111 protein-coding genes and 1 pseudogene (2 of these 112 only partly in view) are annotated in these 112,541 nt (G+C 68.0%); 52 read left to right on the top strand and 60 right to left on the bottom strand.

What is annotated here, in order from left to right:
* The 4 genes in view from mmsB to ACYVN4_RS43790 are tightly spaced (at most 10 nt apart) and all read right to left on the bottom strand, a layout consistent with a single transcriptional unit that may run on beyond the window.
* A protein-coding gene (mmsB, locus tag ACYVN4_RS43805) for a 3-hydroxyisobutyrate dehydrogenase (protein WP_460729969.1) crosses the window boundary here: on the bottom strand, positions 1–748 show its 5' portion. 155 nt of this gene lie to the left of the window's left edge; 748 of the gene's 903 nt are visible here — the first part of the coding sequence; its start codon is at positions 746–748; its stop codon lies beyond the left edge, outside the window.
* 10 nt (positions 749–758) lie between these two features.
* Entirely contained in the window at positions 759–1,826 is a 1,068-nt protein-coding gene (locus tag ACYVN4_RS43800; RefSeq protein ID WP_460729967.1) for an enoyl-CoA hydratase/isomerase family protein, read from the bottom strand.
* Entirely contained in the window at positions 1,823–2,962 is a 1,140-nt protein-coding gene (locus ACYVN4_RS43795) for an acyl-CoA dehydrogenase family protein (protein ID WP_460729965.1), read from the bottom strand. Before ACYVN4_RS43795 ends, ACYVN4_RS43800 begins: the two co-directional genes overlap by 4 nt.
* 3 nt (positions 2,963–2,965) lie before the next feature.
* Positions 2,966–4,465: a CoA-acylating methylmalonate-semialdehyde dehydrogenase gene (locus ACYVN4_RS43790; protein ID WP_460729963.1), complete on the bottom strand. Its 1,500-nt coding sequence runs from the start codon at positions 4,463–4,465 to the stop codon at positions 2,966–2,968.
* Between the two features lie 132 nt (positions 4,466–4,597).
* Between ACYVN4_RS43790 and icmF the strand changes: the two genes are divergently transcribed.
* The 4 genes from icmF to ACYVN4_RS43770 all read left to right on the top strand — a co-directional run bounded on the left by icmF (position 4,598) and on the right by ACYVN4_RS43770 (position 10,638).
* The gene (gene icmF / locus ACYVN4_RS43785) at positions 4,598–7,807 is read left to right on the top strand and encodes a fused isobutyryl-CoA mutase/GTPase IcmF (RefSeq protein ID WP_460729961.1); all 3,210 of its coding nucleotides are present in this window, start codon (positions 4,598–4,600) and stop codon (positions 7,805–7,807) included.
* A gap of 142 nt (positions 7,808–7,949) precedes the next feature.
* The gene (locus tag ACYVN4_RS43780) at positions 7,950–8,333 is read left to right on the top strand and encodes a hypothetical protein (protein ID WP_460729959.1); all 384 of its coding nucleotides are present in this window, start codon (positions 7,950–7,952) and stop codon (positions 8,331–8,333) included.
* 166 nt (positions 8,334–8,499) lie between these two features.
* On the top strand, positions 8,500–9,561 hold the full coding sequence (locus ACYVN4_RS43775) for an amidohydrolase family protein (protein ID WP_460729957.1): 1,062 nt from the start codon (positions 8,500–8,502) through the stop codon (positions 9,559–9,561).
* Positions 9,562–9,651: 90 nt separating this feature from the next.
* On the top strand, positions 9,652–10,638 hold the full coding sequence (locus tag ACYVN4_RS43770; protein ID WP_460729955.1) for a methyltransferase: 987 nt from the start codon (positions 9,652–9,654) through the stop codon (positions 10,636–10,638).
* Between the two features lie 3 nt (positions 10,639–10,641).
* Here the strand turns inward: ACYVN4_RS43770 and ACYVN4_RS43765 are convergent, their stop codons facing one another.
* Positions 10,642–11,325 (bottom strand): TetR/AcrR family transcriptional regulator, encoded by a 684-nt coding sequence (locus tag ACYVN4_RS43765; protein ID WP_460729953.1) that lies wholly within the window; start codon positions 11,323–11,325, stop codon positions 10,642–10,644.
* A 104-nt stretch (positions 11,326–11,429) separates the two neighbouring features.
* Here ACYVN4_RS43765 and ACYVN4_RS43760 point away from each other — a divergent pair, with 104 nt between their 5' ends.
* The 4 genes and pseudogenes from ACYVN4_RS43760 to ACYVN4_RS43745 all read left to right on the top strand — a co-directional run.
* Positions 11,430–12,266: an SDR family NAD(P)-dependent oxidoreductase gene (locus ACYVN4_RS43760; RefSeq protein WP_460729951.1), complete on the top strand. Its 837-nt coding sequence runs from the start codon at positions 11,430–11,432 to the stop codon at positions 12,264–12,266.
* A 20-nt stretch (positions 12,267–12,286) separates the two neighbouring features.
* Positions 12,287–13,210 carry a ferritin-like domain-containing protein gene (locus ACYVN4_RS43755; protein WP_460729949.1) on the top strand — a complete coding sequence of 308 codons (924 nt, stop codon included), beginning with the start codon at positions 12,287–12,289 and terminating at the stop codon, positions 13,208–13,210.
* Positions 13,207–13,854 carry an NAD(P)/FAD-dependent oxidoreductase gene (locus ACYVN4_RS43750; RefSeq protein ID WP_460729947.1) on the top strand — a complete coding sequence of 216 codons (648 nt, stop codon included), beginning with the start codon at positions 13,207–13,209 and terminating at the stop codon, positions 13,852–13,854. The genes ACYVN4_RS43755 and ACYVN4_RS43750 overlap by 4 nt, the downstream gene beginning before the upstream one ends.
* Positions 13,851–15,329, top strand: a pseudogene (locus tag ACYVN4_RS43745) (flavin-containing monooxygenase); the annotation flags it as partial. The gene ACYVN4_RS43750 and the pseudogene ACYVN4_RS43745, both read left to right, overlap by 4 nt.
* On the opposite strand, the gene ACYVN4_RS43740 reads toward ACYVN4_RS43745, so the two are convergent.
* On the bottom strand, positions 15,327–15,893 hold the full coding sequence (locus ACYVN4_RS43740; RefSeq protein WP_460729945.1) for a YbhB/YbcL family Raf kinase inhibitor-like protein: 567 nt from the start codon (positions 15,891–15,893) through the stop codon (positions 15,327–15,329). The pseudogene ACYVN4_RS43745 and the gene ACYVN4_RS43740 overlap by 3 nt on opposite strands.
* 67 nt (positions 15,894–15,960) lie before the next feature.
* Between ACYVN4_RS43740 and ACYVN4_RS43735 the strand changes: the two genes are divergently transcribed.
* Positions 15,961–16,395 carry a MarR family winged helix-turn-helix transcriptional regulator gene (locus ACYVN4_RS43735; RefSeq protein WP_460729943.1) on the top strand — a complete coding sequence of 145 codons (435 nt, stop codon included), beginning with the start codon at positions 15,961–15,963 and terminating at the stop codon, positions 16,393–16,395.
* Between the two features lie 7 nt (positions 16,396–16,402).
* Here the strand turns inward: ACYVN4_RS43735 and ACYVN4_RS43730 are convergent, their stop codons facing one another.
* Both ACYVN4_RS43730 and ACYVN4_RS43725 read right to left on the bottom strand, forming a co-directional pair.
* Positions 16,403–17,173 carry an SWIM zinc finger family protein gene (locus tag ACYVN4_RS43730; protein WP_460729941.1) on the bottom strand — a complete coding sequence of 257 codons (771 nt, stop codon included), beginning with the start codon at positions 17,171–17,173 and terminating at the stop codon, positions 16,403–16,405.
* Complete coding sequence (locus tag ACYVN4_RS43725) at positions 17,170–19,992, bottom strand: DEAD/DEAH box helicase (RefSeq protein ID WP_460729939.1); 2,823 nt, start codon at positions 19,990–19,992, stop codon at positions 17,170–17,172. Before ACYVN4_RS43725 ends, ACYVN4_RS43730 begins: the two co-directional genes overlap by 4 nt.
* A gap of 275 nt (positions 19,993–20,267) precedes the next feature.
* Between ACYVN4_RS43725 and ACYVN4_RS43720 the strand changes: the two genes are divergently transcribed.
* Positions 20,268–20,630 (top strand): hypothetical protein, encoded by a 363-nt coding sequence (locus tag ACYVN4_RS43720; protein ID WP_379366478.1) that lies wholly within the window; start codon positions 20,268–20,270, stop codon positions 20,628–20,630.
* A 91-nt stretch (positions 20,631–20,721) separates the two neighbouring features.
* Positions 20,722–21,405, top strand: coding sequence for an HNH endonuclease family protein (locus ACYVN4_RS43715; protein ID WP_460729938.1), 684 nt, complete (start codon positions 20,722–20,724; stop codon positions 21,403–21,405).
* On the opposite strand, the gene ACYVN4_RS43710 is transcribed toward ACYVN4_RS43715, so the two are convergent.
* Entirely contained in the window at positions 21,346–22,011 is a 666-nt protein-coding gene (locus ACYVN4_RS43710; RefSeq protein ID WP_460729936.1) for a TetR/AcrR family transcriptional regulator, read from the bottom strand. The two genes, ACYVN4_RS43715 and ACYVN4_RS43710, sit on opposite strands and share 60 nt — an antisense overlap.
* A gap of 18 nt (positions 22,012–22,029) precedes the next feature.
* Between ACYVN4_RS43710 and ACYVN4_RS43705 the strand changes: the two genes are divergently transcribed.
* Positions 22,030–22,722: a class I SAM-dependent methyltransferase gene (locus tag ACYVN4_RS43705; protein ID WP_460729934.1), complete on the top strand. Its 693-nt coding sequence runs from the start codon at positions 22,030–22,032 to the stop codon at positions 22,720–22,722.
* Here the strand turns inward: ACYVN4_RS43705 and ACYVN4_RS43700 are convergent, their stop codons facing one another.
* From ACYVN4_RS43700 to ACYVN4_RS43690, 3 genes are all read right to left on the bottom strand, one after another.
* Positions 22,723–23,556: a sulfurtransferase gene (locus ACYVN4_RS43700; RefSeq protein WP_460729932.1), complete on the bottom strand. Its 834-nt coding sequence runs from the start codon at positions 23,554–23,556 to the stop codon at positions 22,723–22,725. It lies immediately after the preceding gene.
* A 118-nt stretch (positions 23,557–23,674) separates the two neighbouring features.
* Positions 23,675–24,883 carry a benzoate/H(+) symporter BenE family transporter gene (locus ACYVN4_RS43695; RefSeq protein ID WP_460729930.1) on the bottom strand — a complete coding sequence of 403 codons (1,209 nt, stop codon included), beginning with the start codon at positions 24,881–24,883 and terminating at the stop codon, positions 23,675–23,677.
* Positions 24,884–24,959: 76 nt separating this feature from the next.
* The gene (locus tag ACYVN4_RS43690; RefSeq protein ID WP_460729928.1) at positions 24,960–25,490 is read right to left on the bottom strand and encodes an Lrp/AsnC family transcriptional regulator; all 531 of its coding nucleotides are present in this window, start codon (positions 25,488–25,490) and stop codon (positions 24,960–24,962) included.
* Between the two features lie 179 nt (positions 25,491–25,669).
* Between ACYVN4_RS43690 and pdhA the strand changes: the two genes are divergently transcribed.
* From pdhA to ACYVN4_RS43675, 3 genes are read left to right on the top strand one after another with little or no spacing between them, the layout of a single operon-like run.
* Positions 25,670–26,749 (top strand): pyruvate dehydrogenase (acetyl-transferring) E1 component subunit alpha, encoded by a 1,080-nt coding sequence (gene pdhA, locus ACYVN4_RS43685; RefSeq protein ID WP_460729926.1) that lies wholly within the window; start codon positions 25,670–25,672, stop codon positions 26,747–26,749.
* Entirely contained in the window at positions 26,746–27,729 is a 984-nt protein-coding gene (locus ACYVN4_RS43680; protein ID WP_460729924.1) for an alpha-ketoacid dehydrogenase subunit beta, read from the top strand. Before pdhA ends, ACYVN4_RS43680 begins: the two co-directional genes overlap by 4 nt.
* Positions 27,730–27,750: 21 nt before the next feature.
* Positions 27,751–29,139, top strand: a complete 1,389-nt coding sequence (locus tag ACYVN4_RS43675) for a dihydrolipoamide acetyltransferase family protein (RefSeq protein WP_460729922.1) — start codon at positions 27,751–27,753, stop codon at positions 29,137–29,139.
* Here the strand turns inward: ACYVN4_RS43675 and ACYVN4_RS43670 are convergent.
* Together ACYVN4_RS43670 and ACYVN4_RS43665 are read right to left on the bottom strand one after the other, a co-directional pair.
* On the bottom strand, positions 29,136–29,579 hold the full coding sequence (locus ACYVN4_RS43670; protein WP_460729920.1) for an acyl-CoA thioesterase: 444 nt from the start codon (positions 29,577–29,579) through the stop codon (positions 29,136–29,138). The genes ACYVN4_RS43675 and ACYVN4_RS43670 overlap by 4 nt on opposite strands.
* Positions 29,580–29,620: 41 nt before the next feature.
* Positions 29,621–30,577 carry an AraC family transcriptional regulator gene (locus ACYVN4_RS43665; protein WP_460729918.1) on the bottom strand — a complete coding sequence of 319 codons (957 nt, stop codon included), beginning with the start codon at positions 30,575–30,577 and terminating at the stop codon, positions 29,621–29,623.
* Between the two features lie 75 nt (positions 30,578–30,652).
* Between ACYVN4_RS43665 and ACYVN4_RS43660 the strand changes: the two genes are divergently transcribed.
* The gene (locus tag ACYVN4_RS43660; RefSeq protein WP_460729916.1) at positions 30,653–31,510 is read left to right on the top strand and encodes an NAD(P)H-binding protein; all 858 of its coding nucleotides are present in this window, start codon (positions 30,653–30,655) and stop codon (positions 31,508–31,510) included.
* Between the two features lie 138 nt (positions 31,511–31,648).
* On the top strand, positions 31,649–32,857 hold the full coding sequence (locus ACYVN4_RS43655) for an MFS transporter (RefSeq protein ID WP_460729914.1): 1,209 nt from the start codon (positions 31,649–31,651) through the stop codon (positions 32,855–32,857).
* A 3-nt stretch (positions 32,858–32,860) separates the two neighbouring features.
* Here the strand turns inward: ACYVN4_RS43655 and ACYVN4_RS43650 are convergent, their stop codons facing one another.
* Positions 32,861–33,346 carry a MarR family winged helix-turn-helix transcriptional regulator gene (locus tag ACYVN4_RS43650; RefSeq protein ID WP_460729912.1) on the bottom strand — a complete coding sequence of 162 codons (486 nt, stop codon included), beginning with the start codon at positions 33,344–33,346 and terminating at the stop codon, positions 32,861–32,863.
* A 111-nt stretch (positions 33,347–33,457) separates the two neighbouring features.
* Between ACYVN4_RS43650 and ACYVN4_RS43645 the strand changes: the two genes are divergently transcribed.
* Positions 33,458–34,897: an MFS transporter gene (locus ACYVN4_RS43645; protein ID WP_460729910.1), complete on the top strand. Its 1,440-nt coding sequence runs from the start codon at positions 33,458–33,460 to the stop codon at positions 34,895–34,897.
* Between the two features lie 48 nt (positions 34,898–34,945).
* Here ACYVN4_RS43645 and ACYVN4_RS43640 read toward each other — a convergent pair whose 3' ends face one another.
* From ACYVN4_RS43640 to ACYVN4_RS43630, 3 genes are read right to left on the bottom strand one after another with little or no spacing between them, the layout of a single operon-like run.
* On the bottom strand, positions 34,946–35,584 hold the full coding sequence (locus tag ACYVN4_RS43640) for a Type 1 glutamine amidotransferase-like domain-containing protein (protein ID WP_460729908.1): 639 nt from the start codon (positions 35,582–35,584) through the stop codon (positions 34,946–34,948).
* A gap of 4 nt (positions 35,585–35,588) precedes the next feature.
* Positions 35,589–36,407 (bottom strand): maleylpyruvate isomerase family mycothiol-dependent enzyme, encoded by an 819-nt coding sequence (locus tag ACYVN4_RS43635; RefSeq protein WP_460729906.1) that lies wholly within the window; start codon positions 36,405–36,407, stop codon positions 35,589–35,591.
* Positions 36,404–36,853 carry an HIT family protein gene (locus tag ACYVN4_RS43630; RefSeq protein WP_460729904.1) on the bottom strand — a complete coding sequence of 150 codons (450 nt, stop codon included), beginning with the start codon at positions 36,851–36,853 and terminating at the stop codon, positions 36,404–36,406. Before ACYVN4_RS43630 ends, ACYVN4_RS43635 begins: the two co-directional genes overlap by 4 nt.
* Positions 36,854–37,178: 325 nt before the next feature.
* Between ACYVN4_RS43630 and ACYVN4_RS43625 the strand changes: the two genes are divergently transcribed.
* The 5 genes from ACYVN4_RS43625 (at position 37,179) to ACYVN4_RS43605 (ending at position 41,542) form a co-directional block, all read left to right on the top strand.
* On the top strand, positions 37,179–38,297 hold the full coding sequence (locus ACYVN4_RS43625; protein WP_379366444.1) for a Re/Si-specific NAD(P)(+) transhydrogenase subunit alpha: 1,119 nt from the start codon (positions 37,179–37,181) through the stop codon (positions 38,295–38,297).
* Positions 38,297–38,614 carry an NAD(P) transhydrogenase subunit alpha part 2 gene (locus ACYVN4_RS43620; protein WP_460729902.1) on the top strand — a complete coding sequence of 106 codons (318 nt, stop codon included), beginning with the start codon at positions 38,297–38,299 and terminating at the stop codon, positions 38,612–38,614. Before ACYVN4_RS43625 ends, ACYVN4_RS43620 begins: the two co-directional genes overlap by 1 nt.
* A gap of 3 nt (positions 38,615–38,617) precedes the next feature.
* The gene (locus ACYVN4_RS43615) at positions 38,618–40,033 is read left to right on the top strand and encodes an NAD(P)(+) transhydrogenase (Re/Si-specific) subunit beta (RefSeq protein WP_460729900.1); all 1,416 of its coding nucleotides are present in this window, start codon (positions 38,618–38,620) and stop codon (positions 40,031–40,033) included.
* 60 nt (positions 40,034–40,093) lie between these two features.
* Complete coding sequence (locus ACYVN4_RS43610) at positions 40,094–40,669, top strand: TetR/AcrR family transcriptional regulator (RefSeq protein ID WP_460729898.1); 576 nt, start codon at positions 40,094–40,096, stop codon at positions 40,667–40,669.
* Positions 40,670–40,753: 84 nt separating this feature from the next.
* Positions 40,754–41,542: an SDR family oxidoreductase gene (locus tag ACYVN4_RS43605; RefSeq protein ID WP_460729896.1), complete on the top strand. Its 789-nt coding sequence runs from the start codon at positions 40,754–40,756 to the stop codon at positions 41,540–41,542.
* Positions 41,543–41,601: 59 nt separating this feature from the next.
* Here the strand turns inward: ACYVN4_RS43605 and ACYVN4_RS43600 are convergent, their stop codons facing one another.
* Both ACYVN4_RS43600 and ACYVN4_RS43595 read right to left on the bottom strand, forming a co-directional pair.
* On the bottom strand, positions 41,602–41,922 hold the full coding sequence (locus tag ACYVN4_RS43600) for a GroES family chaperonin (RefSeq protein WP_460729894.1): 321 nt from the start codon (positions 41,920–41,922) through the stop codon (positions 41,602–41,604).
* 31 nt (positions 41,923–41,953) lie between these two features.
* The gene (locus ACYVN4_RS43595; RefSeq protein WP_460729892.1) at positions 41,954–42,556 is read right to left on the bottom strand and encodes a TetR family transcriptional regulator; all 603 of its coding nucleotides are present in this window, start codon (positions 42,554–42,556) and stop codon (positions 41,954–41,956) included.
* A gap of 144 nt (positions 42,557–42,700) precedes the next feature.
* On the opposite strand from ACYVN4_RS43595, the gene ACYVN4_RS43590 reads away from it, so the two are divergent.
* The 3 genes from ACYVN4_RS43590 to ACYVN4_RS43580 all read left to right on the top strand — a co-directional run bounded on the left by ACYVN4_RS43590 (position 42,701) and on the right by ACYVN4_RS43580 (position 45,899).
* Positions 42,701–44,176 carry an MFS transporter gene (locus ACYVN4_RS43590; RefSeq protein ID WP_460729890.1) on the top strand — a complete coding sequence of 492 codons (1,476 nt, stop codon included), beginning with the start codon at positions 42,701–42,703 and terminating at the stop codon, positions 44,174–44,176.
* Between the two features lie 107 nt (positions 44,177–44,283).
* A complete protein-coding gene (locus tag ACYVN4_RS43585; RefSeq protein ID WP_460730070.1) occupies positions 44,284–45,603 on the top strand; it encodes an FAD-binding oxidoreductase in 1,320 nt (439 codons plus the stop codon).
* Positions 45,604–45,608: 5 nt separating this feature from the next.
* The gene (locus tag ACYVN4_RS43580; RefSeq protein WP_460729888.1) at positions 45,609–45,899 is read left to right on the top strand and encodes a GNAT family N-acetyltransferase; all 291 of its coding nucleotides are present in this window, start codon (positions 45,609–45,611) and stop codon (positions 45,897–45,899) included.
* Here ACYVN4_RS43580 and ACYVN4_RS43575 read toward each other — a convergent pair.
* Positions 45,896–46,219 carry a hypothetical protein gene (locus tag ACYVN4_RS43575; RefSeq protein ID WP_460729887.1) on the bottom strand — a complete coding sequence of 108 codons (324 nt, stop codon included), beginning with the start codon at positions 46,217–46,219 and terminating at the stop codon, positions 45,896–45,898. The genes ACYVN4_RS43580 and ACYVN4_RS43575 overlap by 4 nt on opposite strands.
* Before the next feature lie 284 nt (positions 46,220–46,503).
* Here ACYVN4_RS43575 and ACYVN4_RS43570 point away from each other — a divergent pair, with 284 nt between their 5' ends.
* Complete coding sequence (locus tag ACYVN4_RS43570; protein ID WP_460729885.1) at positions 46,504–47,049, top strand: hypothetical protein; 546 nt, start codon at positions 46,504–46,506, stop codon at positions 47,047–47,049.
* Positions 47,050–47,141: 92 nt separating this feature from the next.
* Here the strand turns inward: ACYVN4_RS43570 and ACYVN4_RS43565 are convergent, their stop codons facing one another.
* The 5 genes from ACYVN4_RS43565 to ACYVN4_RS43545 all read right to left on the bottom strand — a co-directional run bounded on the left by ACYVN4_RS43565 (position 47,142) and on the right by ACYVN4_RS43545 (position 51,361).
* Positions 47,142–48,299 (bottom strand): acyl-CoA dehydrogenase family protein, encoded by a 1,158-nt coding sequence (locus ACYVN4_RS43565; protein WP_460729883.1) that lies wholly within the window; start codon positions 48,297–48,299, stop codon positions 47,142–47,144.
* 133 nt (positions 48,300–48,432) lie between these two features.
* Complete coding sequence (locus ACYVN4_RS43560; RefSeq protein ID WP_460729881.1) at positions 48,433–49,122, bottom strand: TetR family transcriptional regulator; 690 nt, start codon at positions 49,120–49,122, stop codon at positions 48,433–48,435.
* Positions 49,123–49,225: 103 nt separating this feature from the next.
* Positions 49,226–49,489: a hypothetical protein gene (locus ACYVN4_RS43555; RefSeq protein WP_460729879.1), complete on the bottom strand. Its 264-nt coding sequence runs from the start codon at positions 49,487–49,489 to the stop codon at positions 49,226–49,228.
* A 152-nt stretch (positions 49,490–49,641) separates the two neighbouring features.
* The gene (gene purE / locus ACYVN4_RS43550; RefSeq protein ID WP_460729877.1) at positions 49,642–50,145 is read right to left on the bottom strand and encodes a 5-(carboxyamino)imidazole ribonucleotide mutase; all 504 of its coding nucleotides are present in this window, start codon (positions 50,143–50,145) and stop codon (positions 49,642–49,644) included.
* Positions 50,138–51,361 (bottom strand): 5-(carboxyamino)imidazole ribonucleotide synthase, encoded by a 1,224-nt coding sequence (locus tag ACYVN4_RS43545; protein WP_460729875.1) that lies wholly within the window; start codon positions 51,359–51,361, stop codon positions 50,138–50,140. The genes purE and ACYVN4_RS43545 overlap by 8 nt, the downstream gene beginning before the upstream one ends.
* A gap of 120 nt (positions 51,362–51,481) precedes the next feature.
* Here ACYVN4_RS43545 and ACYVN4_RS43540 point away from each other — a divergent pair, with 120 nt between their 5' ends.
* Positions 51,482–52,030, top strand: a complete 549-nt coding sequence (locus tag ACYVN4_RS43540; RefSeq protein ID WP_460729873.1) for a GtrA family protein — start codon at positions 51,482–51,484, stop codon at positions 52,028–52,030.
* On the opposite strand, the gene ACYVN4_RS43535 is transcribed toward ACYVN4_RS43540, so the two are convergent.
* The 6 genes from ACYVN4_RS43535 to ACYVN4_RS43510 form a co-directional block, all read right to left on the bottom strand.
* Positions 51,996–53,345: a sensor histidine kinase gene (locus ACYVN4_RS43535; protein ID WP_460729871.1), complete on the bottom strand. Its 1,350-nt coding sequence runs from the start codon at positions 53,343–53,345 to the stop codon at positions 51,996–51,998. The genes ACYVN4_RS43540 and ACYVN4_RS43535 overlap by 35 nt on opposite strands.
* Positions 53,346–53,385: 40 nt before the next feature.
* Positions 53,386–54,078: a response regulator transcription factor gene (locus ACYVN4_RS43530; protein WP_460729869.1), complete on the bottom strand. Its 693-nt coding sequence runs from the start codon at positions 54,076–54,078 to the stop codon at positions 53,386–53,388.
* A 37-nt stretch (positions 54,079–54,115) separates the two neighbouring features.
* Positions 54,116–54,466 carry a hypothetical protein gene (locus ACYVN4_RS43525; protein WP_460729867.1) on the bottom strand — a complete coding sequence of 117 codons (351 nt, stop codon included), beginning with the start codon at positions 54,464–54,466 and terminating at the stop codon, positions 54,116–54,118.
* 95 nt (positions 54,467–54,561) lie between these two features.
* Entirely contained in the window at positions 54,562–55,872 is a 1,311-nt protein-coding gene (locus ACYVN4_RS43520) for a sensor histidine kinase (RefSeq protein WP_460729865.1), read from the bottom strand.
* Between the two features lie 86 nt (positions 55,873–55,958).
* Complete coding sequence (locus ACYVN4_RS43515; RefSeq protein ID WP_328289599.1) at positions 55,959–56,636, bottom strand: response regulator transcription factor; 678 nt, start codon at positions 56,634–56,636, stop codon at positions 55,959–55,961.
* A gap of 9 nt (positions 56,637–56,645) precedes the next feature.
* Positions 56,646–57,191, bottom strand: coding sequence for a PH domain-containing protein (locus ACYVN4_RS43510; protein WP_460729862.1), 546 nt, complete (start codon positions 57,189–57,191; stop codon positions 56,646–56,648).
* Positions 57,192–57,370: 179 nt separating this feature from the next.
* Here ACYVN4_RS43510 and ACYVN4_RS43505 point away from each other — a divergent pair, with 179 nt between their 5' ends.
* Entirely contained in the window at positions 57,371–58,324 is a 954-nt protein-coding gene (locus ACYVN4_RS43505) for an acyl-ACP desaturase (protein WP_460729860.1), read from the top strand.
* 78 nt (positions 58,325–58,402) lie between these two features.
* Complete coding sequence (locus ACYVN4_RS43500) at positions 58,403–59,713, top strand: serine/threonine-protein kinase (protein WP_460729858.1); 1,311 nt, start codon at positions 58,403–58,405, stop codon at positions 59,711–59,713.
* A 7-nt stretch (positions 59,714–59,720) separates the two neighbouring features.
* Here ACYVN4_RS43500 and ACYVN4_RS43495 read toward each other — a convergent pair whose 3' ends face one another.
* The 6 genes from ACYVN4_RS43495 to ACYVN4_RS43470 form a co-directional block, all read right to left on the bottom strand.
* Positions 59,721–60,515, bottom strand: a complete 795-nt coding sequence (locus ACYVN4_RS43495) for a biotin--[acetyl-CoA-carboxylase] ligase (protein ID WP_460729856.1) — start codon at positions 60,513–60,515, stop codon at positions 59,721–59,723.
* A gap of 96 nt (positions 60,516–60,611) precedes the next feature.
* The gene (locus tag ACYVN4_RS43490) at positions 60,612–60,872 is read right to left on the bottom strand and encodes a hypothetical protein (protein ID WP_460729854.1); all 261 of its coding nucleotides are present in this window, start codon (positions 60,870–60,872) and stop codon (positions 60,612–60,614) included.
* Positions 60,873–61,030: 158 nt separating this feature from the next.
* The gene (locus tag ACYVN4_RS43485; RefSeq protein WP_460729852.1) at positions 61,031–61,375 is read right to left on the bottom strand and encodes a hypothetical protein; all 345 of its coding nucleotides are present in this window, start codon (positions 61,373–61,375) and stop codon (positions 61,031–61,033) included.
* On the bottom strand, positions 61,375–61,809 hold the full coding sequence (locus tag ACYVN4_RS43480) for a DUF1707 SHOCT-like domain-containing protein (RefSeq protein WP_460729850.1): 435 nt from the start codon (positions 61,807–61,809) through the stop codon (positions 61,375–61,377). Before ACYVN4_RS43480 ends, ACYVN4_RS43485 begins: the two co-directional genes overlap by 1 nt.
* A gap of 66 nt (positions 61,810–61,875) precedes the next feature.
* A complete protein-coding gene (locus tag ACYVN4_RS43475; RefSeq protein WP_460729848.1) occupies positions 61,876–63,669 on the bottom strand; it encodes an acetyl/propionyl/methylcrotonyl-CoA carboxylase subunit alpha in 1,794 nt (597 codons plus the stop codon).
* A gap of 198 nt (positions 63,670–63,867) precedes the next feature.
* Positions 63,868–64,767, bottom strand: coding sequence for a sulfurtransferase (locus tag ACYVN4_RS43470; protein ID WP_460729846.1), 900 nt, complete (start codon positions 64,765–64,767; stop codon positions 63,868–63,870).
* A gap of 165 nt (positions 64,768–64,932) precedes the next feature.
* Here ACYVN4_RS43470 and ACYVN4_RS43465 point away from each other — a divergent pair, with 165 nt between their 5' ends.
* Positions 64,933–65,781, top strand: a complete 849-nt coding sequence (locus ACYVN4_RS43465) for a helix-turn-helix transcriptional regulator (protein ID WP_460729844.1) — start codon at positions 64,933–64,935, stop codon at positions 65,779–65,781.
* On the opposite strand, the gene ACYVN4_RS43460 is transcribed toward ACYVN4_RS43465, so the two are convergent.
* From ACYVN4_RS43460 to ACYVN4_RS43435, 6 genes are all read right to left on the bottom strand, one after another.
* Entirely contained in the window at positions 65,707–66,348 is a 642-nt protein-coding gene (locus ACYVN4_RS43460) for a Maf family protein (RefSeq protein WP_460729842.1), read from the bottom strand. The genes ACYVN4_RS43465 and ACYVN4_RS43460 overlap by 75 nt on opposite strands.
* Before the next feature lie 5 nt (positions 66,349–66,353).
* On the bottom strand, positions 66,354–66,671 hold the full coding sequence (locus tag ACYVN4_RS43455; RefSeq protein ID WP_460730068.1) for an acyl-CoA carboxylase subunit epsilon: 318 nt from the start codon (positions 66,669–66,671) through the stop codon (positions 66,354–66,356).
* Positions 66,672–66,886: 215 nt separating this feature from the next.
* Positions 66,887–68,524, bottom strand: coding sequence for an acyl-CoA carboxylase subunit beta (locus tag ACYVN4_RS43450; protein ID WP_379394913.1), 1,638 nt, complete (start codon positions 68,522–68,524; stop codon positions 66,887–66,889).
* Between the two features lie 222 nt (positions 68,525–68,746).
* On the bottom strand, positions 68,747–69,937 hold the full coding sequence (locus ACYVN4_RS43445; protein WP_460729839.1) for a YVTN family beta-propeller repeat protein: 1,191 nt from the start codon (positions 69,935–69,937) through the stop codon (positions 68,747–68,749).
* Positions 69,938–70,112: 175 nt separating this feature from the next.
* Positions 70,113–71,453: an L-lysine 6-transaminase gene (gene lat / locus ACYVN4_RS43440; protein ID WP_460729837.1), complete on the bottom strand. Its 1,341-nt coding sequence runs from the start codon at positions 71,451–71,453 to the stop codon at positions 70,113–70,115.
* A gap of 112 nt (positions 71,454–71,565) precedes the next feature.
* On the bottom strand, positions 71,566–72,018 hold the full coding sequence (locus ACYVN4_RS43435; RefSeq protein WP_120737141.1) for an Lrp/AsnC family transcriptional regulator: 453 nt from the start codon (positions 72,016–72,018) through the stop codon (positions 71,566–71,568).
* Between the two features lie 70 nt (positions 72,019–72,088).
* On the opposite strand from ACYVN4_RS43435, the gene amaB reads away from it, so the two are divergent.
* A complete protein-coding gene (amaB, locus tag ACYVN4_RS43430) occupies positions 72,089–73,606 on the top strand; it encodes an L-piperidine-6-carboxylate dehydrogenase (protein WP_460730066.1) in 1,518 nt (505 codons plus the stop codon).
* A 32-nt stretch (positions 73,607–73,638) separates the two neighbouring features.
* Here the strand turns inward: amaB and ACYVN4_RS43425 are convergent, their stop codons facing one another.
* Both ACYVN4_RS43425 and ACYVN4_RS43420 read right to left on the bottom strand, forming a co-directional pair.
* Positions 73,639–74,493: an SDR family oxidoreductase gene (locus ACYVN4_RS43425; protein ID WP_460729835.1), complete on the bottom strand. Its 855-nt coding sequence runs from the start codon at positions 74,491–74,493 to the stop codon at positions 73,639–73,641.
* A complete protein-coding gene (locus ACYVN4_RS43420; protein WP_460729833.1) occupies positions 74,490–75,449 on the bottom strand; it encodes a patatin-like phospholipase family protein in 960 nt (319 codons plus the stop codon). The genes ACYVN4_RS43425 and ACYVN4_RS43420 overlap by 4 nt, the downstream gene beginning before the upstream one ends.
* Positions 75,450–75,518: 69 nt before the next feature.
* Between ACYVN4_RS43420 and ACYVN4_RS43415 the strand changes: the two genes are divergently transcribed.
* Positions 75,519–76,127, top strand: coding sequence for a TetR/AcrR family transcriptional regulator (locus tag ACYVN4_RS43415; RefSeq protein ID WP_460729831.1), 609 nt, complete (start codon positions 75,519–75,521; stop codon positions 76,125–76,127).
* On the opposite strand, the gene ACYVN4_RS43410 is transcribed toward ACYVN4_RS43415, so the two are convergent.
* A complete protein-coding gene (locus tag ACYVN4_RS43410) occupies positions 76,114–76,656 on the bottom strand; it encodes a histidine phosphatase family protein (protein WP_460729829.1) in 543 nt (180 codons plus the stop codon). The two genes, ACYVN4_RS43415 and ACYVN4_RS43410, sit on opposite strands and share 14 nt — an antisense overlap.
* Positions 76,657–76,807: 151 nt before the next feature.
* On the opposite strand from ACYVN4_RS43410, the gene ACYVN4_RS43405 reads away from it, so the two are divergent.
* The 3 genes from ACYVN4_RS43405 (at position 76,808) to ACYVN4_RS43395 (ending at position 82,905) form a co-directional block, all read left to right on the top strand.
* On the top strand, positions 76,808–81,457 hold the full coding sequence (locus ACYVN4_RS43405; protein ID WP_460729827.1) for an ATP-dependent helicase: 4,650 nt from the start codon (positions 76,808–76,810) through the stop codon (positions 81,455–81,457).
* 6 nt (positions 81,458–81,463) lie between these two features.
* On the top strand, positions 81,464–82,252 hold the full coding sequence (locus ACYVN4_RS43400) for a DNA-formamidopyrimidine glycosylase family protein (RefSeq protein WP_460729825.1): 789 nt from the start codon (positions 81,464–81,466) through the stop codon (positions 82,250–82,252).
* A 77-nt stretch (positions 82,253–82,329) separates the two neighbouring features.
* Positions 82,330–82,905: a Uma2 family endonuclease gene (locus ACYVN4_RS43395; protein WP_460730064.1), complete on the top strand. Its 576-nt coding sequence runs from the start codon at positions 82,330–82,332 to the stop codon at positions 82,903–82,905.
* Positions 82,906–82,915: 10 nt separating this feature from the next.
* Here ACYVN4_RS43395 and glpK read toward each other — a convergent pair whose 3' ends face one another.
* Entirely contained in the window at positions 82,916–84,412 is a 1,497-nt protein-coding gene (glpK, locus tag ACYVN4_RS43390) for a glycerol kinase GlpK (protein WP_460729823.1), read from the bottom strand.
* An 82-nt stretch (positions 84,413–84,494) separates the two neighbouring features.
* Between glpK and glpD the strand changes: the two genes are divergently transcribed.
* The gene (gene glpD / locus ACYVN4_RS43385; RefSeq protein ID WP_460729821.1) at positions 84,495–86,243 is read left to right on the top strand and encodes a glycerol-3-phosphate dehydrogenase; all 1,749 of its coding nucleotides are present in this window, start codon (positions 84,495–84,497) and stop codon (positions 86,241–86,243) included.
* A 93-nt stretch (positions 86,244–86,336) separates the two neighbouring features.
* Here glpD and ACYVN4_RS43380 read toward each other — a convergent pair whose 3' ends face one another.
* The 4 genes from ACYVN4_RS43380 to ACYVN4_RS43365 form a co-directional block, all read right to left on the bottom strand.
* Entirely contained in the window at positions 86,337–87,527 is a 1,191-nt protein-coding gene (locus ACYVN4_RS43380; RefSeq protein ID WP_460729819.1) for an aminotransferase-like domain-containing protein, read from the bottom strand.
* A gap of 109 nt (positions 87,528–87,636) precedes the next feature.
* Positions 87,637–88,980, bottom strand: coding sequence for a hypothetical protein (locus ACYVN4_RS43375; protein WP_460729817.1), 1,344 nt, complete (start codon positions 88,978–88,980; stop codon positions 87,637–87,639).
* A 101-nt stretch (positions 88,981–89,081) separates the two neighbouring features.
* Positions 89,082–90,251: a hypothetical protein gene (locus tag ACYVN4_RS43370; RefSeq protein WP_460729816.1), complete on the bottom strand. Its 1,170-nt coding sequence runs from the start codon at positions 90,249–90,251 to the stop codon at positions 89,082–89,084.
* A 221-nt stretch (positions 90,252–90,472) separates the two neighbouring features.
* On the bottom strand, positions 90,473–91,876 hold the full coding sequence (locus ACYVN4_RS43365) for an NAD(P)H-quinone dehydrogenase (protein WP_460729814.1): 1,404 nt from the start codon (positions 91,874–91,876) through the stop codon (positions 90,473–90,475).
* Between the two features lie 303 nt (positions 91,877–92,179).
* Here ACYVN4_RS43365 and ACYVN4_RS43360 point away from each other — a divergent pair, with 303 nt between their 5' ends.
* Both ACYVN4_RS43360 and ACYVN4_RS43355 read left to right on the top strand, forming a co-directional pair.
* Entirely contained in the window at positions 92,180–92,659 is a 480-nt protein-coding gene (locus ACYVN4_RS43360; RefSeq protein WP_460729812.1) for a gamma-glutamylcyclotransferase, read from the top strand.
* 85 nt (positions 92,660–92,744) lie between these two features.
* Positions 92,745–93,158, top strand: coding sequence for a PPOX class F420-dependent oxidoreductase (locus ACYVN4_RS43355; protein WP_460729810.1), 414 nt, complete (start codon positions 92,745–92,747; stop codon positions 93,156–93,158).
* Positions 93,159–93,218: 60 nt separating this feature from the next.
* On the opposite strand, the gene ACYVN4_RS43350 is transcribed toward ACYVN4_RS43355, so the two are convergent.
* The 3 genes from ACYVN4_RS43350 to ACYVN4_RS43340 all read right to left on the bottom strand — a co-directional run bounded on the left by ACYVN4_RS43350 (position 93,219) and on the right by ACYVN4_RS43340 (position 96,603).
* Positions 93,219–94,388 carry a M20 family metallopeptidase gene (locus tag ACYVN4_RS43350; RefSeq protein WP_460730062.1) on the bottom strand — a complete coding sequence of 390 codons (1,170 nt, stop codon included), beginning with the start codon at positions 94,386–94,388 and terminating at the stop codon, positions 93,219–93,221.
* Between the two features lie 77 nt (positions 94,389–94,465).
* Positions 94,466–95,764: a M20 family metallopeptidase gene (locus tag ACYVN4_RS43345; RefSeq protein WP_460729808.1), complete on the bottom strand. Its 1,299-nt coding sequence runs from the start codon at positions 95,762–95,764 to the stop codon at positions 94,466–94,468.
* Between the two features lie 134 nt (positions 95,765–95,898).
* Entirely contained in the window at positions 95,899–96,603 is a 705-nt protein-coding gene (locus ACYVN4_RS43340; RefSeq protein ID WP_460729807.1) for an enoyl-CoA hydratase/isomerase family protein, read from the bottom strand.
* Positions 96,604–96,751: 148 nt separating this feature from the next.
* On the opposite strand from ACYVN4_RS43340, the gene ACYVN4_RS43335 reads away from it, so the two are divergent.
* Both ACYVN4_RS43335 and ACYVN4_RS43330 read left to right on the top strand, forming a co-directional pair.
* On the top strand, positions 96,752–97,555 hold the full coding sequence (locus tag ACYVN4_RS43335) for a purine-nucleoside phosphorylase (RefSeq protein ID WP_460729805.1): 804 nt from the start codon (positions 96,752–96,754) through the stop codon (positions 97,553–97,555).
* Between the two features lie 10 nt (positions 97,556–97,565).
* Positions 97,566–99,116: a phospho-sugar mutase gene (locus ACYVN4_RS43330; protein ID WP_460729803.1), complete on the top strand. Its 1,551-nt coding sequence runs from the start codon at positions 97,566–97,568 to the stop codon at positions 99,114–99,116.
* Between the two features lie 15 nt (positions 99,117–99,131).
* Here the strand turns inward: ACYVN4_RS43330 and upp are convergent, their stop codons facing one another.
* Entirely contained in the window at positions 99,132–99,755 is a 624-nt protein-coding gene (gene upp / locus ACYVN4_RS43325; protein WP_460729801.1) for a uracil phosphoribosyltransferase, read from the bottom strand.
* A gap of 138 nt (positions 99,756–99,893) precedes the next feature.
* On the opposite strand from upp, the gene ACYVN4_RS43320 reads away from it, so the two are divergent.
* From ACYVN4_RS43320 to ACYVN4_RS43300, 5 genes are all read left to right on the top strand, one after another.
* Positions 99,894–100,217, top strand: a complete 324-nt coding sequence (locus ACYVN4_RS43320; protein ID WP_460729799.1) for a type VII secretion target — start codon at positions 99,894–99,896, stop codon at positions 100,215–100,217.
* A gap of 315 nt (positions 100,218–100,532) precedes the next feature.
* On the top strand, positions 100,533–101,696 hold the full coding sequence (locus ACYVN4_RS43315) for a C40 family peptidase (RefSeq protein WP_460729797.1): 1,164 nt from the start codon (positions 100,533–100,535) through the stop codon (positions 101,694–101,696).
* Positions 101,693–102,031 carry a hypothetical protein gene (locus tag ACYVN4_RS43310; RefSeq protein WP_460729795.1) on the top strand — a complete coding sequence of 113 codons (339 nt, stop codon included), beginning with the start codon at positions 101,693–101,695 and terminating at the stop codon, positions 102,029–102,031. Before ACYVN4_RS43315 ends, ACYVN4_RS43310 begins: the two co-directional genes overlap by 4 nt.
* 70 nt (positions 102,032–102,101) lie before the next feature.
* Entirely contained in the window at positions 102,102–102,446 is a 345-nt protein-coding gene (locus tag ACYVN4_RS43305) for a YbaB/EbfC family nucleoid-associated protein (protein ID WP_460729793.1), read from the top strand.
* Positions 102,447–102,472: 26 nt separating this feature from the next.
* The gene (locus tag ACYVN4_RS43300) at positions 102,473–103,717 is read left to right on the top strand and encodes a primosomal protein (RefSeq protein ID WP_460729791.1); all 1,245 of its coding nucleotides are present in this window, start codon (positions 102,473–102,475) and stop codon (positions 103,715–103,717) included.
* 60 nt (positions 103,718–103,777) lie between these two features.
* Here ACYVN4_RS43300 and ACYVN4_RS43295 read toward each other — a convergent pair whose 3' ends face one another.
* From ACYVN4_RS43295 to ACYVN4_RS43280, 4 genes are all read right to left on the bottom strand, one after another.
* On the bottom strand, positions 103,778–104,869 hold the full coding sequence (locus tag ACYVN4_RS43295; protein ID WP_460729789.1) for an adenosine deaminase: 1,092 nt from the start codon (positions 104,867–104,869) through the stop codon (positions 103,778–103,780).
* A 109-nt stretch (positions 104,870–104,978) separates the two neighbouring features.
* On the bottom strand, positions 104,979–105,335 hold the full coding sequence (locus tag ACYVN4_RS43290; RefSeq protein ID WP_460729787.1) for an excalibur calcium-binding domain-containing protein: 357 nt from the start codon (positions 105,333–105,335) through the stop codon (positions 104,979–104,981).
* A 32-nt stretch (positions 105,336–105,367) separates the two neighbouring features.
* Positions 105,368–106,651, bottom strand: coding sequence for a thymidine phosphorylase (locus ACYVN4_RS43285; protein WP_460730060.1), 1,284 nt, complete (start codon positions 106,649–106,651; stop codon positions 105,368–105,370).
* Between the two features lie 74 nt (positions 106,652–106,725).
* Complete coding sequence (locus ACYVN4_RS43280) at positions 106,726–107,127, bottom strand: cytidine deaminase (RefSeq protein ID WP_460729785.1); 402 nt, start codon at positions 107,125–107,127, stop codon at positions 106,726–106,728.
* 300 nt (positions 107,128–107,427) lie between these two features.
* Here ACYVN4_RS43280 and sdhC point away from each other — a divergent pair, with 300 nt between their 5' ends.
* The 6 genes from sdhC to ACYVN4_RS43250 form a co-directional block, all read left to right on the top strand.
* On the top strand, positions 107,428–107,823 hold the full coding sequence (gene sdhC, locus ACYVN4_RS43275; RefSeq protein ID WP_460729783.1) for a succinate dehydrogenase, cytochrome b556 subunit: 396 nt from the start codon (positions 107,428–107,430) through the stop codon (positions 107,821–107,823).
* An 8-nt stretch (positions 107,824–107,831) separates the two neighbouring features.
* Positions 107,832–108,263: a succinate dehydrogenase hydrophobic membrane anchor subunit gene (locus ACYVN4_RS43270; protein ID WP_460729781.1), complete on the top strand. Its 432-nt coding sequence runs from the start codon at positions 107,832–107,834 to the stop codon at positions 108,261–108,263.
* A gap of 34 nt (positions 108,264–108,297) precedes the next feature.
* Entirely contained in the window at positions 108,298–110,049 is a 1,752-nt protein-coding gene (sdhA, locus tag ACYVN4_RS43265; RefSeq protein ID WP_460730059.1) for a succinate dehydrogenase flavoprotein subunit, read from the top strand.
* The gene (locus ACYVN4_RS43260) at positions 110,049–110,816 is read left to right on the top strand and encodes a succinate dehydrogenase iron-sulfur subunit (RefSeq protein WP_379366316.1); all 768 of its coding nucleotides are present in this window, start codon (positions 110,049–110,051) and stop codon (positions 110,814–110,816) included. Before sdhA ends, ACYVN4_RS43260 begins: the two co-directional genes overlap by 1 nt.
* Positions 110,817–111,011: 195 nt before the next feature.
* Complete coding sequence (locus ACYVN4_RS43255) at positions 111,012–111,536, top strand: hypothetical protein (RefSeq protein ID WP_460729778.1); 525 nt, start codon at positions 111,012–111,014, stop codon at positions 111,534–111,536.
* 75 nt (positions 111,537–111,611) lie between these two features.
* Positions 111,612–112,541: the 5' portion of an alpha/beta hydrolase gene (locus tag ACYVN4_RS43250; RefSeq protein ID WP_460729776.1), read on the top strand. 576 nt of this gene lie beyond the right edge of the window; the window shows 930 of its 1,506 coding nt (coding positions 1–930); it begins with the start codon at positions 111,612–111,614; its stop codon lies off the right edge, out of view.

The following is a 112,541-nucleotide window of genomic DNA, read 5'->3' as shown; positions in this document are numbered from 1 at the left end:
GACCGAGGTCCTTGTTCATCAGCGCGGTCGCGAAGCCCGGCTTGTAGTCGTTGTTGGCGGGGCTGGCCGGAACCGGTCCCGGGACCGGGCAGTACGAGGTCAGCGCCCACGACTGGCCCGACGCGGTGGACACCACGTCGAAGAACTTGTCGTGGGTCAGGCCCAGCTTCTCGCCCAGCACGATGGCTTCCGAGAGCCCGATCATGGAGATGCCCAGCAGCATGTTGTTGCAGATCTTGGCGGCCTGGCCGACGCCCGCGCCACCACAGTGCACGACCTTGCCGCCCATGACCTCCAACAGCGGCAGGGCGTCGGCGAAGTCGGCGACCGCGCCGCCCACCATGAAGGTGAGGGTGCCCGCGGCCGCGCCCGCGACACCGCCGGAGACGGGGGCGTCGAGGGCTCGATGTCCCGCTGCCGCAGCGAGTTCCGCGGCCTGCTTGGCGTCGGCGACGTCGATGGTGGAGCAGTCGACGAACAGGGTGCCGGGCTTGGCGGCGGGCTGCACGTCGCCGTAGAGGTCGAGCACGATGCGGCCGTTGGGCAGCATGGTGATGACGATGTCGGAGGCCGAAACCGCTTCCGCGGCAGTCGCTACGACGGTCGCGCCGTCCTCGCGGGCCTGGGCTTGCGCGGCCGGTACCGGGTCGAAGGCCAGCACGTCGTATCCGGCCTTGACCAGGTTGGCGGCCATGGGCCCGCCCATATGGCCGAGTCCGAGGAACCCGACCTTGGTGTTGTTGCTCATTTGCGCGTCCTTACAGTCCCAGTTCGCGATTGCCGAGGTCGCCGAAGTAGGCGTCCACGTCGGCGGTGGTGACGTCGGCCAGGGTGGCGGGCGACCACTGCGGGTTGCGGTCCTTGTCGATGACCTGGGCGCGAATGCCTTCCACCAGGTCGTGGGTGTTAAGGGAGGCGGCCGAGACCCGGTATTCCTGGTTCAGCGCTACCTCGAGGTCGGCGGCGTGCCGGGCGCTGCGCAGCGAGCGCAGCGTGACCTTCAGTGCCACCGGGGATTTCGAGAGGATGTCGGTGGCCGCCTTGGCGGCCTCGGCGCGGCCGTCGATCTCCAGCCGGTGCACGATCTCCTCGACGGTGTCGGCGCTGTAGCAGGAGTCGATCCAGTCCTGCTGGGCGACGAACTCCGAAACCGGTGCGGGCTGTGCGAATTTCGCGATGGCCACCTCGATCTCGTTGTCGCGCAGGGCTTCCAGCAGCGCGGACAGGTGCTCCGACGGCACGAAGTAGTCGGCGAATCCGGCCGCGATGGCGTCGCCCGCGGACATGCGCGCGGTGGTGAGCGCGACGTGGGTGCCGATCTCGCCGGGCGCGTGGGCCAGCAGCCAGGTGCCGCCGACGTCGGGGATGAAGCCGATGCCGGTCTCGGGCATGCCGACCATGGACCGCTCGGTCACGATGCGGTGCGAGGCATGGCCGGACAGGCCGACGCCGCCGCCCATGACGATGCCGTCCATGACCGCGACGTACGGCTTGGGGTAGTTCTTGATCAGCGCGTTGAGGATGTACTCGTCGCGCCAGAACTTGCCGCTGGGCGAGTCGGCCGAGACCTCCGGCGAATCGCCCTGCGCGACAGCGTGCTTGGCGTCGTTGTGGATGGCGACGATGTCGCCGCCCGCGCAGAGTCCACGCTCGCCCGCGCCGGTGAGCACCACCGTGCGCACCTCGTCGTCGTCCGCCCAGGCGCGCAGCGCCTCCAGGATGGTCAACGCCATCGGGTGGTTGAGCGCGTTGATGGCCCGGGGCCGGTTGAGCGTGATCAGGCCCAGGCCGTCGCGCTTCTCGATCAACACCTCGGGTTCGCTCATGCTGCTCCTACCACCGAGCGGGCGACGACCACCCGCATGATTTCGTTCGTGCCCTCGAGAATCTGATGCACCCGCAGGTCGCGAACGATCTTCTCGATGCCGTATTCGGCCAGGTAACCGTAGCCACCGTGCAGTTGCAGGGCCTTGTTGGCCACCTCGAACCCGGCGTCGGTGGCGAACCGCTTGGCCATGGCGCAGAGCTCGACCTTGTCGTCGGCATCGGCGTCCAGGGCGGCCGCGGCGCGCCACAACAGGGTGCGGGCGGCCTCCAGCGAGGTGCGCATGTCGGCGAGTTCGAACTGCAGGGCGGTGTTGTCGAGCAGCCGCGACCCGAACGCCTTGCGCTGCGCCAGATAGGACACGGTCCGATCCAGTGCCTCCTGCGCGCCGCCCAGCGAGCAGGCGGCGATGTTCAGCCGCCCGCCGTTGAGCCCGTTCATGGCGATGCGGAAGCCGTCACCCTCGTTGCCGAGGAGGTTGGCGACCGGCACCCGGGCGTCCTCGAGGATGACCTGGCGGGTGGGCTGCGCGTTCCAGCCCATCTTCCGTTCGTTCGGCCCCACCGAGAGTCCGGGGGTGTCGGCCGGGACGATGAGCGCCGAAATGCCGCGCGCCCCGGTGTCTCCGGTGCGCACCATCATGACGTAGACGTCATTGGCCCCGGCCCCGGAGATGAACTGCTTTGCGCCATTGAGGATGTAGTCCTCGCCGTCGCGAACGGCCCTGGTGCTCAAGGCCGCCGCATCCGAGCCCACCGACGGCTCGGTGAGCGCGTAGGAGGCCAGCAGGTCCATCGAGGTCAGCCCCGGCAGCCAGCGATTGCGTTGCGCCGCATTGCCGTAGCTGTCGATCATCCACGTCGCCATGTTGTGGATGGAGATGTAGGCGGCGATGGCCGGGCAGCCGGTGGAGAGCTGCTCGAAGATGCGCACGGCGTCCAGCCGCCGCAGCTCCGAGCCACCCACGTCCTCCCGGATGTAGATGCCGCCCAGGCCGAGCGAGCCCGCCTTGCGCAGCACATCCACCGGGAAGTGCTTGCGCTCATCCCATTCCAGGGCATGGGGCGCGAGCAGTTCGTCGGCGAAGTCGCGGGCGGTCTCGACGATCGCCTTCTCGTCCTCGTCAAGTACGAACATCAATCAGTCCATGGTCGGGATGACGAAGGCATTGGATTCCTTCTGTCCCGCGGGCCAGCGCTGCGTCACCGTCTTGGTCTTGGTGTAGAAGCGGATCGAGTCCGGGCCGTGCTGGTTGAGATCGCCGAAGCCGGAACGCTTCCAGCCGCCGAAGGTGTGGTACGCGATCGGCACCGGGATCGGGACATTGATGCCGACCATGCCGACCTGCACGCGGGCGGCGAAGTCGCGGGCGGTGTCGCCGTCGCGGGTGAAGATGGCAACGCCGTTGCCGTACTCGTGCTCGTTGGCCAGGCGCAGGCCCTCTTCGTAGTCCTTGGCGCGCACGATGGCCAACACCGGGCCGAAGATCTCTTCCTTGTAGATACGCATGTCCGCGGTGACCTTGTCGAACAGCGTTGCGCCCGCGAAGAATCCGTCCTCGCCGCCCTCGACCACCAGGCCGCGGCCGTCGATGACCAGCTCCGCGCCCTCGTCCACGCCGATCTGCACGTAGTTGTTGACGCGGTCCACGCCGTCGCGGCCGACCAGCGGGCCGAAGTCCGCGCCCGGGTCGTCGGAGACGCCGACATTGAGCTTGCCGATGCGCTCGATCAGCTTGGCGCGCAGGCGATCCGCGGTCTCCTCGCCGACCGGCACCGCGACCGAGATCGCCATGCAGCGCTCACCGGCCGAGCCGTAGCCCGCGCCGATCAGCTGGTCGGCGACATCGTCGAGGTCGGCGTCGGGCATGACGATGGCGTGGTTCTTGGCCCCACCGAAGCACTGGGCGCGCTTGCCGTTGGCCGACGCGGTCTCGTAGATGTACTGCGCGATCGGGGTGGAGCCGACGAAGCCGACGGCCTTGATCCGGTCGTCGTGCAGCAGCGTGTCCACGGCCACCTTGTCGCCGTTGACCACGTTGAAGATGCCCGCGGGCAGTCCGGCCTCGAGGAACAGTTCGGCCAGGCGCAGCGGCACCGACGGATCGCGCTCGGAAGGCTTGAGCACGAAGGCATTACCGCAGGCCAGCGCCGGTCCGGCCTTCCACAGCGGGATCATGGCCGGGAAGTTGAACGGGGTGATGCCCGCGACGACACCCAGCGGCTGCCGCATGGAGTACACGTCGATGCCGGTGCCGGCGCTCTCGGTGTACTCACCCTTGAGCAGATGCGGGATGCCGCAGGCGAATTCGATGACCTCGAGGCCGCGCTGGATATCACCCTTGGCGTCGGCGACGGTCTTGCCGTGCTCGCTGGACAGCAGCGCGGCGAGGGAATCCATCTCGTCCTGCACCAGGGTCAGGAACTTCATCAGGATGCGGGCACGCCGCTGCGGATTCATGGCGGCCCATGCGGGCTGCGCGGCGGCGGCGTTCGCGATGACCGCCTCGACCTCACTCTTGCTCGCCAGCGGCACCTTGGCCTGAACCTGCCCGGTGCTGGGATTGAAGACATCACCGAAGTTGCCCGAAGTTCCCGGAACGTGCTTGCCGCCGATGAAATGAGTCAGTTCGCGAACCATGCCAGTCCTGTCTCGAAGCTTGTGAAGCTTGCGCGCCGATTGCGCGGTCTGTGGCGATCCTATAGTTGGACATCCAAGTATTGGCTGTGTGATAATTCACAACACCTAACGGCTCTCCATGTGGAGGCACGCATGCCCGAGTTGCATGTCCCGGTCAATCCAGTGCGGTTCGTTACCGCTGCTGCGCTGTTCGATGGCCATGATGCGGCCATCAACATCATGCGCAGAATCCTGCAGGCCCAAGGGGCCGAGGTGATTCATCTAGGGCATAACCGGGCCGTGCGCGAGGTCGTGGACGCGGCAGTGACCGAGGATGTGCAGGGCATCGCGGTCAGCTCGTATCAGGGCGGGCACATCGAGTACTTCGAGTACTTGGCCAAGGCGTTAAAAGAGGCCGGGGCCGGGCATGTTCAGATCTTCGGCGGGGGCGGCGGGGTGATCATTCCCGAGGAGATCGCGCGGCTGGCCGAGTCGGGGGTGACGATCTTCTCGCCGGAGGACGGGCAGCGGCTCGGGCTGCCGGGGATGATCAATCAGCTGATTTCGGCTTGCGACGTGGATCTTTCGCTGAAGCCCGCGCCGGTCGACGCGGTGCTGACCGGGGATCGCGCGGCCTTGGCACGCACGCTCACCTGCCTGCAGCAGGGCACGCTGCCGGAAGTGGATCGGGCGGCGCTGATCGCCGCTGCCACCGCCCGGCACGTGCCGGTGCTCGGCATCACGGGCACCGGCGGCTCCGGAAAGTCCTCTCTCACAGACGAACTCATTCGCCGGTTGCGCACCGATCAGCAGGACAAGCTGCAGGTGGCGGTGCTGGCGGTCGATCCGACGCGGCGGCGCGGTGGGGGCGCGCTGCTGGGTGACCGCATCCGGATGAACGCGCTGGACGGCGAACGGGTGTACTTCCGGTCGCTGGCCACGCGCGGTGAGCGGGAGCTGCCGAACGATATCGACACCATGGTGATCGCCTGCAAGGCAGCGGGATTCGACCTGGTGATCCTGGAGACCCCCGGCATCGGGCAGGGTGATGCGGCCATCGCCGAGCATGTGGATGTCTCGCTGTACGTGATGACGCCGGAGTTCGGCGCCGCCTCCCAGCTCGAGAAGATCGACATGCTCGACTACGCGGATGTGGTGGCCATCAACAAGTTCGAGCGGCGCGGGGCCGAGGACGCCTTGCGCGACGTGTCCCGGCAATTGGTGCGCAATCGCGAAGACTTCCATGCCATGCCGGAGGACATGCCGGTATTCGGCACCAGCGCGGCCACTTTCAACGATGACGGCGTGACGGCGCTCTACCAGCACCTGGCCGGACTACTGGGTGCGGCGGGACTGCCATTGCAGGAGGGCGTGCTGCCCCGCGTGGATACCCGCGCCTCGACCCGGTTCGCCCAGATCATTCCGCCGCAGCGCGTGCGGTATCTGGCCGAGATCGCCGAGGCGGTCCGGGATTACCACGCGGACACCGCGCGGCAGGTGGAGGCGGCGCAGCGCGTGCAACGGGTGGCGCAGGTGCTCGAGGAACTGCCTGACGACGAGTCCATCAGCTCGCTGCTGGCCCGCGCGAAGCAGGGGTTGGCTCCAGAAAATGCCGCGCTGCTGGCGGAATGGCCCGCGGTGGCCGAGTCCTATCAGGGCGACGAGCAGGTCGTTCGGGTGCGCGATCGGGAGTTGCGCACCGCCCTGCGGCGGGAGACCCTGTCCGGCAGCTCGATTCCCCGGGTGGCGCTCCCCCGGTTCACCGATCACGGTGAGCTGCTGCGGTTCCTGCGGGCGGAGAATCTGCCGGGGCGGTTCCCGTTCACGGCGGGGGTGTTCGCATTCAAGCGCGACAACGAGGATCCCGCGCGCATGTTCGCCGGGGAAGGTGATGCGTTCCGGACCAATCGGCGGTTCAAGGTGCTGTCGGAACATGCCGAGGCCAAACGGCTTTCGACGGCTTTCGACTCGGTGACCCTGTACGGGCATGATCCGGCGGAACGGCCCGATATCTACGGGAAGGTGGGGACCTCGGGGGTTTCCATCGCCTCGCTCGACGATATGAAGGCGCTCTACGACGGATTCGATCTGGATGCGCCGACCACTTCGGTGTCGATGACCATCAATGGTCCCGCGCCGACGATTCTCGCCTACTACCTCAATGCCGCGATCGATCAAGCGGTGCAACAGTTCTCGGACGAGCAGGGGCGTGAGCCCACCGCCGAGGAAGCCACCGAGCTGCGTGCCCGCACGCTCGCCACCGTGCGCGGCACCGTGCAGGCCGACATTCTCAAGGAGGATCAGGGCCAGAACACCTGCATCTTCTCCACCGAATTCAGCCTGCGCATGATGGCGGATATCCAGGAATGGTTCGTGCGCAACGGCGTCCGCAACTTCTACTCGGTCTCGATCTCCGGCTATCACATCGCCGAGGCCGGGGCGAACCCGATCAGCCAGCTGGCCTTCACGCTGGCCAACGGGTTCACCTACGTGGAGGCGTATCTGGCGCGCGGCATGGACATCGACGATTTCGCGCCCAACCTGTCGTTCTTCTTCTCCAATGGCATGGACGCCGAATACTCGGTGATCGGCCGGGTGGCGCGGCGGATCTGGGCTATCGCCATGCGCGACAAGTACGGTGCCAACGACCGTTCCCAAAAGCTGAAGTACCACATTCAGACCTCCGGGCGGTCGCTGCACGCACAGGAGATGAGCTTCAACGACATTCGCACCACGCTGCAGGCGCTGATCGCCGTCTACGACAACTGCAACAGCCTGCACACCAATGCCTACGACGAGGCCGTCACCACGCCCACCGAGGAATCGGTGCGCCGCGCCCTGGCGATTCAGCTCATCATCAATCGCGAGTGGGGCCTGGCGATGAACGAGAATCCCTTGCAGGGCAGCTTCATCATCGACGAGCTCACCGACCTGGTCGAAGAGGCGGTGCTGCGCGAATTCGAGCGGATCAGCGAACGCGGCGGTGTGCTGGGCGCGATGGAGACCGGCTACCAGCGCGGCCGCATCCAGGACGAGTCCATGCTCTACGAGCGCCGCAAGCACGACGGCAGCCTGCCGATCATCGGCGTCAACACCTTCCGCAATCCGCACGAGGAAGAACATCGGGTGCTGGAATTGGCGCGCGGCACCGAATCCGAAAAACAGTCTCAGCTGCAACGAGTCCGCGAATTCACCGATCGCCATCGGGATCGGGCACCTGCCGCGCTGGCCCGTCTCGCGGCGGCCGCGTCGAGTGACGAGAACGTCTTCGACGTGCTGATGGATGCCGCGCGTGTCTGCACACTTCAGCAGGTCACCGACACTTTCTTCACCGTCGGCGGCCAGTATCGGCGCAATGTCTGATACAAAACCTGAATAGCGCCTTGCCATTTCACCAGCCGATATAGCAGGGCGCTATTAATTCTGTTCCAGGGGAACGCAATTCACAGAATTCAGGTGCGCGCCAATTTCAGAAGGGCAGCAATTTCACAGCTATACCTGAATGATGATGCGCCCAACCACCCTCGGAACCACTGCCAAGCTGGCGGCCGCGGCCGTCTCCCTCACCGCGGCCGCCACCCTCTTCGCGGGCGTGGCGTCCGCCGAGGCACCGGACACCACCGCCGTGCCGGTCCAGGTCACCCCGGTCGCCGACGGCGTGCCGCTCGATGTGGCCACCAACCCCAATGCCCAGTTCCCCGACCCCGCCCTCAACGGCGCGGCCGCGGGCGCACTCACCGGTAGCGCGGGCGGTGCCGCCCTCGGCTCGGTCGTCGCCTCGGTCCCCGGCATGCTGGGCGGCTCGGCCCTGGGCGCGCTGATCGGCGGCGGCATCGGAGCCCTGATCGGCCTGCTGAACCCCGACGTCATCCCCCAGATCCTCCCCTGACCCGACCGCCCCGGCGGCCAGCGACCGTGCCGCGCCCCACCTCGTCGGGGCGCGGCACGGTCGTTTCCGGGTGTGGCATGTCCGATTTCATGAATGCCGAACGGCGGGCGTGGAACAATCCGGACAGGCTGACCCGGACGGAAGAGACCTCATGGACCTTGCGGGAATGACTGTCGTGGACGCGCACATTCATCAGTTCGATCCGCTGACGACGCCGCGGGAGTTCAGCGCGCTGGCGCGACTGTTCCGGTATGTGCCGGTGCCGATCGATCTGGTCAAGCGGATCGCACCGCGCAAGGACCGTGAGTTCGTCGGAGATCCGACACCGTTCGTGCACCCGTATCTGCCACGCGACTATCAGGCCGACGTCGGAGACGTCCCCGTCGAGGCGATCGTGCACATCGAGGTGGAGTGGAACGGCAAGGGGCCGCTCGCGCAGGCCGAGGAGACGCGATGGGTGGCGAGCCTGCCGTTCGGCGTGGATACGCCCGCGCTGGGCGCGATCATGGGCGCGGGGGATCCGACCGCACCCGATTTCGCGGCCCTGCTCGACGCACATCAGGCGGCGTCGCCGCGGTTCCGGGGCATTCGGGCGCGGGTCGAGCAGCATCCGGATCCGGCCGTGCGGGCAATGGGTAGAGGTCCGGGCATCCTCGCTTCGCCCGCGTTCCTGAATGGCTTCGGCGTGCTGGCGGATCGGCGCCTGGCCTTCGAAGCCTGGGTGTACTCGGGGCAGCTGCCGGAGGTGGCGGCGCTGGCCGAACGCCATCCGGAGACCACCATCGTGCTCAACCATCTCGGCACGCCCGCAGGGATTTTCGGGCCGGTAGGCCGCCATACCGGACAGCATCCGGGGCAGCGGCGGGAGTTGTTCGTGCGCTGGCGCGACGATCTCGCGGCGGTGGCCGCCCACCCCAATGTGGTCGCGAAGGTGAGCGGGCTGATGATGCCGATCCTCGGGCATCCGGTGCCGAAACGCGATGCGCCGACCCCGGTTCCGGTGCTGCTGGAACGGATTTCGCCGATGCTCGAGCACGCGCTGGACGTCTTCGGTGCCGACCGACTGATCTGGGGCTCGAATTTCCCGGTGGACAAACCGATTACGAGCATCCCCAACGCGGCGGAGGCGGTGGCCACCGCACTGGCCGGGCACGGGGCCGACGACAAGGCGATCGAGCAGATCTTCCGCCGCAATGCCGAACGGGTCTACGGGATCGACGTGCTCTAGGCGCCCGGCTTTCCCGGCGAGCGGGATGAACCGCGCCGGTGCAACGGAATTGCCTTTGCCGAAGGGTCGCTGTGGCTATCGTGAAGCGCCATGGAGCGGATCCTGCGGATCGGAATGGGTTTCTGGGAGTCCCGGACCCTGCTCAGTGCCGTCGAACTCGGGGTGTTCACGGTGCTCGGGCATCGGCAACTGACCGCCGAGCAATTGCGCCGGGAACTGGGCCTGCACCCGCGCTCCACCCGCGACTTCCTCGACGCGCTGGTTGCCATGGACATGCTGCGGCGCACCGACGATCGCTACGCGAACACCGCCGACACCGCCACCTACCTGGACAGCACGGGCAGCGAATACATCGGCGGCTTCCTGGAGATGGCGGCCGCCCGGCTGTATCCGTTCTGGGGCGGCCTCACCGAGGGGCTGCGCACCGGGCTGCCGCAGAACGAGGCCAAGGACGGCGGTGACTTCTTCACCGCGCTGTATCGGGATCCGCGGCGGCTCTACGACTTTCAGCGCGCCATGACCGGGCTGACGCTGCCCAGCGCGCACCCCATCGCCGAGCTGTTCCCCTGGCATCGCTGGAAGACGGTCGCCGACATCGGCACCGCGCAGGGCGCGCTGCTGCGCACCGTCCTGGAAACCAACCCGCACCTGCACGGCATCGGCTACGACCTGCCGCTGGTCGAGCCCATCTTCGCCGAATACAGTGCGCCGGTGGAGGATCGGATCACCTTCGAGCCGGGCGACTTCTTCGTCGGTGACCTGCCCGAGGCCGACGTGCTGGTGTTCGGCCACATCCTGCACGACTGGGATCTGCCCACCAAGCTGATGCTGCTGGAGAAGGCGTACCGCGCCCTGCCCGACGGCGGCGCGATCCTGGTGTACGAGTCCTTCATCGACGACGAACGGCGCACCAACCTGCCGGGCCTGCTGATGAGCCTCAATATGCTCATCGAGACCCCCGGCGGCTTCGATTACACCCCCGCCGAGCTGCGAACCTGGCTGACCGACACCGGTTTCCACGAACCGATCACCGAGCAGCTGGCCGGACCCGAGTCGATGGTGTGGGCGGTGAAGTAGCCCTCAGTCCGGGAAGGCCAGGTACAGGGTGCCCAGGGCGTCGGCGGTGCGGCTCACGTGGTCGACGATGCGGGCCGGGTCGGCGTCGATCGCGCCGGTGCGCCAGGCCGTCAGCAGTTCGATGAAGCCGCCGATGCCCATGAGAACGCCCATGCGCAGGTCGGATTCGTCCACCCCGGGGCGCAGATAGGGGCGCGCGGTGGCGATCAGCAGGTCCGTCGACTCCGTGAGCAGGGCCGTGCGGCGCTGTTCCAGGACTCGGCTCCCGGCGTGATCGCCGAAGAGGATGCGAGCCGGTCCCTCGGTCTGCAGGGTGACCGCGCGGGCGATGGCCAGGTGCAGGATGCCCAGGGCCGGATGCGCCAGGTTCTCCGCCACCACCGCCGAGAGTTCCGCCAGCGCTTGGAAACCGACCTCGTCGAAGACCGCGCCGAGCAGGTCGTCACGGTCGGTGAAATGCTCGTAGAAGTAGCGGTCGTTGAGGCCCGCGCGGGTGCAGACCCCGCGCATGGTGACCGCGGCCCAGCCGCTGTCGAGCCAGATCTCCAGGGCCGCGCTGATCAGGCGCTCCCGGCGTTCGGCGCGGCGCTCCTCCTGGGTGCGCCCGCCCCAGGTGCTGCCGCCGGTGCGGGCGGGCGCGGTGGCCTTTGCGGGCGCCTTCGCGGCCGTGCGTGCGGACCCTTCCATAGTTGACAAAGTAGCGCACCCGGAGCCTAATTGGTGGCAGGTGCGGCCAGTGGTGGCATACGCCACCAATTGACCGCCCGGATGGCACGGCCACGGGAGTTCCCATGCGACTCAACCCCTTCGGCGGATCCCGCCGCACCCAGCAGGCGGATGCGGTGGTGACCGGTGCGGGCAGCGGCATCGGCCGCGGTTTCGCCCTCGAGATCGGCAAGCGCGGCGGCCGGGTGGTCTGCTCCGACATCGATGCCGAACGCGCCCGCGAGACCGTCGAATTGGTCGCCGCCGCAGGCGGAAAGGCCTTCGACACGGTCTGTGATGTGCGCAACCTCGACGATGTCACCGCGCTCGCCCACACCGCCGAGGAGTGGTTCGGCAAGAGCCCGGATCTGGTGGTCAACAATGCGGGCATCGGGCGCGGCGGCACCGTGATCGGAGAGGCGCCGCCCGCCGAATGGCATCAGGTGCTCGATGTGAACCTGTGGGGAGTCATCCACGGCTGCCACGTCTTCACGCCGCTGCTCCGCGAGGCCGGGCACGGGTCCATCGTGAACGTCGCCTCCGCGGCCGCCTTCGGTTCCGCGCCCCGGATGGCCGCCTACAACGTGAGCAAGGCGGGGGTGCTGGCCCTGTCGGAGACCCTCGCGGCGGAGCTGTCGGGCACCGGCATCACCGTCACCGTGCTGTGCCCGACCGGGGTGCGCACCAACATCCTGGACGGCGTGTCGATCGGCGACGAGAGCCTCCAGCAGTGGGGCGACCGACTGCTGCGCTGGACCGGCCGCCCGCCCACCGCCATCGCCCGCGCCACCCTCGACGCCGTGGACCGCGGCCAGCTCTACGTGGTCCCGCAAATCGAGGCCAAGGCCATCTGGCAGGCCAAACGACTGCTACCCGAGCCCTACACGCGCGCCGCCGGACTGTTGGAGCGGCTGGTGCGCTAGTCACTGCAAGGAGTTGAACAATGGCGTTCACGTACCCCGACATGCTCACCGTCATCCAGGAACGACAGTGGGCGCTGGCCGATATCGACTGGGACGCACCGGGAGCCGAGCTCATCACCGACGAGCAACGGCCCGCGCTGACGAAGTTCATGGCCGACCTGGTGTGGATCGAACACGTGGGCGCGCGCGGCTTCGCGGCGCTCACCCTGCACGCACCCGACGGGCCGCTCAAGGAGATCTACCGGTACTTCCACGCCGAGGAGCAGAAGCACGCCAATGCCGAACTGGCGTTGATGCGGCGCTGGGGCATGCTCGACGGGGACGAGATGCCGGTGCCCAACAAGAACATTCGGCTCGTCATCGAATGGCTGGACAAGTACGGGGACGGGCTGACGCTGCCCGTGCTGGGCACGGTGATTCCGTCACTGGAGTGCGCGCTCGACGGGGCACTGGTCAAGTTCCTGCTCGACGAGGTGCGAGATCCGCTGTGCCACGAGGTTTTCCGGCACATCAACAGCGATGAGTCCCGGCATCTGGCGGTCGGCTTCCAGGTGCTCGAACAGCTGGGTGCGGGACCGATGCGACGCATCGCCATCGAGACGGCCGGGTACGCGCTGCGGCCCACCCTGCTGATGGGTGCGCTGCTGTACACGCCGCTGCTGTCGCGCATGTCCACCAACATCATGGCGATGGGGTTGGACGAGGAGAAGCTCTGGAATGCCGTGCGGCGCTATGAGAAAGCCGGGGAACGCAGTCCCGACATCAAACGGGTGCCGCTGTTCCATGTGGTCCGCTTGCACGGCCGCGCCACCATCAACCGGCTACAGCCCATCCAGGGCATCAACGACGCCCTGAACAGGGCCATCGACCACTTCCCGGTCCGCGTGCTCGGGCGCACCCCGTCCTGGTCCAAGGCGCTGACCTACGAGCCGGTGGCGAAATGACCTCCCCGATCCGCCGGAGCGACTCCCGCAGAGTCCGCGAAACCTATACCGGCCCCATCGTGCACTGCAGGCACTGGCGCGACCAGCACGAACTCGACCGCTTGCACGTCGCGGTGATCGGCGGCGGCAGCGCGTTGGCCCGGGTGGTGCCGCCTGTGGTCGAGCAGGCCCGCCGAGTGACGGTATTCCAGCACGACCCGATCTGGATCCTGCCGACCCCGCCCGTGCCCGGAGCTGGACTGCTGCTGCGCCAATTACCCGCTCCCCCTGTCATTCCGGCGCGCTTTTGGCCGGAATCCAACGCCATCAGCGACCCCACAGCCGGTATGGATCCCGGCCAAAAGCATGCCGGGATGACGGAGGGGGCGATCGCGCTGGCTGGGCGGCTCGTCGGGCTGGTTCTGAGGCACGTAGCCGCGACGAATCTCCGTCTGCAGGTGGCCGATTCGTGGCAGCGGCGGCAATTGACACCCGACCAAGCCGCCGGAGTTCGTGTGCACAGCCGGTACTACCGAGCCCTCGGGCAGCAGAACTGCACGCTCATCGCCTGGCCCGTCGCCCGGCTCGCGCCGCACGGGATTCGCACCGTGGACGGGGTCGAGCATCGGGTGGACTGCATCATCTACGCGGAGGACAAGCTGTGACCAGCACCGTGGTGAATCACGAGATCGTCATTGTGGGAGCCGGATTCTCGGGGATCGGGACCGCTATCGCCCTGCGCAGAGCGGGCTTCGACGACTTCATCATGATCGACGAGGCCGACGGGGTGGGCGGGACCTGGCACTGGAACACCTATCCCGGTATCGCCGTGGACATTCCGTCGTTCAGCTACCAGTACTCGTTCGAGCAGCAGCGGTCCTGGTCGCGGGTGTATGCGCCCGGCCGGGAGCTGAAGGCGTACGCCGAGCACTGTGTGCAGAAGTACGGACTGCGGCCGCGGATCCGGTTCGGCACCACCATCGAGCGCGCGGACTTCGATGACGACCTGCACCTGTGGCGGGTGCGGACCAGCGATGGCGAGGAGCTCACCTGCCGGTTCCTGATCGGCGCGACCGGGGTGCTGACCCGGCCCAAGCTGCCGGAAATCCCCGGTGCGGAACGGTTCCGGGGCCTCACCATGCACACCGCGCGCTGGGATCACGACATCGATCTGCGCGGCAAAAGGGTTGGCATCATCGGCACCGGTGCGTCCGCCATCCAGATCATTCCGGAGATCGCGAAGCAGGTATCGGAACTCGTTGTCTTCCAGCGCACCCCGATCTGGTGCCTGCCCCGGCCGGACGCGCCCATGCCGCCCCCGGTGCGCGCCCTGATGCGGCTGCCGGGCGGACAGTTCCTGACCCGGTGGGTGAGCCAGGCGTTCGTGGAGCTCACGTTCCCGCTCTCCGCGCACTACTACAAGGTGCTGCCGGTGGTGAAGGTCGGCGAGCGGCAGGGCCTCGCGCATCTGCGGAATCAGGTGCGCGACCCCGAGATTCGCGAGAAGCTGACGCCGAAGTACGCGCTGGGCTGCAAGCGGCCGTCGTTCTCCAACGACTATCTGAAGACGTTCAATCGCGAGAACGTCACCCTCGACACCGATCCCATCACCGAGATCACCGCCAGCGGCCTGCGCACCAGCGGCGGGCATCATCAGGTCGACGTGCTCATCATGGCCACCGGCTTCAAGGTCATGGAGTCGGGCAATATGCCGACCTTCGATCTGCACGGCAGCGGTGGCACCCGGCTGGAGGACTGGTGGGACACCCACCGGCTGCAGGCCTACGAGGGTGTCAGCGTGCCCGGATTCCCCAACTTCTTCACCATCATCGGGCCCTACGGCTACAACGGCGCGTCCTACTTCACACTCATCGAGATGCAGACCACCCACATCCTGCGGCTGCTCCGAAATGCGCGCCGCCGCAACGCCACCCGCATCGAGGTCACCGCCGAGGCCAACGACCGCTACTTCGCGGAGATGCTGTCGCGGCGCGGCACCCAGGTGTTCTGGCAGGACAGCTGTGCGCTGGCCAACTCCTACTACTTCGACAAGAACGGCGATGTCCCGCTGCGCGCCATGAGCACTCCCGAAGCCGCATGGCGCGCAGCTCATTTCGACCTGGACGACTACCGGTTCTCAGGGGCGTTCGTAGAAGCCGTCGATCCGCCCGCGGGCCGTCGCCCGGGCCGCGGCGAGCACCTCGCGCGGCTTGGCGGCCTCGAGTGACTTACCGCCGCCCAGTTCGAGCGGCTCGGTCAGCGCGAAGAGCTCGAAGACGTAGCGGTGCGGGCCGTGGCCCTTGATCGGGGACGGCCCCATATAGCCACGGCCCCAACCGGATCGCAGGACGACGACGCCCTCCGCGGGTCGGTCGGCCGAAAGGCCACCGCGCGGTATCCCGGTGAGCGCCGGGTCCACCAGCGCCACAGAGTGCACAAACGGGGTCGATCCCGGCGCATCCGGATCCTCGATCACCACGAGCAGCTGCGCCGTGCCTGCGGGCACCTCAGCCCAGGCGAGTTCCGGCGAAAGATCCTCCCCGCCAATCCTTTTCCCGGCATGCCGCAGGTCCAGCGTGGTCTCGTGCGCGAAATCCGGGCTGGTGATCCGGAGGCTGTCGGCCCCCGCCAGGTTCGGCAGGTTCCAGGCCAGCCCCTCCTCTCCCGCCCGCCAGTTCGACAGCAGCTTGCCGACGATTCCCATCGAATCTCCTTGATACGCCGCGAGATATACAGGTTGACTGCGCAGTCTTGCTGTACTTTAGGGAGTTATGAGCGGTTCGACAAGTGACAACGAGAAGATCGCCGAGGAATTACAGGCCGTGGTCAGCGGTCTGGTCCGGCGCATGCGCGCGGTTTCCCCGGCCCGAGACGTCTCACTCTCACAGGTGTCGATCCTCAAACGCCTCGACCGCGACGGACCGGCGACGGTCGCCGATCTGGCACGCGCGGACCAGATCCGGCATCAATCAGTCGCGACCGCAGTGGCCGCCCTGGTCGAGCGCGGACTGATCGGCCGGTCCGCCGACGCCCACGATCTGCGACGGAAAGTGCTGACCATCACCGAGTCCGGACGCGCACTCCTGTCGGAGCGCCGCGGCGCGGGCCACGGACACATCGCCGAACTCATCGGCGAGCGGCTCAGCGGCGAGGAGCGCCGGCAGCTGGCGAACTCACTGTCGCTGCTGCAACGGCTGATTCACTGACCGCCGCTCACTCGTCCAGGGTGCGGTAGAGGCTGCGCAGCAGGCGCAGACCGGCGGCGACGGATTGCTCGTCCTCGGCCGTCATGCGCAGAGCATGACGGAGCAGGACCGCGTCCAGATCGTCGGGGGCCGGGTGGAAATCGGGCTTCGGCAGGGCGGGCAGGGTGAGATCGTTGCCGTACATGTCGGCGGAATCCGTTGGCGGACTCTGGCTCTGGACGTTGCCGATCAGGTCGTCGAGTTCGATGCCGCGCAGGGTCAGCAGGTCATTGGGGTGTTCGTCGAGCCGCTCGGCGATGACGTAGCAGACGGCGGCCACATGCTTGCAGGGCCAGCCGGAATCCGGGCAGCTGCAGGAGAAGTCGAGCTCCGAGGCCGTCGTGGGCAGCAGCAGCGGGCCCAGCGCCTGCGGCAGGGTGCCCGCGGCGATCTCGCCGAGCATGCCCGGGGTGGCCCGCACCTGGTTCACCAGTTCGTCCAGCCGGTCGTCACGCAACTGGCGCAGCGTGAGCACGGCGACGAACGGCCGCGGCTGACTGCCCTGCACCTCCGCGCTCACCATGCCGGACTCGAGCCGATAGTTCACCACCTGGCCCGTCCGGGCGTAGGAGCGCCCCCGGGCCAGCCGACCGCGGTCCGCGACCCCTTCCACCGCTTCCAGAAAGGCCCGGCCCCACCAGGTTCGGGCGAAGGCGGTGCCGCGCTGACCACGGGCCCGCACGCCGCCGCGCACCGGGCGACGCTCGCCGAACTCACCGAAGTCGAGGTAGTCGTTCATTCGCCGACCGCCTCCGCGCCGAGCGCGAACAGCTCGCGCAGTTCCGCGTCGCCGAGTTCGGTGATCCAGTTCTCGCCGGTACCCACCGTCAGATCCGCGAGCTGGCTCTTGCCCTTCAGCATGTCGTCCACCCGCTCCTCGATGGTGTCCACGCAGACCAGCTTGCGGACCTGCACGTCGCGGCGCTGCCCGATGCGGTATGCCCGGTCGGTGGCCTGGTTCTCCACCGCCGGATTCCACCAGCGATCCAGGTGCACAACGTGATTGGCGGCGGTCAGATTGAGTCCGGTGCCACCGGCCTTGAGCGACAACAGCATCAACGGCGGCCCGTCCTCGGACTGGAATCCGGTGACCATGTCGTCGCGGCGCTGCTTGCTCACGCCGCCGTGCAGGAACGGCACCTCGGTGCCGAAACGCTCGGTCAGGTACGGGGCCAACAGGTTTCCGAACTCGGCGAACTGGGTGAACATCAGCGCGCGCTCGCCGTCGGCGATGACGGACTCCAGAATGTCCTCCACCAGCCCCAGTTTCCCGGAGCGATGGTGGCCGCGGCGCAGCACCCCGGAACCGTCGTTGAGGAAGTGCGCGGGGTGATTGCATACCTGCTTGAGCCGGGTCAGCGCGGCCAACACCGCGCCCTTGCGCTCCATCCCCTTCGCGGCCTTCAGCTTGGCCGACATATCGTCCAGCACCGCCTGATACAGCGCCGCCTGCTCCGCGGTGAGGTTGGCCCGCACCGTCATCTCGATCTTCTCCGGCAGATCGGAGATCACCGCGGGATCGGTCTTCACCCGCCGCAGCACGAATGGCGAGGTGATGGCGCGCAGGCGGGTGACGGCGTTCTCGTCGCGCTCCCGCTCGATCGGCACCGCGAAGCGGGCATGGAATTCCGACGCCTTGCCCAGCAGCTTCGGATTGGCGAAATCCAGGATCGAGCGCAGCTCCTCGAGGCGGTTCTCGACCGGGGTTCCGGTGAGTGCCAAGCGATGTCGTGCCGGGAGCAGCCTGGCGGCCCGCGCCTGCCGGGTCCCGGCGTTCTTGATGTGCTGCGCCTCGTCGAGGGCCACCCGCTGCCAATCCTGGCGCTTCAGCTCCTCCACATCGCGGGCCAGCAACGCGTAGGTGGTGACCACGAGATCCGAATCCGCCACCGCCGCATCGAGTTCCGCGCCGGAACGCCGACCGGGCCCGTGATGCACCAACACTCGCAGATCGGGTGCGAAGCGTTCGGTCTCCCGTTGCCAGTTGCCGACCACCGACATCGGGCACACCAACAGCGTCGGACCGACCGATTCTCCTGCGGCAGTTGCCTTTTCCCGCTCGTGCACCAGCAACGCCAGCACCTGCACGGTCTTGCCCAACCCCATGTCGTCGGCCAGGATCGCGCCGCATCCGAGCCTGCTCATGGTCGCCAGCCAGGTCAGCCCGCGCTGCTGATACGGCCGCAGCTGGGCCTTCAGCCCGACCGGGTCCGGTACCGGTTCGGTATGCCGTTCACCGTCGAAAAGCTCTGCGGCCCAACCGGTCGCGCTGATCTCCTGCAGCGGCACCCCGCCTACGGGATGCGCGGACAGCTCCGCGAACAGGCCGCCGATCGTCGTCTCCGTCGCGTCGGTGCGGCCCGACACGTAGTCGGCGGCCGCGGCCAGCATGCGGCGATCGGCCTGCACCCATTCCCCGCGCAGCCGCACCAGATCCGATTTCGCGTCCACCAGCCGGGCCATCTCGGCGGGCGAGAGCACGGTATCGCCGAGCGCCAGTTCCCAGCGGAAGGACACCAAACCCTTGAGCCCGACCGCGGTTTCGGTCGCGGCCGCGCTCTGCACCTGCAACTTCATCGTCGGCGCGGCGACCCGCCAGGCACGGGGCAGCATCAGCCGCACCCCGGTCGAGCGCAGCACGCTCGCCCCGTGCGCGACCAGATCCATCACCACCTCGGTGGGCAGGAACAGATCCATGCTGCGGGTATCGCCCGGCAGGTCACGCAGCCGCGGATACGCCTGCTTGGCCGCGGTGAGCTTCTCCCCCGCGATCCGCACCAGTTGCGGATCCCCGGGCAGCAGCACCGGTTGCGGCGCATCGCCTTCCGTGCGCAGGCAGACCTCGAGCCGCCACAGCTCGCCCGGGTCCTCCCCGTCCGGTTCCACCAGTCGCAACACCAGTTCCGGCTCGTCCGCGGTCAGGCTGGTGCGCCAATCGTCGAGGACCGCGGCCACCCGGTGCGATCCCGACTCCAGCGGCGCGGCCTCGAGCAGGGCCGTCAGCAACGGATGCGATCCGGACTCGTCGCCCGCCTGCGCGGGGATGCGCAGGCGCGCGATGGGGTCGGCCAGCTCCGCGTTCAGATTCTCCAGCAGTTCCGCGGGCCGCCCGGCCACCTGTAGCGCCGCGGGCATGGCCACCGCGAGCTCGGCCAGCCAGGCCCGTTGCCGCTGCCCGCCCAGCAGCCGCCACCGCACCCACCACTGACCGTCGTCGCGCCACACCTCCGGCACGATCCGCCCCGCCCGCACCCAGCGGTCGATCCCTCGCGCGACATGACCCAGGAAGCGCAGATCACCCGCGACCTCCCGGGCCGGAAGCTCCTGAAGCAACACCCGCGCGGCTGCCTCCGGGGCCAGGGCATGCGCACGCACCTGCAGCTGCTCGGGTCCGTACGGCCCGGGCACCATCACCTGCGCCCGATGCCGCCACTTGGACGCCGCGAGAATCGAGCCCAGCGGTTCGGGCAGCCCCACGGCAGCCGCGGCCGCGTCGGGATCGCCCGGGTCGTGCCAGAGCACCAACCCGGACCCCGGAGACCACAGTCCGTGCAGCATCCGACCATCCAACCAGCCCGCCCCGACAACATTGCGCCCACTGACCGACATGTCGGGCCACGTGGGACCTACTCGAGAGTCGGTTACCCCTTTATTTCTGTCCGGATACGGAACATACTGGATAAATCCGCAGGTCACCGCATAGGTCGGTGTCGGCTGTGTCCAGCGCACAACGCTGTCGTGCCCGGACCGCAGCCATGCGGGGCGCACCCGACAAATCACCGCGACTCAATCCGGAGCCGTGGCATTTTCGAGACCGTAGGGAGGCCGTGCAGATGACGATTCTGCTCCAAGTGCTCGAGCAGAGCTTCACGCCCACCACACCGTGGGAACGGCGGAAATTCACCTTCGTGGACACGACCAAGATCGTGGGGATGCGCCTGGACGGGCAGTCCGGAGTGTGGCTGGACCTGTCCCGGCCCGGCGAGTCACAGCGCCTCGCCCGCACCGCCGACCCGCGCGATTCCATCACCTTCCTGCTCACCGTGTTCGCGAAGATCGCCGAATGCGAAGAGCGGGGCGGTGCGTGGCTCATCGGCCACGACGGCGCGCACGTGGATTCCATTGCCGCCACCCGCTATCCACCTCAACTCACGGAGACGAACGCGGACGATATCCTCGCTCACGCCTGGCTGTAGGCCCTGGCTCGGGGGTGCGAAGTTCGCATGATCGCGCGCCACTCCGGTGGCGCGCGGTACATGTATTGCCGTGGGGCACTGGGGTGGAAGGTTGCTCGGTCTGCTCGGCGTCGCTGTCGTCCTGTTCGCGGTTCCGGGGTGCGAGTCCCTCGGGCGGGTGACACCGGCGCCGGGTAGTCCCGGGCGTGCTCAGCTCGAACGATTGCTGGCCGGGGTGCGGACCGTGCCCAAGCGGCCGCGGCCCGGTGGGTATGAGCGGGGGTGTGGGGGCGGGCAAGGGTGTGTGTTCGGTCCGGCGTGGACCGACGATCATGACGGTCCGGGCGGGCATGACGGGTGTGACAGCCGGAATACCGTGCTGGCCAGGCAACTCAGCGGGGTGACATTACGCCCGGGGGACGGGTGCGTGGTGCTGGCGGGGACCTTGAACGATCCCTATACCGGGCAGCGCATCGGGTTTGCGCGGGCCGATGCCAAGGCCGTGCAGATCGATCATGTGTTTCCGTTGGCCGCGGCCTGGGATCTGGGGGCTTCGGGCTGGCCGATGGCGCGGCGGGTGCGGTTCGCCAATGATGTCGATTTCAATCTGCTCGCGGTGGACGGAAAGACCAACGAGGACAAGGGGGATCGCACGCCCGGGGATTGGCTGCCGCCCGCCCGTGCCACGCACTGCTTCTACGCGGGTAAGTACCTGATGGTGGCGACCCGGTACGGGCTACCCGTCACCGCCGCCGACCGCGCCACCCTCGAACGTGTGGCGCGCGCCTGCCCATAGGGTTTCGAAGAGGTGGTACGCCTGCGTGGCGTCGAGTTCCTGGCGCGGATCCATGACCGATTCCAGCAAACCGTATAGACCCCAGGACAGAAAAGTGATCGTGCCCGCGGCCGTCACGGGGTCGGGGCCGAGGCGGTCGCCGAGGTGCTCGGTGAGCAGTTCGGCGTACATCTGCCGGATCGACCGCAGCACAGTGCCGTTCGTACGCGGGCCGACCAGCGGTCGATAGACCTCCGGATACTCGTCGGCCAGGCGGAACAACATTTCGACCGGAGCCAGCGGCGACAGCTTGCCCGGACCCCGGGCCGCCTGCGCCGCGAGCTCGCCGCGCACATGCTCGATACAACTGACCAGCAGCAGATCGTCCTTGTCCCGGTAGTGCGCGTAGAAGGTGGAGCGGCCGACATCGGCGCGATCGATGATGTCGCGCACCGTGATCCGCGCGTAGGGCTGCTGCTGCATCAGTTCGATGAGGGCGCGGTGCAGGGCCATCCGGGTGCGGCGCACCCGGCGGTCGCCGTCGGCGAGCGTTCCGGGACGGATTCCGTCCGGGTGTCCGGAAACGTACACATCCCCGGACACTGCTTCTGGCCTGGGCTTTTCCATCCTTCGATGATGGAGGGCATGACCCAGAACAAGCAAGTGTCCGATATCGAATCCCGGCCCGTGGGCGAGCTCATCACCTGGCCGCGCCGCTACAAGCTGCTCACCGATGTCTTCTTCCTCGGTCGCACCGGAAGCCTGGTCCGGCATTTCGCCACCACCGCCGGTATCCGCCCGGGCGATCATGCCCTCGATATCGGTTGCGGCCCCGGCGTGCTGGCCAATGAGCTCGCCCGGCAGGCCGGGAGCCGGGGCCGGGTCGTCGGCCTCGACCCGGCGGCGCAAATGATCGAGTACGCGAGCGCCCACGCGGCACCCACCGCCACCTTCGAGCTCGGCGCGGCGCAGTCACTGCCCTATCCCGACGCCAGCTTCGACGTGGTCACCTCGACCTTCGCCATGCACCACATCGCCGAGCCGGAGCGGAACACCGCGCTGCGAGCCATGTTCCGGGTGCTGCGGCCGGGCGGGCGGCTGCTGCTCGCCGACACCCACCCGACCACCGGGCTGCGCGGACTGTTGATCCGCGGCATGGCGAACATGGCCGCCCATCGGGACGGCGACGACCACACCCACGAGGCCGGAGAGCATCCGCTCTCGGCCGTCGACATCCGGCGCTACCGGGTGCCGCTGTCGGAAATCGGTTTCACCGCCATCGAATTCCGCACCGGACCGTTCGCGACCGGCATCCTCACCGCGGTCCGGCCCGACTGATCAGGCGGGCTGCGCTCCGGTGGCGGCCGGGCGCTTGGGGTCGTTGGACCACTGCGACCACGAGCCGGGGTAGAGCGCGGCGTCGATGCCCGCCACCGCGAGCGCCGCCACCTGATGCGCGGCCGTCACGCCGGAACCACAGTAGGCCGCGACCGGTCCCGAGCCCAATCCTTCGAAGCGGGACCGCAATTCGTCGACCGACTTGAAATGTCCCGTGGCGGTGAGATTTTCGGCGGTCGGCGCACTGACCGCACCCGGGATATGGCCCGCACGCGGATCGATGGGCTCCACCTCGCCGCGGTAGCGCTCGCCCGCGCGGGCATCCAGCAGCAGGCCCTGCCAGCCGGCCGCACCGTCGGCGTCGACGGTCGGCATATTGCCCGGGGACAGCACCACGGTGCCCGGCTCCGGATCCGGCTCGTCGCCGGAAACGACCTTGCCACCGGCCTTTTCCCAGGCGGGCAGGCCGCCGTCGAGAATGCGGACGTCGGCGACGCCACCCCAGCGCAGCAGCCACCAGGCACGCGCGGCGGCCATGCCGCCGGTGGCGTCGTAGACCACCACGGCGTCCCCGTCGGACACGCCCCAGCTGCGCGCGCACTTCTGCAGGTGCGCCAGCTCCGGCATGGGGTGGCGGCCCTTGGCGGCGGAGGCGGGTGCGGCCAGCTCGGTCTCCAGGTCGACGAAGACGGCCCCGGGAATGTGCCCGTCCAGATAGTGCTGCGGCCCATCGGGATCCCCGAGCGCCCATCGCACATCCAGCAGCCGCACCCGGCTGCCGCCCGCGCTCAGCAACTCCTGAAGTTCCGCAACCGAGATCAGCACCGCGCTCAAGCCAACTCCTCTTCGCCGATTCACCACATCATGAAGCCGAACGACTCCACCCTAATGGGCGCTGACGGCGTAGCCGCCCTTAGCCTGCGCACGGCCGGAGCGAATGCGGAGGTATCGCCTAGCCATTGGCGGGCGGCAGGAACCAGCGGACCACCAGCCCGGCGACGAGCGCCCAGAAGGCCGCACCGATGCCGAGCAGGCCGATGCCCGACGCCGCGACGAGGAAGGTGAGGGCGGCGGCGGTGCGGTGGGCAGCGGGCGACAGGGCTGCGGTCAGCGCCCCGGCCAGGGTGGCGATGAGGGCAAGTCCCGCAACGGTTTCCAGCACTCCCTTGGGTGCGGCGGCCACCAGCATGACCAGCGCGCCCGAGGCGAGAGCGAGAACCAGGTACGAGCAGCCCGCGGTGAAGGCCGCGATCCAGCGGCGTTTCGGGTCGGGATGCGCTGCGGGAGCAGCGGAGAGCGCGGCGCTGATGGCGGCCAGGTTGATGGCGTGCCCGCCCGCCGCCGCGCCGAGCACGGTGCCCAATCCGGTGACGGTCATGGCGGCCCGCCAGGGCACCTGGTAGTCGAAGGTCTTCATGACCGCGGTACCCGGAATGTTCTGCGCCGCCATGGTCACGATGTAGAGCGGGATGGCGACGCCGATCATGGCCTGCCAACTCCAGTGCGGCACAGTCCATTCCACCCGCGGCACCATGGCCGACACGTCGAGGCGGCGATGCGTGACCGCGATGTCGATGCCCGCGCCGACGGCCGCCACCGCGAAGGCGGCCAGCACCGACCAGCGCGGCGCGAAGCGCTGCAGCAGCACCCAGGTGACGATGACCGGCACCACCACGGCCGGGCTCACCGGCAGCGCCTTGGCCGGGGCCAGGCACAGCGGCAGCAGCACCCCGGCCAGCATGGCCTGCGCGATCTCGACCGGAATCGCGGCGATGAGCGCGCCGAGACGCTGCCAGAAGCCGGTCAGCACGATGAGTCCGCCCGCCACCGCGAACGCGCCCACGGCCGCCGCCCAGCCACCGGCCACCGCCCCGGTGCTCGCCAGCAGGGCCGCGCCCGGGGTGGACCAGGCCAGTGTGATCGGCATGCGGTAGCGCCGACTCAGCACGATCATGCCCAGGCCCTGGGTCACACAGACCGCCAGCAATCCGGACGCCGCCTGCGCCGAGGTCGCGCCCATGGCGGTCAGGCCGGTCAGCACCACCGCGAAGGAACTGGTGAATCCGACCAGGGCGGTGACGATTCCGGCCCCGATGGGCTGGCCGAGGCCCGCCGCGGGCGGGCTCTCGAGCCCCGCGGGGCCGGTGACGCTGGTGCTCATCGGGTCATCGTCCCGGTCCAGTCACCCCGGGGTCAGCGGCCAATCCCCCGAAACTGGACTGAAATTCGCGAGTTGATCACGGCCGGTCGGTCTCCGGGGCCGGGCGGGCCGGACCCGTGCCATTGGTCAGCCGATCCAGCAACGGCGTGATGCGCGGGCCGACGAGTTGCTGCATGACCAGCGCCATGTTCGTGCGCTCCACGCCCGGCACCTTCAGGATGCGACCGGTCAGGCGATACAGGTCCTCGGCGTCGGTGGCCACCACCCGCACGGTCAGATCCGTCGTCCCGCTCACCCCGCAGACCTCGGTGACCTCCGGAATCTCGGCCAGCTCGGCAACCACCGAGTCGAGCCGATGCTGATCGACGATCACCGCCACGAAGGCTGCCAGCGAATAGCCCAGCGCCCGCGGATCCACCCGGCGTTCGAAGCTGGCGAGTACCCCTGCCGACTCCCAGCGAGCCAGTCTGGCCTGCACGGTATTGCGTGAGAGGCCCAGCCGCGCGGCCAGTTCGACGCCCGTGGCGCGGGGATTGGCCACCAGCTCCAGCAACAGCCTGGCATCGGTGGCATCCAGCGGGGCAGAAAGTGGCTCCCTGCTGCTCATGGGGATCAGTATGACACCCACGACCTGCCATCCATCGAGCATTCTGCACAGTTCGGCGCGCCTTACTTGCGCAGATCGTCAGCCGGAGGATGCTGAGTGGTACAGGACACACATCGGTTGCTCACAGGACACAATCCCCAGGCGATAACGGTGTAACCCGGTGTCAGGAGGCGATATCCATGCCCGAGAAGAACACCTATCCGGTGCAGCTCGTCCAGCCCGACGGCCGACGCGTATTCGACCCCGTCCACGCCCCGCTGGTCGCCGATATCGGCGGCAACGAACTTCGCGCCATGTACTCCGACATGGTCGTGGCCCGGCGCATCGACACCGAGGCCACCGCCCTGCAACGCCAGGGCCAGCTCGGACTGTGGCCCCCGCTGCTGGGCCAGGAGGCCGCGCAGATCGGCTCGGCCCACGCCCTGCACCCCGACGACTACGTGTTCTGTAGTTACCGCGAGCACGCGGTGGCCTACTGCCGCGGCGTCGCACCCGAGGACCTCACCCGGCTCTGGCGCGGTGTCGCACACTCCTGCTGGGACGCCGACGCGGTCAAGATGACCAATCCGGCGATCGTGGTCGGCGCGCAGGGTTTACACGCCACCGGCTACGCCTATGCCGCGCATCTCGAGGGCGCGGAGATCGCCACCATCGCCTACTTCGGCGACGGCGCGACCAGTCAGGGCGATATCGCCGAGGCGCTCGGCTTCGCGGCGAGCTGGTCGGCCCCGGTGGTGTTCTTCTGCCAGAACAATCACTGGGCCATCAGCGCTCCGGTGCGGGTGCAGTCCGCCACCCCGATCGCGCGCCGCGCCCTCGGCTACGGCATTCCCGGCGTCCAGGTGGACGGCAATGACGCACTCGCCGTGCTGGCGGTGACCCGGCAGGCGCTGCAGCACGCACGGGCAGGTGCCGAGCCCAGTTTCATCGAGGCCATCACGTATCGCATGGGTCCGCACACCACCGCCGACGATCCGACCCGCTACCGCACCGAGGGCGAACTCGAGCTGTGGCGGCAGCGCGATCCCATCGACCGGCTGCGACGACTGCTGGAACGAGAACAGCTGTGGGACAGCGACTTCGAGACCGAGGTCGAGGTCCGCGCCGACGAGGTGGCCGCCCGCTTGCGCACCGCCACCCTCACCATGCCGGATCCCGAACCCGGCGATCTGTTCGAACACGTCTACGCCACACCGCACCGCCTGATCGAGGAGGAACGCCGCGCGTACGCCGCCTATCTGGAGGGAGTGGGACGATGAAGACCACCTTCGCGGGAGCCATCAATCACGGATTGCGCCGGGCGCTCGAGGACGACCCCAAGGTCGTGCTCATGGGTGAGGACATCGGCCGCCTCGGCGGCGTCTTCCGGGTCACCGACACGCTGCAGAAGGATTTCGGCAACAACCGCGTGATCGATACTCCGCTGGCCGAATCCGGAATCGTCGGAACGGCTTTCGGAATGGCACTGCGGGGACTGCGGCCGGTGTGTGAAATCCAGTTCGACGGATTCGTGTATCCGGCGTTCGACCAGATTGTCTCGCAAGTCGCGAAAATCCACTTTCGCACGGGCGGAAAGGTGGTCGCGCCCATCACCATTCGCATTCCGTTCGGCGGCGGCATCGGCTCGGTGGAGCACCACTCCGAATCGCCGGAAGCGTATTTCGCCCATACCGCCGGACTGCGCGTGGTATCGCCGAGCAATCCGGCCGACGCGTATCTGATGATCCGCCAGGCCATCGCCTTGGACGATCCGGTCATCTTCTTCGAGCCGAAGCGGCGCTACTGGGACAAGGCCGAGGTGGATTTCGATCGCCTCGACCGGGACGATGCCATCGGGCTGGACCAGGCCAGGGTGTGTGCCAGCGGTGAGGACGCCACCATCGTGGCCTACGGCGGCACCGTGGCGACCGCGCTCACCGCGGCCGATATCGCGGCGTCGGAAGGGCATTCGATCGAGGTGATCGATCTGCGCAGCCTCTCGCCCATCGATTTCGACACCATCGAAACCTCCGTACGGAAAACCGGACGGCTCATCGTGGTGCACGAGGCCCCCGTATTCGCCGGGCTGGGAGCGGAAATCGCGGCCCGCATCACCGAACGCTGCTTCTACCAATTGGAATCGCCGGTATTGCGCGTCGGTGGCTTCGACATCCCCTATCCCCCCGCTAAGCTCGAACGGCATCACCTGCCCGACCCCGATCGCATTCTCGCCGCGGTCGATCGCACGCTCGCCGCTTGACCGTTACACGGAGGAAGCCCGGTGGAAGATCAGCAGCAGGTTCAGGAATTCCGTTTGCCCGATCTCGGTGAGGGATTGGCGGATGCGGAATTGGTGTCGTGGGCGGTCGCGGTGGGCGACACGGTGGCCTTGAATCAGGTCATCGCGGAAGTCGAGACCGCCAAGGCCCAGGTGGCGCTGCCGAGCCCGTACGCGGGCACGGTGCTGGAACTGCTGGCGCAGCCGGGCGACACAGTGCCGGTAGGCGCGCCACTGATCCGGGTGGGCACCACCGCACCGGTCGAGGCGACCGCGGAACGACAGTCCGTGCTGGTGGGTTACGGGCCCGACCACGAGCCGGTCTCCCGGCGGGCCCGCGCGGCGGCCGCGAAAACGACTGACGCACCGGGCAATTCCGGTCGCGCCATGGGTTCGGACGGGCCGGAGGGCCTCGGCAGCTCCGCACCCGCGGGCCGCCCCGCCGCGACCCCGGCCGCACGAAAACTGGCGCGGGAGATCGGCATCGACCTGGGCGCGGTGATCGGCACCGGCCCGCAGGGCGCGGTCACCGTGGAGGATCTGCACGGAATGCGACCGGAATCGCTTGCCTCCGGCCATATTCCGATCCACACCGCGCCACCGGCCATGGCCCTCGCGCCCCTGCCTGCGCCGCATCCCGCGCCCGCGGTGCCGCCCATGCACGTCACCGGGCACCGTGCCGCCCCGATCGAGCGGGAGACCCGCACGCCGGTGGCCGGAATCCGCAAGCGGACGGCGGCGGCCATGGTGGCCAGCGCCCAGCACATTCCACAGGCGAGCACGTTCGTGACCATGGATTTCACCGCGTCCATGGAGCTGCTGGAGCATCTGCGGGCCACCCCGAGTTTCACCGGGCTGACCCTGACGCCATTGGCGTTGGTGGCGCGCGCGGTGCTCGCGGCGCTGACCGAGTTCCCGGCCATCAACTCCTGCTGGGACGAGGCGAATCAGGAGATCATCACCAAGCACTATGTGAATCTCGGCTTCGCCGTCGCGACCGAACGCGGGCTGCTGGTGCCGAATATCAAGGAGGCGCAAGGCTTCACGCTGCGCGACCTCTGCCTCGAGATCGCCGGGGTGGCGGCGGGGGCGCGCGCCGGGACCTCTACGCCCACCGACCTCACCGGCGGCACCTTCACCATCACCAATGTGGGCGTGTTCGGGGTGGACAGCGGTGTGCCACTGGTGAATCCGGGCGAGGGGGCCATCCTGTGCCTGGGTTCGATCCGCAAGCGGCCGTGGGTGCATCGCGACGAACTGGCGGTGCGGTGGGTGACCAGCCTCGGGCTCAGCTTCGATCACCGGATGATCGACGGCGAGCAGGGCTCACGGTTCCTGGCCAGTGTGGCCGCGCTGCTGGAGGATCCGCTCACCCTGCTCGGCCGGGTTTAGCCCTCCGCGGCGGCGGTGGACAAGAGCGATTCGGCGGCCCGGCGGATCTCCGCCGGGATCGGCACCGGCTTGCGCGTCACCTCGTCCACGTAGACGTGCACGAAGGTACCGGTCGCGGCCAGCTCCAGGCTGTGGCCGGTATCGCGGAAGATGGCCAGCTCGTAGCTGATGCTCGAATTTCCGAGCCGCTCGATGCGAATGCCGACCTGGAGCTGGTCCGGGAAGCTCAGCGAGTCCAGGAACTTGCAGGAGGTCTCGGCGACGATGCCGATGGCGGGTAGGTCCCGGATATCGGTGCCGCTGGCGTGAATCAGCCACGCGTTCACGGCCGTATCGAAGTACGAGTAGTACGTCACGTTGTTGACGTGACCGTAGTGGTCGTTGTCCGCCCAGCGCGTCGGCACCGGCCAGAGCACGGGATATCCAGAGTCCTGCGTCACACGGCGAACCTTAGCCGCTCCGCCTGTGAGCGCCCTCCCGGTCAGGCGGAGCGTTCGTCAGGGGTGGCGCGATGGTCCCGCGGGCTGATGCCGTAGTGGCGTTTGAAGGCGGTGGACAGGGCGAAGGCGCTGCCGTAGCCGACCCGGCGGGCGATCGATTCCAGGGTGGCGTCGGATTCGTGCAGCAGGTCGGCGGCCAGGGCCAGCCGCCAGTCGGTCAGGAAGGACATGGGCGGCTCGCCGACCAGTTCGGTGAAGCGGCGGGCCAGCGCGGCCCGGGAGACGCCGACCTCGGCGGCCAGCGAGGCGACCGTCCAGGGCTGGGCCGGATTGTGCTGCATCAGGCGCAGTGCCTTGCCGACCAGCGGGTCACCGTAGGCGTGATACCAGGCGGGGGCGTCGGCGCGGGAGAACCACGCGCGCAGGGCGGCGATCAAGAGCAGGTCCAATAGTCGGTCCAGCATCGCGCCCTGGGCGGGCAGGTCCTTGGCGGACTCGTCCACCAGCAGATCCAGCACGCGCGAATCGATTTCACCGCGGCTGAGCACCGCGACCGGGGGCAGGGCGCGCAGCAGGCGGCGGCTGGCGGCCGACTCGTGCTCGTAGGTGCCCGTGACCAGCACGGTCTGCGCGTCGGCGGTGGTGCCCCAATTGCGCACGCCCAGACTCAGTGCCTCGCACAGCACTTCGCCGTCCATGGTGGTGGTGATATTGCCGGGTTCGATGAGCACCTGCGGCTCCGTCGCCGGGTCATCGGCCATCGTGTAGTGGTCGGGGCCGCGGAAAATGGCGATATCCCCGGTGCGCAGCTGGCGCGGGGCAACCGGCTTGCCGCCCTTGGGATCCGGCAGCACCCAGCCGCCGCCGCGCACCACCGCCACCACGGTCAGCGGCGCCTCGTCGCGGATGTGCAAGGACCAGGGCGGGTCGAACGACGAGCGCATCACGAATGCCGCCCGTGCGCGTGGTCCTTCGAGCAGGCTGGCCAACGCATCCATAACTGAAGACGATGGCAAATGCGTGCGCGCTTCTCAACCATGTTCGCGCTCGCCGAATCCCGGTGTACTCGATACATGATCATCGAACACACTCCCAACAGCGAAAACACCGTCCTCGTGCTCGGCGCGACCGGAAAGACCGGACGCCGGGTTTCCGAGCTGCTGGCCGCCGCCGGGACCCCGGTGCGCGCCGGTTCGCGCTCGGCCGCGGTCCCGTTCGACTGGACCGACCGCGGCACCTGGACGGCCGCGCTGGCGGGCGTCGACGCCGTATACCTGTCCTATCAACCGGATCTGGCGGTGCCCGGCGCACCGGCCGACATCAAGGCGCTCTGCGACGCGGCGGTGGCCGCGGGCGTGCGCTCCATCGTGTTGCTGTCCGGTCGCGGAGAGCCCGAGGCGCTGGAATGCGAAGCCATCGTGCAGGATTCGGGACTGCGGTGGACCGTGGTGCGGTGTGCCTGGTTCGCGCAGAATTTCAGCGAGGGGGCGTTCGCCGATTTCATTCTCGCCGGGGAGGTCGCGCTGCCCGCCGGAGACGTACCGGAACCGTTCGTGCACGCCGACGATATCGCCGAGGTGGCGGTGGCGGCGCTGCTCGACGATAAGCACGCCGGGCAGGTCTATGAGCTGACCGGGCCGCGCGCGCTCTCCTTTGCGGAGGCGGTCGCCGAGATCGGCGCGCAGGCCGGGCGCGAGATCGCCTACATCCCACTCACCCGAACGGATTTCGTGGCCGCGCTGACGGGCTACGGGGTGCCGGCCGATGAGATCAGTCTGCTCGACTACCTGTTCGGGACCGTGCTCGACGGGCGCAATTCCGCGACCGCCGACGGGGTACAGCGGGCGCTGGGACGCGAGCCGCGCGACTTCGCCGAGTACGCCCGCGACGTGGCGAAATCGGGTGTGTGGTCGGTCACCGCGGACGCCTGACCTGTCGGTGCCCGCGCCTAGAATGGGTATCAAACAGGTTGTACCGCACAAGATTCGGATCACCACCCGGAACGTCGACGATGCCGCGAAAGGGTGAATGACGGGGAGCTGCCGGGTGCACCCGGTAGCGTCGTACCGATGGCCGCTACGACGCCCGCTCCCCGGATCCGGAAGGCGCGCCTGGCGCTGTTCGCCGTGTTCGGCCTCAACGGGATGCTCTCGGCCGTCTGGATCGTGCACATCCCCGCCGTCACCGCTCGCACCGAAGTCGCGCCCACCACGCTCGGCATGCTCATCCTGCTGATGGCGGCCTGCGCCATCCTCGGCATGCAGGCCGCCGGACCGCTGGCCGACCGCTTCGGCAGCCGCACCCTCACCGCGACCGCCGCCACCGTGCTGTCCGTCGCTCTCCTCGGCCCCGTCTTCGCGACCACCCCGCTCACCCTCGGACTCGCCCTGTGCGCCTTCGGTTTCGGCAACGGCGCGATCGACGTCTCCATGAATGCCCAGGCCGTCCACATCGAACGCGCCTACCCCCGCCCGATCATGTCCGCCTTCCACGCCTTCTTCTCCTGCGGCGGCTTCCTCGGCTCCGCCTACGGCGCAGCCACCCAACACGCCCACTGGCCCATCCACCTCACCTTCGGCCTCGCGAGCGCGGTCGGCCTGACCATCGTCGTCACCGCCATCCCGCAACTGCTCCCGCACGCCGCGACGGCGACCGAGGACACCGGCCGATCCACCGAACCGGCTGGGGCCGAATCGATGACCGACCCGGTCGCCCGAATCGGCCGGAAAGTACTGGTGCTGGGGCTGATCGCGTTCGCACTACTGATGGCGGAGGGGGTCGCGGCGGATTGGAGTGCGCTGCAAGTGAAAAGCCGACTAGGGGTGGATGCGGGCACGGCGGCACTGGCATTCGCGGGGTTCTCGCTGACCATGACGCTTGGGCGATTCGGGGCCGACCGGGTGAGCGGGCGGTTCGGGCCGGTGGCGATCGTGCGATGGGGAACGCTGGTGGCGGCCATCGGGTTCGGGCTCGTGGTGGCGTCGGGGTGGCTGCCGTTGACGCTGCTGGGGTGGACGCTGTGCGGGATCGGGCTGTCCGGGGGTGTGCCGCAGGTGTTCACGGCGGCGGGCAATCTGGGGTCGGCGACGTCGGCCACCGACATGTCGCGCGTGTTCGGACTCGGCTATGTGGGCCTGCTGGCCGGACCGGCAGTAATCGGCTGGCTGGACAAGCTGGTGCCGCTCACCGCGGCGATGGTGGTGCCGTTGCTGGCAATGCTGTTGTGCGCGTGGGGCGCTCGGGCGGTCGTGGCCGATCCGGTGGGCGTCGACCGATAGGGGTCAGGCGGTGCGGGTGGGCCTTTCGCGGGCCGTCGCGCCGTAGTCGCCGATGACCTCGGCGTGGTCGAGGAAGTCGTCGACCATGCGGTGGTTGAGGACGGCGAGGGCCTTCAGCTCCTCGGTGCTCCAGTCGGCGAGGGCGTCCTGCATCCAGCCGCGCATCACGCCGCGGATCGCCTCCATGGCATTGCGACCGGCGGCGGTGGGGCGGGCCAGCTGTGCGCGGCCGTCGTCCGGGTCGGCGACACGCTCGATATAACCCGCCTTTTCCAGCCGCTGGATCTGTCGGGTCACGTGGGGAGCCTCTACATCGAGGCGAGTCGCCAACTCCCCCAGGCGCATCGGCTCATCGGCGTCGGCGAGCAGCCGCAACAGCGGCACGCTGGCGCGATCCATCGTCAGTCCGCACTTCACCATCGCCTGATCGTGGCGGCGGACACGGGTGAGTAGATAGGCGACGCGGGCCAGCGCGCGCTCCAGTTCCACGATGTGACCTGAGTCAACTTCACTGGCGGTTGTGGCTTCCGATCGCGGCATGTGGTTATCTTACGAAACCCATTTACTTAATTTTGGTAAGTAAACCAAAGGATCGCCGCCATGACTACGACCGCTGTCGGTCAGGTCGACGGGACCAAGCCCGACGATCATTCGAAGGCCCATCTGGGGCTGACCCTGCTCGCGCTGTGCGCGGCCGGGCTCGTCGTATCGCTGCAGCAGACCGTGGTCATTCCGCTGCTGCCCCGCTTCATCGCCCAGCTGCACACCGACGTCGCCGGCGTCACCTGGCTGTTCACCGCCGCGCTGCTCTCGGGAGCCGTTGCCACGCCGTTGCTTTCGCGCTTCGGCGATATGTACGGCAAGAAGCCGATGGTCATGGTCACCATGGGCGTGCTCATCGTCGGCTCGGTGGTCTGCGCCTTCGCCACCACGCTGCCGATCTACATCATCGGCCGTGCGCTGCAAGGCATCTCGTCGGCCATGATCCCGCTGGCCATCGGCATCATTCGCGACACCTTCCCGCGTGAACAACTGGTCCGGGCCATCGGCGTCGTCTCCGGCACCATGGGTGTCGGCGGCACGGTCGGCCTGCTGGCCACCGGCATCATCGCCGACCACACCACCAATCCGCACCCGGTCTTTTGGCTGACCGCCGGACTCGGCGTGGTCGCCACCGTGCTGATCCAGGTGAGCGCCCAGAACAATGGCGTGCGCCACGGCGGCAAGCCCGACTACATCGGCGCGGCGCTGCTGGCCGCGCTGCTGATCTGCCTGTTGCTCGGCATCAGCGAGGGCCCGCGCTGGGGCTGGGGCTCCGGCTCGACCATCGGCCTGTTCGTCGCGGCCGCCGCCTTCGCCGCCATCTGGGTTCTCGTGGAGCTCAAGGTCGATCAGCCGCTGGTGCGGTTGCAGCTGCTGGTCGGGCCGCAGTCGCTGTCGGCGAATGTGGCCTCGGCGCTGCTGGGCTTCTCCATGTTCGGCGCGTTCTCGCTGGTGTCCAACTTCATTCAGACGCCCGCGGACAAGGTCGGTTACGGCCTGTCGGGCACCGTGCTGTCGGTCGGCCTCTACGGCATTCCGAGCGCGGCGCTGATGACGTTCTTCTCGTTCAACACCGGGCGCATCTCGGCCAAGATCGGGCCCGCGTACACGCTGGCCATCGGCGCGGTGTTCGCCGGTCTGTCCATGGGGTGGCTGGCGATCTCGCACGACCACTCGTACGACATGATCATGGCGAATGTGTTGCAGGGCACCGGGTTCGGCATCGGGTACGCGGCGCTCGGCTCGCTGGCAGTGCAGCATGTGCCGATGAGTGAGAGCGGCATCGCGTCCGGCATCAACTCGCTGGTTCGTACTGCTGGCGGCTCGATCGCCGGTGCGGTCACCGGATCGATCCTCACCGCACACGTTTTGAAGCTCGGCACCCACGCGGTACCGACCGAAGGTGCGTACGTCGCGAGCTTCGCGACCTTGGCCATCGGCGCATTCGGTGCGGCGGCAGTGGCTCTCGGCCACGGAATCCGCCACAAGGGGAAGTAAGAACCTGAGACTGAAAGGGCCTGCGCACACCGTGCGCAGGCCCTTTTTCTATGTCAGGACCTCGGTGCGGTCGCCGTCCACCACGACGACGTGATCGTCCGTCAGCGCCCAGTGCGGGATGCCCTCGGCGGTGTACTCGCGCACCAGTTTCCGGGCATCGCCCGTGGGGTCGGTGGGTGAGTCCAGATGGGGCACGATGCGGCGGTCGACGAGACCCAGCCCATCCCAGCGGGGTTCGACGCCGCAGGCGGTGCGGACCTCGTTCGGGTCGTCCATGGACTCGATGCCGTGCAGGTCAGGGGTCATGACACAGGCCCCGGCGCTGTAGCCCGCGTAGACCAGGGCGTCCTCGGCGAGGAGCTTGGTCAGGGCGAGATCGGCTCCGCTGCGGGCGAATTGGGCGCGCAGCACGAAGGTGTTGCCGCCGCGCACCCACACCATCGGGAACTCGCGCAGCCGCTGCTCGACCTCGGCCGGGCGGTCGACATACTCCCGCAGGTCGAGGACCTCGGGATGGAAACCCGCGCGGCGCAGCGGAACCAGGTCGCTGGTGACCGCGCCCTGCCAGGCCGAGGGCCAGGCATCGCAGGCATTCGCGATGACGGCCACCCCGCCGGGTGAGCCGACCAGCTCGAGCAGCCGCTGCTGGTGTGAGCCGAAGCGGTAGCTGGACAGGAAGAGTCGCACGGAATCAGATCGTGAAGGCCAGGCTGCGGACCAGGCGGTTGCCGAGGTCCGTGTCACCGGTGATGATGATCCGCCCCGCATGCTCGTCGGCCGTGGTGCGGCCGCCGCGCAGGCGGGCGAACAGGCCGGAGTCGAGGGTGAGGACCACTGTGGCCGGGGCATCGAGGGTTTCGACGAGACTGGCCCGGCCGCCCTCGACCGCGATGTGGAGTTGTCGCGCTACCGGTCCGGTGACCTCGATCGTGAGCCGCGAGCCGTCCGGCGCGCCCGCGCCCTTGACCGCGGCCCGGCCCAGGGCGGGCAGCAGTTCCTCGAAGGACTGTTCACCGCGGGTGCCGCCCTCGTCGACGGAAACGCCCAGCGCATCGGCGATATCGTGCTCGTGCATCCAGCAGTCGAAGACGCGGATGCGCATGAAGCGGCCGTAAGGGGCCATGCCGACCGGGGTCGGGACCTTCTCCGCCCACGCCTCCGGGGTGATCTGCTCGAGGGCCTTCAACCGGCGGCCGGTCACCTCCAGGAACCGTTCCAGCAGTTGGGAACCGGTGAGCGGGCGCAGTGCGGCGATCCACTTCTCGTTCAGCGCGCCGATCTCGTTGCGAATGTGCGGGCCGGACACCTCGATGTCGGGGGTCGGCTCGCCCAGTAGCAGGGATTCGGTGCCGATCACGTGGGCGACCACGTCGAACACCGTCCAGCCCGGCAGCGGCGTGGCGGTGCGCCAGGCGTTTTCCTCCAGGCCGTCCACCAGCCGGGTAATCGCGTCCCATTGATCGGACAACAGGGCCGTGATCTCGGCGCGGTCGGGCACCGTGTCGGTCATGCGGTGGTCTCCCTTTCTTCGTCGGCGAGCCGGTCCAGGCCGGATCGCAGGGCTGCGGCGGTGCGCTCGGTGTCGTGCGGGCGGCGGAGTACGAAACCCTTGGCGAAGCGCAGGATGTCGCCGTGGTGGCGGGGGATCACGTGCAGGTGCACATGGTGAACGGTTTGAAAGGCGGCCTTGCCGTCGTTGATCAGCAGGTTCGCGCCGTCGGCGGCGAGTCCGGCGCGGCGCATGGACTTGGCCAGGCGGTGCCCGAAGGAGAACAGTTGCGCGCCCATCGCCGGATCGAGTTCGTCCAGATCGGTGGCATGCCGTTTGGGAATGACGAGGGTGTGCCCGCGGGTGATGGGCCGGATGTCGAGGAACGCCACCAAGGCGTCGTCCTCGTAGATCTTGGTCGCGGGTGCGTCGCCCGCGACGATCCGGCAGAAAATGCAGCCACTCACCGTGCAGACATTACGGCGTACAAGTGATCTGCGACACCCCCCTACCCGACCCCGAGGCACGCCAAGCAGGACATACCTAACGGTGTGTAGCTACCCCCGATTGTTGGTACTTGTCCACTACGGCACCCCGGCCGAGCATGGAGTTGTCCGGTTTTCTCGCCACACCATGTGATGGGCATCTCCGCTACGCTCACCGCGAACCAGGTACAGTTGCGAGAATTCTCACGAACTTACTGCAGAGTAAGTTCGGCCCACCGTTGGACCGGTGAATCGGCCCATACCGACATGGGTGGCCTGGGCTCACCACGAGAAGGAAGTTTGACAAGTGGACACAACGCAGAGCGCACAGACCGCTGCGCCCCGCGGTGCGCGTGTCGGAGTGGTTCGGGAGACGAACCCGGACGAACGACGCGTCGCATTGGTGCCGAAGATCATTCCGGCCCTGTTGAAGCAGGGTGTGGAAGTGATCGTCGAGGCCGGTGCCGGTCTGGGCGCATTGATTCCCGACGAGGCGTACACCGAAGCCGGTGCCACGCTGGGGGATCCGTACGCCGCCGATGTGGTCGTCAAGGTCGCTCCCCCGAATGACGCCGAGATCGCCAAGCTGCACTCCGGTCAGACATTGATCGGGTTCCTCGCGCCCCGCAACGCCGACACCAAGATCGGTGCTTTGAAGGCCGCGGGCGTGCAAGCCTTTGCGGTGGAAGCGATTCCGCGTATCTCGCGCGCCCAGGTGATGGACGCGCTGTCGTCGCAGGCGAATGTCGCCGGTTACAAGGCCGTGCTGCTCGCCGCCTCCGAATCCACCCGATTCTTCCCCATGCTCACCACCGCCGCCGGAACCGTGAAGCCCGCCACCGTGCTGGTCCTCGGTGTCGGTGTCGCGGGTCTGCAGTCGCTGGCCACCGCCAAGCGACTCGGTGGCCGCACCACCGGTTACGACGTCCGCCCGGAGGTCGCCGACCAGGTGCGTTCCGTCGGCGCGCAGTGGCTCGACCTCGGCATCGACGCCGCCGGTGAAGGCGGTTACGCCCGTGAGCTTTCCGACGACGAGCGGGCCCAGCAGCAGACCGCGCTGGAGAACGCCATCAAGGGCTTCGACGTGGTCATCACCACCGCCCTCGTGCCCGGCCGTCCGGCCCCGCGCCTGGTGACCGCCGCCGCTGTCGAGGGCATGAAGCCCGGCAGCGTGATCGTGGATATGGCCGGGGAGACCGGCGGTAACTGCGAGTTGACCGAACCCGGGAAAACCGTTGTGCGCCATGGCGTCACCATCGCCTCGCCGCTGAACCTGCCGGCCACCATGCCGGAGCACGCCAGCGAGCTGTACTCCAAGAACGTTGCCGCCCTGCTCGAGCTCATGCTGAAAGACGGTGCCCTGGCACCCGATTTCAGCGATCAGGTGCTGGCGGATTCCTGCGTGACACGTGAGGTGGAAGCCTGATGTACACCCAATTGCTGGCGAATATCGCGATCCTGGTGCTGTCCGGGTTCGTCGGCTTCGCCGTCATCTCCAAGGTCCCCAACACCCTGCACACCCCACTGATGTCCGGCACCAACGCCATTCACGGCATCGTGGTGCTCGGCGCGCTGGTGGTGTTCGGCAAGATCCAGCACCCGTCGGTGTTGATGCAGATCATCCTGTTCGTCGCCGTCGTCTTCGGAACCCTGAACGTCATCGGTGGTTTCGTGGTGACCGACCGCATGCTGGGCATGTTCAAGGCCAAGAAGCCTGCTGCGAGCGAGAAGGCGGGCAAGTAAGCCATGGACAATCTGGTCAATATTCTCTACATCGTCGCGTTCGCGCTGTTCATCTACGGTCTGATGGGCCTGACCGGTCCCAAGACCGCGGTGCGCGGCAACCTGATCGCCGCGGTCGGCATGGTCATCGCGGTCATCGCGACGCTCATCTCCATCCGCGACACCAGCAACTGGATCATCATCGTTGCCGGTCTGGTCGTCGGCATCGGCCTGGGCGTGCCGCCGGCGCGGTTCACCAAGATGACCGCCATGCCGCAGTTGGTCGCCGCGTTCAACGGCGTCGGCGGTGGCACCGTGGCCCTCATCGCGTGGGCCGAATTCCTTGACACCAAGGGCTTCTCGAACGTGCACGAGTCGCCGTCGGTGCACATCGTGATCGGCTCGCTGTTCGCGGCCATCATCGGCTCGATCTCCTTCTGGGGCTCGATCATCGCCTTCGCCAAGCTGCAGGAGCTGCTCTCCGGCCGCCCGATCAGCGTCGGCAAGCTGCAGCAGCCGCTCAACCTGCTGCTGCTCGCGGGAGCCATCGCGGCCGCGGTCGTGATCGGCATCGGCGCGACCGACACCGGTGTGCCGCAGTACTGGATGATCGCGCTGCTGGTGCTCGCGGGCATCCTCGGCCTCATGGTCGTGCTGCCGATCGGCGGCGCGGACATGCCCGTCGTCATCTCGCTGCTCAACGCCCTCACCGGCTTGTCCGCCGCCGCAGCCGGTTTGGCGCTGGACAACACCGCCATGATCGTCGCGGGCATGATCGTCGGCGCGTCCGGCACCATTCTGACCAACCTCATGGCCAAGGCCATGAACCGCTCCATCCCGGCGATCGTCGCGGGCGGATTCGGTGGTGGCTCAGCGGCTCCCGGCGCTTCGGGCAGCGGTGAGCAGAAGCAGGCCAAGGCGACCTCGGCGGCCGACGCCGCCATCCAGATGGCCTACGCCAACCAGGTCATCGTGGTCCCGGGTTACGGCATGGCCGTCGCCCAGGCCCAGCACGCGGTCAAGGAAATGGCGGCCCTGCTCGAGGCCAAGGGCGTCGAGGTCAAGTATGCCATCCACCCGGTCGCCGGTCGCATGCCCGGCCACATGAACGTGCTCCTCGCGGAGGCCGAGGTGTCCTATGACGCCATGAAGGAAATGGACGACATCAACGGCGAGTTCGCCCGCACCGATGTCGCCCTCGTCATCGGCGCCAACGACGTCACCAACCCCGCCGCTCGCGAGGACGCCTCGTCCCCGATCTACGGCATGCCGGTGTTGAACGTCGACCAGGCCAAGTCGGTCATCGTGCTGAAGCGCTCGATGAACTCCGGCTTCGCCGGAATCGACAACCCCCTGTTCTACGCCGACACCACCTCCATGCTGTTCGGCGACGCCAAGAAGTCCGTCGGCGCCGTCACCGAGGAACTCAAGGCGCTGTAGGAGATTCAGCGAAATACCCCGTTCTTGACCTGAGAGTCAAGAACGGGGTATTTTTGTTTCATGGGCAGGCCACGGAACTTCGATGCGGACACGGTGGTGGATCGCGCGATGGAAGCGTTCTGGACCCATGGGTATGCGGGGTGTTCGCCCGCGCAGCTCGCGGAGGCTACCGGGGTCGGGAAGGGCAGTCTCTACAACACCTTCGGGAGTAAGCGGGAACTGTTCGATCTGGCCATGAACCGGTACAACCGGATGGGGTCGGAGCTCGCGAAAGAGACACTGGCCCAGCCCGGTTCGACCCGGGAACGGTTTCGAGCCTGGGCCCGCTTCACGGTGGACTCCGATTTCGAGTACCCGGTTCGTCGAGGCTGCCTGCTGGTGAATACCGCGCTGGAGATGGCGGGGCACGACGCGGAGGCCACCAAGGCCGTGAACGACGGATACGAGCTCATGATCGAGGCGTTCGCCGAACGGCTCGAACGGGGGCAGCGCGACGGCGATGTCCGCGCCGACCTCGACACTCGGGCGTACGCCGAGTTCTTGATGAATACCATTGGCGGGCTTCGCATTACCGCCAAGGTGTCGGATGCCGAGACCATGTATCGGATCATCGACACCGCACTGTCCACCCTCTGACACCACCGTCCACCTCCAGGCCGCGACCTGCGGCCTTTTTCTTCATCCCAATTTTTGACCTGTAGTTCAAGAAAGGCTTGGATCATGGATCTCGGACTGAACGGCAAGACCGCGCTCGTCACCGGCGCGAGCCGGGGCATCGGGCTGGCCGTCGCCGAAGAGCTGGCCGCCGAGGGCGTCCGCGTCGTCGGCGTGGCCCGCAATATCACCCCGGAGCTCGAAAAGGTCGCGGCGGCAACCGTTTCCGCCGATCTGAGCACCACCGAGGGCGCGCTCGCCGCCGTCGAGGCGGCGCTGGGCGAGCTCGGCGGGATCGACATCCTCGTCAACAATGTCGGGGGCGGCGACGCCGACAAGCTGACACTGGGCGGCTTCCTCGACACGCCCGATGACCAGTGGCGAAAGCTGTTCGACCTCAACCTGTTCGGCGTGGTCACCACGGTTCGCGCGGCGCTGCCGAGCATTATCGAGCGGCGCGGCGCGATCATCACGGTGTCCTCGATCAACGCGCGGATCCCGGCGGTCGGGCCGGTGGCCTACAGCGAGGCGAAGGCGGCGCTCACCAACTTCGGCAAGCGGATCAGCGAGGAGTTCGCGCCGCAGGGCGTCCGCGTGAACACCGTCTCCCCCGGCCCGGTCGGCACCGATATCTGGCGCGGTCCCGACCAGCTCGGCGCGAAGCTCGCCGCCGCGAACGGCGTTGCGCACGAAGACTTCCTGGCCGCCATGGCGGGACAGTTCAATATCGCCGCGGGCCGCATCGCCGAGCCCGCGGAGATCGCGGCGCTGGTGACCTTCCTGGCCTCGGAGCGGGCCGCCATCATCAACGGCTCGGACTACGTCATCGACGGCGGAGTCGTCAAGACCGCCTGATCCGGGTACAGCGACGGCCCGCACCCCGAAAGGGATGCGGGCCGTCGCCGTTTCGAGCTCTACAGGTACAGGCCGGTGCCGTGCTCCGGATGCGTGTTGGCGACGGCGTGCAGATCGCGTTCGCGCAGTACGTAGTACGCCTGCGCCTGGATCTCCACCTCGAACTGGTCGTCGGCGCTGAAGAGCACCTGATCGCCCACGCCCACCGCGCGGACATGGGAGCCCACGCCGCACACCTCGCCCCACGACAGCCGCTTGGCCACCTGGGCGGTGGCCGGAATGAGAATGCCACCGCTGCTGCGCCGTTCGCCCGCCTCGGGGCTCAGCTTGACCATGACTCGGTCGTGCAGCATCTGGATTTCTAGCTTGGCATCGGGCACGGCGGCAGTGTACTGCGCCCCGAACGGTCGGTTACGCCCCGGTATCCGGAGCGGTATCCGGTGCGACGATGCGGCGGATGGCGTCCTTGATCCAGGCGCGCTGCGCCTCCTGATCGATGTCCGGGCCGAGGGTGAACCCGGCGACCTGCGGCACCGCCATCGGGTAGTTGATCATCGACATGAGCAGCATGAGCACCTGGCCGGACGGCATATCCCCGCGCATCAGGCCCTTGCCCTGCGCGACCTCGACCTTCTGCCGCTTCTCCAGGTAACGGCCGCAACGCAATTCACCCGCCGAGGCATTCTCGCGACCCAGCTCCAGCGCCTCCCACTGCAGCAGGCGCAGTAGTTCCGGATGCTCGCGGTGGTAGTCGATGTGCTGGTCGATCCAGGTGTCGAGGTCCTCGATATCGGTGGTGACCGAGCCCGCCACGGCCAGCATGGTCTTTTCCAGCACCTGGTGGAACAGCTTGTCCTTGTCCCCGAAGTAGGCGTAGATGAGCTGCTTGTTGGCCTTGGCATTGCGGGCGATGCGGTCGACGCGCGCGCCCGCGATCCCGTACCGGGCGAATTCCTCGGTCGCGGCCTCGAAGATGCGCGCCTTGGTCGCCTCGGGGTCCCTCGTGCCTGCCATGCCTTCGATGGTAACCAACTAACTGGTTGACAAGCAGTCGGCGCGGGTGGAATATCTGTAACCAACCGGTTAGTTACAAACCCTGTGCTTCCGGCGCAACGACGCGCCGCTCCCCCATCCCCCTTGCACGTTCGGGAGAACGACGTGACCATCCTCGAAAGCCGGACCGCCCCAGCGGTTCCCGCCGGATTCGATGCCCGCTGGCGGGCCCTGCCCGTCATCCTCAGCGCCATGTTCATGGCGATGTTCGACTGGTTCGTCGTGAATGTCGCCGCCTCCTCGCTGCAGCACGACCTGCACGCCGGTGAAGCGGCGCTGGAACTGATCGTGGGCGGCTACGGCTTCGCCTACGCTTCGGGCCTCATCACCGGCGGCCGCCTCGGCGACCTGCACGGACACCGCAGGCTGTTCGTGATCGGCATGCTCGCCTTCACCGCCGCCTCACTACTGTGCGGGCTCGCACCCAACGCCTGGGCGCTCGTCGCCTTCCGCGTCCTGCAGGGCGGTACCGCGGCGCTGATGGTGCCGCAGATGCTGGCGCTCATCAACACCCTGTTCCCGCCGCACGAACGGCCCAGGGCCATGGCCGCATTCGGGGCCACCATCGGCCTCGGCGCGGTATCGGGCCAGGTACTCGGCGGCGTACTGCTCGACCTCGACCTGTTCGGGTGGGGCTGGCGCAGCATCTTCTACATCAACGTGCCCATCGGCCTGATCGCCGCAGCACTGGCCGCCCGCTGGCTGCCCCGGCACGAGCAGGCGCACCGACCGAAGCTGGACCCGATTGGCGCGCTGGGTATCTCGGCCGCGCTGGCACTGCTGCTGGTGCCCATCACCCTGGGTCGCCCGGAAGGCTGGCCGGTGTGGACCTGGGTCAGCATGCTGGCCTCGATCCCGGTGCTGCTGCTCACTCTGCGCTACGAGAACCGGCTGGAAAGCCGTGGCGGCGAACCGGTTCTGGACACCGGCATGGTCCGCGAACGCGGGTTCAGCCTCGGGCTGGTCATCGCGGGCGGCTACCTGACCTTCTTCGCCGGATTCATGCTGTGCCTGACCCTCATGCTGCAGAACGGGCTCGGATTGTCGCCGCTCACCGCGGGATTGGCGTTCGCGCCACTGGGCCTGTGCTTCGCGGGCAGCTCGTTCTTCCTCGCGCCCCGGGTGGCCGCGCGGATCGGCAACCGGGTGATGGTCCTCGGCACGCTGACCAGCCTCACCGGGCTCGCCATCACCCTCGCGGTGCTGGTCGGCATGGGCAGCCACGTCACCGCACTGGCGCTGATCCCCGGCATGATGATCGTCGGCACCGGCAACGGGCTCACCATTCCGTCGGTGGTCGGGGCGGTGCTGTCCTCGGGCATCCCGGCCCGGCAGGCGGGCATGGCGGCGGGCGTGCTGACCACCTCGCAGCAGTTCGGAAATGCCATCGGCGCAACGGTTCTCGGCGTGATCTTCTTCAGCGCGCTGGGAGCGCACCACGGCACCGGCGGGTATGTGACGGCCATGGAGATGGCGGCGCTGGGTGGTGCCGCGGTGCTGGTGGTCGTGCTGGCCGCGGCGCTCGCGCTGCCCAAGGCCGCCGCGAAAGCCACCGCACCGGAGGCCGCGGTCGCCCACTGAACGATCGAATCAGAAGCTACGGGTTCCGGACAAAACACGGCCGGAACCCGTAGTTTCGGCATGTGGACATCGATCTCGACGGACTGCGCGGTCTCCTCCCCGACGGCATGGTGGTGACCGATCCCGATGTGCTGAAGGGATATCGGCAGGATCGGGCCCTGGACCCGGACGCGGGAATCGCGCTCGCACTGGTGCGGCCGCTGACCACCGAGCAGGTCGCCGCGACCGTGCGCTGGGCGCACGAACACCGGGTGCCGATCGTGCCGCGCGGAGCCGGGACCGGACTCTCCGGCGGGGCCACCGCGCAGAACGGGGCGCTGCTGCTGAGCACCGAGAAGATGCGGGAGATCAGCGTCGACCCCGTCACGCGCACCGCCGTTGTCCAGCCCGGACTGCTCAATGCCGAGGTGAAGCGGGCCGTGGCCGCGCAAGGGCTCTGGTATCCGCCCGACCCGTCCTCGTTCGAGATCTGCTCGATCGGCGGAAACGCGGCCACCAACGCGGGCGGGCTGTGCTGCGTGAAGTACGGCGTCACCACCGATTACGTGCTCGGCATGCAGGTGGTGCTGGCCGACGGGACCGCGGTACGGCTGGGCGGACCACGACTCAAGGACTCGGCGGGACTCTCGCTGACCAAGCTGTTCGTGGGCAGCGAGGGCACGCTCGGGATCATCACGGAGCTGACGCTGCGGCTGCTGCCCGCGCAGCCACCGCAGTCCACGGTCGTCGCCACCTTCGCGACCCTGACCGCCGCGACCGACGCCATCCTGGCCATCACCGGCCAATTGCGGCCCTCCATGCTGGAATTCATGGACGCGGTCGCCATCAACGCCGTCGAGGACGAACTGCGGATGGGGCTCGACCTCAACGCCGCCGCGCTACTGGTGGCCCGCTCCGACGCACCCGGCGAACACGCGGGACACGAGGCCGACCTCATGCTCGCGGCCTGCGAGAAGGCCGGGGCCACCGAGGCTTTCCGCACCGACGATCCGGACGAGGGCGAAGCCTTCTGCGCCGCACGACGATTCGCCATCCCCGCGGTGGAACGCAAAGGGCCGCTGCTGCTCGAGGACGTCGGCGTCCCGCTGCCGCGGCTGGGCGAGCTGGTCTCCGGCATCGCCGAGATCGCCGCACACCGGCGGGTGCTCATCTCCGTCATCGCGCACGCGGGCGACGGCAACACCCACCCGCTCATCGTCCACGACCCAGCCGATCCGGACGAGGCCGAGCGCGCGCACCTGGCCTTCGGCGAGATCATGGACCTCGCCATCGGTCTGGGCGGCACCATCACCGGTGAGCACGGGGTCGGGCGACTGAAGAAGGCGTGGCTGCCCGATCAGCTCGGGCCGGACGTGATGACACTCACGCGCCGCATCAAGGAAGCGCTGGATCCGCACGGAATACTCAACCCGGGAGCGGTGCTGTGACCGACATGAGCACGAAGCTGGAACACAATGCCGACGCCACCCGCTACGAGATCTACCTCGATGGCACGCTCGCGGGTTACGCCGACTACGCGGAGCGCGCCGAGGGCGGCACCAAGATCCGCGATATCCAGCACACCCTCACCTTTCCCGAGTTCCGGGGCCGGGGCGTCGCGGCACAGGTCGTCGAGTTCGCGTTGCAGGATGCGCGCGCGGAAGGCTTCTCGATCATTCCCACCTGCTGGTACGTCGAGAAGTACGTGACCGAGCACCCCGAATACGCCGACCTGATCGCCTAATTCGACCGCGGCGCGTGGTGGCGCTGCCAGACCCGGAAATGCCGGTCGGCGCTGCCCTCCATCGCCGCACTCACCTTGGCCTCGTCGAAACCCGGCAGCGACTGCAGCTTCGCCAGGAACGCGGTGTCGGCCGCCGAATACGGCACCACACAACCCTTCCCGGTCGCCCCGATCAGAACGAAGAACACGTCACCGGCGAACGGCCCGTCCGCCGCCGTAATGATCCGCACCTCTGCCAGTTCCGTCCATGCGACCTCTTCCACCCGTCCGTCGGCCAGTGTGCGCCGGACGAAGGTGTCGTTGATTTCGACTCCGGCCATGGCTCCATAGTGCCCCCAGCATCCCTGCCCGAACAGCCCTCGAACCCTTGCTTTACCTGAGGAAGCCGTAAAGAAAAGGCCCGGCGAACCGCCCCGCCGCACATCGGCGGCGAACCCCCGAGCGGAGCAATTCTTCAGCTACTGAGCAGTTTTCGGCGCGGCGGATCGGAACTGTCAGTCGGCTGTGAAAAGCCGGAATTTCATAGATTTGGGGCATGCGGCACCGTTAGGGTCCGAAAGCCCCTCGACCCAGGGGTTTTCACCAACTGGGAGATATTGACCTTATGAAGAAGTCGGTCCTCGCTCGCTCCGGAGCCGGAATCGCCGGAGCGGTCGCCGTTGCCGGGCTCACCATCGCGATGGCTCCCGCCGCCTCGGCACAGCTGGCCATCACGTCCTCCACGGCCTACTGCGTCAGCACCACCTACTCGATCACCTTCCCGTCGGCCGACGCCGCGCAGATGGTGTCGCAGTCCAACAACGCCACCAGCTTCGTGCTGGAAGCCACCAACACCAGCACCAACCAGACCTGGTGGTCCGCCCCGGTGACCTACACCCAGGGCACCGACATGACCTTCCAGTGGACGCCGTCGCAGTCGGTGACCGGTTCGCAGAGCGCCGTCGGCAACTGGAACCTCTTCGTCACCGCGTCCGGCGTGGCCGGCGTCGCCGAGGGCCCGCTCGCGGTGAACGTCGTGCAGACCGCCCCCTCCGGCACCACCTGCAGCCCGTCCGCCCTCGGCACCGGCAGCGCGAACATGACCGTCGGCTCGCTGCTGAGCAGCCTGCTCGCCAGCCTGTCGGCCGCCGCCTCGACCCCGGGGCAGTAAGCAGCACCCGACAACACCACGGAGGCGGCCCGGGTCGAAACTCGGAGCCGCCTCCAGTGTTTTTCTCGCCGAATCGCTTTCGCGACCGGAAATCAGCGCAGGATCTGACGTGACATCACGACGCGCTGGATCTGGTTGGTGCCCTCGTAGATCTGGGTGATCTTGGCGTCGCGCATCATGCGCTCCACCGGGAAGTCGGTGGTGTAGCCCGCGCCGCCGAAGAGCTGGACGGCGTTGGTGGTGACCTCCATGGCCACATCCGAGGCGAAGCACTTGGCCGCGGCGGAGATGAAGCCCAGGTTCTTCTCGCCACGCTCGGCGCGGGCGGCCGAGGTGTAGACCATGAGGCGGGCGGCCTCGATCTTCATGGCCATGTCGGCCAGCATGAACTCGGTGTTCTGGAACGACGCGATGGTCTTGCCGAACTGCTTGCGGTCCTTGGTGTAGGCGATCGCCGCGTCCAGGGCGCCCTGCGCGATACCGACGGCCTGCGCGCCGATGGTCGGGCGGGTGTGGTCCAGGGTCTGCAGCGCGGTCTTGAAACCGGTGCCGGGCTCGCCGACCATGCGGTCGCCGGGGACCTTGCAGTTCTCGAAGTACAGCTCGGCGGTCGGGGAACCCTTGATGCCCAGCTTGTGCTCCAGCGGGCCGACCACGAAGCCCTCGTCGTCCTTGTGGACCATGAACGAGGAGATGCCGTTGGCGCCCTTCTCGGCGTCGGTGACGGCCATGACGGTGTACCAATCGGACTTGCCGCCGTTGGTGATCCAGCACTTGGAGCCGTTGATGATCCAGCTGTCGCCGTCGGCCTTGGCGCGGGTGCGCATGGAGGCGGCGTCGGAGCCGGCCTCACGCTCGGACAGCGCGTAGGAGGCCATCTTGCCCGCGACGATGTCGGCGAGGACCTTGGTCTTGAGCTCCTCGGAACCGTTGAGGATCAGGCCCATGGTGCCGAGCTTGTTGACGGCCGGGATGAGCGAGGAGGAACCGCAGACGCGGGCCACTTCCTCGATCACGATGCAGGTGGCGACGGAGTCCGCGCCCTGGCCGCCGTACGCCTCGGGCACGTGCACGGCGTTGAAGCCGGCCGCGTTGAGGGCGGTCAGCGCCTCCTCGGGGAAGCGGGCGTTGCCGTCCACATCCTTCGCGTAGGGGGCGATCTCCTTCTCGGACAGGCCGCGGATGGCCGCGCGCAGCTCGTTGTGGAAGTCCTCGAGCTGGAACAAGTTGAAATCGGGGTTGCCCGCCATGGGGAGTCTCCTGGTCGTTGTGCGGCACTCAGTGCCAGTCGAAGGCAACTATACGCCGCAATATCGCGGCCACGTGCGGGTACTTGCTCACACCTCCATGGCACGCAGTGTCATTTGCGCCACCCTGGACAGTTCACAGCCTATCGAGGCGACTGGCCAGCAGGTCGGCGACCTGCCGGGGCGAGAGATCACGAGGGAACACCGCCACCACCATCTCGTCCGAGGCCGCGGCGGCCTCGCGATCCCCGCGCGGAATCGCCGCCAACGCCGCCCGCAGATCCGCCGGGCTCGCCGCCGACTCCCCCCGCACCATGCGCCGCAGCAGATAGTTGTGGGTGGCGGTCACCGCGGCCGTGAACTGCACCAATGCCAGATCCGCGGTGCCGCGCAAGCGCCCGCGCAGGAAATCGGTGAACAACCGCTCGTACCGGAAGACCGTCACGATCTCGCGCTCGCGCAGGGTCTGAACCTGCCGCACCACCTGATAGCGCCGCGCCGCGATCTCCCGCCACTGCGTGAACCGCTCGAACACCTCCACCACGGCCTCGCACACGGCATCCCACGGATCCCCCTGCGCCGCTTCGAGAAACGCCCGCGCCTGCGCCAGCTGCGACTCGTGATCGGCGAACACCACATCCTCCTTCGACCGGAACTGCCGGAAGAAGGTGCGCCGCGAAATCCCCGCCGCCTCCGCGATCTCATCGACCGTCGTTGCCTCGTAACCCTTTTCGGCGAACAACCGCAACGCCTGATCCACCACGGTCAGACGGCGCTCGGTCGAATCCACGTCGGCGCGCGGCCGCGCGGGCTGGTCACTGGGCATCCGACAACGGTAGCGACCCGGACCGCGGCTGCATCACCGCATCGCCGCAGCGGTCCGCCCGCACGGCTCCGCGGCGACGCGGAGCCGTACGGGCGGCACGGTGTCAGTAGGTCTGAGTGTTCATTCGCGCGCAGTTGCCGTTCTGGTACCAGCTCACGCAAACCCAGCGGGTTTGCCAGCGATAGGTCCAGTGGGCGCATTGGCCGTTGCTGGTGTAGTAGCGATCGCAGGTGTAGTAACCGTCGTGATTCGGTGCCCCCGGAGACGCGGCCGATGCCGCGGCGACCGACGGCACAGCCAACGCCGCAGCGATGGCCACCGTGCCGATGATCCGTTGGAATTTGCGACTGTTGTTACGGGAAATCATGTTGTCCTCCCCTTCGGTTTCCCTACCGAAGACGCTAGGAGGACGACCGCGCGAGATCCATCGAATTCCGGACTCGACCGCGCCAAATCTGCTGATAACCAGCCCTTTTCGGTTTTCCGGACCGGACAGCGGATCAGCCCGGTCACGGTGGGCTAGCCCAGGAGTTTGTTGCGGAGGGCTTCGTCCTTTTCGAGGACCATCTGCTCGAGGCTGGCCTGGAAACGTTCCATGCGGGAAAGGAGTTCGGGGTCGGCGGAGGCGAGGATGCGGACGGCCAGCAGGCCCGCGTTGCGGGCGCCGCCGATGGAGACGGTGGCGACCGGGACGCCGGCGGGCATCTGGACGATGGAGAGCAGGGAGTCCATGCCGTCGAGATACTTCAGGGGGACGGGGACGCCGATCACCGGCAGCGGGGTGGCCGAGGCGACCATGCCGGGGAGGTGGGCGGCGCCGCCCGCGCCCGCGATGATGACCTTGATGCCGCGGTCGGCGGCGTTCTTGGCGTAGTCGAGCATGCGCTGCGGGGTGCGGTGGGCGGAGACCACGCCGACCTCGAAGCGAATGCCGAACTCGGCCAGGGCTTCCGCGGCCGCCTCCATGGTGGGCCAGTCGGAGTCCGAGCCCATGATGAGGCCGACCTGGGCAGTGTCAGTCATGGTGGTGATCCCATCCGTCGGTCCAAATGGCGTGCGACATCCAATGTGCCGCGCGCTCGGCCTTTTCCCGGGTCTCGACGGCGTCGTCGCCGAGGATATTGATGTGGCCGATCTTGCGGTCGGGGCGCTCGCCCTTGCCGTACAGGTGCACTTTGGCGTCGGGGATCCGGGCCGAAAGGTGATGCAGGCGTTCGTCCATGGACATCTCGGGGGCCTCAGGTGCGCCCAGGATATTGGCCATGACGGTGACGGGGGCCAGCGGTTTGGTGCTGCCCAACGGGTAATCCAGGACGGCCCGCAGATGCTGTTCGAACTGGCCGGTGCACGCACCGTCCATGCCCCAGTGGCCGGAGTTGTGCGGGCGCATGGCGAGTTCGTTGACCAGCAGATCGCCGGAGTGGGTTTCGAAGAGCTCCACGGCCATCGCGCCGGTGACACCGAGTTCGGCGGCCAGTCGCAGCGCCAGCGCTTCGGCCTCGGTGGCCTTGTCGGCGCTCAGGTCCTGGGCGGGCGCGATGACGATCGCGCACTGGCCGTTGCGCTGCACGGTCTCCACCACCGGCCAGGCCGCGGCCTGACCGAACGGGGACCGCGCCACCATGGCCGACAGCTCACGCTTCAGGTCCACCTTGGTCTCGGCCATCAGCGAGACACCGTGCGCCAGCTGGTCTTCGATGATCGGGGCGGCCTCGGCGGCATCCGCGGGCATCCAGACGCCACGGCCGTCGTACCCGCCGCGCACCGCCTTGAGCACGAACGGCCAGCCGTTCTCCTGGGCGAAGTTCACCGCATCCTCGACCGAGTTCACCTCGGCGTAGGCCGGGATCGGTACGCCCAGCTCGGCGAGCTTGCGGCGCATGCGCAGCTTGTCCTGGGCGTAGATGAGGGCCTGCGGCGGCGGCTGCACGTTCACCCCCTCGGCGATGAGCGCCTCGAGGTGTGCGGTCGGCACATGCTCGTGATCGAAGGTCAGGGCGTGCGACCCGACCGCGGCCTTGCGCAGCGCTGCCAGATCATCGTGACTGCCCAGCACCACCTCGGGCGTCACCTGGGCGGCGGGATCGTCGGGGTGCTCGGCGAGCACGCGCAACCGCTGACCGAGCGCGATGGCCGCCTGATGGGTCATACGCGCAAGCTGGCCACCGCCGATCATGGTGACGGTCGGCATCGCGGCGGAATCGAAGGAACGGGCGCTCACGCTGGACAATGTTGTCATGGCACCCGGTGGTCACCGACCGGCGGGTCGCATGACAGGTATCCACCGGGTGCGCAACCGCACATTGCCCCCATTTGTACCGGGGGTACACGGCCCGGAACGGAGACGTAGACTCGCACCGTGTCTTTTGTCGACGAAGTGGTCAATCGCCTGCCCGCTCCCCTGCGGGCCCTCGCGGACCGCCATTACGAACTGCTGAAGTTCGCGATCGTCGGTGCGACCACGTTCGTCATCGACCTGGGCATTTTCTACATCCTGAAATTCACGATCATGGACACCAAGCCGACCGTGGCCCGCATCATGTCGGGCACCATCGCGGTCATCGTGTCCTACATCCTCAACCGCGAATGGACCTTCGACAAGCGCGGCGGCCGCGAGAAGCACCACGAAGCGCTGCTGTTCTTCCTGGTCAGCGGAATCGGTGTCGGCCTGGCCGCGCTGCCGCTGTGGGTCTCGAGCTACGTGTTCGACCTGCGCACGCCCAATGTGAGTTTCACCGTCGAGAACATCGCCGACTTCGTCAGTGCCTTCATCATCGGCAATCTGCTGCAAATGGCATTCCGTTTCTACGCCATGAAGAAGTGGGTCTTTCCGGACGAAATGCAGGAACTGCAGGACGAATTCGAGGATATGGTCACCGAGAACGAAGAGCAGCTCGGTCACAGCTGAGGGTGATCCGCAGGCGGACACCGCCTTCCGGGCTTTCCTCGATGGTCGCGGCGCCACCGTGTAGGCGGGCCTGCTGGGCGACCAACGCCAGTCCCAGACCGCTGCCGGGGGTACTGCTCGCGCGGTAGAAGCGCTCGAAGACGCGCTCCCGCTCGGCATTCGGAATGCCGTCGCCATTGTCGTCGATCGTCAGGACGACCTGATCACCCACGCTCCGCGTCGCGATCTCGATGCGATCCGCGTGACCGTGCCGCACCGCATTGGTGATCGCGTTCTCCACCACCGACCGCAATCCCGCCGCCAGGCCCCGCACCCGCACCGGCTCGCCTTCCTCCGCGATCATCGTCACACCCGGATGCGTCCGGCGGGCATCGTCCACCACCTGATCGATGAGCTGACCCAGATCCAGGTCCTCCCAATCGGATTCGGTGGTCAAATCCCCGACCGCCAGCCGTTCCAGCGCGTACAGCGTGGATTCCAGCGCACTCTGGGTGGTGAGGATCTCATCGACGATCTCGGCCCGCTCGGCCTCCGACAGCGGCATCGACCGCAACACCTGCAGATCGGTCCGCATGGCGGTCAATGGGGTGCGCAGCTCGTGTGCGGCGGTGGCCGCGAAATCCCGTGCGGTGACCAGGGCTTCGTCGGTATGTCTGCGCTCGGTGGCGATCCGCCCGAGCATGGTGTTCATGGCCTCGGCCAGGTCGGTCGTCTCACTCGCCACCGGGTGCTGCGGCGGCTCCAGGGTGAGGCTCTCCCCCAGGCCGGCAGTCGCCGCGGTCAGGCGCCGCAACGGCACCACCGCACGATGCGCGAAGAACCAGCCGAGCACGGCCGCCAGCGCCACCGCCACGAGCCCGATCCCCAAGATCCGAAGCCGCTGCTGCGTAGCCGAATCCGAGACGACCTCGCTGGGCACGGTCACCGCGACCGGGTCGCCGTTCAACACCACTGTGCGCGTGTACCCGAGCTCCGTGCTGTCCGGGTCCAGCTTCCTGATGATCACTCCCGGCGACGGTGCCGCCGGCGATTCCACCGGGTCCGCCGGAGCGATCACCGCCGGTGCGGGCAGGGCCGGTGTGGCCGGATGCGCGCCACCGGGGACGGGCTGCGCGGGCGCGGCCGGAGCCCCGGTGGCCGGGGTCAGCGCGATCGCGCTGATCACCCGGCCCGCCTGGCTCGCCGCATCGTTCGACGCGGTGGCAAACAACGCCACCGACATGGCCGCGACCACGACCGCCGCCGTCGCCGCGCTGGCCAACGCGACCCGCGCACGCAGAGAGATCGGCCGTCGCGGCAGTCGGAACCGCTTCACTCACACACTCCTGTGTCCGTCATGGCTCGGTGCTGTCGGTTCATGGCTCGAGGCGCAGCACGAATCCGACGCCGCGGACGGTGTGCACCATGCGCGGCGTGCCGGATTCCTCCAGCTTGCGGCGCAGGTAGGAGACGAATACGTCCACCACCTTCGTCTGCGTCTCGAAGTCGTAGCCCCACACCCGGTCCAGCAACTGCGCGCGCGAGAAGACCTGTCCGGGCGCGGAAGCGAGCGCGGCGAGCAGGTCGAATTCGCGTTTAGTGAGGTCGAGGGGCGTGCCGTCGACGAAGGCGCGGCGCGCGCCCGGCTGGACGAGCAGCGGGCCCACGGTGATGCGATCGTCGTCGACATGGGCGGGCGCGGGGGCACGGCGCAGCATGGCACGCAGGCGCGCGACCAGTTCGCCCAGATCGAAGGGTTTGGTCAGGTAGTCGTCGGCACCGGCCTCGAGGGCGTCGATGCGATCGGTGACCTCGGAGCGGGCGCTCAGCACGCAGATCGGGATGTCGTTGCCCAGCGATCGCAGCGCGGTGACCACCTGCACGCCATCCAGATTCGGCATGTTCAGATCCAGCACCATGGCCTGCGGGGCGTCCGCACCGATATGGCGGAGCGCGGCGGCCCCGTCCGCCGCGGTCTCGACCTCGAAACCCGACATCCGGAGCCCCCGCGCCACCGAGGTCAGCACCCTGACATCGTCGTCCACAATCAGAATCCGGGGACCCGTCACGAGATCAGACGATACTGACGCGACCTGAGGACGACGCTCAGCGAGACGGGTCCAGGATGATCGTGTGAGACGGGTCCCCGTAGCCGCCGCGATCGTCCTGAATGATGACGTGCTGGCCGGGCTGGGCGGGCTGCAACGGGGTCGCGGGGATCGCGTTGCCGGGCAGGCCGGGCTGTGCGGGCACCACGGTCACGTTCCCCTGGTCGTCACGGGTCACCAGCACGCCCGGGTCCTGGGCGACCGCCGGGCCGGAGCTACCGGTATCCGCCAGGGATGCAATCGAATCGGGGGCGGCGGCATTCGCGACCGCCGGGATGGCCAGCACGCCCAGCGCGGCCGACCCGACGAAGCCCGCGGCGACGACGCGGCGGACAGTGAACTTCGGCATTAGATCTCCTATTTTCGGTTCCGGTTGACGAGACCCGAAGGTAGAAAGCGAGTTCTCAGCGGGTTCTAACGAACGGTTAGAGAATCGATAGAAGATCAGCGCGGCTCGGTGCCGACCGCGATCGGGCGGGACGCGACGCCCGAGGAACCGAGGAAGACAGCGAACAGGGCAGGGCGGCGGCGCTGCAATTCCAGACGGCCGCCGTCGGCCTCGATGAGGGCGCGGGCCAAGGCCAGGCCGACGCCGGTGGAGCCCGCCGCCGAGAAGCCGCGGTCGAAGATGTGTGGTGCCAACTCATCTCGCACGCCGTCGCCTTCGTCGGCGACTTCCACCACGACCAGCGGTTCACGGTCGTCCATCCGCCCCGCGACCGTGCGCACCGACACCGTGCAGGTGCCGCCGCCGTGCATGAGCGCATTGTCGACCAGCACCGCCAGGGCCTCGCGCAGGCGCGAACCCGTCACGGGCGCTTTGAGTGTCGGGTCGCCGAGCAGCACCAGTTTGCGGCCCGCCTCGGCGAAGGGATGCCGCCATTCCGCGACGACACTGCGCAATTCGGCGACCACCGGGACCGGGTCGCGTTCGGCCGCGCCCTCGTCGCGGGACGCGCGGACCAGTTCGTCGATGGCATCGGTGAGCCGATCCACCTGTGCCATGGCCTCTTCCGCCTCGTGCACCACCTCCGGATCGGAGTGCGTGGACAACTCGTCGAGGCGCAGACGGACCGCCGTGAGACGACTGCGCAGCTGGTGGGAGACGTCCGCGACCAGTGCGTGCTCACGCTGCAGGCGACCGGCGATTTCCACCGTGGCCGAATCCAAAACGTCGGAGACGCGGTCCAATTCGGTAATGCCGTGGCGGCGCGGATCGGCCCGGAAGTCACCCATGGCCAGCCGGGCCGCGCGCGCGGCCACATCCCGCAGCGGGTCGGCCACCCGGCGCGCGGTCACCACCGCCACCGCGATGCCCGCGCCCAGCGAGATGAGCACCAGGCCCAGCACCGCGCCCAGCGCCTGCCGCTGCATGGAATGCATTGGCGCGGAGGGCACTTCCAGTCGCAGCGAACCGTCGGTGCCCATCGACAACGACTCCGAGAGCGGATCGGCGACGCTCTCCATACCCATGTCGATGCGCTTGTTCTGCTCCGTCGGCGTCGGATAGATGATGGTCAGCTTGCCGTTGACCGGGATCAGCAGGCGCACCGCCTTGGTGTCCAGGTCGCCGTGCACCACGCCGTCCTTCTCCTGCCGCGTCACCTCCTCGGAGATGCCGTTGAGCCGGTTGCGCAGTTCGTTGCGGTTGATGTCCTCAACCCACTGCCAGGCCGTGAAGGCCAGCGGCACACCGAGAATCAAGGTGGTGAGGGTCAAGGCGGCCACCATGGACAGCAGGATCCTGCGTCTCATCGTCGAGATGCCTCGCTTCGCCGAGCCTTCGGGGTCGGGGGTTTGACGCGCACGGAAAAGCACAACAGATCGGTTCAAGCGCTGAGCTAGTCGGTATTGAGGCGGAAGCCTACGCCGCGGACCGTCACGATGCGGCGCTCCGCCACCGGACCCTCGTCGCCGATTTTCCGGCGCAGCCACGACATGTGCATATCCAGCGTCTTGGAGCCGCGCAGGTCGGCATCGCCCCACACCTCCCGCAGGATGGTCTCGCGCGAGACCACCTGCCCGGCCCGGTCGATGAGCACCTTCAGCAGTTCGTACTCCTTGTTGGCCAGGTTGACCTCGACACCGTTGACCAGCACCCGGCGCGCCGCCGGCTCCAGCCGGATGCCGCCCACCTCGACGGCCTCGTCGCCGATTCCGCTGCGGCGCAACAGCGCCCGCACGCGGGCCAGCAGTTCGGCGAGCCGGAAGGGCTTGCCCACATAGTCGTCGGCGCCCGCGTCCAGACCCACCACGAAGTCCACCTCGTCGGTGCGCGCGGTCAGCATGAGCACGGCCAGATCCGCGCCGCGGGCCCGCACCTGACGGCACACCTCCAGGCCGTCCATGCCGGGTAGCCCGAGATCGAGGATGAGTAGATCGTGACCACCCTCCAAGGCCCGCTCCAGCACGGCGGGGCCGTAGCTCTCCACGGTCACCGAATAGCCCTCACGGCCCAGGGCGCGCGACAACGGCGCGGCAATAGCCTCGTCGTCTTCGGCCAGCAGTACTGCGGTCACGGAACAAGACTACGGGTAGGCACCGGCGGAACCGTAGAAGCCGCCGCCGTTCGGATTGTTCTGCACCACATCGAAGACCTGGTGGTACAGCAAAGCGTGCACCGCCTGCACATGCGGGATGTCGTCGTACTCCAGCGGATCCTCCGACGACGAGCCGATGATCAGCGTCCCGGTACCCAGCATGCGGTCGAAAATGCCATAGCGGAACTGCACATTCGAGATCCGGTTCATCGGAATGTCGATACCGGTATGGGTGAGCACACCGTGCCGGATCAGTACCCGGCGGTCGGTCACGATGAAATGCGTCGACTTCCAGCGGATCAGCGGAGCGGCACTGCGCCACAGCACGATCCCCAGCCACAGCGCCAGAATGCCGAGCAGCAAACCGGTCTGGAGGGTGCCCTCGGTATTGCGTGCGCTGACGCCCGCACCGAATCCGGCCAATGCGGTGATCAGGATGAAAGTCACAGCGGGCCAGAACAACATCTTCCAATGCGGATGACGGTGCAGCAACAACACCTCATCAGGCGCCAGTGCTTCTTCCGGGTATCCCATGCCCCAAACCCTATCGCGCGTATGTGTCGGAACGCCTCACACGCGACTGCGGCAGGGGGCACAATCGTGCGGTTGCCGATCGCGTATCGGCGGTCGCGAGTCGACCTATTTCGAGTTGTACCAAGCCAAGACGCAGGACCATTCAGGCTCTACCCGTGTGCATGACACAGGAGGCGTGTGTGACCCGAGAGTTGACGCAGTACCAGATTCTCCGCGAGCTCGAACCGGTGGCCGAGGCCAACCTGAACCGGCACTTGTCCATGGCCAAGGAATGGCACCCGCACGATTACGTGCCGTGGGACCAGGGCCGGAATTTCGCGGCTATGGGCGGCGAGGACTGGGACCCCTCGCAGTCGAAGCTGACCGAGGTCGCGAAGATCGCCATGGTCACCAATCTGCTCACCGAGGACAATCTGCCCTCCTATCACCGGGAGATCGCGGAGAACTTCTCCCAGGACGGCGCGTGGGGCACCTGGGTGGGGCGGTGGACGGCCGAGGAGAATCGGCACGGCATCGTGATTCGCGATTACCTCGTGGTGACCCGGGGCGTGGATCCGGTGGCGCTGGAACAGGCGCGCATGATCCATATGACCAATGGCGTGCAGTCCCCGGCCGATTGGGGCGGCTTTCTGGAGAATGTCGCCTATGTGACGTTCCAAGAATTGGCCACCCGCGTCTCGCACCGCAATACCGGCCGGGTCTGCGATGACCCCATCGCCGACCGCATGCTGCAGCGCATCGCCGCCGACGAGAACCTGCACATGATCTTCTACCGCACCCTGTGCAGCGCCGGTTTGGACCTGGCCCCCGACCAGGCCATCGAGGCCATCACCAAGGTGCTCACCCACTTCGTGATGCCCGGCCACGGCATGCCCAACTTCCGGCGCAACGGCGTCATGATGGCCAAGCACGGCATCTACGACCTGCGCCAGCACCTGGAGGAAGTGGTCGCGCCGGTGCTCAAGAATTGGAATATCTTCGAGCGCAACGATTTCGGGCCGCGCGGCGAGAAAGCACGCGAGGAATTGTCCCGGTACATGGACCAGCTCGCCGAGGACGTCGCCAAGTTCGAAGAACAGCGCGACCGCATGCTCGCCCGCGAAGCCGCCCGGCGCGAATTGCAAACGGTCTGAAATACCAGGCGAGTTGTGTGCGTCTGAAACAAAATCGGTTCGCTATCGTGGTCCCCCAGAGCGACGAGAGGAAATCCGTTGGGGGATGGCTATCTGGGCCGTTACCGCCTCGACGAACTGCTCGGCAGCGGCGGCTCGTCGGAGGTGTGGCGGGCGCACGACACCGTGGCCGACCGGACCGTCGCGCTCAAGGTGCTCGCGCCCGTGCTCACCACCGACCCCGAATACCGGCGGCGCTTCGAACGGGAGGCCCGGGCCGCCGCCCTGCTGCACGGGCCGCACATCATGGCGGTCCACGCCCACGGTGAACTCGAGGGACGGCTGTTCATCGATTCGGAGTTCGTCGACGGCCTCGATGTCGAGGCCATGCTCGAATGGGAGGGCCCGATGGCCCCCGCCGCGGCCGTCGACCTCATCACCCAGATCGCCGGTGCGCTCGACGAGGCGCACACCGCCGGGCTCATCCACCGGGACGTCAAGCCGCAGAACATCATCGTCGCCCCCGACGACGTCGCCTACCTGATCGACTTCGGCACCGCCCAGCAGGACGGCCAGAGCGCCATCACCCAGGCCGGGATGCTCGTCGGCACGCCCGCCTACATGGCTCCCGAACGCTTCGAGGGCACCGCGACGCCGCGCTCCGACATCTACGCGCTGGCCTGCGTGCTGTTCGAATGCCTCACCGGGCAAAGGCCGTTCGCCATGCGCAATCCGGCCCAGCTCATGCGCGCCCACCTGGAACGCACACCCCCGGCCGCGTCCAGCCTGGTCGCGACCGTCCCCGCGGCTCTGGACCGGGTCATCGCCCGCGGACTGGCCAAGGATCCGGCCGAACGCCATTCCAGCGCAGGCGAATTCGCGGCGGATGCCCGTGCGGCCCTCACGATCCGCGACACCGACGCCACCGTTGTCATCCCCGCGCCGAACGGTTACCGACCGACCGTCACCGCGCCGGACGCGAACACCGTCAGGCTGCCCAGGCCCGGCGATCCGGACGAACCGGTCGTAGGGAAGCCGTGGACGCGCCGAGGTGTCATCACCACGGCGAGTCTCGCGGGCGCGGCCATCGTGGTCGCGCTGCTGGCGGCCTGGCTCACCGGGTACGCCGCCGAACCCTCCCCCGGACACGCGGACAGCCCGGTCGCTCCCAGCGCGAATATCACTGTCCCGGAATCGATTCCACCGACCATCCCGGCGACGCCCGCACCCGAGCCCAGCACCGTCGACGCGCCCGCCACACCCGACCCACCATCGTGGACGGAACCGGCCGAGCCGGTGGGACCGCCCCAGCCGGGTCCGGGCAAGCATCCCAAAAACCCCAAGAACCCCGGTGGGCCGAACAACGAACGCCACGGCGAGCGTCCGGGGCGGCCCCGGGGCGACAACTGACCGGTCGTCAGTACTCGGCGCGCAGATGCGTGACGTCGCCCGCGGAGACGGCACGGTCGCCGATGAGCAGGCGGCCGTTCTCGTCGACGCCGGTGGCGACGCCCGTGATCACCTCGCCGCCGGGCAGTTCCGCGCGGACCTCACTGCCGATGGTGGAACAGCGCTCCCGGTAGGCGGCCGACAGCTCGGTGATGTCCCAGTTCACGGCCTCCCAGGCGATGAACCGCCGGGCGAACTCACGCAGCATCGCGGTCACCACGGCGGTGCGATCCGGGGCTTCCACACCCGACAGCACCAGCGAAGTGGCATGCGGCACCGGCAGTTCCGCCTCGGTCAGGCTCACGTTCAGGCCGACGCCCACCACCACCGCCGGATCCTTTCCGACAGCGGCGATCTCGGCGAGGATGCCCGCCAGCTTGCGCCCGTCCACCAGAACGTCATTGGGCCACTTCAGGATTGCCTTCACCCCCGTGGCGGCCCGCACCGCGTCCACCACCGCGACACCGGTCAGCAGCGGCAGCCAGCCCAGCACCGCCGGGTCGATCCCGCGCACCCGCACCAGCAGCGACATCGCGATCTGTGCCCGCGGCGGACCGACCCAGCGCCGGTCGTGCCGCCCGCGACCACTCTCCTGCGACTCCGCGATCAGCACCAGCCGATCGGCCCTCGAATCCGCGGCCCGGGCAACCAGATCCGCATTCGTGGACCCGGTCGACTCCACCACCTCGACGGCCGAGAAGAACCCCAGCTCCCCATCGGTACTGCGGGCCAGCAAGTCAGCATCCAGCGGCGACCTCTCCATCCCCAGCACGCTACTACTCGCCGACCACGCGAAAGGGGCGGGTCCCATAGGACCCGCCCCGGTGCGCGTGCCGCGTCCCCCAACGCGGCCCGCCGTTCAGCAGCCCGCGCCGGCGAGAGCCATGCCCGCGAGAGGCATTCGCGAATACGCGGAGGCGGCAATGCCCGCCATCGCACCGTCGAGTTCGGCGCTGCGGCCGCCGTCGCGCGGGGTGCGCCCGCCGTCGACGCCGGACTCGTCGTCCCCGGTCTCGTGGAAATCGGGGTCGGTCACCGTCGGCTCCGGGTCGCGGAAACGCCAGTTGGTGAACGACGCCGCTGTCGCCCGATCGGATACGTGTCTACTCCAGCTGAACATGACGGCCTCCCCTGGTCGTCGATTTCTGATGCGACTTCAGGGTCCCTCAGAAGGGGTGGCGGGCACGACTGGTTTTCCGGCGCAGGCCAGCATTTCGGCTGGTACAGGCGGTTTTTAGGGGGCAGATCAGTATCCGGACCGGACGGCGGAGGACCGGATCAGGCGTCGACAGGCTCCAAGCCCAGGGCCCCGGCGGTGAAGCGGCGGACGGTCACCAGGCCGTCGTCGAGGGCCTCGGCGTAGCCGTCGCGTGCCCAGCCGGTGACGGTCGCGGTGCCGTCGGCATTGGGCCGGACGCCGATCTCGGCGACCATCTCCGCGGTGGTGGGCACGCACACCGCCCACGAGAAGTGGCTCTCCTGCGCCCATTCGGCGCTGCGCCGGGCCACATAGCCGGGATCGGTGATGCCACCGTCGGCGAGGGCCGGACGGTCGTCGATGCGCTCGTCAGCGCGCAGTGCGCGCAGATACCAACTGCCCGCATTGATCTCGATGGGTTCCATCAGTCCTCCGATCCTCTATCCAGGCGGCGCTGCCGCTTGCTGTCCCGTCGCTCGCCCCGGCCCCGCCGACGCGCATTGTCGCGGCTGCCGAACAGCGCCGCACCGGCCAACGGAATCAACAGGAACACCCACCACTGATGGCTGACGATCGCGATGATCACGCACAGAATGCTGACCACCGGCATCACCCGCTCCGGCCACTGCGAACCGAAACCCGAGGCGCGCCGCGCGGGAACGGGCTTGTCCGCCACCGGGTCCGGCAGATCGCTGAACACCGGCTCCAGATCCCCGCGGGTCATCGCGGCCGCGATCTTCCCGCTGCGGTCATCGAACTCGGCCACGCTCAGCCGCCCCGCGGCGAAGTGATCCGATAGCCGCTTCATCGCATCTTCACGCTCGGCGGTACCGATACGAATCTCGGGAGGTTCAGCCATGCCACGACATTAGCGCGAATGGCCGCCCACCTCGCAGGTGAGCGGCCATTCGCGAATTGCTTTGTCTTACTTGATCTCGGCCAGGACGGTGCCCTGGGTGATGGCGGCGCCCGCCTCCACCGAGAGACCCGTGATGACACCGGCCTTGTGGGCGGTGACCGGGTTCTCCATCTTCATGGCCTCGAGCACCACGACCAGGTCGCCCGCCTCGACGGTCTGCCCCTCTTCGACGGCCACCTTCACGACGGTGCCCTGCATCGGGGCGGTCACGGCGTCACCGGAGGCGGCACCGGCGCCCGCGCCACCACGCTTGCGCGGCTTCGGCTTCTTGCGCACGACACCGTTGCTCGCAGGCGCGGCGCCCGCACCGACCGAGAACTGGCCCGGCAGCGACACTTCCAGACGACGACCGCCGACCTCGACGACCACCTTCTGACGGGGAGCCTCGTCCTCGTCCTCGATCGGGACGGCACCGGCGTAGGGCTCGATGGTGTTGTCCCAGTCGTTCTCGATCCACTTGGTGTAGACGTCGAACTTGGTGCCGTCACCGATGAACGCGGGGTTCTCGACGATGTGGCGGTGGAACGGAAGAACGGTGGCCAGGCCCTCGATCTGGTACTCGGCCAGCGCGCGGGCGGCACGCTGCAGCGCCTGCTCGCGGTTCTCGCCGGTGACGATCAGCTTGGCCAGCATGGAGTCGAACTGGCCGCCGATGACGCTGCCCTCGACCACACCGGAATCCACGCGCACGCCGGGGCCCGTGGGCTCCTTGTAGACGACGACCGGGCCGGGGGCGGGCAGGAAGCCACGACCGGCGTCCTCACCGTTGATGCGGAACTCGAAGGAGTGCCCGCGCGGGGTCGGGTCTTCCTTCACCGACAGCTCGTGGCCCTCGGCAATGCGGAACTGCTGGCGCACCAGGTCGATTCCCGCGGTCTCCTCGGTGACCGGGTGCTCGACCTGCAGGCGGGTGTTCACTTCGAGGAACGAGACGGTCTCACCCTGCACCAGGTACTCCACGGTGCCCGCACCGTAGTAACCGGCCTCGCGGCAGATGCGCTTGGCGGACTCGTGGATCTTGCCGCGCACCGCGTCCGACAGGAACGGCGCGGGAGCCTCTTCGACCAGCTTCTGGAAGCGACGCTGCAGCGAGCAGTCACGGGTACCGGCGACCACGACATTGCCGTGCTTGTCGGCGATGACCTGGGCCTCGACGTGGCGGGCCTTGTCCAGGTACTGCTCCACGAAGCACTCACCGCGACCGAAGGCGGCGATGGCCTCACGGGTGGCGGACTCGAACAGCTCCGGGATCTCCTCGATGGTGTGCGCGACCTTCATGCCGCGACCGCCACCACCGAAGGCGGCCTTGATGGCCACCGGGACGCCGTACTCCTTGGCGAACGCGACGACCTCGTCGGCGTTCTTGACCGGATCCTTGGTGCCCGCGGCCATCGGCGCGTCCGCACGCTGCGCGATGTGCCGCGCGGTGACCTTGTCACCCAGATCGCGGATCGACTGCGGCGACGGCCCGATCCAGATCAGGTTCGCGTCGATCACGGCCTGCGCGAAATCGGCGTTCTCCGAGAGGAAGCCGTAACCCGGGTGGATCGCGTCGGCGCCGGCCTTGGCGGCGGCCTCGAGGATCTTGTCGAACACCAGGTACGACTCGGCCGAGGTCTGACCACCCAGCGCGAACGCCTCATCGGCGAGCTTCACGAACGGCGCGTCCGCGTCGGGCTCCGCGTACACGGCGACGCTGGCGATGCCCGCGTCCTTGGCAGCCCGGATCACGCGCACGGCGATCTCGCCTCGATTGGCTACGAGGACCTTCGTGATCTGCGCGTTGGCATGGTTGGGCACTGAGCCTCCTGTGCTCTGGAACTTTCGTCAGTCGGGATTGTAGGCATCGTGCCAACAATCACCACAAGGGGATAGGGCTACTGGAGAGTAGGCCCGAAGAGTGAGCAATGCGACTCCCGAACCCACTTTTCTAGAACCTGTTCTACCAGATTCGATTCGAACCCTCCCCCGATGAATCACTGGGAGGGGGCTCGAGCGTTACGAGCTTGCCATGTTCACCGGAACGGTGCCGGGTTCTTGCCCGATCACAATAGGCGCGCCGACGGCGTTGGCCCATTCGGTCCAGGAACCGTCGTAATTGCGGACGCCGTGCACACCCAGCAGGTACGTCAGCACGAACCAGGTCAGCGCCGAGCGCTCCCCGATGCGGGAGTAGACCAGCGGCGCGAGCGCGTCCACGACACCCCCGTAGATGACGTCGAGCTCGGCGCGCGGACGGAAGCGGGCATCGGCCCCGACCGCGGAGGTCCACGGGATATTGACCGCGGTGGGAATGTGACCCGCGCGCAGCGCCTGCTCCTCGGGACGGTCCAGCACCACCAATTCACCCGTGTACTCGTCGAATACGCGCGAGTCGATCAGCGCGCCGCCCAGGTGGGTGACCACGTCCTGCCGGAAGGCCCGGGAGGTCTTGTCGTCGCGATCGAGCACCGGGTAGTCGCCGAGCCCGGCCGAGGGCACCTCGAAGGTGGTGTCGCGAGCCTCGGAGATCCAGGCGTCGCGGCCGCCGTCCAGCAGGCGCACGTCCTCATGTCCGAAGAGGGAGAACACCCACAGGGTGGCGGCCGCGGTGCCGTTGGACTTGTCGCCGTAGATGACGACGGTGTCGTCGCGCTCGATGCCCTTGATCCGCATAAGGTTGGCGAAGGCCGCGCCGTCGACGACATCGCGGGTACGAGAATCGATCAGTTCCGAACGCCAGTCGATCTTGATGGCACCCGGGACATGCCCGATGTCGTATAGCAATATGTCTTCGTTGGACTCGATGATCTTGAGTCCCGGCGTGCCGATGTTTGCCGACAGCCACTCTGTGGTTACTAGTCGGTGAGGATGTGCGTAGGAGCCGAAGGATTGATGCGGATCCGGAGCGACGGGCACGTTGTGGTCCTTCACGCGTGGTGGGTTAGGTATTGGCGGTTCGAATCTCAACACCGATCGTAGGCATGGTGTGGTTGCGAAACTCGTTTCAGATCACGAATCGGATGATTGGGCGAATTAAGCGCAGCTTCATCCGATAAAGTCTCTCGAGAGGAGGGGTGAGCTATGTCCGATTCTTGGCCGCGACGGCGACTGCTTGCGATCCTACGTGGCGCCAGCGAGCCTCTCGATGCCCAGGAACTGGCGCGCGTCACCGGACAACATGTGACCACGGTTCGTTTCCATTTAGATGTGCTCACCCGGGAATCGCTGGTCCGCCAATTCCAGCAGCCGCCACGCGGTCGCGGCCGTCCCCGCATCGGCTATACCGCCGTGCAGCGATCGGTCGGTTATCAGGAACTCGCGCAGGTCCTCGCCGACCAGCTGGGCAGCGATCCACGCCGCCGTTCGGATGCCGCCATCTCGGCCGGGCGCACCTGGGGTTCGAAACTCGAGGCGGTGGACCAGCCCATCGAATCGCTCGAGGACGCCAAGGATCTCACCGTCACCCTGATGTCGGAACTCGGCTTCGCCCCCGAACGCGACCACGCCAGCGAGACCGAAGAGTCGGCCCTGATCCGCATGACCGCCTGCCCGCTGCGCGAACTGGCCCGCACCCACTCCGAGGTGGTGTGCGGCGTGCACCTGGGTCTCATGCGAGAGGTGCTGGACCGCAACGGCGGTCGCGAGGCCGTGAATGTGCGCCTGCACCCGTTCGTGGAACCCGAACTGTGCGTGGCCCGCCTGGAACTGCTGCACGGCCGTCCCGGCGACTCCGCGCGCGAGGAGGAACAGCCCGCCGATACCGGCGAGCCCCGATTAGCGCCGTCCACCGGCCGCATCGCACCCCAGTTGCGCACCACGACGGAACCGCAGGTCCGCGCGAGCACCGAGCCGCAATTACGCGCGGTTCCCGACCCACAGCTCCGCAACGCCGACGCCCACCTCGGCAAGCAGTCGACGAACCAGCGGTAGCCCGATCCCGATCACGCTCGACGGATCACCGTCGATGCGGTCCACGAACCAGCCGCCGAGTCCGTCCAGGGTGAAGGAACCGGCCACCTGCAGCGGCTCCCCCGTCGCGATGTAGGCGTCGAGTTCGTCCGGTTCGGGCTTGGCGAAATGCACTGTGGTGGAACTGCAGTCGGTGGCCTCGGCGACGATCTCGCCGTCCCGCAGCCGCAGCACGCTGTGCCCGGTCAGCAGATCCGCGCTGCGCCCGGCCATCTCGGCCCAGCGGGCGCGTGCCACGTCCGGAGTCAGCGGCTTGCCCTGCAGCACGCCGTCCACCAGCAGCATCGAATCGCAGCCCACCACAACGGAATCGGCGAAGGCCGGATCGGCGGCCAGTTGCCCGGCGATTTCGCGTGCCTTGGCCCGCGCCAGTTCGATGACCACCCGGTCCGGCGGGGTGCCCGGCGGCAGCGCCGCGGCGATCGCGTCCTCGTCCACATGGGACACCCGCACCACCGGCTCGACGCCTGCGTTGCGCAGGACGCCGAGCCGGGCGGGAGATTGCGAAGCCAGTACGAAGACGGTCAATGCCGTCAGTCGCGCAGGTGCGAGAGCGCCGGGAACGCGTAGGGAGAGAAGGGCGAAGAGCCGCGGTGCGACAGGGTCGGGCGACCCCAGTTGTCAGCGGGGCCGTTATCGGCCACTGCGCCATTGCCGTTCGCCGACGCGGCAGCGAACACGGCGATCAGGGCGGCGAGTTCGAGATCGGTCGGGTTGCCCTTCAGGACCCGGATGACCGGCTCGGCACTCGACGGCTCGATCTCAACGACGGCCTTTTCGACAGCGCCCGCAAGTTCATCGACACCGGCTAGATCCAGTTCGGCGGCGCGCAGTACTTCTTCATCGGCCATGGTCGTCACAGCGCCAGTCCTCCTGTCCGTGTGCCGCAGGGTATGCGGCTCGCTTGTGGCCCGAGTGTGTTTCGGTGGACCGCAAACGGTATTCGATACAACCCTCGTGAAGGAGGGTCATTCCAAAACATCATTGCTCGGATGAGGCGATCGTGCGCGGTACGAGTCATCGTCCTGATGCCCAGTGTGCGCCCCATACCGCGCATATCGCATCTTCAGAGCGGAATGTTGCCGTGCTTCTTGGGCGGCAGCGAGACCATCTTGCGCTCCAGCAGTCGCAACGCCGAAACGATCTGGCCGCGGGTGTGCGACGGCGGGATGACCGCGTCGACGTAACCGCGCTCGGCCGCCACGTACGGGTTGACGAGGGTGTCCTCGTACTCGTTCTGCAGCTCGAGGCGCAGGGCGTCGACGTCGTTGCCCTCGGCGGCGGCGGTCTGCAGCTGCTTGCGGTAGACGAAACCGACCGCTCCGGACGCACCCATGACCGCGATCTGCGCGGTCGGCCACGCCAGGTTCACATCGGCACCCATGTGCTTGGAACCCATGACGTCGTACGCGCCGCCGTAGGCCTTGCGGGTGATGATTGTGATCTTGCCCACAGTGGCCTCACCGTAGGCGTAGAGCAGCTTGGCGCCGCGGCGGATGATGCCGTTGTACTCCTGGCCGGTACCGGGCAGGAAGCCGGGCACGTCGACCAGGGTGATGATCGGGACGTTGAAGGCGTCGCAGGTGCGCACGAAACGCGCGGCCTTCTCCGAGGCGTCGATGTCCAGGCAGCCCGCGAACTGCGAGGGCTGGTTGGCCACGAAACCCACACTGCGACCGTCGATGCGGGCGAAGCCGACGATCACGTTCATCGCGCGCTCGGCCTGGACCTCGAGGAACTCCTCGTCGTCCACCAGGCGCTTGATGACCTCGTGCATGTCGTAGGGCTGGTTCGGGGAGTCCGGGACGATGGTGTCCAGCTCGAGGTCGGCCTCGGTGAGGTTCTCCTCGATGGCGCCCGCGGCGGCGGTGGCCGGGAAACGCGGGGCCTCGGCGCGGTTGTTGCTGGGCAGGTAGCTCAGCAGATCGCGGACGTAGTCGAGGGCGTCCTGCTCGCCGGAGGCGACGTAGTGCGCGACACCGGACTTGACCATGTGGGTGTGGGCGCCGCCCAGCTCCTCCATGGTGACTTCTTCACCGGTGACGGTCTTGATGACGTCCGGGCCGGTGACGAACATCTGCGAGGTCTGGTCGACCATGACCACGAAGTCGGTCAGCGCGGGCGAGTAGACGTGGCCACCCGCGGCCGGGCCCATGATCAGCGAGATCTGCGGGATCACGCCGGAGGCCTGGATGTTGCGGTGGAAGATCTCGCCGTAAAGGCCCAGGGAGACAACGCCTTCCTGGATGCGCGCGCCGGCGCCCTCGTTGATGCCGACCAGCGGGCGACCGGTCTTGAGCGCCAGGTCCATGACCTTGACGATCTTCTCGCCGTACACCTCGCCGAGGGAGCCACCGAAGACGGTGACGTCCTGGGAGAAGATGCAGACGTCGCGGCCGTCGATGGTGCCGTAGCCGGTGACCACGCCGTCGCCGAGCGGACGCTGGTTCTCCAGGCCGAAATTCACGCTGCGGTGCCGCGCCAGGGCGTCGAGCTCGACGAAGGAACCCTCGTCCAGCAGGGCGAGGATGCGCTCGCGCGCGGTCATCTTGCCCTTGGCGTGCACCTTGTCGACCGCGGCCTCACCCATCGGGTGCTTGGCCTCTTCCAGCCGATTGCGCAGGTCAGCCAGCTTGCCGGCGGTGGTGTGGATATCGGGGGCACCTGCCGAACCCGGCGAAGGCTGCTGCTGGACACTCGTCATGACGGGGAGTGTAACCAGTACCAGACGCCCTTCGTAATCCAACCGGGCCTACTCATGAGTAGAGTTATTGACTACCCGCCAGTAAAAAGCCGCAGGTAGACCGGGGGATTCGGGTTCGCGCGCGGCGTAACCCGAACGATGTTCAATGGTGGAATCCCCCAGTCATCCAAGCAAGCTTTTGGGCAGGTCCACACTCGCCGGTTTCGCCGGAAAGAACGCCGGTCAGCGCATGACTCCCGTGTGCCCGGTCGAGTAGCGACCCGGCTGCGGCCAGATGGTCAGACCGTGCGCGCCCCGACCGACGGGGATGCGGGCGAGCAGCTTCCAGTCGACGATGTCGATGGCGTAGACCTCGCTGTGATTGCGGCCCGAGACCCAGAAGACGCGGCCGTCGGCGGAGAGATTTCCCATATCCGGACTGCCGCCGCCGGGGATGTGCCACTTGCTGACGAGTTGACCCGCCGCGAAGTCCCAGACCGAGATGCTGCCCTCACCGCGATTGGTGATGAGCATTTGTTTGGAGTCGCGGGTGATGTACAGGCCGTGGGTGCCGCCGCCGGTCTCCAGGAAGCCGGTGTTGTCGAAGGTTTTCGCGTCGAAGACGTAGACGCCGTCGGCCATCATGTCGGCCACGAAGAAGGTGCGGCCGTCGGGTGAGAGCTTCACGTCCTGCGGCATGCCGCCGCGTCCGCCGGGCAGATCGATCATGCGCTGCAACGACATTCCCGCAATGTCGACCACGGCCATGCGGCCGCTGAACTCACAGCTGACCAGGGCGGTGCGCCCGTCGGCGGTGAAGTCCATGTGGTTGACGCCGGGACAGTCGGGGACGGCGATGTCGTGCAGTTTCTCCCAGCTGTGCGGGTCGTAGAAGTCCAGCGAGCGGTCGGCCTCGGCGACCACCAGGGCGTATTTGCCGTCCGGGGTGAAGTACATGTTGTACGGATCGCGCACCGGAATCGGGTCGCCCGGTTGGCCGGTGCGCGGATCGATGGGCAGCAGGCTGCCGCTGCCGATGGGGAGATCATTGTTGGCGTAGAGCATCTGCAGGTCGTAGGACGGGACGACATGCTGGGGTTCGCGGCCGCCGGCCGGGTAGGTGTCGATGATCTGGAAGCTGTCCGGGTCGATGACGGTGATGGTGTCGGATTCGCTGTTGGGGACGTAGACGCGGGTGGGCTGGCCCGCCACGGCGGGACTGAGTTGACGGGTGGCGGCGTAGACGTCGGTGGCCGAGAGCGGGGGCGGCATGCCGGGTAGCAGGTTCGGCACGACCGCCGCCGCGGGGACCGCGCCCGGGGGCTCGGCCGAGGGTGTGGTGGAGCGCTGCGCGGGCCCGGTTTCGGAACTCGAGCAACCGGCCAGCATCACTATCGAGAGGATCAGACCCAGACGTGCACGGCGCGCGATCACAGGGCGCACCGTGCCATGACGGCATTGCGGTGAGCTGACATGATGTCGAATAGTAGGCGGCGACATGGAGTTTCACGGCGCGTTGACGGAGTGTCTCACCGCGCCACGCGCTTCGGTCATTAGCCACTATTGGGAAATATTGGGCAACCCGGACCAATCCGGTCCGGGTTGCGGCTCAACCCAATACGCGCTCGAGGGCGTCGACGGCCTCATCCAGCTCCGCCCTGGTTACCGTCAGCGGCGGCCGGAAACGGATCCCACGCTCCCCGGTCCCGAGGATCAGGATGTGCTCCTCCTCGCGCAGCCGGTTCACCACCTCGTTGCGCCGCTCCGCCGTCGCCAGCGTGATCGCGCACATCAGTCCGCGACCGCGCGGGTCGGTGACTTCCGCATGGGCAGTGGACAATTCAGTCAAACGACCGAGCAGGTGCGGGCCGAGTTCCCGCGCGCGATCCACCAGACCCTCGTGCTCCATCACCTCGAAGATGCGCCGGGCTCGGACCATATCGGCGAGATTGCCGCCCCAGGTGGAGTTCAGCCGCGAGCTGACGTGGAAGACGTTGTCGGGCACCTCGTCCACCCGGCCGCCCGCCATGATCCCGCACACCTGGGTCTTCTTGCCGAAGGCGACCACGTCGGGTTCCAGACCGAGCTGCCGATAGGCCCACGTGCTGCCGGTCATGCCGACACCGGTCTGCACCTCGTCGAGGATGAACAGGGCGTCGTTGTCATGGCAGAGCTGCTGCACGGCGCGCAGGAATTCCGGCCGCAGGTGCCGGTCGCCGCCCTCGCCCTGAATCGGTTCGGCAATGAAACACGCTATGTCGTGCGGGTTTTCGGCGAAGGCACGGCGGGCCTGCTCGAGGGCATGCGCCTCGGCGGCCTCGATATCGGGGTGATCGGGTCCGACGTACGGGGTGTCGATGCGCGGCCAGTCGAACTTCGGGAAGCGGGCCGTCTTGACCGGATCGGTATTGGTGAGCGAGAGCGTGTAGCCGGTGCGGCCGTGGAACGCTCCGGTCAGATGCAGCACCTTGGTGCCGAGTTCCGGTGCGCGCCCGTGCATCTCGTTGTGCCGCGACTTCCAGTCGAAGGCGGCCTTGAGGGCGTTCTCGACGGCGAGCCCGCCGCCGTCGATGAAGAACAGGTGCGGTAGCCGCGGGTCGCCCAGCACGCGCGCGAAAGTGTCGACGAAGCGCGCCATTTCGACGGTGTAGACGTCGGAGTTACTGGGTTTGTTGAGGGCCGCGGCGGTGAGGTTGGCCAGGAAGGGCCGGTCGCCCAGCAGGGCGGGATGGTTCATGCCGAGCGCGGAGGAGGCGAAGAACCCGAACATGTCGAGGTACGCGGTGCCGTCGCGGGCGTCGACGAGGCGTCGTCCACGCGATTTTCGTAGGTCCAGAACCAGGTCGAAGCCGTCGGCGAGAATGCTCGCGGACAGGATGTCATGCACCCGGGCGGGGGTGACGAGAGTGGTTTCGGCGGCCGCCCCGAGCCGATCGAGTTCGAGGGTCACACCACCCAGCGTAAATGAATATTTACGGCTGGGCCCGTAAATCCCGGAAGTATTCCTCCCGTAACCGGGCCGTCACCCGAATGTCTGCGGCCGACTTGGCCCGGCTCGCAGACTACTTGTCATAGAATGTCTGCAGGATGATCGTGCTCCGCGTGCGGACATTGGCCGTCGCGCGGATCTCCTGCAGCAGTTGTTCCAGGTGCCTGGGCGAGGCCACCCGCACCATCAGCATGTAGCTCTCGTCACCGGCCACCGAATGACAAGCCTCGATGCCCGGAATGTGCTGCAGCAGTGCGGGCGCGTCATCGGGCTGCGACGGATCGAGAGGAGTGATCGCGACGAATGCCGACAGCATCTGCCCCAACGCTTCGGGATCGACGTTCGCCGTGTAGCCGCGGATCACGCCGCGCGCCTCCAACCGCCGCACCCGCGATTGCACGGCGGACACCGAAAGGTTCGCCTTCTCCGCCAGATTGGACAGGGTGGCGCGACCATCGGCAATCAGCTCACGGATCAGCAGTCGATCGATGTCGTCGAGTTGTGGTTTCGCCGGTGTATCCGCCATCAGCGAAGGCTAACGCAGCGAACCGAACTCGGTGACGGAACCCAACCTGGAGCATGTAATGAGTCACGCACTGACCGCCCCGGCCACCCGTGAGCTCCGTGAGCGCGCGGACAACATTCTGCGACGCCTCGGTGTCGAATCGCCCGAACCGGGTGAACTTCCGGCGCGCACCCCCATCACCGGCAACGAGCTGCTCACCTTGCGCGCCAGCACAACCGCGGAGGTGGACGCCGCTATCGCCCGGGCGGACGCCGCCTTCCGCGGGTGGCGCACCGTGCCCGCGCCGCAGCGCGCCGCGGTGGTGCGGCGGCTGTCCGCGCTGCTCACCGAACATCTCGATGATCTGGGCGAATTGGTCACGCTGGAGGCGGGCAAGATCGGCCCGGAGGCGCGCGGCGAGGTCCAGGAGATGATCGATGTCTGCGAGTTCGCCATCGGGCTCTCGCGGCAGTTGTACGGGCGGACCATGCCTTCGGAGCGGCCGGGGCACCGGCTGATGGAGACCTGGCATCCGCTCGGCGTGGTCGGGGTGATCTCGGCGTTCAACTTCCCGGTCGCGGTGTGGGCGTGGAATACCGCCATCGCGCTGGTGTGCGGCGACACCGTGGTGTGGAAGCCGTCGGAGATGACGCCGTTGACCGCGTTGGCCTGTCACGGGCTACTACGCCGGGCGGCCTTGGAGGTGGGCGCGGATCCCGAAGTGCACCAACTGATTCAGGGTGCGGCGGCGGTCGGCGAGCAGTTGGTGGACGATCCGCGGGTGGCGCTGGTGAGCGCGACCGGATCGGTGCGGATGGGGCAGCGGGTCGCGCCGCGGGTGGCGGCCAGGTTCGGGCGTTGCCTGCTGGAGCTGGGTGGCAATAATGCGGCCATTGTCACACCGTCGGCGGATCTGGAATTGGCCACGCGGGGCATCGTTTTCGCGGCGGCGGGCACGGCCGGACAGCGCTGCACGTCGCTGCGGCGGCTGATCACGCACGTGGATGTCGCAGGGCCACTGCTGGATCGGATTTCTGCTGCGTATCGGCAACTGCGCGTGGGTAATCCGTTCGAGGAAGGCGTTCTCGTCGGGCCGCTCGTCAATGCGCGGGCCTACGAGGGCATGCGGGCGGCGCTGGATCGCGCGCTGGCCGACGGTGGCGAATTGGTCTGCGGTGGCGAGCGTATCGAGGGGCCGGGCGAGGACGCCTTCTACGTCCGCCCGGCCATCGTGCGCATGCCCGCACAGACCGCGGTGGTGCGGGAGGAGACCTTCGCGCCGATCCTCTACGTGCTCACCTACCACGACCTGGAGGCCGCGATCGAGCTGCACAATGCGGTGCCGCAAGGGCTTTCGTCGTCGATCTTCACGCAGAACCAGCGCGAGGCGGAACGGTTCCTGGCCGCGGACGGGTCTGACTGCGGCATCGCGAATGTGAACATCGGCACCTCGGGAGCCGAGATCGGCGGTGCGTTCGGCGGTGAGAAGCAGACGGGTGGCGGCCGTGAATCCGGCTCGGATTCGTGGAAGGCGTATATGCGCCGGGCCACCAACACCGTCAACTACTCCACCGAACTGCCGCTGGCACAAGGCATTCGGTTCGAGTAGACACCCCTGCGGCCTACTCGAACCGGCGGTGTTCAGGACTCGTCGTCCTCGGCGGTGATGGCCCGCACCTGCGCCTCGTACTGCGAGCGGACCTTCTCGTCGGCGGGGTGCAGGGCCCGGTCGGCGTTGAGGGCCTTGCGCACCAGGCGCATGGCGGGCTCCGGGGCGGCCGCGATGGCGACGTCGAGCCCGCCCAGGTAGTTCGGGACCGCGACCTCGGCGCGACGGGTGCGCACGGTGCCGACAACTGCCGCGGCGACGTCCTCGGGGTCGACGGTCGGCATGCCGCCGCCCAGGGACAGGCCCGAGGACAGGCGGGTGCGCACGGCCGAGGGCATGACGCAGCTGACGCTGACCCCGTGCGGCGCGAACTCCAAACGCGTTGCGGCGGAGAGGCCGACGGCGGCGAACTTGCTGGCGTTGTAGACCGCCAGACCGGCGACCGGGAGCTTGCCCGCCAGCGAGGCCACGTTCACCACGTGGCCGTGGCCGCGGTCGATCATGCCGGGGACGACGGCGCGCATGCCGTGGATGAGGCCCCACACATTGACGTCGATGGTGGTGTGCCCCACCGCGTCCGGCTCGTCGAGGAAGGCGCCGGCGGGCATCACGCCCGCATTGTTGACCAGAATGTCGATGCGGCCGAAGTCGGCGACGACCTTGTCCCACTGGTCGCGCTTGCGCACGTCGAGCTCGAAAGCCTTGGCCCCCAACGCGGCCGCGGCAGCCTGGGCGGCGGCGGTGTCCACATCGGCGATGGCCACCTCCGCGCCCTTGCTCGCGAAGAGTTCCGCCGTGCACTGCCCGATGCCGCGACCCGCACCGGTGATCAGTACCCGGGCGCCCCGCAGATCGATGGCGGGATAGTTGTTTCCGAAGATGCTCACGCGAATGCTCCCTGCTCGACCCGGCGGCGGATGCTGACCAGGCTGTGTTCGAAGGTGTCGAGACGGCGGCGGCCGTCCATGAAGTTGGGGCCCATGACGGCCAGGTCCTCGGCGGTGGCGTCGATGCGCAGCACCTTGACGCCGGTGGCGCGCAGCAGCGCGACCTCGGCATCGAGCTTCTCGCTCATGCGGTTTCGCAGCTGGCGTTCGAGGAAGTGGCCCGCGCCGGTGGCGGGCAGGCGGCCGGTGGAGGCCATGGGGGCGATCACCACGACCTCGTCGAGGTTGGCGGGGATGAGCAGATCGGCCGATGCGGTGGAGGCTGCGCCGCCGTCGACGAAGCGGCGGCCGGCGATCTCGACGGCCGGGAACCAGCCGGGGATGGCCCACGAGGCCCGCAGTGCCGCACCGATATTCGCGTCCGGAGCCGACGGCGCGCCGAAGGGCACCCGCTCGCCGGTGGCATTGTCCATGGCCACCAGCCAGGTGGCGGGGTGCTGCACCCAGTCACGGCCGGGGTTGAGGCGCTGCGCCAGGCGTTGTAGCCAGGCCGGGTCGCCGGTCCCCTGCGGCAGCAGCCCGCTGCCCGCGGTGAGCAGGGCATGGCCGTTTCCCGGGCGGGCCAGCAGTTCTCGGGCGGCACGGGCGGGTGCGCCGAGGCGCGGGCGGGGCAGCGGCGGGAATCGCGGTGGCTCCGAGCGCATGTGGTCGCTGAGGATCGGGTCGGTGGCGGTGCCGCGCTGCATGGCGATCAGGTCGTCGACACCGATGCCGCTGCCCAGCATGGTGAGCGTTTCCGCGCCGGCCGAGGTGCCGATCATGGCGTCGGCGGTGCGCGGATCCCAGTCCAGTACGTCCCGCGCCGCGGCCAGCGCGGCGACGATCCAGGCCATGCCGACGGTGCCGCCGCAGCCGATGGCGAGGCCACGTCGCTGTGACCTGTTCCCGTTACTCATGGTTTCGAACACTAGCAGTATTCACATACCGGCGGTATCCCAAATCTTTCAGTACATAGAATCGTGGCCATGGCACGACTCACCCGGCCCGAGAGCCAGGCCCGCACCCGCGCCGACCTGCTCGCCACCGCCCGCGAGATGTTCCTGCGGGACGGCTACGCCAAGACCAGCCTGGAACGGGTCGCGGAGGAGGCCGGGTACTCCAAGGGCGCGGTGTACTCGAATTTCAAGACCAAGTCCGCGTTGTGCCTCGAGGTGCTCGGGCTCATCCACGAGACCAAGTTCTCCGAACTGAGCACGCTGCTCGGCGGTGAGGACCCCCTGGAAGATCGGATGGAACGCTTCCAGGGCTGGGCCGAGCGCACGCTCGGCGACGTCGGCTGGACGCTGCTGGAATTCGAATTCGCCATCGTGGCCCGCGACGACGCCGAGCTGCAGGCCGCGCTGGTGTCGAGCCTCGGCATGATGCGCGGGGCCGCGGCCGCCCAACTGGAGGTGCTGGCCGATTCCATGGGCGTGGTGCTGCCGATGTCGGCCGAGGACTCGGCCACCACGATCCTGAGTCTCGGTCTGGGCCTGGGCATTCAGCGCGCCCTGGACCCCGGCATCTCCGCCGGGCTGATCACCGATGCGGTGCGGGCCATGCTGGCCGCGGCCCGACCGGTCAGCGGAAGTTGAGCGTCCACTCGCCGCGATAGTGCAGGCGGGTGACGCTGATCGGGGGAACGTCGATGCGCCAGAACGACTTCGCGGGTGCGTCGAGGGTGACCAGCAGCGCGGCGCGGATGACGGCCGGGTGCGTGATGGCGATGGTGGGCTCACCGTCGAGGGCGATGTCGGCGAGCCATTCGCCGGTGCGCTCGATGACATCGACCACGGCCTCGCCACCGTGGCCGCGGTAGGCCGGATCGGTGAGCCAGAGGTAGAGGTCCTCCTTGGGGACGGACATGAGCTCGCCGCCGCGCCAGGCGCCCGCGTCCAGATCGCGTAGTCGGTCGTCCTCGTCGCCCATGAGTCCCATCAGGGTGGCGGTCTCGACGGTGCGGCGCTCGGGTGCGGTGACGACCCGGGCCGCGCTCAGTCGACCACAGGCGGTGGCCGAGCGGCGGCCCGCTTCAGTGAGTGGTTCATCGACCGGAAATCGTGCTTTGCGCATCGCCTCTGTCATGCCGTGACTGACAAGATCGAGTCGGAGCACCTTCTGCACGGACGGAAGCCTACGCGCGGCTCCCAGGGGCGTAACCCGATTGCTTGGTCTTCGCTCACCCCCCTGAACCCGGAAAACGGACATGCGGGGAGAACCGACCGATAGGGGCAGGGTGGCCCGGTCTGTCGGTGGGCGGGTGCAGACTGGGGCGATGGATCGGTTCTCCCCCGCGACCAGAGAGTGGTTCGACGGCGCGTTTCCCGCGCCGACGCCCGCACAGTTGGGGGCGTGGGAATCGATTGCGGCGGGGCAGCACACGCTGGTGATCGCGCCCACCGGATCGGGTAAGACGCTGTCGGCTTTTCTGTGGGCCATCGATCGGCTGGCCACCCGGGAACCGGTCAGCGGGCCGCGTAAGACCTCGGTGCTCTATATCTCTCCGCTCAAGGCTTTGGCGGTGGATGTGGAGCGGAATCTGCGGGCGCCGCTGGTGGGGGTCACGCAGACGGCCAAGCGGCTCGGGGTGGATGCGCCCGAGATTCGGGTGGGGGTGCGGTCCGGGGATACCAGTCCGGCGGATCGGCGCAGCATGCAGCGCACGCCGCCGGACATTCTGATCACCACACCGGAATCGCTGTTCCTCATGTTGACCTCGGCGGCCCGGGAGTCGCTGAGCGAGGTGCACACGGTGATCGTGGACGAGGTGCATGCCATCGCGGGCTCCAAACGCGGTGCACACCTGGCGCTTTCGCTGGCTCGGCTGGATCGGCTGACGCCGTCGCCCGCGCAGCGCATCGGCTTGTCGGCGACCGTGCGCCCTCCGGCGGAGGTCGGGAAGTTCCTGGTCGGGAGCGCGCCCATCACAATTGTCGCGCCGCCCGCGCCCAAAACGTTCGATCTATCGGTGCGGGTGCCGGTGGCGGATATGACCGAACCCGATGCGGGCCGGGAGGATTCGGATCAACCGGGCTCGATCTGGCCGCATGTGGACGAGGCGATCGTGGATCTGGTGCTGGAGCATCGGTCCTCCATCGTGTTCGCCAATTCGCGGCGGCTGTCGGAGCGGCTCACCGCGCGCCTGAACGAGGCGTACGCGGCGCGGCTCGGGGAGGCCGTGGAGACCGAGCACAAGCCGCCCGCGCAGCTCGGGGCCTCCACCGAGGTGATTCACGGCGCGACAACGCTTTTGGCGCGAGCGCATCACGGGTCGGTGAGCAAGGAGCAGCGGGCGCTCATCGAGGATGATCTCAAGAGCGGGCGGCTGCGGTGTGTGGTCGCCACCAGCAGCCTCGAGCTCGGTATTGATATGGGTGCGGTGGAACTGGTGGTGCAGGTGGAGGCGCCGCCCTCGGTGGCGTCGGGGCTGCAGCGGGTGGGTCGCGCCGGGCACCAGGTCGGTGAGATCTCGCGGGGCGTCATCTTCCCCAAGCACCGCACGGATGTTGTGCACTGCGCGGTGGCGTCCATGCGGATGACGGCGGGGCAGATCGAGGAGCTGCAGGTCCCAGCCCATCCGCTCGACATCCTCGCCCAGCAGACGGTGGCTGCCTGCGCGCTGGAGCCAATCGACGCGGACGCCTGGTTCGATACCGTGCGCGGCACGGGAAGCTATGCGGCACTGCCGCGTTCGGCTTACGAGTCGGTGCTGGATCTGCTGGCGGGGCGCTATCCTTCCGACGAGTTCGCCGAATTGCGGCCGCGGATCGTGTGGGACCGTGATGCGGGCACCCTCACCGGGCGGCCCGGCGCGCAACGCCTTGCCGTCACGTCCGGTGGCGCGATCCCGGACCGTGGCCTGTTCCCGGTCTTCATGGTCGGCGAAAAGGCTTCCCGCGTCGGCGAACTCGATGAAGAGATGGTCTACGAATCCCGAGTCGGCGATGTCTTTGCCCTGGGTGCGACCAGCTGGCGAATCGAGGAGATCACCTTCGACCGGGTGCTGGTGACACCGGCGTTCGGTCAGCCGGGCCGACTTCCCTTCTGGCACGGGGATTCTCTGGGCCGCCCCGCCGAATTGGGTGCGGCACTGGGCGAATTCGTGCGGCATGCGGGTCAGGAACTCGACAAGGTCAAGCGATCGAAGGATGCCGGGGCCTCCGGGGACTCCGAGGTCGACACCGTCTCGCTGCAGGGCGGATTGGACGAGAACGCGAAGGCGAATCTGATCGCGCTGCTCTCCGAGCAGCGGGAGGCGACCGGACAGCTGCCGTCGGACAAGACGTTGGTGGTGGAGCGGTTTCGCGATGAGCTGGGCGACTGGCGGGTGGTGTTGCATTCGCCGTACGGGTTGCCGGTGCACGCGCCGTGGGCGCTGGCGGTGGGGGCGCGATTGCGGGAGCGGTTCGGGGTGGATGCGGCACCGACGCCGTCGGACGACGGGATCGTGGTGCGGCTGCCCGATACCACCGATGATCCGCCGGGGGCGGAGTTGTTCGTCTTCGAGACCGACGAGATCGATGACCTGGTGACCGAACAGGTCGGCGGCTCCGCGCTTTTCGCGTCCCGGTTCCGGGAGTGCGCGGCGCGGGCGCTGCTACTGCCGCGCCGCGATCCTGGTAAGCGGGCCCCGCTGTGGCAGCAACGGCAGCGGGCGGCGCAACTGCTGGATGTGGCACGCAAGTTCCCGGATTTCCCGATCCTGCTGGAGACGGTGCGGGAGTGCCTGCAGGACGTGTACGACCTCCCGTCGCTGCGGGAGCTGCTGGGCCGGGTGGCGCGGCGGCAGGTGCGGCTGGTGGAGGTCGAGACGGCCACGCCGTCACCGTTCGCGAATTCGCTGCTGTTCGACTACATCGGGCAGTTCATGTACGAGGGCGACTCGCCGCTGGCCGAGCGGCGGGCGGCGGCGCTGTCGCTGGATTCGAGTCTGCTGGCGGAGTTGCTGGGGCGGGTCGAGCTGCGGGAGCTGATGGACGCGGCGGTGCTCGAGCAGACCGAGCGGGAACTGCAGCGGCTCACGCCCGAACGGCATGCGCGGGATATGGAGGGGCTGGCGGATCTGCTGCGGCTGCTCGGGCCGATCACGGCCGCGGAGGCGAGTGAGCGGTGTGAGTCGGATCCTGCCGAATGGTTCACAGAGCTGATGAAATCGCATCGGGCGCTGGACGTTTCGTTCGCTGGATCGCGCTGGTGGGTGGCGATCGAGGATGCCTCACGGTTGCGGGACGCGCTGGGAGTGCCGCTGCCGATCGGCGTTCCGGCCGCATTCATCGAGCCGGTCGCCGATCCGCTGGGCGATCTCGTCGGCCGGTACGCGCGCACGCACGGGCCGTTCACGCTGACCGCCGTCGCGCACCGGTTCGGGCTGGGGCCGGCCGTGGCGGCGACCGCGCTACATCGTCTCGGCCTCGAGAAACGGGTCGTGGAAGGCGAATTCACGCCCGGTTCGGCGGGTTCGGAATGGTGTGACAGCGAAGTGCTGCGCCGACTGCGCCGCCGCTCACTGGCCGCCGCCCGCAAGGACGTGGAGCCGGTCGCCACCGCGGCGCTGGGCCGGTTCCTGCCGTCCTGGCAGCATGTCGGCAGCGGCGAGCTGCGCGGGGTGGACGGGGTCGCGGCGGTGGTGGAACAGCTTGCGGGCGTGCCGATTCCGGCGTCGGCCTGGGAGTCGCTGATCCTGCCGCTGCGGGTGCGCGACTACTCCCCCGCCATGCTCGACGAGCTGATGGCGACCGGTGAGGTGATCTGGTCCGGGCACGGGTCGATCACCGCCAAGGACGGCTGGATCGCGCTGCATCCGGCCGAGCAGGCGGGGCTGACGCTGCCGCCGCCGGACGATATCGATTTGACCGAACGCCACATCTCGCTGCTGACGGCGTTGGGCGCCACCGTGATCGGCGGCACCGTGGATGCCGGGGCACGGGTGGACGGCGAGCCCGCGGGCACCGCCCTGTCGAAGGGCGAGTACCAGGTGGTGGCGGGCAGCACCGGTGGCGCGTACTTCTTCCGCCAGCTCCTCGAGGGCGCCGACACCGAGGACGAGACCGCTGTGACGGCCGCACTCTGGGATCTGGTGTGGGCCGGGCATATCGGCGGCGACACCTTCGCACCCGTGCGTGCCCTGCTGGCCGGGACGACCCGCACCACGACCGCGCATCGCACCCCTCGGCGCACCCCGCGCGGACGAATGTACCTGCCGCGCACCGGGATGCCCGCCCGCACCAGTTCGCCGCAGGTGGCCGGACGGTGGTCGCTGCTACCGGAGCGGGTGGCCGACAATACGATCCGCGCCCATGCCACGGCCGATGTGCTGCTCGAGCGGTACGGGGTCCTGACGCGTGGTTCCGTGCAAAGCGAGGGCGTGCCCGGCGGTTTCGCGCTCATGTACCGGGTGCTCACCGAATTCGAGGATCGCGGCCGCTGTCGGCGCGGCTACTTCGTGGATTCGCTGGGCGGCGCGCAGTTCTCGACCACGGACGTGGTGGATCGACTGCGCTCCTTCGACACCGACCGCTCCCGCGACTCGTTCTCGGCGGACCCGGTCGGCAAGGCCGTCGCCTTGGCATCCTGCGATCCGGCCAATCCCTATGGCGCGGCACTTCCCTGGCCCAAGGCGGCCGCCGAAGGCGCGGGCCACCGCCCGGGCCGCAAGGCCGGAGCCCTGGTCGTGCTGGTCGAAGGCGAACTGGCGCTTTACCTGGAACGGGGCGGCAAAACCTTGCTCACCTTCAGCGAGGACCCGGCGATCCGCACCGCCGCCGCCACCGCCCTGGCCGCCCTGGTCCACGACCGCCGTGTCGACTCCCTGGTCATCGACCGAGTGAACGGAGAATCCGTGCACGGCAACACCTTCGCGGGCTTCCTCACCGAGGCCGGTTTCGCCGCCACCCCCAAGGGCTTCCGCCTCCGAGGCCGACCGTGAGCCGCCATGCCCGAAGGTGACACCGTCTTCCTGGCCGCCGCCCGCCTCCGAAAAGCACTGGCGGGCAAGGAACTCACCCGCAGTGACTTCCGAGTCCCGCGCTACGCCACCCTCGACCTGAAGGGCCAGCCGGTCGACTCGGTCGGCACCTACGGCAAACACCTCTTCATCCGCACCCCTGACCTGAGCATCCACACCCACCTCAAAATGGAGGGCGAGTGGCGGGTTTACCAGCCCGGACAACGCTGGACCAAGCCAGGTTTCACCGCCCGCCTCATCCTCGCCACCGCCGACGCCGAAGCCGTCGGCTTCTCCCTCGGCCTGGTCGAAGTCCTCCGCCACCCCGACGAACACACCGCCACCGACCACCTCGGCCCCGACCTCCTCGGCCCGAATTGGGATGCCGCAGAAGCCGTCCGCCGCCTCTCCCGCGCCCCCGCCCAGCCGATCGGCCTCGCCCTCCTGGACCAAACCAACCTGGCCGGCATCGGCAACATCTACCGCAGCGAAATCTGCTTCCTCCGCCGCCTCAACCCCGCGATACCGGTCGGCGAAATCGAAGACCTCCCGGCCCTGGTCGATGAGGCACACCGAGTACTCACCAAGGCCGCGCACGAACCACCCTGGCGCACACTGGCCTACGGCCGCCAACGCCGCCCCTGCCCCCGCTGCGGCACCGCCCTGGTCGTCCACCTCCTCGGCGACGATTCCCACGCCACCCGAGCCGACCGCGCCATCTACTTCTGCCCCCGCTGCCAACCCGCCCCGAACGGCTCCCCCACCGGGACAAGCTGAGCCTCCATGAATTCGGTGTGTCCGGGTGCCGAGTTGGTTAGGGTTCGGGCTTGTGAAGGGAGGCGCGGGTGGATCCCATGCCCTGGCTCGGTCGGCTGTTGACGCTGGATGACTGGATGGAAGTTCCGAAGGACGACAGTCACAGCCTGGAGTTGGCCGAGGGGGTGTTGATTGTTTCTCCGCGGCCGGGGCAGCGGCATGAGCAGGCTGTGTTGCGGTTGGCGGCGCAGCTCGAGCCGCAGTTGCCCATTACTTGGGGCACGCTGCGGAGAGTTGAACTCGTGGTCGATGACGGGCCGGTGCCGACCGTGCGGGTGCCCGATCTGCTGGTGGGGACCGAGGCCGGGATCGAGGACAATCTGCCGCGCTGGTCGCCGGAGCATGTCTGTCTCGTCGCGGAGAACATGTCGGAGGGCACCAGGCGAACCGATCGGGTCACCAAACTCGAGGAGTACGCCGAGGCGGGCGTCGAGAACTACTGGTTGATCGATATGGACGATCCCATGAGCCTCAGGGCCTTTCGCCTGATGGCCGACCGGTACGAGAACCTCGGCAGACAGACCGGGCGGATCGCGCTCCCCTTGCTGAATTCCAGTGTGACGATTGATCTTCCGGCGCTGACCGGCAGGCGGACTGCCGGTCAGGCCGGATGACGGGACCGGGTCAGGCCCAGTTGTAGGTGCGTTCGACCGCCTTGTTCCATTCGGTCATGAGGTGGGTGCGGGTGTCAGCCGACATCGATGGGGTCCAGCGTTTGTCTTCGGACCAGTTGGCTCGGATGTCGTCGGTGGAGGACCAGTACTCGACTGCCAGGCCCGCGGCGTAGGCCGCGCCCAGGGCGGTGGTTTCGGTGACCATCGGGCGGACCACGGGGGCGTCGAGGATGTCGGCTTGGAACTGCATCAGCAGTTCGTTCACGACCATGCCGCCGTCGACCTTCAGGGTCACCTTTTCGACGTCGAGGTGTTGGGCTTCGGAGTCGGCGCGCATGGCGTCGATGACCTCGCGGGTTTGGAAGGCGGTGGCTTCCAGGACGGCTCGGGCGAGGTGGCCCTTGTTGACGAAGCGGGTGAGGCCGGCGACGATGCCGCGGGCGTCGGGGCGCCAGCGCGGGGCGAAGAGGCCGGAGAAGGCGGGGACGACGTAGGCGCCGCCATTGTCGGCGACGGTGCGGGCCAGCGGCTCGATCTCGTCGGCGGAAGAGATGATGCCGAGGTTGTCGCGCAGCCATTGCACCAGGGAGCCGGTGACGGCGATGGAGCCTTCCAGGGCGTAGACGGCGGGCTGGTCGCCGAGGCGATAGCAGACGGTGGTGAGCAGGCCGTGCTCGCTGAAGACGGGGGTGGTGCCGGTGTTCATGAGCATGAAATTGCCGGTGCCGTAGGTGTTCTTGGTGTCGCCGGGTGAGAGGCAGGCCTGGCCGAAGGTGGCGGCCTGCTGGTCGCCGAGGATGCCCGCGAGGGGGACGCCCGCGAGTGCGCCGGTGGTGATGTCGCCGTAAACCTCGGAGCTGCTGCGGATTTCGGGAAGCATCGACAGGGGGATGCCGAATTCGGCGCAGATCTGCGGATCCCATTGCAGCGTGCGCAGATCCATCAGCATGGTGCGCGAGGCATTGGTGACGTCGGTGATGTGCAGGCCGGTCAGCTTCCACAGGATCCAGCTGTCGATGGTGCCGAAGCACAGCTCCCCGGCTTCGGCGCGTTGCCGGGCACCGGGGACCTCGTCCAGGATCCAACGCAGTTTGGGCCCGGCGAAATACGTGGACAGCGGCAGGCCGGTGCGGTCGCTGTAACGATTGGGCCCGAATTCCCCGGCGAGGGTCTCGGTGAGCTCGGCGGTGCGGAGGTCCTGCCAGACGATGGCGTTGTAGACGGGCTTACCGGTGGCGCGTTCCCACACCACGGTGGTCTCACGCTGATTGGTGACGCCCGCGGCGGCCACTTCGGCGGCCCCGATGCCGCAGCCCTTCAACGCCTGCGCGATCACCAATTCGGTATTGCGCCAGATGGATTCGGGATCGTGCTCGACCCATCCGGGCTGCGGGAAGAGCTGTTCGTGTTCCCGCTGGGCGACTCCGGCGATTCGGCCCTGATGATCGAACACGATGCAACGACTCGACGTCGTCCCGGAATCGATGGCGGCCACATAACGACGCATCGCTCGAGGCTAACCGACACCGCGGGCTACTGTGGGTACCGTAGCCCTCGGTAGCCGAAAAGTAGCCCAGAGGAGTCTGAGGATGACGAAGCAACCGCGATCGCAGTTCCTGGGCCCCGAGCAGCGCGAAGCTGCCTGGGCGCGACTCGGGAAGGACACCTTCGACGTCATTGTGATCGGCGGTGGCGTGGTCGGCGCGGGCATCGCCCTGGACGCCGCCACCCGTGGCCTGGAGGTCGCGTTGGTGGAGGCCCGCGATCTGGCGGCGGGCACCTCGAGCCGGTCGTCGAAAATGTTCCACGGCGGTCTGCGCTACCTGGAGATGATGGAGTTCGGGCTGGTCCGCGAGGCCCTCAAAGAGCGCGAACTGGCACTGTCGACGCTGGCCCCGCACCTGGTCAAGCCGCTGCGCTTCCTCTATCCGCTCAGCCACTATGTCTGGGAGCGGCCCTACGTGGCGGCGGGCCTCACCCTCTACGACACCATGGGCGGCGCGAAATCCGTTCCCGGACAGCATCATCTGACCAAGTCGGCGGCCATGCGACTGGCCCCGGGCCTGAAGAACGGCGTGCTGACCGGCGGCCTCACCTACTACGACACCGTGGTCGACGACGCCCGCCACACCATGACCGTGGCCCGCACCGCCGCCAATTACGGTGCGGTGGTGCGGACTTCCACCCAGGTGGTCGGCTTCCTGCGCGAAGCGGACCGGGTGACCGGGGTGAAGGTGCGCGACAGCGAGGACGGGCGCACCGCCGAGATCCGCGGCAGTGTCGTCATCAATGCCACCGGCGTGTGGACCGACGAGATCCAGGCCATCGCCGGGCAGCGCGGCCGCTTCCACGTGCGCGCCTCCAAGGGCGTGCACATCGTGGTGCCGCGCGACCGCATCGCCAGCGACACCTCGATCATCCTGCGCACCGAGAAGTCGGTGCTGTTCGTCATCGCGTGGAGCACCGACCACTGGATCATCGGCACCACCGACACCGACTGGAACCTGGATCTCGCGCATCCGGCGGCCACCAAGTCCGATATCGACTATCTGCTCGAGCACATCAACAAGGTGCTGGTCACCCCGCTCACCCACGCCGACATCACCGGCGTCTACGCGGGCCTGCGCCCGCTGCTGGCCGGGGAATCCGATCAGACCTCCAAGCTCTCGCGCGAGCACGCGGTGGCCCGCATCGCGCCCGGACTGGTCGCCATCGCGGGCGGCAAGTACACCACCTACCGGGTGATGGCCTACGACGCGGTCGACGAAGCGGCACAGGACATTCCGCGCCGCGTCCCGCCGACCGTCACCGAGAAGGTGCCGCTGCTGGGCGCGGACGGCTACCACGCGCTGATGAACCAGACCCCGCACCTGGCCGAGAAGTACGGTGTGCACCCCTACCGGATCCAGCACCTGCTCAACCGGTACGGCTCGCTCATCGACGAGGTGCTCGGCCTGGCCGACGGCAAACCCGATCTGCTGCAGCCGATTACGGAATCACCCGGCTACCTGCGGGTCGAGGCCGTGTACGCGGCGGCCGCCGAGGGCGCGCTGCACCTGGACGACATCCTGGCCCGCCGCACCCGCATCTCCATCGAATACGCCCACCGCGGAGCGGATTCCGCCGACGAGGTGGCGCGGCTGGTGGCCCCGGTACTGGGCTGGTCGGAGGCCGACATCGACCGCGAGGTGGCGGTCTACACCGCCCGCGTCCGCGCCGAGATCGAATCCCAAACCCAGCCCGACGACGAGGCGGCGGACGCTCTACGCCTGGAAGCCCCGGAAGCCCGGCGCGAGGTTCTCGACCCGATCCCCGTCACTCAGCCCGAATCCGTCTGAGCAACCCCTCGTCATCCCGGCGTGCGTTTGGCCGGGATCCACACTGCGCGCGTTGGATTCCGGCCAAATGCACGCCGGAATGACAGGGTGGCGTCAGACCTTGCGCACGGCCGCGTGCGCCTTGGCGAGGCGGTCGACGGCCTCGGTGAGGGTGGCCGCGTCGGAGGTGGTGAAGCACAGCCGCATCGAGCGGGTGTAGTCGGTGGAGACGGCGAAGGCGTTGCCGGGGACGTAGGCGACGCCCGCGTCGAGCGCGTGCGGGAGCAGGGCGTCGGTGTCGGTGCCGTCGGTGAAGTCGGCCCAGACGAACATGCCGCCCGCGGCGTCGGTGCAGGTCACGTTGTCGCCGAAGCGGGACCGCACGGCGTCGACCAGGGCGCGGGCCCGGTCGCCGTACACCTGGCGGACCGTATCCACGTGGGCGGCCAGCCAGTCGGTGTCGGCGAGCAGGTCGGCGGTGATCTGCTGGGTGAGTGCCGAACCGCACAGGTCCGCACCCTGTTTGAGCAGTTCGACGGCCCGGCAGACCGGCTGCGGAGCGATCATCCAGCCCGCGCGCAGGCTGGGCGCCAGGATCTTGGAGGCGCTGGAGAGCCGGATCACGAAGGGCGAGTAGGTCGCCACGGGCGCGGGCGAGGGCCGGTCGAACCAGAGTTCGCCGTACGGGTCGTCCTCGAGAATCCAGAAGCCGTACTGCTCGGCCAGCGCCGCCAGTTCCCGGCGACGGTCCGGGCTCAGCGTGACGCCGCCCGGATTGTGGAAGTTGCTGACGGTGTGCACGACGGCGGGACGCTCCCCGGCGGCCAGCAACTCGCGCAGCATGTCGACGCGCATGCCATCGGAATCCAAGGGCACGGCCACGATTCGCGCGCCCGCGGCCCGGAAGACCTGCAGCGCACCGACATACGCGGGATCCTCGACCACCACCAGCGCGCCCGGATCCAGCAGCACCTCCGACAGCAGCGAAAGCGCCTGCTGGGAGCCGTGGGTCACGAAGATCTCGTCGACGGGGACGGGCCGCCCGGTGCGGCCGGACTCGCGGGCGGCCAGCACCTCGCGCAGCGGGCCCCAGCCCGGCGATTCGGTGTACTGCAGCCGGGAGCGGTCGGACAGGGCCGCGTCGGCGGCCGCCGCGATGCGGTCGCGGGGCATGAGTTCGGCGTCCGGCAGCCCACCGGCCAGGCTGATGATGTCCGCGCGCGAGGTGAGCTTGAGCAGGTCACGGATTGCCGAGCTCTGCAGGCCGTCGAGTCGCCGCGCGAGGGGCGGGAAGGTCGCGGACATGAACCACCTCCGAGGGAACGCCGGGGTATGCGAAACTCCACCATGTCACACGGCGACCAGGATATGAAATTCGCGTCCCACTATATGGAACACGAGTCCAGATTCCGGGTTACTCGATCGACTGGATGAGGTGCTTGCCGTCCCGCTCCACGGTGGTGACGCGCTCGGTGTAGACCTCCGTGGTCCCGTCCGCCCGATGCTCGGTGATGTCCACGTCGTAGAACGACTGCGCCTGATCGGGGCTCTTACCCGACTCGACGATCTTGAGGCAGTAGGTGGTGCCCGCCTTGAGCGGATCGATGCCCTTCTGCTGGATCACGTCGGCGGGCATCACCGTGGTCGACTCCGGCACCACGAAGCTGCGCGCCAGCGCACCACTGCGCTCCACATAGAAGGCGTGCTCGAAACCGAGGATCGCGTCCACACCGCTGCCGGTGCCGCCCGCGCCATTGCCGATCGTCAGCGGACCGTCGTGTCGGGACGGGCAACTCAGCGCGGCCACCGTCGAGGGCGCCTTGCCGGTGGTCGTCGCTCCACCCGCGCCGACATCGTCCTTGCCGCCGCGCATGACCGCGAACACGACCAGCCCGATCACGACGAGCAGCACCACGACGCCGCCCGCGATCACGCCGATCTTGCGCCACGACCGCTTCGTCTCCGCCGGTTTGGCCTGCGGTACAGGGGTTTTCGGCGTCAGCGCCTTGACGATCGGATCGTCCGCCCAGGACAGCGACTCGCCTTGCGACGCATCGGATTCCGCGGGCGGCGCGGGCGGGAAGCCGCTGGGCGCGGAGCGCCACCACGAGTCCGGCGTGGTCTCCGCCGCCGCCCCGTTCGGCGAATTCCCTTCGGCGGCGGCCTGATCGGCGCCGGTGATACGGGTGGTGGGTTCTTGATCACCAGGGGCCGATTGCGACCCGCCAGGCGGGATTCTGACGGTCTGCTCGACGTCCGGGGTACCCGATTGCCGTCCAGCGCCCTCGACGGCCGGGAACTGGCCCGTGGTGGGACCGTTCACCGGCGGATACTGCCCGGTCGGATATTGCACGGGATACTGCCCGCTCGTCGGTCCCCAGGCATCCGGAGCCCGATACTGCGGCGGAGGAGGCGGAACCGGCCCACCGGCGGGACGCCACCCCACATCCGGACCCTGCGGCCCGGGAGCGGGACTCCAGCCCGGCGCGGGGGCGGCCGGGGCGGGACCGAACTCGTTCAGCGAGGGCCCGAAATCACCCAGCGACGGCCCGAATTCACCCTGTGCCGGACCGAACTGACCCTGCGCGGGACCGAACTCGCTGAGCGCGGGCCCGAATTCCGACTCCACCGCGGGACCCTGCGCGGGCCCGCCGGGCTGCGTCGACCCGTTCGGCTGTGCGGTCCCGCTCGCCTGCTCGGGCCCCTTCGTCTCCCCGGGTTCGGGACGGTCGGCGGATTCGTCCTGACCGGAAACCATCACCCGTCCTTTCGCCACATGCGCGTGGGGCGGTCGCTCACGACCGCCCCACGCGACGACACTTCCCCTACCGGCGCCATCACCGGAAACCTATGGATCTGTCAGTACTGAACCGATTCGCCCACCTGGGCGGTCACGCCACCGACGTCGACCGAAGACGACGGCCGCTCGCCCTCCGGGAGCTTACCAATCTGCGCCGCGGCCTCCAGGATCGTGGCGCCGCCCGGCATCAGGCGGATGAAGTTCTCGGCATCGGCCTTGGCCGCGTTGGCCGCGGCGGTGTCCAGCAGGAACTCGACCTTCTGATCGTTGTCCGGACCGCTGCCGGCGAACGCGGTCACCTTGATCTGGTTGATCGTGGTGAAGTCCAGCGACATACCGGCCTCACCGATGCCACCCGGCGTGGTGTAGCCGATGGTGCCGACGTAACCGTCCAGATTGCTGAAGTGGTGGGTGTTGGCGGCCCAGCCCGGCAGCACCGCGCCACCGTCGAGGTTGACCCCGACCTCGGTGTGCGGACCGGTCATGGCGACCACCGGCGCGGCCGGGGCGGTGTCCACGGCGGGCGACTGCCAGCGCGGCTGCTGCTGCGGGGCGGTCACCGACGGCTGGCCGGTGATGGTGTCCACGGCCGGATCCTGCTGCGGGGCGGTCCCGGCGGGCTGCGCGGACTGGTCGTTCGGCTTGGGCGTCGCAGCCTGGCCCGGCGTCGTCTGACCCGGCGCGGCGGCCGGATCCGGCTGGGTCACCGCGGGCTGCGCCGACTGGCCCGGCACCGGCAGCGGCGCGACACGCGGCACGGTGACACCCGGCTGCGGCTTGACCGACTTCGGCTGCGCCGGCTGGCCGTTGTTGCCGGCCTGCGAGGCGTTCGGATCGCTCTTGGGAGTGTTGGGATCCACCTTCGGGGTGGTGCCCTCCGGCTGAGTGGCGCCTTGCGGCTGACCCGGATCCTGCTGCGGCGCAGCGTTGTCCGGCGTGGCCGGGGTGGTGGGCGCGGTCACACCCGGCTGGGTCTGCTGCGGCTTGGTGGTGCCCGGCTGCACGTTCTCCGGCTTCGGCGCGGGCACGACCTGCGCCTTCGCGTCCGGAGCCGGGGTGTCGGTGGTCGGCGGCGCGGCCGGATCGGGCTGCTGCTGGTCGGCCGGGACCGCACCCGGGTCGGCGGGGGCGGCGTTGGCGGGCGCGGACAACAGCGACACCACCGCGGCCGCACCGGCCAGCGTCAGGGAGGTGCTCGCCTTGATCCGACTCGGCTTGCGGTGCTTCACGTTTCGCTCAATTCCTTCGTCCCTCGGCGGCACGATCGCTCCGGGGCATCGAAGAGCCTCGCCGCGGAGGGGAATTGAGAGCCCCCGCTACGTAACGCTCGCGACCGCCCTGCCGATCGCTTCCGCCGCGAACTTAATCACAAGGGAGACAAGGCAGCAAGACGGGCCGGTAACAAAGGCGAATTCCGCGCCCCGCGGGCTGGGTGTGAAAAGCGTTGCGGCTAGTCCAGATCGTCGTGCCGCATGAGCTGACGCGCCGCCTCCGTGACCGATCCGGTCAAGGACGGGTACACCGAGAACGTCTGCGCCAGATCGTTCACCGTGAGGTTGTTCTGCACCGCGAGCGCGATCGGCAGGATCAATTCCGAGGCGATAGGGGCCACGACAACGCCGCCGATCACCACACCGGTAGCGGGACGGCAGAAGATCTTCACGAAACCCCGGCGCAGGCCCGACATCTTGGCGCGCGGGTTGGTGTTCAGCGGCAGCATGACCGTGCGGGCCGGAGTCTCGCCATTGTCGATCGCGGTCTGCGAGACACCGACAGTCGCGATCTCCGGGCGCGTGAACACCGCGGACGCAACGGTCTTCAGGCGAATCGGCTGCACGCCCTCGCCCAGTGCGTGGTACATCGCGATGCGGCCCTGCATGGCGGCCACCGAGGCCAGCGGCAGCAGGCCGGTGCAGTCGCCGGCCGCGTAGACGCCGGTCGCGGTGGTGCGCGAAACCCGGTCCACGCGCAGGTATCCGCCCTTGTCGAGTTCGATGCCGAGGCGTTCGAGGCCCAGCCCGTTGGTGTTCGGGACCGAACCGACGGTCATGAGGGCGTGGGTGCCGGTGACGGTGCGCCCGTCGGACAGCTTCACCACGACGCCGTCGGCGGTGCGCTCCACCGCGTCGGCGCGCGCGTGCTTGGCCAGTTCCACACCACGCTCGGCGAGGGCATCCTCGAGCACCAGCGCGGCGTCGGCGTCCTCGCGGGGCAGCACGCGGTCCTGGCTCGAGACCAATTTCACCTTCACGCCCATCTCCGTATAGGCGGAGACGAATTCGGCGCCGGTCACACCGGAACCGACGACGACCAAGGTCTCGGGCAGTTCCTTGAGGTCATAGAGCTGACGCCAGTTCAGGATTCGCTCACCGTCGGGTTCCGCGCCGGGCAGCACGCGCGGGCTCGCGCCGGTAGCGATCAGCACCACCTCGGCCTCGATGACCCGCTCCTGGCCGTCGGCGAGGGTGGCCTTCACCAGGTGGGTGGCCAGACCGGGGGCCTGATCGATGAGTTCGCCGTAGCCGGAGAGGACGGTGACACCGGCGGTCTGCAGCTTGGTGCGGATATCGGAGGACTGGGCCTGGGCGAGGGCCTTGACTCGCGAGTTCACCTCGGCGAGACGCACTTGCGCCTGCGAGGGATGCACGGTGATGCCCAGGTCACGGGCGCGGCGCAGATCGGTGCGCACGCCGGTGGAGGCGATGAAGGTCTTGGACGGCACGCAATCCCACAGCACGCACGCGCCGCCGATGCCGTCACTGTCGATCAGCGTGACCGGGGCCCCGTGCTGGGCCGCCACCAGCGCCGCTTCGTAACCGGCGGGGCCGCCACCGATGATCGCAATGCGGGTCATTGTTCCTCCGCGTTCATTCCGGCCCCGGGATCTCCGATGCCGGTCCCTTACGTTATCCGTCCAGCTCCATACGTGTTTGACCGCATCCCAGGACAACTGTCCCACTGTGGCGCATCCCATTCGCGAAGTTCGCCAGTCATGGAGGGAGTGTTGCCCGAACTCCTTGCCGCCCCAGGACGAACCGGACACGCGCGAGGTCCGGCACCGGTTCCGGCGATCTCACGGCTACCGATCATGCGCACGCCGACCGACTTGTGACGGGATCGGGGATGGTCTTCCCGGATTGTTCGATAGGCTTCTATGGTGCCGATTTACGCCGCCTACGGGTCCAACATGGATCCCGAGCAGATGCTCAAGCGCTGTCCGCACTCCCCCGTATACGGAACCGGCTGGCTGGAAGGGTGGCGCCTCACCTTCGCCGGGGACGACATCGGCTGGGAGGGACCGCTGGCGACGGTGGTCGAAGATGCCGGGCAACGGGTCTTCGTCGTGCTCTACGACGTTCCCAGTGAGGACGAGCTGAGCCTCGACCGCTGGGAGGGTTCGGACTTCGGCATCCACAAGAAGATCCGGCTGCGCGTCACCCCCAATCAGGGCGCGGGCTCCGAGCCGGTCCTGGCGTGGCTCTACGTGCTGGACGCCTACGAGGGCGGGCTGCCCTCGGCCCGGTACATCGGCGTCATCGCCGATGCCGCCGAGAAGGCGGGCGCGCCAAGCGATTACACGCACGCCCTACGCACCCGCAACAGCAAGAACGTGGGCCCGGGCACCTTCGGGCCGTAACAGCCGGTGCACCGCGGCCGGAAGATTCGGCGCGGTAGCGGTGTTGCGGGACAGGAACGATCTTCGAACCGTCGAAAGAGGAGTCATGCCCGCGACACCCGTGCCCGCCCCGATCGCCGAATTCCTGTCCCGGCCCAACCCGGCCGTGTTCGCCTCGAATCGCCCGGACGGTCAGCCGGTCTCGGTGGCCACCTGGTACCTGTACGAGGACGGCCGAATCCTGGTGAACCTGGCCGACTTCCGCAAGCGCCTGGACTACCTGCGCGAGGATCCCCGCATCAGCCTGACCGTGCTGGCCGATGACAACTGGTACAGCCACGTCAGCATCCAGGGCCGCATCGTCTCCATCGAGAACGACGCGGACTCCTCGGTCATCGACCGGATCGCCCAGCACTACACCGGCGGCCAGTACGGCGTCCGCGACCAGAAGCGCGTCTCGGTGTGGATCGAGATCGACCGCTGGCACGCCTGGGGCGACATCGCCGAGGCAGCCAAGTAACCCCGAAACACGAAGCCGGGCCGCACCTTCGGGTGCGGCCCGGCTTGTTTCGTGGCTGGGTCAGCCGGCGTTCAGGACGATATTGGTGAACACCCGGACACCGGCGGCCAGCGCGCGCTCGTCGATGTCGAAGGTCGGCTGGTGCAGGTCGAGCTGCTCGCCCTGCCCGGACCAGACGCCGAGCCGCGCCATCGCGCCCGGCACCTCCTCGAGATACCAGGAGAAGTCCTCGCCGCCGCCGGACTGCTGGGTGTCGGCCAGCGCGTCCGGTCCGAGACCGCGGATGGCCTCCTCGTACATGCGCACGGCCTGTTCGTCATTGACGACCGGCGGCACGCCGCGCTTGTAGTTGAGCTGGTAGCGCACGCCGGTCGGGGCCAGCAGGCCCTCGACGATCTCGCGCACCATCGGCTCGAGCAGCGACCAGGTGGCGTGATCGCCGGTGCGGACGGTGCCGGTGAGCATGCCGGTCTGCGGAATCGCGTTGGGCGCCTTGCCCGCCGACACCGCGCCCCACACCATGACGGTGCTGGTGCGCGGATCGATGCGGCGGGAGAGCAGGCCGGGCAGGCCGGTGATCACGGTGCCCATGGCGTAGACCAGGTCGCTGGTCAGGTGCGGGCGCGAGGTGTGGCCGCCGGGCGAATCCAGCACCAGCTCGACGGTGTCGGCGGCCGAGGTGATCGCGCCGACCCGGATGCCGACCCGGCCGACTTCCAGCCGCGGATCGCAGTGCAGCGCGAACATGCGCGAGACGTCTTCCATCGCACCCGCGGCGACCATGTCGATGGCGCCGCCGGGCATGACCTCTTCGGCGTGCTGGAACACCAGCCGCACACCGACCGGCAGGTCCGGGATCTCGGCCAGCGCCAGCGCGGTGCCGAGCAGGATGGTGGTGTGCGCGTCGTGCCCGCAGGCGTGCGAGACGCCGGGCACGGTGGAGGCGAACGGTAAGCCCGTGTACTCCTGCAGCGGCAGCGCGTCCATGTCCGCGCGCAGGCCGATCCGGGGAGTGTCGGGGCCGATGTCGACGATCAGGCCGGTACCGCTCGGTAGCTTGCGCGGCTCCAGCCCGGCCTTGACCAGCCAGGACTCCACGAATTCGGTGGTACCGAACTCGGTTCGAGAGAGCTCCGGGTTGGCGTGGATGTGGCGACGCCACGCCGCGAGGTCGTCCATGTGCTCCGCGAGCCAGGCCTCGACCCTCTCGTGCCCGGTAGCCGGTTCCATCGCGACGCTCGCCTGCGTGCTGACGCAGCCAGCTGTCACTGGTCCGTTGAGTCGCGCCGCGGACCGGCCGGTTGTGCTCACCGAATGTCCTCCTGTCGCTGAAACTGCCGTTGAATGACTCGTTCCGACAACCTGTCCCTGTGCACTTTGTCGCCCGCAATATGTATCGCGGTGCGAGCCAACGCCGTTGCCCCGTCCAGGACCGCGCGGTCCGCCGAGGCGTTCACGGCGGCGGCCGCGAACGCGGGTTGGTGGGTCACCGCGCCCCCGGCATCGATGCCGATGACCGGGTGGATACCCGCGATGACGTTGGTGACGTTGCCCATATCGGTGCTGCCCAGCGGCCGTGCCGCCTCGAATTCCGGGGCGATGGGCTCGCGTCCGAGGTCTCGGATCTGCTCGCGATAGGCACACAGTAGTGCGCTGTCGGGAGTGAGCTCGGTATATGTCGGCGCGAGCTTCCGGATTTCGTGTGTGCATCCGGTCGCCAGGGCACCTGCCTCGAAACAGGCCGATGCTCGTTGCATCAGATCTTCGAGGGTCGCGGTGTCGACTGCACGTAGGTAATACAGCAGTTCCGCGTGTCCGGGCACGATATTGGGGGCGACGCCGCCCGACCCGACTATACCGTGCAGTTGCTGTCCGGGCAGGAGATGTTGCCGCAGCAAACCTAAAGCAACTTGCGAAATGGTGACGGCATCCAGGGCATTTCGCCCATGGTGCGGCGCGGCGCTGGCATGCGCTTCGCGGCCGTGGAAAACGACGGACACATCCGCGAGCGCCAGCGAATGCGCGCCGGCGATATCCTCCGGGCCCGGATGCACCATCAGCGCCATGGCCAGATCGTCGAAGACGCCGCGGTCGAGCATGAGAATCTTGCCGCCGCCGGACTCTTCGGCGGGCGTACCCAGCACCTTCACGGTGATGCCGCAGGCGTCGGCGACGGCGGCCAGACCCAGGGCCGCGCCGACGGCCGAGGCCGCGATGATGTTGTGGCCGCAGGCGTGCCCGATTTCGGGGAGTGCGTCGTATTCCGCACAAATTCCGACTACCAGGTCGCCACTGCCGTATTCGGCGGTGAATGCGGTGGGAAGATCCGCTACGCCCGTTTCGATCCGAAAGCCGCGTTCGCGCAAAGGCTCGATTGTCTTTGCGACACTGCGAAATTCCTCGAACGCAAGCTCGGGTTCGGAATGAATGTCGTGGGACAGCGCGATCAATCGCTCGCGGTGCGCGGCGATAGCAGCGTCTACCTCGGCAATGAGCAGCGGATCCGGTGCTGCCAGGGCAGCATTCGGCGTCGACACGGAAAGCACATCGTGCCGACTAGTCGGTTTGCGAAGAGTGCGTTCATCGCTGTTGCGCGACGGTTGCATCCCAACAGTCTCGCACTACCGTGCCGGTCTGTCGCACCAGGTCCGGCGGAAAATATCCGGCAGATCACGGGATGGGCAGAAATTAGGGGTTCGAGGGCAAGCCCTCGAACCCCTCGAATCGGGAGGAACAGACCTTACGGGTTGAAGGCCAGGTTCTCCGGGGTGGTCTCCACGGCCAGACCGGCGAGGGCGTTCTGGTGCAGGGCGCGCTTGATGACCGGGAGGTTCGGCTTGCGGTTGCCCTTGAGCAGATCGGCACGCGCGATCGCGGTGGCGAGCAACGACTCGGCATCCGCCTTGGCATCCACGATGCCCGCGGCGATGGCGTCATCGGCGCCGTAGCGGCGGCCGGTGGTCATGGCCTCGACCGCGACCTGGTTGATCAGGCGGTTGGTGACCAGCGCGTTCATGGCGACCGTGAACGGCATGCCCAGGTGCACCTCGGGCAGGCACCAGAAACCGCGGTCGGCGCGCATGACCCGGAAGTCGCAGGAGGTGGCGAGCATGGCGCCAGCGCCGAAGGCGTGGCCGTTCACCGCGGCGATGGTCGGCAACGGGAAGGCCAGCAGGCGGCTGTAGAGCGAATGCACGCGGTCGAGGTACCAGCAGTTCTTGTCGAAATTGCCGAACAGCCAATCGGTGTCGAGGCCGTTGGAGAAGAACTTGCCTTCGGCGGTGACGACCAGCGCGGCCGGGCCCTCGGACGCCTCGACCTCGTCGAGCAGCGCGTGCACCTCGGTGATCCAGTCCGGGTGGAAACGGTTCTCGCTGTCGATGGTCTGCCCCTCGGTCCCGAGAGACAGTACGAACACGTCGCCATCACGCTTCAAATACGGCATGAGTGCAGCGTAGCGGGGGCACAGAGCGATACCTACCCGTGGGTAGGGATAACTCTCGGGACACGAAAGACCAGGACATAACGCGTGAAAACGGCAGGTCGCGGCGGTGGCCGGGCAGCGTTGATCGCCTAGGACTAGGGTGGGCGACATGCTAGCCGAGAAGGCCATGGGCGGGGTTTCCGAACTAGCCGCCGAAGCCATTGCCGAACGAACCGGTGTGCGCAAGCATCGCGTCGCCGTGGTGCTGGGATCCGGTTGGCAGGAAGCCGCCGCCGTGATCGGCGAACCCGCCACCTCCATTTCCATGGCCGAGGTGCCGGGATTCGGATCGCCCACCGCCCAAGGCCATCAGGGCACCATCCACTCCGTCCCCGTCGGCGACGAGCCGGTGCTGCTGCTCATGGGCCGCCAGCATCTCTACGAGGGCCACGCGCCGGGACAGGTCGTGCACAACGTGCGCACCGCGCTGGCCGCGGGCGCGCAGACGGTGCTGCTCACCAATGCGGCGGGCGGCATTCGCGACGGGCTCGCGGTCGGCGAGGCGGTGCTCATCAGCGACCACCTCAATCTGACCGGGCGCACCCCCATCGAGGGCGCCAACTTCGTGGACCTGGTCGACGCCTGGGATCCCGAATTGCGGGCGCTGGCAAAGGAAATCGATCCGAGCCTGCGCGAAGGCGTGTACGCGGGCCTGACCGGGCCGCAGTACGAGACGCCCGCCGAGATCCGCATGCTGCGCACCCTGGGCGCGGATCTGGTCGGCATGTCGACCGTGCTGGAGGCCATCGCCTGCCGCGAGGGCGGCGCGAAGGTGCTCGGCATCTCGCTGGTCACCAACCTGGCCGCGGGCGTCACCGGTCAGCATCTCTCGCACGCCGAGGTGCTGGCCGAAGGCCACGCCGCCGCACCGAGATTGGGCAAACTGCTGCGCGGCGTGCTGGAACGCCTCTAGGCGCGCGGGCATGCTGCGCTTCGGAACCGCCGGGCTGCGCGGACCACTGCAGGACGGCCCGGACGGCATGAACGTGGACACCGTCACCCGCGCCACCGCCGGAATCGCGGCCTGGCTGCGCGACCGTTGCCTCGGCGGCGGGCTGGTGATCGTCGGCCGCGACGCGCGGCATGGCTCCGCCGAATTCGCGGCCGCCACCGCCGAAGTCTTCGCGGCGGCGGGTTTCTCGGTGCTGCAACTCCCCCGCCCGCTGCCGACTCCCGTGGTGGCCTTCGCGGTACGTGAGCTGAAAGCCGTTGCGGGCGTGCAGATCACCGCCTCCCACAATCCGGCCACCGACAACGGCTACAAGCTCTACCTCGATGGCGGCTCGCAACTCGTCCCACCCGCCGACGCCGAGATCGAGCGCTGCATCGACGCCGTCACCGGGCATATCCACCGCACCGATCCGGCATCGACCGCACCGAAGCCGGGCATCCTCGGCCTGCCCGCGGAGGCTGCGGCCGACGAGCTCGGCGAAGAGATCGTCCGCCGCTACCTGGCCCGAATCACGCGGCTGCCCAACCTGATCGGCGGTGCGATCGCCGAGCGTGCGGGCATTCGGATCGCGCTGACCGCCATGCACGGGGTCGGCGGGGAGTTGGCCGTCGCCGCACTGCGGGGCGCGGGGTTCGACGAAGTACTGGTGGTCACCGAGCAGTTCGCACCGGATCCGGATTTTCCGACCGTGTCGTTCCCGAATCCCGAGGAACCCGGGGCGTCGGATCTCCTACTGGGGCTGGCGGAGAAACTCGACGCCGATATCGCCATTGCGCTGGATCCGGATGCGGATCGGTGTGCGGTCGGCGTTGCGGGTCCCGACGGGTGGCGGATGCTGCGCGGGGATGAAACCGGGGTGCTGCTGGGCGATTTCGTCTTGCGGACCGCTGCGCCGGATTCGTTGGTGGCCACCACTATCGTGTCGTCGCGGCTGTTGAGCAAGCTGGCTCCGGCGCGTGGGGCGCGGTACGCGGAGACGCTGACCGGGTTCAAGTGGCTGGCTCGGGCGGGTGACGGACTCGTTTATGCCTACGAAGAAGCCATCGGGCATTGCGTCGATCCGGCTACCGTGCGGGACAAGGACGGGATCTCGGCGGCGGTCGCGGCGGCGGATCTGGTGGCGCAGTTGAAGGCTCGGGGCCGGAGCGTGCTCGATGTGCTCGACGATTTCGCCGTGGAATTCGGGGTGCATGCTGGGGATCAGGTGTCGCTGCGGCTGGCCGATGTGAGCGAGGCCGAAGCGGTGGTGGCGCGCCTGCGCGAGGCTCCGCCGACCGAGATCGCAGGAGAAGCCGTGACCTGCACCGACATGTCGACGCTGCGCGGGCAGATGCGCACGGACGCCTTGGTTTTCGAGGGTCCTGCCCTGCGGCTGGTGATCCGGCCGTCCGGGACCGAGCCGAAGCTCAAGTGCTACTTGGAGACCGTCGTACCGGTCACCGATCGGGCGGGGCTGCCGGCCGCGAAGGCCGCTGCGGCGCAACGGCTCTTCGAGATCCGGCAGTTCTGCGAAAAGCTCTGAGGCGCTGAGACGAGTTCAGCGGGGGCCGAATTGGCGGTCGCCCGCGTCGCCGAGACCGGGGACGATGTAGGCGTCGGAGTTGAGGCCGCGGTCCACCGAGGCGGTGACCAGGCGCACGGCATGACCCGACTTCTCCAGGGCGGCAATGCCTTCCGGCGCCGCGACCACGCACAGCACGGTGATGTCGCGGGCATTGCGGGTGGCCAGCAGGTCCAGGGTGTAGACCATGGAGCCGCCGGTCGCGAGCATCGGATCGAGCACGATGACCGGGGTGCTGGACAGATCCTCGGGCAGCGACTCCATGTACGGGGTCGGCTGGTGCGTCTCCTCGTCGCGGGCCAGCCCGACGAAGCCGATGCGCGCGTCCGGGATCAGATTCTCCGCGGTCTCCACCATGCCGAGCCCGGCACGCAGCACCGGCACCAGCAACGGCGGAGCATTCAGCCGGGTCCCCTCCGCCGCGGCCACCGGCGTGGCGATCGGAAACCGCTCCACCGGGGCGTCCCGCATGGCCTCATAGACCAGGATCCCGGTCAGATCCCGCAGCGCGGCCCGGAATGTCGGATTGGTGGTGCGGGCGTCTCGCATGGTCGTCAGCAAAGCGGCAGCGAGCGGATGGTCCACGACGAGAGTGCGCATACGAAAACCATAAATCAGCCACGCCCACCAAGATCCCCGCCCGCCGGAATTCCCCCACCCCGGAACCATCCCGCGCCCGCGCACGTCCAACCCCGTACAACCCGAATCCACCCCGCGACCGGCATGAAAGGGGCATTCATGCACCGCATTTCGCTCCACCCCGACGCCATCACCGCCAGCGCGACCACCACCGTGACCCTCGCCACCGACGTGGCCGCCCTCACCACCCGCGCAGCGACCACCGCCCCCGACCTACTCGCCCCCGCCTTCGGCCTCATCGGCACCGACTTCCTCACCGCCTACGCCGCCGCCCACACCACCCACCTCACTGAACTGTTCGATCTGTCGGCGGCCTACGCAAGCATCGGCACCGCGACAGCAGAGGCCGCATCGACCTACGCCACCCACGACGCGCGGTACACGACCGCACTGCGCGCGACCGAGGAGGAGCTGCACGCATGAGCACCGCTTCCTCGCACCACGATGGATCCCACCGCGCCCGCTCCCGAGCACCATTGCCTGGCTGCCGCTGGGGCTGCCTGTCGAACGCGCGCCGTGAGGCCGACGATGGGATCGCCAGGGTAGAACCACTGCCGCGCACCGGAGTTCGCATCGGGACGAGCCGATGACTGCGTCGGCCGGGGATCCGGTATCCGCCGCCGGGACTCCGGAGGTGCCATCCCGGCCCGGGCGACGGTGGCCTGCCCAGCGCAAAGGTCCGATGCCACGTGGCCGACAACCGTTGCACGGCAGCTTCATTCGACCGGAGGTTCGGCAATGAGCAGCGGGTTGGACGCAAGCATGCTGGCAGGACCGATCACCGCGATGCTCGCGAGCGTTGGGGCCTCGGGCACGGGGTCCACGGTCGCGGCGCTGCGAAAGACCTCGGCGGCAGTCGACGAAGTGCAAGCGGCGAGCCGGGCGAATGTGGATCGAATGTACGACGCCTGGCGGGGGCGGGCCGGGGATGCGGCGATGGATGCCGCGTTGCGGGGGCAGACCACGGCCACAACGGCTTCCGAGCGGGGTCGGGCGATGGCGGACATCGTGGAGCGGGCGGATACGGAGGTCGCGGCCGGGCGGACGGAGCTGGAGGAGATCGCGCGGTCGTTCACGGCGGAGGCCGAGGGGCTGCTGGCAAGTGGGCTCACACCCGTGGCGATGACCGCGCTGGTCGAGTCGGCCATCGATCACATCGGGCGGGCGGTGCGCGTCACCGAACGGCTTCGCGCGGAACTCGAGAGCGAGACGGACGCTATGAACGAATTGGCTTCGCGGACGCCCGCACCCGCCGTGGTGGCACCCGCGGCGGTCGAGCGGGGCGGCCCGGCCGTCGTTCCGGCCTCGGCGGGTACGCCGGTGGACGGCGGGCGCCAATCGGGCAGGGTGCTCGCGAATGCTGCGGACGCCTTCGCGGGCGGGGGCTCGGCGCTCGGATCCGGCCTGTCGCCGGTGAGCGGGTTGGTCACCACTCCGGCGTCGGTGACTAAGCCGAGGTCGCCGGATCGCGGCCATGATCCGACCGTGACCCGGCCGCAGGGCGGTGGGGTGCGGTTGACGCTCCCGGACGGGAGCACCGTCGAGGCGCCGAATCAGCGGGCGGCGGATGCGGTGCGGAATGCGTTGAGCCAGGTGGGGACGCCGTATGTGTGGGGTGGGGAGACGCCCGGGGTGGGGATGGATTGCAGTGGTCTGACACAGTGGGCGTATGCGCAGGCGGGTGTTTCGCTGCCGCGGCTGGCGCAGGAGCAGGGGTTCGGGCACCAACAGATCGGTCCAGGGGACTTGATGCCTGGCGATCTCGCGGTGTGGAGCGGGCACGTGGCGATGGTGATCGGGAACGGCCGGTTGGTGGAGGCCGGTGATCCCGTGCAGATCGGACCGATACGAACGGAGAACTCGGGCATGCGGTTCCTCGGTTTCTACAGGCCCACCTCATGAGCGGGGAGGTGCCGGCGGTGACGACGGCGGCGTCCGGCAATCGGTCGGGCACGGTGACCGTGCGCGCCACCGACCAGGGCATACCGGTGGAGATCCAGTTCGAACGCGGTGAATACCGCTACGGCGCACAGGCTCTGGCCGACGAGATCCTGCGGCTGACCAAGCGATCGGCGATCGTGGCCCGCTCGCGGCGGCGCGAGCAACTGGCCGAGGCGGGCGTGCCCGATGCGGTGCTTGATCGACTGGGCCTACCCACCCGACAGACGGCGGTGGACGAATTGGATCGGCTCGACGACGCCGATACCGGACAGACCAGTTGGCTGCGGAAATCATGATCCGCGCCTCCGGGAGCGGTTGGGACGCGACGGCGCGGGTATTCCGGCCCCGTGCCGGAAGGAGCTCACGATGAGTGCTGAGATGGATGCGCTGCTCGATCGCGTGAACCAGCAGTTGGAGACGCTGGAAGCGACCCTGCATGGATTGTCGCAGGTACGGGCACGTTTCAGCGCGGATGATCGCTCGGTCACGGCCGAGGTGGACGCCGACGGCGCACTCACCGGACTCTGGCTGTCCGAATCGGTGACCTCGCGTTCTCCGGCGGAACTCTCCCGGCTGATCCTGTGGGCATGTCAGCAGGCCGCCCAGGAGGCGACCGCCCAGCGCGCCCGAATCGTGGCCCGCTTGAACGAGTCCCTGACTCCCGGCGGAAACATTTCGGGAAGCATTGGGGGCAGCCCGGATAGTGCCTGACGCAACGACTGGATAGGCTCTCCGTCATGGCTTCTGGAGACATCGTCCCGATCGCACTCGGCCTGACCAAAGGCGATCTTGTCACCCTCTGGGCACCCCGCTGGCGCGACGGCGACGATGAGTGGCAGGCATTCCTCGGCCACGAGGAAGACCTGTACGGTTTCGAGTCCGTCGCCGAGCTGGCGGCGTTCATTCGTACCAACTCCGAAAACGACCTGGTCGACCATCCCGCGTGGAAGATCATCGCCGGTTTGTCGGCGGCCGAACTGGAGCCGGAGGAGCAGTACGTCTTCGATCTGGTCGGCGTGCCCGAGCTGGCCGCCGACGACCCGGACCCGGAGGTGGTCTCGGAGCTCGAGGAGACCCTCGAGATGGTCCGGAACATCGGTGACGTCTGCGAACTCGACACCGTCACCAAGTTCTTCGGCTCGCATCCGGTGCTCGGCGCGCTGCCCGGCGGCGTGAGCGCCTTCCTCGGCCGGGAAGGCGAGGAACTGTGGGACCAGATCGGCGCGGCCATCGCCAAGGACTGGGAGAAGGTCATCGACGCCATCGACTCGGTGGTGACGGTTCCCGAGGTGGACGCCGACGCCGTGTCGGTCGCGGAGGCCGAACTGCTTGCGGCGCAGGAGAACATCGTCGACGCCGAGGACGCGGCCGAGAGCGATGACGACGAGATCGAAGCCGTCGACCTGGACGAGGACGAAGAAGAGGACGAGGAGCTGTCGTTCTGGCACGAGGTCGGCATCGACCCGGTCCAGATCATCACCTCCGACGGCACCTTCTTCACCCTGCGCTGCTACGTCGACGACGAGCCGATCTTCCTGGGCAAGGACGGCAGCATCACCGTCTTCGCCTCCGAGCGCGCCCTGGCCCGCTACCTGGCCGACGACCACGACCACGACCTGTCCCGGGTGAGCACCTACGGCGAGGTCCAGACCGCAGCCGTGGACGGCTCCCTCGATGTCGAGGTGGACGAGGAGAACGTCTACGTCCTCCCCGGCCTGTCCGACGACCTGGCCACCGGCCCCAAGGCCGTCGACACCGACCAGCTCGACCTGGCCGTCGAATTGTTCACCGACGCAGCCGATTACGCCGAGGACGACTCCGTCGAGTCCGCCCTCGCCGTCTCCACCCCCCTCGGCTGGTACGTCTCCTACCTCCTCAACCCCGACCCCACCCGCATGGCCCCGAACCCCCCGTTCGAGGCCGAGTCGGAGTCCTGGAAGGCGCTGGAGACCGCCTTCGAGGCGCGGCTCGAGAAAGCCTGACCTGAAACGCAATTCGGGCCGCACCCTCAGGGTGCGGCCCGAATCTGTTTCCAGGGCAAGCTATCCCAGCAATACCGCGTAGCCCGGCTTGATGACCTCGTCGATCAGGCGCAGTCGTTCGGGGAAGGGGATGAAGGCGGACTTCATGGCGTTGATGGTGAAGCGTTCCAGGTCGCTCCAGCCGTAGCCGAAGGTCTGGGAGAGTTTGAACATCTCGTTGCTCATGGTGGTGTCGCTCATCAAGCGGTTGTCGGTGTTGACGGTGACTCGGAAGCGGAGGCGGGCCAGGAGGTCGAAGGGGTGTTTGTCGATCGAGGGGACCGCGCCGGTCTGGACGTTGGAGGAGGGACAGAGTTCCAACGGGATTCGCATGTCGCGGACGTAGTTGGCGACGACGCCGAGCTTGGGCCCCTCGGGGGAATCGGTGATGTCGTCGGTGATGCGGACGCCGTGGCCGAGGCGTTCGCAGCCGCAGAAGGCGACGGCCTCGTGAATGGACGGCAGGCCGAAGGCCTCACCGGCGTGAATCGTGAAGTGGGCGAGGTTGGCTCGCATGTAGTCGAAGGCGTCGAGGTGGCGGCTGGGTGGGTACCCGGCCTCCGCGCCCGCGATGTCGAAGCCGCCGACGCCGCGGTCGCGCCAGCGCACGGTGAGTTCGGCGATCTCCCGGGAGCGGGCGGCGTGCCGCATGGCGGTGAGCAGGCAGACCATCTTGATGGGGGTGCCCGCGGCGGCCGCGGCCGCTTCGCCCTCACGGAATCCGGCGATGGTGTGCTCGACCACCTCGTCGAGGGTGAGGCCGTTCTCCAGGTGTTGTTCGGGCGCGAATCGCACCTCGGCGTAGACGACGCCGTCGGCGGCGAGGTCCTCGGCGCATTCGCGCGCCACCCGGCGCAGGCCCTCGGGGGTCTGCATGACGGCGACGGTGTGCGCGAAGGTTTCCAGATAGCGTTCCAGCGAGCCGCTGTCGGCCGCATCCCGGAACCAGGTGGCCAGGGTTGCGGCGTCGCCTGCCGGTAGCTGGTCGTAACCGCAGGCGTTGGCGAGCTCCAGCACGGTCGCGGGGCGCAGCCCGCCGTCCAGGTGATCGTGCAGGACCGCCTTGGGAGCCTGGCGGATCGAGGCGAGAGTGAGGGGCGTCGGTCCAGTCATGTAGCAACGTTAGCCGCATTCCCGTTCTGCGGCAGGGTGGTTGATGCGAGTCACCCGATAGTTCGGTCTGTCGTTGCCCTCACGTTGCTGCCCGCTAGGTTTCCTTCACTCACCGGGAACAGGCCACACCGGTCCCGTTCGGGTCGAGGTAGGCCGAATAGCCGGGCTGGCCTTCGTAGATGGGGCCGCCGCCGCGCTCCCACACCTGCTCGCAGCTGCTGTAGATGGGGTCGGGTTTGGCCTTCTTGTCGGCCTTGGGCGGGGCGGCGTCGCCGCGGGCCAGGGAGTTGGGTTCGTAGCCCGCGCCGGAATTGTCGCCACCGGCATTGTCGGCGGGATTGGCCTGGGCGACCGCCGCGGTCGACCAACCCACCGGTGCGATGGCCCCCAACGGCATGACGATGCCGAAGACGCCCAGCGCGGCGAGTGTGGCGGCGCGGGTCCGGAAGGTGCTTCTGTGCTTCACGATCCCAGGCTAGGCCGATTCGGGCGAAGCGGTCAGGCGGTGATGCGGCCGAGGATGAGCGGCTGCGGCTCCGCCTCGCCGTCGGCGATCGTGAACGCGTCGCGCAGCACCTCCAGTGCCGCCGGAAACGCCTCGGGCGTGTCGGTGTGCAGGGTCAACAGCGGCTGCCCCGCCGCGATGGAATCGCCTGGCTTGGCATGCATTTCGATGCCCGCCCCGGCCTGCACCGGATCCCCCTGCCGGGCCCGGCCCGCCCCGAGCCGCCAGGCGGCCAGCCCGACATCGAGGGCGTCCAGCCGGGTCAACGTCCCGGCGGCGGGGGCGCGCAGAATTTCGGTATGGCGGGCTTGCGGCAGCGCCGCGTCGGGGTCGCCGCCCTGGGCGCGCACCATGGCCCGCCACTGATCCATGGCCCGCCCGTCGGCGAGCACGTCGGCCGGGTCGATACCGTCGATTCCGGCCTGGGCCAGCATTTCCCGGGCCAGCGCTAGGGTGAGGTCGACGACGTCGGCGGGTCCGCCGCCGGCCAGCACGTCCAGGGATTCGCAGACTTCGAGCGCGTTTCCGGCGGTGTGCCCGAGCGGGGTGTCCATGGCGGTGAGCAGGGCCACCGTCTTCACCCCGGCGTCGGTGCCGAGTTCGACCATGGCGGTGGCGAGTTCGCGCGCCTGATCCAGCTCCTTCAGGAAGGCCCCGCGTCCGACCTTCACATCCAGCACCAGCGCCGCGGTGCCCTCGGCGATCTTCTTGCTCATGATCGAACTGGCGATCAGGGGGATGGATTCCACCGTCCCGGTCACGTCGCGCAGGGCGTAGAGCCGTTTGTCGGCGGGCGCGAGGTCTGCTCCGGCCGCGCAGACGACGGCCCCGATCGCGGGGTCCGCCAACAGCTCCCGCATCCGCTCCACCGGAACGTCGGCCTGCCAGCCGGGGATGGCCTCCAGCTTGTCGAGGGTGCCGCCGGTGTGCCCGAGGCCGCGCCCCGACAGCTGCGGCACCGCCGCGCCGCACGCCGCGACCAGTGGCGAGAGCGGCAGCGTGATCTTGTCGCCGACGCCGCCGGTGGAATGCTTGTCGACGGTCGGGCGGCCCAGATCGGTGAAGTCCAAACGCTTCCCCGAGTCGATCATGGCCTGGGTCCAGCGCGCGGTCTCGCGCCGCGTCATGCCGCGCCACACGATGGCCATGGCCAGCGCCGACATCTGTTCGTCGGCGACCTCCCCGCGCGTGAACGCGTCGACCACCCAATCGATCTGCGCGTCGCTGAGCTGGCCGCCGTCGCGCTTGGCCCGAATCACATCCACCGCCGAGTGCACCGTCACGTCCTCCACCCTGGCACTCTTACCCGGTGCTTTCCATGTAAAACCCGGTGCGCCACGAAGATCAGGCGTTATAGCTGTCCAGCACTGAGATCCTCGGGCCCGAAGGAGTCCGGCAACAAGGCGTTCAGCGGGACAGCACCCTTGTGGTGATCTACGAGCAACTCCCCGCCGCCGTGTTCCAGGAGGATCTGCCTGCACCGCCCGCAGGGCATGAGCACCGCACCCCTGGAGTCGCAGACGGAGACCGCGAGAAGGCGTCCCCCTCCGGTCGAAATCAAGTTACCGACCAGTACACATTCGGCGCAGAGGCCCAAACCGTATGAGATATTTTCCACATTGCAGCCGCTCACCACGCGGTCGTCGGCGGTGAGAGCTGCCGCCCCGACGGGGAATCGGGAGTAGGGGGCATATGCCCCTTGCATAACCTCAAATGCCTTGTAGCGCAGGGCTTTCCAGTCAATTTCCGACATTTCGGACCATCCTCCTATGGACGTGACCGTACCCGCGTGATAACCGTTCTGCCTGGTCGCGAAAATCAGGAAAGGCAAACCTAACTCACAACAATTTGGTCCAACGAGCGGCACGCCGAATTAGTTCCCCCCCAAAGCTGGGTTTAGAGTTCACGACAGATCGGTTCAGGTTCCCGAAGCGGGTCCTGCAGCACTGCCACCGGACCTTGATTCCGCTTGTGAGCAGGTGGTTTCAACAGTCCTCAGGCTCCGCGCCGGATCTGACCGGGTCCATCGACGACGTTGGAGGCACCGCACTCTATGACCACGCTAGAAGCTCCGGCGGCCAAGCCGAAGCGGACCCTGTACCGAGGCGACCCCGGCATGTGGTCCTGGGCTCTGCACCGCATCACCGGCGTGACGATCTTCTTCTTCTTGTTCGTCCACGTCCTCGATACCGCCCTGGTGCGTGTCAGCCCGGACACCTACGACCACGCGATCGAGACGTACAAGAACCCGCTCGTCGCCGTGATGGAGATGGGTCTCGTTGTCTGCGTGCTGTTCCACGCGTTCAACGGCATCCGCATCATCCTCATCGACTTCTGGTCGCAGGGCCCGCGTTACCAGCGGCTCATGCTGTGGATCGTGCTCGCGATCTGGATCGTCGTCGCCGGGGCCGGCGTCGGACGCCAGTTCTTCTACCTGCTGACGAAGTGAGAGCCGACATGACCGCACCTGTTCTCGGCAAGTCTTACGACCGCCCCGCGTCCCTCGACGCCCCGCGCGCTCCGCGTCGCCAGTCCGGCAACAACTTCGAGAAGTACGCCTGGCTGTTCATGCGCTTCTCCGGCCTGCTGCTGGTCGTGCTGGTGATCGGCCATATGACGATCATGCTGATGCTCGACGGCGGTGTGCACCGCCTCAACTTCGCGTTCGTCGCGGGCCGCTGGTCCTCGCCGTTCTGGCAGATCTGGGATCTGACCATGCTGTGGCTGGCGCAGCTGCACGGCGGCAACGGTGTCCGCACCGTGATCGACGACTACGCGCGCAAGGACTCCACCCGCTTCTGGCTGAAGACCGCGCTGGTCGTGTCCATGCTTCTGATCATGGTCACCGGCACCTACGTGATCTTCACCTTCGACCCCAACATCAGTTAAGGACAGGCCACCTCGAATGAGTGAATCCCGACCGATTCAGGAACACCGCTACGACGTCGTGATCGTCGGTGCCGGTGGCGCTGGAATGCGTGCGGCGATCGAGGCCGGTCCTCGGGTGCGCACGGCCGTGCTGACCAAGCTCTACCCGACGCGCTCGCACACCGGTGCCGCGCAGGGTGGCATGTGCGCGGCGCTCGCGAATGTCGAAGAGGACAACTGGGAGTGGCACACCTTCGACACCGTCAAGGGTGGTGACTACCTGGTCGACCAGGACGCCGCGGAGATCATGGCCAAGGAAGCCATCGACGCCGTGCTCGACCTGGAGAAGATGGGCCTGCCGTTCAACCGCACGCCCGAGGGCAAGATCGACCAGCGTCGCTTCGGCGGCCACACCCGTGACCACGGCAAGGCCCCGGTGCGCCGCGCGTGCTACGCCGCCGACCGCACGGGCCACATGATCCTGCAGACGCTGTACCAGAACTGCGTCAAGCACGACGTGGAGTTCTACAACGAGTTCTACGTGCTCGACCTGATCCTGTCCGACGGCCCCAACGGCCCGATCGCGACCGGCGTCGTGGCCTACGAGCTGGCCACCGGCGAGCTGCACGTGTTCCACGCGAAGTCGATCATCTTCGCCACCGGTGGTTCGGGTCGCATGTACAAGACCACCTCCAATGCCCACACCCTCACCGGTGACGGCATGGCGATCGTGTTCCGCAAGGGACTTCCGCTGGAGGACATGGAGTTCCACCAGTTCCACCCGACAGGCCTCGCGGGCCTGGGCATCCTCATCTCGGAGGCCGTGCGTGGTGAGGGCGGGATCCTGCGTAATGCCTCCGGTGAGCGCTTCATGGAGCGCTACGCGCCGACCATCAAGGACCTGGCGCCGCGTGACATCGTCGCGCGCTCCATGGTGCTCGAGGTCCGTGAGGGCCGTGGCGCGGGTCCGAACAAGGACTACGTGCTCATCGACGTGACCCACCTCGGCGCGGACGTCCTGGAGGAAAAGCTCCCGGACATCACCGAATTCGCCCGCACCTACCTGGGTGTGGACCCGGTCGTGGAGCCGGTGCCGGTCATGCCGACCTGTCACTACGTGATGGGTGGCATCCCGACCCGCATCCGCGGCGAGGTGCTGCGCAACAACACCGACATCGTTCCCGGCCTGTACGCCGCCGGTGAATGTGCCTGTGTCTCCGTGCACGGCGCCAACCGCCTGGGCACCAACTCGCTGCTGGACATCAACGTGTTCGGCCGGCGCGCGGGCATCGCCGCCGCCGAGTACGCCCAGCGTGCCGAATTCGTGGACATGCCGGAGAACCCGACGCAGATGGTGCAGGACTGGCTGTCGCTGATCCTGTCGGATCACGGCAACGAGCGCGTCGCCGACATCCGCACCGAACTGCAGAACGCCATGGACGACAAGGCCGGTGTGTACCGCACCGAGGAGTCGCTCAAGTCCATGCTCGAGGAGATCCAGGTGCTCAAGGAGCGCTACTCGCGGATCACCGTGCAGGACAAGGGCCGTCGCTACAACAGCGACCTGCTCGAGGCGATCGAGCTGGGCTTCCTGCTGGAGCTGGCCGAGGTGACGGTCGCGGGTGCGGTGAACCGCAAGGAGTCTCGCGGCGGCCACGCGCGCGAGGACTACCCGAACCGCGACGACGTCAACTTCATGCGCCACACCATGGCGTACAAGACGAGCCCGGAACTCATCTCGGACATCCGGCTCGACTACAAGCCGGTCGTGCAGACCCGTTACGAGCCGATGGAGCGTAAGTACTGATGACTGCTGTCGCTGAAACGCCGCAGAAGCCGGCTCCGGTGCCGGACGGGTCGACCATGATCACGGTCAAGATCGCCCGCTTCAACCCGGAGGACGGGCTGGGCGCGCACTGGGACGAATTCAAGGTTCCGGTGCTGCCCACCGACCGGTTCCTGAACGTGCTCATCTACATCAAGTCCTACCTGGACGGCACGCTCACCTTCCGGCGCTCCTGCGCGCACGGTGTGTGTGGCTCGGATGCCATGCGCATCAACGGCGTCAACCGCCTGGCGTGCAAGATCCTGATGAAGGACATGCTCCCCAAGAACGGCAAGGACATCACCATCACCGTCGAGCCGATCCGCGGTCTGCCGCAGGAGAAGGACCTCGTCGTGGACATGGAGCCGTTCTTCGATGCGTTCAAGGCGGTCAAGCCCTACCTGATCACCAAGGGCAACGAGCCGACCTACGAGCGCATCCAGTCCCAGCACGACCGGGCCCGCTTCGATGACACCACCAAGTGCATCCTCTGCGCCTGCTGCACCACCTCCTGCCCCGTGTACTGGAGCGACGGCAGCTACTTCGGCCCGGCCGCGATCGTGAACGCGCACCGCTTCATTTTCGACAGCCGTGACGAGGCCGCCCGCGAGCGTCTCGACATCCTCAACGACGTCGAGGGTGTCTGGCGCTGCCGCACCACCTTCAACTGCACCGACGCCTGCCCCCGTGGCATCGAGGTGACGAAGGCGATCCAGGAAGTCAAGCGCGCCCTGCTGTTCACGCGCTGACCCCAACTCTCGTGGACTCTCAGGGGTAAACCCCTGAAACCCCAAGAGCACGAAAGCCGCCCGCATCGTTCAGATGCGGGCGGCTTTCGTATAACCATGGGTAATCGGGGAACTCGACGGTGCGGTCCCCGCGTTTCCAGTTCGGATAGCAACAAGCTCGGCCCCGGCCGGGCGCGCACGTAGAGGAATGTTCCTGTGATCTGCTTCTTCGACCCGGCCCACGGCCCGGCCAGCATGCAAATGTCCTGGCAGCCGCAGTGGGGTGTGGCCCGTACCGTCGAGGTCTGCCAATTCTGTGCGCAACGCCTCCAGACCACGCAGCCCCCGTTCTATCAGCCTGTGCAGCAGGGTTATCCGCCCCAGCCGGGCTATGCCCCGCAGCCGGGATACCCGCCCGCGGGCTACCCGCAGCCCGGTTATCCGCCCCAGCCCGGCTACGCGCCGCAGCCGGGATACCCGCCCCAGCCCGGGTATGCACCGCAGCCGGGTTACGCTCCCCCGCCGCCGCGGCAGGGACACTCCACCGGCGCGGTGGTCGGCGCGGGTGCGGCCGGCCTGGTGGGCGGCATGCTGATCGGCGAGATGATGGCCGACGACGACAACCGCGACGAGGAGCGCGCCTACGAGCGCGGGTACGAGAACGCCGAACGCAACGACTTCGCCGGTGGCGGCGACTACTACGACGGTGGCGGTAACAACAACGACGACGGCTTCTTCTGACCGGAGCTGCCCGGTAACGCGAATCGGTGCCCATTCCTGTTGAATGGGCACCGAAGTCGTTCGAGGGGGTAAGCAATGGTCAACCGGCGCAGGTGGTTCGTGGGGTCGGCGGTGGCGATTGTGCTGGCGGCGGCAACCGGGTGCGGAAGCTCCGGGGAGACCGCGCGGGCGGGATTGGACCGGTTCTACACGCAGACCGTGGAATGGGGCTCCTGCCAAGGTTTTTCGGACAGGGACCAGGCGCTCGCCGACGCCGGAATGCAGTGTGCGCGGATCACGGTGCCGCTCGATTACGACAAACTGGATGGGAAGACCATCAAGGTCGCCATCTCTCGACTGCCCGCGACCGGTCAGCGGGCCGCGGCGCTGCTCACCAATCCGGGCGGGCCGGGCGGGGTGGGTCTGACGCTGCCACTCATGTTGGCGAAAACGGCTGTGCCACAGCATCTCGATGTGATCGGCGTGGATGTGCGCGGGCTGGGTGCGTCCACACCCCGGGTGGTGTGCCGGACCGAGGACGAATTCCAGGCCGCGCGCAACGATCTCGAGATCGATCACTCCCCGGCGGGCATCCAGGCCACCGAGCGCAAGCACAGCGACATTGCCGCGAAGTGCGTGCAGCGCAGCGGTCAGGACCTGCTCGAACATGTCGGAACCGTCGAAGTGGCACGGGATTTCGATGTCATCCGGGCGGCATTGGGCGATGCGAAGCTGACGTATTTCGGCGGTTCGTACGGCAGCCGGCTGGGTTCGACCATCGCCGAGCTGTATCCGCAGCGGATCCGGGCGATGGTGCTCGACGGCGGCGTGGATCCGGCGCAGTACATGGTCGACCCGCCGACCATGCTGGCCGGGTTCCAGCACAACTTCGACGCCTACGCCGCCGACTGCGCCAAGGCCGCGGACTGCCCGCTCGGCACCGATCCGGCTCGAGCCACGCAGCGCTTCCGCGCCCTGGTGAATCCGCTCATCGACCATCAGGTTCCGGCCGGAGATCGCCTGCTC

The sequence above is a fragment of the Nocardia heshunensis genome, assembly GCF_054782115.1.
Note: the sequence above shows the minus strand (reverse complement) of the source record. Positions and strands in the feature narration are given on the sequence as shown.

Coding starts and splice junctions, on each gene's coding strand:
- ACYVN4_RS43490 (WP_460729854.1), bottom strand. CDS start 60,872: ATGTTCAGCTGGAGTAGACACGTATCCGATCGGGCGACAGCGGCGTCG.
- ACYVN4_RS43395 (WP_460730064.1), top strand. CDS start 82,330: ATGCCCTGGCTCGGTCGGCTGTTGACGCTGGATGACTGGATGGAAGTT.
- ACYVN4_RS43740 (WP_460729945.1), bottom strand. CDS start 15,893: ATGGGAATCGTCGGCAAGCTGCTGTCGAACTGGCGGGCGGGAGAGGAG.
- ACYVN4_RS43735 (WP_460729943.1), top strand. CDS start 15,961: ATGAGCGGTTCGACAAGTGACAACGAGAAGATCGCCGAGGAATTACAG.
- glpK (WP_460729823.1), bottom strand. CDS start 84,412: ATGCGTCGTTATGTGGCCGCCATCGATTCCGGGACGACGTCGAGTCGT.
- ACYVN4_RS43525 (WP_460729867.1), bottom strand. CDS start 54,466: ATGCCGAAGTTCACTGTCCGCCGCGTCGTCGCCGCGGGCTTCGTCGGG.
- ACYVN4_RS43725 (WP_460729939.1), bottom strand. CDS start 19,992: ATGCTGCACGGACTGTGGTCTCCGGGGTCCGGGTTGGTGCTCTGGCAC.
- ACYVN4_RS43790 (WP_460729963.1), bottom strand. CDS start 4,465: ATGGTTCGCGAACTGACTCATTTCATCGGCGGCAAGCACGTTCCGGGA.
- ACYVN4_RS43365 (WP_460729814.1), bottom strand. CDS start 91,876: ATGACCCGCATTGCGATCATCGGTGGCGGCCCCGCCGGTTACGAAGCG.
- ACYVN4_RS43355 (WP_460729810.1), top strand. CDS start 92,745: ATGCCCGCGACACCCGTGCCCGCCCCGATCGCCGAATTCCTGTCCCGG.
- ACYVN4_RS43315 (WP_460729797.1), top strand. CDS start 100,533: ATGAGCAGCGGGTTGGACGCAAGCATGCTGGCAGGACCGATCACCGCG.
- ACYVN4_RS43405 (WP_460729827.1), top strand. CDS start 76,808: ATGGATCGGTTCTCCCCCGCGACCAGAGAGTGGTTCGACGGCGCGTTT.
- ACYVN4_RS43480 (WP_460729850.1), bottom strand. CDS start 61,809: ATGGCTGAACCTCCCGAGATTCGTATCGGTACCGCCGAGCGTGAAGAT.
- ACYVN4_RS43710 (WP_460729936.1), bottom strand. CDS start 22,011: ATGGAAAAGCCCAGGCCAGAAGCAGTGTCCGGGGATGTGTACGTTTCC.
- ACYVN4_RS43755 (WP_460729949.1), top strand. CDS start 12,287: ATGGCGTTCACGTACCCCGACATGCTCACCGTCATCCAGGAACGACAG.
- ACYVN4_RS43595 (WP_460729892.1), bottom strand. CDS start 42,556: ATGGCAGGCACGAGGGACCCCGAGGCGACCAAGGCGCGCATCTTCGAG.
- ACYVN4_RS43780 (WP_460729959.1), top strand. CDS start 7,950: ATGATGCGCCCAACCACCCTCGGAACCACTGCCAAGCTGGCGGCCGCG.
- ACYVN4_RS43520 (WP_460729865.1), bottom strand. CDS start 55,872: ATGAGACGCAGGATCCTGCTGTCCATGGTGGCCGCCTTGACCCTCACC.
- ACYVN4_RS43610 (WP_460729898.1), top strand. CDS start 40,094: ATGGGCAGGCCACGGAACTTCGATGCGGACACGGTGGTGGATCGCGCG.
- ACYVN4_RS43705 (WP_460729934.1), top strand. CDS start 22,030: ATGACCCAGAACAAGCAAGTGTCCGATATCGAATCCCGGCCCGTGGGC.
- ACYVN4_RS43465 (WP_460729844.1), top strand. CDS start 64,933: ATGTCCGATTCTTGGCCGCGACGGCGACTGCTTGCGATCCTACGTGGC.
- ACYVN4_RS43635 (WP_460729906.1), bottom strand. CDS start 36,407: ATGACCGACACGGTGCCCGACCGCGCCGAGATCACGGCCCTGTTGTCC.
- ACYVN4_RS43760 (WP_460729951.1), top strand. CDS start 11,430: ATGCGACTCAACCCCTTCGGCGGATCCCGCCGCACCCAGCAGGCGGAT.
- ACYVN4_RS43510 (WP_460729862.1), bottom strand. CDS start 57,191: ATGGGATACCCGGAAGAAGCACTGGCGCCTGATGAGGTGTTGTTGCTG.
- ACYVN4_RS43340 (WP_460729807.1), bottom strand. CDS start 96,603: ATGCCGTATTTGAAGCGTGATGGCGACGTGTTCGTACTGTCTCTCGGG.
- ACYVN4_RS43350 (WP_460730062.1), bottom strand. CDS start 94,388: ATGGAACCGGCTACCGGGCACGAGAGGGTCGAGGCCTGGCTCGCGGAG.
- ACYVN4_RS43655 (WP_460729914.1), top strand. CDS start 31,649: ATGGCCGCTACGACGCCCGCTCCCCGGATCCGGAAGGCGCGCCTGGCG.
- ACYVN4_RS43335 (WP_460729805.1), top strand. CDS start 96,752: ATGCTAGCCGAGAAGGCCATGGGCGGGGTTTCCGAACTAGCCGCCGAA.
- ACYVN4_RS43695 (WP_460729930.1), bottom strand. CDS start 24,883: ATGAGCACCAGCGTCACCGGCCCCGCGGGGCTCGAGAGCCCGCCCGCG.
- ACYVN4_RS43770 (WP_460729955.1), top strand. CDS start 9,652: ATGGAGCGGATCCTGCGGATCGGAATGGGTTTCTGGGAGTCCCGGACC.
- ACYVN4_RS43795 (WP_460729965.1), bottom strand. CDS start 2,962: ATGTTCGTACTTGACGAGGACGAGAAGGCGATCGTCGAGACCGCCCGC.
- ACYVN4_RS43775 (WP_460729957.1), top strand. CDS start 8,500: ATGACTGTCGTGGACGCGCACATTCATCAGTTCGATCCGCTGACGACG.
- ACYVN4_RS43380 (WP_460729819.1), bottom strand. CDS start 87,527: ATGTCCGCGACCTTCCCGCCCCTCGCGCGGCGACTCGACGGCCTGCAG.
- ACYVN4_RS43545 (WP_460729875.1), bottom strand. CDS start 51,361: ATGACAACATTGTCCAGCGTGAGCGCCCGTTCCTTCGATTCCGCCGCG.
- ACYVN4_RS43690 (WP_460729928.1), bottom strand. CDS start 25,490: ATGAGCAGCAGGGAGCCACTTTCTGCCCCGCTGGATGCCACCGATGCC.
- ACYVN4_RS43310 (WP_460729795.1), top strand. CDS start 101,693: ATGAGCGGGGAGGTGCCGGCGGTGACGACGGCGGCGTCCGGCAATCGG.
- ACYVN4_RS43680 (WP_460729924.1), top strand. CDS start 26,746: ATGAAGACCACCTTCGCGGGAGCCATCAATCACGGATTGCGCCGGGCG.
- ACYVN4_RS43400 (WP_460729825.1), top strand. CDS start 81,464: ATGCCCGAAGGTGACACCGTCTTCCTGGCCGCCGCCCGCCTCCGAAAA.
- purE (WP_460729877.1), bottom strand. CDS start 50,145: ATGACTGACACTGCCCAGGTCGGCCTCATCATGGGCTCGGACTCCGAC.
- ACYVN4_RS43585 (WP_460730070.1), top strand. CDS start 44,284: ATGGTGGTGACCGATCCCGATGTGCTGAAGGGATATCGGCAGGATCGG.
- ACYVN4_RS43435 (WP_120737141.1), bottom strand. CDS start 72,018: ATGGCGGATACACCGGCGAAACCACAACTCGACGACATCGATCGACTG.
- sdhC (WP_460729783.1), top strand. CDS start 107,428: ATGACCACGCTAGAAGCTCCGGCGGCCAAGCCGAAGCGGACCCTGTAC.
- ACYVN4_RS43295 (WP_460729789.1), bottom strand. CDS start 104,869: ATGACTGGACCGACGCCCCTCACTCTCGCCTCGATCCGCCAGGCTCCC.
- ACYVN4_RS43450 (WP_379394913.1), bottom strand. CDS start 68,524: ATGACGAGTGTCCAGCAGCAGCCTTCGCCGGGTTCGGCAGGTGCCCCC.
- ACYVN4_RS43320 (WP_460729799.1), top strand. CDS start 99,894: ATGCACCGCATTTCGCTCCACCCCGACGCCATCACCGCCAGCGCGACC.
- ACYVN4_RS43665 (WP_460729918.1), bottom strand. CDS start 30,577: ATGGATGCGTTGGCCAGCCTGCTCGAAGGACCACGCGCACGGGCGGCA.
- ACYVN4_RS43565 (WP_460729883.1), bottom strand. CDS start 48,299: ATGGCGGGCAACCCCGATTTCAACTTGTTCCAGCTCGAGGACTTCCAC.
- ACYVN4_RS43750 (WP_460729947.1), top strand. CDS start 13,207: ATGACCTCCCCGATCCGCCGGAGCGACTCCCGCAGAGTCCGCGAAACC.
- ACYVN4_RS43620 (WP_460729902.1), top strand. CDS start 38,297: ATGTACACCCAATTGCTGGCGAATATCGCGATCCTGGTGCTGTCCGGG.
- ACYVN4_RS43645 (WP_460729910.1), top strand. CDS start 33,458: ATGACTACGACCGCTGTCGGTCAGGTCGACGGGACCAAGCCCGACGAT.
- ACYVN4_RS43345 (WP_460729808.1), bottom strand. CDS start 95,764: ATGCAACCGTCGCGCAACAGCGATGAACGCACTCTTCGCAAACCGACT.
- ACYVN4_RS43720 (WP_379366478.1), top strand. CDS start 20,268: ATGACGATTCTGCTCCAAGTGCTCGAGCAGAGCTTCACGCCCACCACA.
- ACYVN4_RS43660 (WP_460729916.1), top strand. CDS start 30,653: ATGATCATCGAACACACTCCCAACAGCGAAAACACCGTCCTCGTGCTC.
- ACYVN4_RS43300 (WP_460729791.1), top strand. CDS start 102,473: ATGGCTTCTGGAGACATCGTCCCGATCGCACTCGGCCTGACCAAAGGC.
- ACYVN4_RS43415 (WP_460729831.1), top strand. CDS start 75,519: ATGGCACGACTCACCCGGCCCGAGAGCCAGGCCCGCACCCGCGCCGAC.
- ACYVN4_RS43580 (WP_460729888.1), top strand. CDS start 45,609: ATGAGCACGAAGCTGGAACACAATGCCGACGCCACCCGCTACGAGATC.
- glpD (WP_460729821.1), top strand. CDS start 84,495: ATGACGAAGCAACCGCGATCGCAGTTCCTGGGCCCCGAGCAGCGCGAA.
- ACYVN4_RS43420 (WP_460729833.1), bottom strand. CDS start 75,449: ATGAGTAACGGGAACAGGTCACAGCGACGTGGCCTCGCCATCGGCTGC.
- ACYVN4_RS43495 (WP_460729856.1), bottom strand. CDS start 60,515: ATGGAGAGGTCGCCGCTGGATGCTGACTTGCTGGCCCGCAGTACCGAT.
- ACYVN4_RS43605 (WP_460729896.1), top strand. CDS start 40,754: ATGGATCTCGGACTGAACGGCAAGACCGCGCTCGTCACCGGCGCGAGC.
- ACYVN4_RS43455 (WP_460730068.1), bottom strand. CDS start 66,671: ATGGCCGATGAAGAAGTACTGCGCGCCGCCGAACTGGATCTAGCCGGT.
- icmF (WP_460729961.1), top strand. CDS start 4,598: ATGCCCGAGTTGCATGTCCCGGTCAATCCAGTGCGGTTCGTTACCGCT.
- upp (WP_460729801.1), bottom strand. CDS start 99,755: ATGCGCACTCTCGTCGTGGACCATCCGCTCGCTGCCGCTTTGCTGACG.
- ACYVN4_RS43305 (WP_460729793.1), top strand. CDS start 102,102: ATGAGTGCTGAGATGGATGCGCTGCTCGATCGCGTGAACCAGCAGTTG.
- ACYVN4_RS43375 (WP_460729817.1), bottom strand. CDS start 88,980: ATGGTTTCCGGTCAGGACGAATCCGCCGACCGTCCCGAACCCGGGGAG.
- ACYVN4_RS43575 (WP_460729887.1), bottom strand. CDS start 46,219: ATGGCCGGAGTCGAAATCAACGACACCTTCGTCCGGCGCACACTGGCC.
- ACYVN4_RS43570 (WP_460729885.1), top strand. CDS start 46,504: ATGAAGAAGTCGGTCCTCGCTCGCTCCGGAGCCGGAATCGCCGGAGCG.
- ACYVN4_RS43270 (WP_460729781.1), top strand. CDS start 107,832: ATGACCGCACCTGTTCTCGGCAAGTCTTACGACCGCCCCGCGTCCCTC.
- ACYVN4_RS43330 (WP_460729803.1), top strand. CDS start 97,566: ATGCTGCGCTTCGGAACCGCCGGGCTGCGCGGACCACTGCAGGACGGC.
- ACYVN4_RS43615 (WP_460729900.1), top strand. CDS start 38,618: ATGGACAATCTGGTCAATATTCTCTACATCGTCGCGTTCGCGCTGTTC.
- ACYVN4_RS43555 (WP_460729879.1), bottom strand. CDS start 49,489: ATGATTTCCCGTAACAACAGTCGCAAATTCCAACGGATCATCGGCACG.
- ACYVN4_RS43280 (WP_460729785.1), bottom strand. CDS start 107,127: ATGTCGGAAATTGACTGGAAAGCCCTGCGCTACAAGGCATTTGAGGTT.
- ACYVN4_RS43800 (WP_460729967.1), bottom strand. CDS start 1,826: ATGAGCGAACCCGAGGTGTTGATCGAGAAGCGCGACGGCCTGGGCCTG.
- ACYVN4_RS43730 (WP_460729941.1), bottom strand. CDS start 17,173: ATGAACGACTACCTCGACTTCGGTGAGTTCGGCGAGCGTCGCCCGGTG.
- pdhA (WP_460729926.1), top strand. CDS start 25,670: ATGCCCGAGAAGAACACCTATCCGGTGCAGCTCGTCCAGCCCGACGGC.
- ACYVN4_RS43560 (WP_460729881.1), bottom strand. CDS start 49,122: ATGCCCAGTGACCAGCCCGCGCGGCCGCGCGCCGACGTGGATTCGACC.
- ACYVN4_RS43765 (WP_460729953.1), bottom strand. CDS start 11,325: ATGGAAGGGTCCGCACGCACGGCCGCGAAGGCGCCCGCAAAGGCCACC.
- ACYVN4_RS43260 (WP_379366316.1), top strand. CDS start 110,049: ATGACTGCTGTCGCTGAAACGCCGCAGAAGCCGGCTCCGGTGCCGGAC.
- ACYVN4_RS43485 (WP_460729852.1), bottom strand. CDS start 61,375: ATGGAACCCATCGAGATCAATGCGGGCAGTTGGTATCTGCGCGCACTG.